The organism is Chryseobacterium sp. MEBOG06 (genome assembly GCF_021869765.1).
Lineage (GTDB): Bacteria > Bacteroidota > Bacteroidia > Flavobacteriales > Weeksellaceae > Chryseobacterium.
This window is the reverse complement of the sequence record NZ_CP084580.1, coordinates 4,727,580-4,842,922: the sequence shown is the minus strand read 5'-3', so window position 1 is coordinate 4,842,922 and position 115,343 is coordinate 4,727,580. Positions and strand designations below refer to the sequence as shown.

At 36.5% G+C, this 115,343-nt stretch carries 91 protein-coding genes, 2 tRNA genes, 3 rRNA genes and 1 pseudogene (2 of these 97 cut by a window edge); 47 read left to right on the top strand and 50 right to left on the bottom strand.

Annotated features, from left to right (window positions below):
* The 5 genes from LF887_RS22095 to LF887_RS22080 all read left to right on the top strand — a co-directional run.
* Window positions 1–196, top strand: the 3' end of a protein-coding gene (locus LF887_RS22095) for a YjjG family noncanonical pyrimidine nucleotidase (RefSeq protein ID WP_236856405.1). The gene continues 500 nt to the left of window position 1, outside the view; only the last 196 of its 696 coding nucleotides appear in the window; the start codon falls outside the window, past its left edge; it ends in the stop codon at window positions 194–196.
* Between the two features lie 286 nt (window positions 197–482).
* Complete coding sequence (locus LF887_RS22090) at window positions 483–932, top strand: PepSY-like domain-containing protein (RefSeq protein ID WP_236856404.1); 450 nt, start codon at window positions 483–485, stop codon at window positions 930–932.
* 35 nt (window positions 933–967) lie between these two features.
* A complete protein-coding gene (locus LF887_RS24480) occupies window positions 968–1,174 on the top strand; it encodes a PepSY-like domain-containing protein (protein WP_300690317.1) in 207 nt (68 codons plus the stop codon).
* 197 nt (window positions 1,175–1,371) lie between these two features.
* Complete coding sequence (locus LF887_RS22085) at window positions 1,372–2,043, top strand: response regulator transcription factor (RefSeq protein ID WP_236856403.1); 672 nt, start codon at window positions 1,372–1,374, stop codon at window positions 2,041–2,043.
* Window positions 2,043–3,326 (top strand): sensor histidine kinase, encoded by a 1,284-nt coding sequence (locus LF887_RS22080; RefSeq protein ID WP_236856402.1) that lies wholly within the window; start codon window positions 2,043–2,045, stop codon window positions 3,324–3,326. Before LF887_RS22085 ends, LF887_RS22080 begins: the two co-directional genes overlap by 1 nt.
* Window positions 3,327–3,411: 85 nt before the next feature.
* Here LF887_RS22080 and trpS read toward each other — a convergent pair whose 3' ends face one another.
* The 12 genes from trpS to LF887_RS22020 all read right to left on the bottom strand — a co-directional run bounded on the left by trpS (window position 3,412) and on the right by LF887_RS22020 (window position 15,036).
* Complete coding sequence (gene trpS, locus LF887_RS22075) at window positions 3,412–4,380, bottom strand: tryptophan--tRNA ligase (RefSeq protein WP_236856401.1); 969 nt, start codon at window positions 4,378–4,380, stop codon at window positions 3,412–3,414.
* A gap of 50 nt (window positions 4,381–4,430) precedes the next feature.
* Window positions 4,431–5,435, bottom strand: a complete 1,005-nt coding sequence (locus tag LF887_RS22070) for a hypothetical protein (RefSeq protein WP_236856400.1) — start codon at window positions 5,433–5,435, stop codon at window positions 4,431–4,433.
* Between the two features lie 10 nt (window positions 5,436–5,445).
* Window positions 5,446–6,090, bottom strand: coding sequence for a vancomycin high temperature exclusion protein (locus LF887_RS22065; protein ID WP_236856399.1), 645 nt, complete (start codon window positions 6,088–6,090; stop codon window positions 5,446–5,448).
* A gap of 15 nt (window positions 6,091–6,105) precedes the next feature.
* Entirely contained in the window at window positions 6,106–6,744 is a 639-nt protein-coding gene (locus tag LF887_RS22060; RefSeq protein ID WP_236856398.1) for a lipoprotein signal peptidase, read from the bottom strand.
* Complete coding sequence (locus LF887_RS22055) at window positions 6,744–6,938, bottom strand: DUF2683 family protein (RefSeq protein WP_236856397.1); 195 nt, start codon at window positions 6,936–6,938, stop codon at window positions 6,744–6,746. The genes LF887_RS22060 and LF887_RS22055 overlap by 1 nt, the downstream gene beginning before the upstream one ends.
* A 16-nt stretch (window positions 6,939–6,954) precedes the next feature.
* A complete protein-coding gene (locus LF887_RS22050) occupies window positions 6,955–7,200 on the bottom strand; it encodes a DUF6576 domain-containing protein (protein ID WP_236856396.1) in 246 nt (81 codons plus the stop codon).
* A 78-nt stretch (window positions 7,201–7,278) separates the two neighbouring features.
* Window positions 7,279–7,659 (bottom strand): TraR/DksA family transcriptional regulator, encoded by a 381-nt coding sequence (locus tag LF887_RS22045; protein WP_045501318.1) that lies wholly within the window; start codon window positions 7,657–7,659, stop codon window positions 7,279–7,281.
* Between the two features lie 58 nt (window positions 7,660–7,717).
* Window positions 7,718–11,173: an isoleucine--tRNA ligase gene (ileS, locus tag LF887_RS22040; RefSeq protein WP_236856395.1), complete on the bottom strand. Its 3,456-nt coding sequence runs from the start codon at window positions 11,171–11,173 to the stop codon at window positions 7,718–7,720.
* Window positions 11,174–11,409: 236 nt separating this feature from the next.
* Window positions 11,410–11,727 (bottom strand): hypothetical protein, encoded by a 318-nt coding sequence (locus tag LF887_RS22035; protein WP_236856394.1) that lies wholly within the window; start codon window positions 11,725–11,727, stop codon window positions 11,410–11,412.
* Window positions 11,728–11,744: 17 nt separating this feature from the next.
* Window positions 11,745–12,053: a hypothetical protein gene (locus tag LF887_RS22030; protein WP_236856393.1), complete on the bottom strand. Its 309-nt coding sequence runs from the start codon at window positions 12,051–12,053 to the stop codon at window positions 11,745–11,747.
* Between the two features lie 50 nt (window positions 12,054–12,103).
* On the bottom strand, window positions 12,104–12,409 hold the full coding sequence (locus tag LF887_RS22025) for a hypothetical protein (protein ID WP_236856392.1): 306 nt from the start codon (window positions 12,407–12,409) through the stop codon (window positions 12,104–12,106).
* A 2-nt stretch (window positions 12,410–12,411) separates the two neighbouring features.
* Window positions 12,412–15,036 carry a hypothetical protein gene (locus tag LF887_RS22020; protein ID WP_236856391.1) on the bottom strand — a complete coding sequence of 875 codons (2,625 nt, stop codon included), beginning with the start codon at window positions 15,034–15,036 and terminating at the stop codon, window positions 12,412–12,414.
* Window positions 15,037–15,267: 231 nt separating this feature from the next.
* Between LF887_RS22020 and LF887_RS22015 the strand changes: the two genes are divergently transcribed.
* From LF887_RS22015 to LF887_RS22005, 3 genes are all read left to right on the top strand, one after another.
* Window positions 15,268–16,956 carry a M23 family metallopeptidase gene (locus LF887_RS22015; RefSeq protein WP_236856390.1) on the top strand — a complete coding sequence of 563 codons (1,689 nt, stop codon included), beginning with the start codon at window positions 15,268–15,270 and terminating at the stop codon, window positions 16,954–16,956.
* A 67-nt stretch (window positions 16,957–17,023) separates the two neighbouring features.
* Complete coding sequence (locus tag LF887_RS22010) at window positions 17,024–18,316, top strand: phenylacetate--CoA ligase family protein (protein WP_236856389.1); 1,293 nt, start codon at window positions 17,024–17,026, stop codon at window positions 18,314–18,316.
* Between the two features lie 76 nt (window positions 18,317–18,392).
* Entirely contained in the window at window positions 18,393–18,998 is a 606-nt protein-coding gene (locus LF887_RS22005; RefSeq protein ID WP_236856388.1) for a hypothetical protein, read from the top strand.
* Between the two features lie 33 nt (window positions 18,999–19,031).
* Here LF887_RS22005 and LF887_RS22000 read toward each other — a convergent pair whose 3' ends face one another.
* Entirely contained in the window at window positions 19,032–20,288 is a 1,257-nt protein-coding gene (locus LF887_RS22000; RefSeq protein ID WP_236856387.1) for an NAD(P)/FAD-dependent oxidoreductase, read from the bottom strand.
* Window positions 20,289–20,386: 98 nt separating this feature from the next.
* Between LF887_RS22000 and hutH the strand changes: the two genes are divergently transcribed.
* The 9 genes from hutH (at window position 20,387) to LF887_RS21955 (ending at window position 31,896) form a co-directional block, all read left to right on the top strand.
* Window positions 20,387–21,907: a histidine ammonia-lyase gene (gene hutH, locus LF887_RS21995; protein WP_236856386.1), complete on the top strand. Its 1,521-nt coding sequence runs from the start codon at window positions 20,387–20,389 to the stop codon at window positions 21,905–21,907.
* Window positions 21,908–21,988: 81 nt separating this feature from the next.
* A complete protein-coding gene (gene fabG / locus LF887_RS21990) occupies window positions 21,989–22,720 on the top strand; it encodes a 3-oxoacyl-ACP reductase FabG (RefSeq protein WP_236856385.1) in 732 nt (243 codons plus the stop codon).
* A gap of 1 nt (window position 22,721) precedes the next feature.
* The gene (locus LF887_RS21985; RefSeq protein ID WP_236856384.1) at window positions 22,722–23,942 is read left to right on the top strand and encodes a beta-ketoacyl-[acyl-carrier-protein] synthase family protein; all 1,221 of its coding nucleotides are present in this window, start codon (window positions 22,722–22,724) and stop codon (window positions 23,940–23,942) included.
* Window positions 23,943–23,946: 4 nt separating this feature from the next.
* Complete coding sequence (locus LF887_RS21980) at window positions 23,947–24,201, top strand: acyl carrier protein (protein WP_236856383.1); 255 nt, start codon at window positions 23,947–23,949, stop codon at window positions 24,199–24,201.
* 121 nt (window positions 24,202–24,322) lie between these two features.
* Window positions 24,323–25,207 (top strand): lipid A biosynthesis acyltransferase, encoded by an 885-nt coding sequence (locus LF887_RS21975; RefSeq protein ID WP_236856382.1) that lies wholly within the window; start codon window positions 24,323–24,325, stop codon window positions 25,205–25,207.
* A 177-nt stretch (window positions 25,208–25,384) separates the two neighbouring features.
* A complete protein-coding gene (locus tag LF887_RS21970) occupies window positions 25,385–26,896 on the top strand; it encodes a phytoene desaturase family protein (protein WP_236856381.1) in 1,512 nt (503 codons plus the stop codon).
* Window positions 26,897–26,912: 16 nt separating this feature from the next.
* A complete protein-coding gene (locus tag LF887_RS21965) occupies window positions 26,913–28,598 on the top strand; it encodes a C45 family autoproteolytic acyltransferase/hydolase (RefSeq protein WP_410680495.1) in 1,686 nt (561 codons plus the stop codon).
* Complete coding sequence (locus LF887_RS21960) at window positions 28,595–28,960, top strand: hypothetical protein (protein WP_236856380.1); 366 nt, start codon at window positions 28,595–28,597, stop codon at window positions 28,958–28,960. The genes LF887_RS21965 and LF887_RS21960 overlap by 4 nt, the downstream gene beginning before the upstream one ends.
* A gap of 287 nt (window positions 28,961–29,247) precedes the next feature.
* Window positions 29,248–31,896 (top strand): T9SS-dependent M36 family metallopeptidase, encoded by a 2,649-nt coding sequence (locus LF887_RS21955; protein ID WP_236856379.1) that lies wholly within the window; start codon window positions 29,248–29,250, stop codon window positions 31,894–31,896.
* Between the two features lie 73 nt (window positions 31,897–31,969).
* Here LF887_RS21955 and LF887_RS21950 read toward each other — a convergent pair whose 3' ends face one another.
* The 17 genes from LF887_RS21950 to LF887_RS21870 all read right to left on the bottom strand — a co-directional run bounded on the left by LF887_RS21950 (window position 31,970) and on the right by LF887_RS21870 (window position 45,028).
* Window positions 31,970–33,142 carry a DUF2062 domain-containing protein gene (locus LF887_RS21950; RefSeq protein WP_236856378.1) on the bottom strand — a complete coding sequence of 391 codons (1,173 nt, stop codon included), beginning with the start codon at window positions 33,140–33,142 and terminating at the stop codon, window positions 31,970–31,972.
* 4 nt (window positions 33,143–33,146) lie between these two features.
* Complete coding sequence (locus tag LF887_RS21945; protein WP_236856377.1) at window positions 33,147–33,623, bottom strand: hypothetical protein; 477 nt, start codon at window positions 33,621–33,623, stop codon at window positions 33,147–33,149.
* Window positions 33,620–34,000 carry a 3-hydroxyacyl-ACP dehydratase gene (locus LF887_RS21940; protein ID WP_236856376.1) on the bottom strand — a complete coding sequence of 127 codons (381 nt, stop codon included), beginning with the start codon at window positions 33,998–34,000 and terminating at the stop codon, window positions 33,620–33,622. The genes LF887_RS21945 and LF887_RS21940 overlap by 4 nt, the downstream gene beginning before the upstream one ends.
* A gap of 4 nt (window positions 34,001–34,004) precedes the next feature.
* Window positions 34,005–34,604: an outer membrane beta-barrel protein gene (locus LF887_RS21935; protein ID WP_236856375.1), complete on the bottom strand. Its 600-nt coding sequence runs from the start codon at window positions 34,602–34,604 to the stop codon at window positions 34,005–34,007.
* A gap of 7 nt (window positions 34,605–34,611) precedes the next feature.
* Window positions 34,612–35,247 carry a hypothetical protein gene (locus LF887_RS21930; protein ID WP_236856374.1) on the bottom strand — a complete coding sequence of 212 codons (636 nt, stop codon included), beginning with the start codon at window positions 35,245–35,247 and terminating at the stop codon, window positions 34,612–34,614.
* A complete protein-coding gene (locus LF887_RS21925) occupies window positions 35,213–35,839 on the bottom strand; it encodes a LolA family protein (protein ID WP_236856373.1) in 627 nt (208 codons plus the stop codon). The genes LF887_RS21930 and LF887_RS21925 overlap by 35 nt, the downstream gene beginning before the upstream one ends.
* A complete protein-coding gene (locus tag LF887_RS21920) occupies window positions 35,832–36,587 on the bottom strand; it encodes a polysaccharide deacetylase family protein (RefSeq protein WP_236856372.1) in 756 nt (251 codons plus the stop codon). The genes LF887_RS21925 and LF887_RS21920 overlap by 8 nt, the downstream gene beginning before the upstream one ends.
* A 171-nt stretch (window positions 36,588–36,758) precedes the next feature.
* Entirely contained in the window at window positions 36,759–37,820 is a 1,062-nt protein-coding gene (locus tag LF887_RS21915) for a beta-ketoacyl synthase N-terminal-like domain-containing protein (protein ID WP_236856371.1), read from the bottom strand.
* Window positions 37,817–39,016: a beta-ketoacyl-[acyl-carrier-protein] synthase family protein gene (locus LF887_RS21910; RefSeq protein ID WP_236856370.1), complete on the bottom strand. Its 1,200-nt coding sequence runs from the start codon at window positions 39,014–39,016 to the stop codon at window positions 37,817–37,819. The genes LF887_RS21915 and LF887_RS21910 overlap by 4 nt, the downstream gene beginning before the upstream one ends.
* Before the next feature lie 83 nt (window positions 39,017–39,099).
* A complete protein-coding gene (locus LF887_RS21905; RefSeq protein ID WP_047381552.1) occupies window positions 39,100–39,357 on the bottom strand; it encodes a phosphopantetheine-binding protein in 258 nt (85 codons plus the stop codon).
* A gap of 93 nt (window positions 39,358–39,450) precedes the next feature.
* The gene (locus tag LF887_RS21900; RefSeq protein WP_236856369.1) at window positions 39,451–39,993 is read right to left on the bottom strand and encodes a 3-oxoacyl-ACP synthase; all 543 of its coding nucleotides are present in this window, start codon (window positions 39,991–39,993) and stop codon (window positions 39,451–39,453) included.
* Window positions 39,994–40,000: 7 nt separating this feature from the next.
* Window positions 40,001–41,134, bottom strand: coding sequence for a beta-ketoacyl synthase N-terminal-like domain-containing protein (locus tag LF887_RS21895; protein WP_236856368.1), 1,134 nt, complete (start codon window positions 41,132–41,134; stop codon window positions 40,001–40,003).
* A complete protein-coding gene (locus tag LF887_RS21890) occupies window positions 41,131–41,559 on the bottom strand; it encodes an acyl-CoA thioesterase (protein ID WP_236856367.1) in 429 nt (142 codons plus the stop codon). Before LF887_RS21890 ends, LF887_RS21895 begins: the two co-directional genes overlap by 4 nt.
* Window positions 41,549–42,817, bottom strand: coding sequence for an ABC transporter permease (locus tag LF887_RS21885; protein WP_236856366.1), 1,269 nt, complete (start codon window positions 42,815–42,817; stop codon window positions 41,549–41,551). The genes LF887_RS21890 and LF887_RS21885 overlap by 11 nt, the downstream gene beginning before the upstream one ends.
* Entirely contained in the window at window positions 42,804–43,562 is a 759-nt protein-coding gene (locus LF887_RS21880) for an ABC transporter ATP-binding protein (RefSeq protein WP_236856365.1), read from the bottom strand. Before LF887_RS21880 ends, LF887_RS21885 begins: the two co-directional genes overlap by 14 nt.
* A 1-nt stretch (window position 43,563) precedes the next feature.
* Entirely contained in the window at window positions 43,564–44,559 is a 996-nt protein-coding gene (locus tag LF887_RS21875) for a BtrH N-terminal domain-containing protein (RefSeq protein ID WP_236856364.1), read from the bottom strand.
* Window positions 44,560–44,623: 64 nt separating this feature from the next.
* A complete protein-coding gene (locus LF887_RS21870) occupies window positions 44,624–45,028 on the bottom strand; it encodes a hypothetical protein (protein ID WP_236856363.1) in 405 nt (134 codons plus the stop codon).
* 360 nt (window positions 45,029–45,388) lie between these two features.
* On the opposite strand from LF887_RS21870, the gene LF887_RS21865 reads away from it, so the two are divergent.
* The gene (locus LF887_RS21865) at window positions 45,389–48,301 is read left to right on the top strand and encodes a M16 family metallopeptidase (RefSeq protein ID WP_236856362.1); all 2,913 of its coding nucleotides are present in this window, start codon (window positions 45,389–45,391) and stop codon (window positions 48,299–48,301) included.
* A 309-nt stretch (window positions 48,302–48,610) separates the two neighbouring features.
* Here LF887_RS21865 and LF887_RS21860 read toward each other — a convergent pair whose 3' ends face one another.
* The 5 genes from LF887_RS21860 to LF887_RS21840 are packed head-to-tail and all read right to left on the bottom strand — an operon-like array spanning window position 48,611 to window position 55,243.
* Entirely contained in the window at window positions 48,611–49,054 is a 444-nt protein-coding gene (locus LF887_RS21860; protein ID WP_236856361.1) for an ABC transporter permease, read from the bottom strand.
* Window positions 49,055–49,060: 6 nt separating this feature from the next.
* Entirely contained in the window at window positions 49,061–49,492 is a 432-nt protein-coding gene (locus tag LF887_RS21855; protein WP_236856360.1) for a hypothetical protein, read from the bottom strand.
* On the bottom strand, window positions 49,492–50,631 hold the full coding sequence (locus LF887_RS21850; RefSeq protein WP_236856359.1) for a beta-ketoacyl-ACP synthase III: 1,140 nt from the start codon (window positions 50,629–50,631) through the stop codon (window positions 49,492–49,494). The genes LF887_RS21855 and LF887_RS21850 overlap by 1 nt, the downstream gene beginning before the upstream one ends.
* A gap of 1 nt (window position 50,632) precedes the next feature.
* A complete protein-coding gene (locus LF887_RS21845) occupies window positions 50,633–51,547 on the bottom strand; it encodes a dialkylrecorsinol condensing enzyme DarA (RefSeq protein WP_236856358.1) in 915 nt (304 codons plus the stop codon).
* A gap of 42 nt (window positions 51,548–51,589) precedes the next feature.
* Window positions 51,590–55,243 carry an MMPL family transporter gene (locus LF887_RS21840; protein WP_236856357.1) on the bottom strand — a complete coding sequence of 1,218 codons (3,654 nt, stop codon included), beginning with the start codon at window positions 55,241–55,243 and terminating at the stop codon, window positions 51,590–51,592.
* 192 nt (window positions 55,244–55,435) lie between these two features.
* On the opposite strand from LF887_RS21840, the gene LF887_RS21835 reads away from it, so the two are divergent.
* From LF887_RS21835 to rrf, 24 genes and pseudogenes are all read left to right on the top strand, one after another.
* A complete protein-coding gene (locus tag LF887_RS21835) occupies window positions 55,436–56,443 on the top strand; it encodes a hypothetical protein (protein ID WP_236856356.1) in 1,008 nt (335 codons plus the stop codon).
* Window position 56,444: 1 nt separating this feature from the next.
* A complete protein-coding gene (locus LF887_RS21830) occupies window positions 56,445–57,584 on the top strand; it encodes an EpsG family protein (protein WP_236856355.1) in 1,140 nt (379 codons plus the stop codon).
* Between the two features lie 195 nt (window positions 57,585–57,779).
* The gene (locus tag LF887_RS21825) at window positions 57,780–61,199 is read left to right on the top strand and encodes a T9SS type A sorting domain-containing protein (RefSeq protein WP_236856354.1); all 3,420 of its coding nucleotides are present in this window, start codon (window positions 57,780–57,782) and stop codon (window positions 61,197–61,199) included.
* Window positions 61,200–61,470: 271 nt separating this feature from the next.
* A pseudogene (gene topA, locus LF887_RS21820) lies at window positions 61,471–64,046 on the top strand (type I DNA topoisomerase).
* Between the two features lie 348 nt (window positions 64,047–64,394).
* The gene (locus LF887_RS21815; protein WP_236856353.1) at window positions 64,395–64,769 is read left to right on the top strand and encodes a hypothetical protein; all 375 of its coding nucleotides are present in this window, start codon (window positions 64,395–64,397) and stop codon (window positions 64,767–64,769) included.
* Between the two features lie 198 nt (window positions 64,770–64,967).
* Complete coding sequence (locus LF887_RS21810) at window positions 64,968–66,419, top strand: T9SS type A sorting domain-containing protein (RefSeq protein WP_236856352.1); 1,452 nt, start codon at window positions 64,968–64,970, stop codon at window positions 66,417–66,419.
* A 160-nt stretch (window positions 66,420–66,579) separates the two neighbouring features.
* The gene (locus LF887_RS21805; RefSeq protein WP_236856351.1) at window positions 66,580–67,650 is read left to right on the top strand and encodes a formimidoylglutamase; all 1,071 of its coding nucleotides are present in this window, start codon (window positions 66,580–66,582) and stop codon (window positions 67,648–67,650) included.
* 3 nt (window positions 67,651–67,653) lie between these two features.
* Window positions 67,654–68,655, top strand: coding sequence for a glycosyltransferase family 2 protein (locus LF887_RS21800; protein WP_236856350.1), 1,002 nt, complete (start codon window positions 67,654–67,656; stop codon window positions 68,653–68,655).
* Window positions 68,656–68,772: 117 nt separating this feature from the next.
* Window positions 68,773–69,891, top strand: a complete 1,119-nt coding sequence (locus LF887_RS21795; protein ID WP_236856349.1) for a glycosyltransferase family 4 protein — start codon at window positions 68,773–68,775, stop codon at window positions 69,889–69,891.
* 35 nt (window positions 69,892–69,926) lie between these two features.
* Complete coding sequence (locus tag LF887_RS21790) at window positions 69,927–70,808, top strand: polysaccharide biosynthesis/export family protein (RefSeq protein ID WP_236856348.1); 882 nt, start codon at window positions 69,927–69,929, stop codon at window positions 70,806–70,808.
* Between the two features lie 5 nt (window positions 70,809–70,813).
* Window positions 70,814–73,312, top strand: coding sequence for an exopolysaccharide transport family protein (locus tag LF887_RS21785; protein WP_236856347.1), 2,499 nt, complete (start codon window positions 70,814–70,816; stop codon window positions 73,310–73,312).
* Window positions 73,313–73,525: 213 nt separating this feature from the next.
* The gene (locus LF887_RS21780; RefSeq protein WP_236856346.1) at window positions 73,526–74,416 is read left to right on the top strand and encodes a DUF6089 family protein; all 891 of its coding nucleotides are present in this window, start codon (window positions 73,526–73,528) and stop codon (window positions 74,414–74,416) included.
* 1 nt (window position 74,417) lies between these two features.
* The gene (locus LF887_RS21775; protein WP_236856345.1) at window positions 74,418–75,167 is read left to right on the top strand and encodes an isoprenyl transferase; all 750 of its coding nucleotides are present in this window, start codon (window positions 74,418–74,420) and stop codon (window positions 75,165–75,167) included.
* Window positions 75,168–75,194: 27 nt separating this feature from the next.
* The gene (gene bamA, locus LF887_RS21770; protein WP_236856344.1) at window positions 75,195–77,729 is read left to right on the top strand and encodes an outer membrane protein assembly factor BamA; all 2,535 of its coding nucleotides are present in this window, start codon (window positions 75,195–75,197) and stop codon (window positions 77,727–77,729) included.
* An 8-nt stretch (window positions 77,730–77,737) separates the two neighbouring features.
* Complete coding sequence (locus LF887_RS21765; protein WP_236856343.1) at window positions 77,738–78,289, top strand: OmpH family outer membrane protein; 552 nt, start codon at window positions 77,738–77,740, stop codon at window positions 78,287–78,289.
* 65 nt (window positions 78,290–78,354) lie between these two features.
* The gene (locus tag LF887_RS21760; protein ID WP_236856342.1) at window positions 78,355–78,858 is read left to right on the top strand and encodes an OmpH family outer membrane protein; all 504 of its coding nucleotides are present in this window, start codon (window positions 78,355–78,357) and stop codon (window positions 78,856–78,858) included.
* A gap of 70 nt (window positions 78,859–78,928) precedes the next feature.
* The gene (locus tag LF887_RS21755; RefSeq protein ID WP_236856341.1) at window positions 78,929–79,414 is read left to right on the top strand and encodes an acyl-CoA thioesterase; all 486 of its coding nucleotides are present in this window, start codon (window positions 78,929–78,931) and stop codon (window positions 79,412–79,414) included.
* Between the two features lie 52 nt (window positions 79,415–79,466).
* Window positions 79,467–80,330 (top strand): dTDP-4-dehydrorhamnose reductase, encoded by an 864-nt coding sequence (rfbD, locus tag LF887_RS21750; RefSeq protein ID WP_236856340.1) that lies wholly within the window; start codon window positions 79,467–79,469, stop codon window positions 80,328–80,330.
* A gap of 14 nt (window positions 80,331–80,344) precedes the next feature.
* Window positions 80,345–81,028, top strand: a complete 684-nt coding sequence (locus tag LF887_RS21745) for a hypothetical protein (protein ID WP_236856339.1) — start codon at window positions 80,345–80,347, stop codon at window positions 81,026–81,028.
* A gap of 583 nt (window positions 81,029–81,611) precedes the next feature.
* Window positions 81,612–83,128: ribosomal RNA gene (locus LF887_RS21740) — 16S ribosomal RNA — on the top strand.
* A gap of 204 nt (window positions 83,129–83,332) precedes the next feature.
* Window positions 83,333–83,406: transfer RNA gene (locus tag LF887_RS21735), tRNA-Ile, on the top strand.
* A gap of 87 nt (window positions 83,407–83,493) precedes the next feature.
* Window positions 83,494–83,567 (top strand) — tRNA-Ala (locus LF887_RS21730).
* A gap of 203 nt (window positions 83,568–83,770) precedes the next feature.
* Window positions 83,771–86,526: ribosomal RNA gene (locus LF887_RS21725) — 23S ribosomal RNA — on the top strand.
* 141 nt (window positions 86,527–86,667) lie between these two features.
* Window positions 86,668–86,775: ribosomal RNA gene (rrf, locus tag LF887_RS21720) — 5S ribosomal RNA — on the top strand.
* The 16S, 23S and 5S rRNA genes sit together here with 2 tRNA genes alongside, the layout of an rRNA operon.
* Window positions 86,776–87,065: 290 nt before the next feature.
* On the opposite strand, the gene LF887_RS21715 is transcribed toward rrf, so the two are convergent.
* From LF887_RS21715 to LF887_RS21670, 10 genes are all read right to left on the bottom strand, one after another.
* Window positions 87,066–87,635 carry a hypothetical protein gene (locus tag LF887_RS21715; RefSeq protein ID WP_236856338.1) on the bottom strand — a complete coding sequence of 190 codons (570 nt, stop codon included), beginning with the start codon at window positions 87,633–87,635 and terminating at the stop codon, window positions 87,066–87,068.
* 12 nt (window positions 87,636–87,647) lie between these two features.
* Window positions 87,648–88,175 carry a hypothetical protein gene (locus LF887_RS21710; protein ID WP_236856337.1) on the bottom strand — a complete coding sequence of 176 codons (528 nt, stop codon included), beginning with the start codon at window positions 88,173–88,175 and terminating at the stop codon, window positions 87,648–87,650.
* On the bottom strand, window positions 88,172–90,925 hold the full coding sequence (locus LF887_RS21705; protein WP_236856336.1) for a hypothetical protein: 2,754 nt from the start codon (window positions 90,923–90,925) through the stop codon (window positions 88,172–88,174). The genes LF887_RS21710 and LF887_RS21705 overlap by 4 nt, the downstream gene beginning before the upstream one ends.
* Window positions 90,918–91,721, bottom strand: coding sequence for a WxL protein host-binding domain-containing protein (locus tag LF887_RS21700; protein WP_236856335.1), 804 nt, complete (start codon window positions 91,719–91,721; stop codon window positions 90,918–90,920). The genes LF887_RS21705 and LF887_RS21700 overlap by 8 nt, the downstream gene beginning before the upstream one ends.
* A 102-nt stretch (window positions 91,722–91,823) precedes the next feature.
* Window positions 91,824–92,402 (bottom strand): hypothetical protein, encoded by a 579-nt coding sequence (locus LF887_RS21695; protein ID WP_236856334.1) that lies wholly within the window; start codon window positions 92,400–92,402, stop codon window positions 91,824–91,826.
* Between the two features lie 186 nt (window positions 92,403–92,588).
* Window positions 92,589–94,934, bottom strand: coding sequence for a phosphocholine-specific phospholipase C (locus LF887_RS21690; RefSeq protein ID WP_236856333.1), 2,346 nt, complete (start codon window positions 94,932–94,934; stop codon window positions 92,589–92,591).
* 83 nt (window positions 94,935–95,017) lie between these two features.
* Entirely contained in the window at window positions 95,018–96,529 is a 1,512-nt protein-coding gene (locus LF887_RS21685; RefSeq protein WP_236856332.1) for a SusD/RagB family nutrient-binding outer membrane lipoprotein, read from the bottom strand.
* Window positions 96,530–96,549: 20 nt separating this feature from the next.
* Window positions 96,550–99,708 carry a SusC/RagA family TonB-linked outer membrane protein gene (locus LF887_RS21680; RefSeq protein ID WP_236856331.1) on the bottom strand — a complete coding sequence of 1,053 codons (3,159 nt, stop codon included), beginning with the start codon at window positions 99,706–99,708 and terminating at the stop codon, window positions 96,550–96,552.
* Between the two features lie 231 nt (window positions 99,709–99,939).
* Entirely contained in the window at window positions 99,940–101,514 is a 1,575-nt protein-coding gene (locus LF887_RS21675) for a hypothetical protein (protein ID WP_236856330.1), read from the bottom strand.
* Window positions 101,515–101,689: 175 nt separating this feature from the next.
* Window positions 101,690–102,478 (bottom strand): SDR family oxidoreductase, encoded by a 789-nt coding sequence (locus tag LF887_RS21670; RefSeq protein ID WP_236856329.1) that lies wholly within the window; start codon window positions 102,476–102,478, stop codon window positions 101,690–101,692.
* Window positions 102,479–102,720: 242 nt separating this feature from the next.
* On the opposite strand from LF887_RS21670, the gene LF887_RS21665 reads away from it, so the two are divergent.
* From LF887_RS21665 to LF887_RS21645, 5 genes are all read left to right on the top strand, one after another.
* Window positions 102,721–104,097, top strand: coding sequence for a hypothetical protein (locus LF887_RS21665; protein WP_236856328.1), 1,377 nt, complete (start codon window positions 102,721–102,723; stop codon window positions 104,095–104,097).
* Between the two features lie 7 nt (window positions 104,098–104,104).
* Window positions 104,105–104,512 carry a hypothetical protein gene (locus LF887_RS21660; RefSeq protein WP_236856327.1) on the top strand — a complete coding sequence of 136 codons (408 nt, stop codon included), beginning with the start codon at window positions 104,105–104,107 and terminating at the stop codon, window positions 104,510–104,512.
* A 312-nt stretch (window positions 104,513–104,824) separates the two neighbouring features.
* A complete protein-coding gene (locus LF887_RS21655; protein WP_236856326.1) occupies window positions 104,825–107,713 on the top strand; it encodes a SusC/RagA family TonB-linked outer membrane protein in 2,889 nt (962 codons plus the stop codon).
* A 27-nt stretch (window positions 107,714–107,740) separates the two neighbouring features.
* Window positions 107,741–109,249 (top strand): RagB/SusD family nutrient uptake outer membrane protein, encoded by a 1,509-nt coding sequence (locus LF887_RS21650; RefSeq protein ID WP_236856325.1) that lies wholly within the window; start codon window positions 107,741–107,743, stop codon window positions 109,247–109,249.
* A 75-nt stretch (window positions 109,250–109,324) separates the two neighbouring features.
* Window positions 109,325–111,151 (top strand): alkaline phosphatase, encoded by a 1,827-nt coding sequence (locus LF887_RS21645; protein ID WP_236856324.1) that lies wholly within the window; start codon window positions 109,325–109,327, stop codon window positions 111,149–111,151.
* 194 nt (window positions 111,152–111,345) lie between these two features.
* On the opposite strand, the gene LF887_RS21640 is transcribed toward LF887_RS21645, so the two are convergent.
* From LF887_RS21640 to LF887_RS21620, 5 genes are all read right to left on the bottom strand, one after another.
* On the bottom strand, window positions 111,346–112,344 hold the full coding sequence (locus LF887_RS21640) for a phosphatidylinositol-specific phospholipase C (RefSeq protein WP_236856323.1): 999 nt from the start codon (window positions 112,342–112,344) through the stop codon (window positions 111,346–111,348).
* A gap of 262 nt (window positions 112,345–112,606) precedes the next feature.
* Window positions 112,607–113,287 (bottom strand): hypothetical protein, encoded by a 681-nt coding sequence (locus LF887_RS21635; RefSeq protein WP_236856322.1) that lies wholly within the window; start codon window positions 113,285–113,287, stop codon window positions 112,607–112,609.
* A 16-nt stretch (window positions 113,288–113,303) separates the two neighbouring features.
* Window positions 113,304–113,789, bottom strand: a complete 486-nt coding sequence (locus LF887_RS21630; protein ID WP_236856321.1) for a hypothetical protein — start codon at window positions 113,787–113,789, stop codon at window positions 113,304–113,306.
* A gap of 81 nt (window positions 113,790–113,870) precedes the next feature.
* Entirely contained in the window at window positions 113,871–115,094 is a 1,224-nt protein-coding gene (locus tag LF887_RS21625) for a 3-phosphoshikimate 1-carboxyvinyltransferase (RefSeq protein WP_236856320.1), read from the bottom strand.
* Window positions 115,095–115,174: 80 nt separating this feature from the next.
* On the bottom strand, window positions 115,175–115,343 hold the 3' portion of the coding sequence (locus LF887_RS21620; protein WP_099768987.1) for a nucleotide pyrophosphohydrolase. 158 nt of this gene lie beyond the right edge of the window; the window shows 169 of its 327 coding nt (coding positions 159–327); the start codon falls outside the window, past its right edge; it ends in the stop codon at window positions 115,175–115,177.

Sequence of the window (115,343 nt, the reverse complement as noted above, 5' to 3'; positions counted from 1 at the left end):
TTTTGAATACTCTCTGGGGCTTTCTGAAGCGAAAAAAGAAGAGAGCATCCTGATTGGGGACGACTGGATAGCGGATGCAATGGGAGCAACAGCTTTCGGAATGGATGCCATCTTCTTTGATGTTTATAAAGAAGACAAACAAAAAGAAGGGATAAAAGCAATTACCCATCTCCAGCAAATCAAAGAATACTTATAATATTCCGGACTATAAAGTCTGAAACAAAAATTATTTAAACCATTAAGGTTATTGAAGCTTTTAAGGGAGTTAAGATTAAGTGTTATTGCCAGCCTATGGTAAAGTAATTTCAAACATAATCAGTCTTGCTTTTCTTAAAACCTTAATTTATCTTAATGGTTTAATTGTATTTACTATTTTTCCTGTGGTTCTTATCCACTTTTTTTTACTAATAAAATTTTTCCTAATTCTTTCCTAAATTGATTCTGACCTTTGCTTCATAATAATAACAGAAAAACTTAATGTTATGAAAAATGCAAAGAAAATCACTGGAATACTTATTGTCATGTTTTTATGTATTGGCGGCTTGATCTTCGGACAAGACAGAGTGATCTCTGCGAATCAGCTACCTAAAACATCCAAAACGTTTCTTACTACTCATTTTAAAGGCGTACCTGTAAGTTCAGCTATTGAAGACAGAGCGATCTATGGAGTAGATGAATATAAAGTCTACCTGAGAAATGGAATGAAAATAGAATTTGACAGTCAGGGTAACTGGAAAGAAGTTGATGGTAAACATGAGAAGCTACCTTATAGTTTTATTCCGGCCTCCATCAGGAACTACAGTACCCGAAACTTCCCAAATACTTATATCATCAAGATAGAGAAGAAGAGATGGTCTTACAAAGCCGAACTGTCCAACGGGCTGGAGCTTGAGTTTGACAGAAACGGAAACTTTAAAAAAATTGACGACTAATTCATCATTACACATTAACACAAAATTTTAATATTATGGTCAACTGGAATTTAATAAGAAGCAACGGAAGAAAAGTTTCTTCCGCTAAGATTAGGAAAAGTATTGTGTCTTTTATGACAAAGCACCATCCGTGCAGTGTAGTTAAATCTATTGAAAAAAAATATAATGCCTATAAAATTCATTTATTGAACGGGATCTGCCTTATTTTCGATGCTGATGGCCGTTTTGTAAAAATGAATTAAAAAAGATTGAGAAAGAGGAAAGTCATTGAGGTCTGGAATTGAAAGGAAGCAAAATTAAATGTGTTTTTTACATGAAATAAAAGAGGCTGCCAGTCATATACTGTAACTTCTGATCTTCCTCTTTCTTTTTCCCTTTCTATAATTTCATATATTTGATATAATTTCAATCATGTAGCAAAGCACCAAAATAAAGAGGTATGAAGATTTTAATAGTAGAAGATGAGCCGCAATTAAAGGATACTGTACAGAAGTTTCTGGAAGCAGAGCATTTTATAGTAGAATATGCTCTTGATTACAGCTCAGGCTTAGAAAAAATTATCTCTTATGAATATGATTGTATTCTTCTGGATATTATGTTGCCTGACGGAAATGGTATCGACCTCCTGAGAGAGATCAAAAAGATGCATAAAAAAGATCCTGTGATCATTCTCTCCGCGAAAGATTCGGTGGACGATAAAGTAACCGGACTGGAAATAGGCGCTGATGATTATCTGGCAAAACCTTTTCACCTTGCTGAGCTTTTGGCGAGAGTAAAATCGGTAATCAGAAGAAATCATCAGGACGGAGAAAATATCATTACTTACAAAAACATAAGCATCGATCCGGAGAGCAGAATAGTGATGGTGGGAAATAAAGAATTAGTGCTGAACCGAAAAGAATATGATCTTTTGTATTACTTTGTGATTCATCCGGAAAAGACTTTACAGAAAACAACATTGGCGGAAGCAATCTGGGGTGATTATATCGATCAGGCAGACAGTCTTGATTTTATCTATTCACAGATTAAAAACCTTCGTAAAAAATTGAAAACCCTCAATGCAGAAGCTGATTTCCAGGCTGTATATGGAATAGGATATAAATTTGTCTGATGAAAGTTTCATTAAAATACTACACCATAAAATACCTGATCATGATTCTGCTGCTGATTATTGCAGTGTGGGCAGGATTGTTTTATGCCTATATCCTGGATGAAGTGCATGATAATGTGGATGATGGTTTACGAAACAGGAAGATACAGATCATTAAAGCGGTTTACCTTAATCCTCAGCTGCTGAAGAATAATGATTTTGGATTTAATGAATTTAAAATTAATTCTATTAGAGAAGGAGATTATAAAAATAAGAGCAGGCTCTATAATAAGATGTATTATATGGAGTATGATGATAAAGATCAACCCTACAGGGTGTTGGAGGCAGACTTTATCGATCAGTTCAAAATGCATCAGAGGCTTGTCATAAGAACTTCTACAGTAGAAGAAGATGAATTGATCTACGATCTTACGACAGCTTTGGTCGTGCTTTATGTTTTTTTAGTAATAAGCATTGTAGCTGTCAACGGATATCTGCTTAATAAGGCAATGAGGCCATTCTATTTAATACTTGATAAGCTTAAAAAATACCAGTTTGGGGTTCCGTTTCCCCAGGAAAAGCAGAATTTTTCCATCACGGAGTTTGAGGAGCTGAATGTGGAAATTAATGAAATGATTGAGCGTAATGAACTTGTTTTCTATCAGCAGAAACAATTTATTGAAAATGCTTCTCACGAGCTTCAGACTCCACTGGCTATTGTTATTAATAAAATAGATCTTCTCATCCAGAACGAAAATCCTGATAAAAAAAATCTGAACTTCCTTACTGAAGTTAAAAATGATCTTAGAAGAATGGTGGGGCTTAATAAGTCACTGTTAATGCTTTCCAAAATAGAAAACAGCCAGTTTAATAAAACATCAGGGGTTGATTTTAATAGGATGATTTCTAAGTTGGTTGAGAACTATGAAGATTTTATAGAATTTAAAAAAGTAGAGGTCAGCATCATAGAAAAAGGAATATTTGTGGCAGATTTCAATCAGGATCTTGCGGATATTCTACTCTCCAATCTGCTTAAAAACGCTGTTAAATACAATAATGAAGAAGGTACTTTAAATATTATCATTGAAAATGACAGAATAACATTCCAAAATAGCGGAGCATCTGTTCCCCTGGATAAGTCTAAGATATTTAACCGGTTCTATAAACAGGGATCGGATCATACTTCGACAGGATTAGGGCTGTCTATCATTAAAACAATTATAAAACAATATCCAGGCTGGGATATTATCTATGAGTTTGAAGATAAAATGCACTACTTTATTCTTACAAAAAATAAAGCCTGATGTCACTATAAATAAAAACATTAGCAGAAAAAAAACCGGCTGCTTTCAATTGAAGGCAGCCGGTTCTTATATTTAAAACTCAGAATTAAAATCCTAAGCTTGTTCTTACTCTTTTAAGTGTTGAAAGGGCAACAGGTCTGGTTTTTTCAGCACCTTCCTGCAATTTTGCTTCCAGCTCATCAAGATTGTTCATATAATAAGAGAATGTTTCTCTTTCTTTGGCAAAACGTACCAAAATAAGATCCAGTAATTCTTTTTTAGCATGGCCGTATCCGAAGTTTCCGGCAAGATATTTCGATCTCAGTTCTTCTGTCTGTTCCGGTGTCGCTATAAGTTCATAAATATTGAATGTCTTATCCGTTTCAGGGTCCTTAGGTTCTTCTAAAGACTTAGAATCCGATTCAATACTCATTACTTGCTTTTTAAGCTCCTTTTCGGGTAAGAAAATATTGATGATATTTCCTCTTGATTTAGACATTTTCTGCCCGTCTGTTCCTGGGACATATTTGGTGTCTTCCTGAAGTTCAGATTGTGGAAGTACAAGGATTTCACCCATCTGATTGTTAAATCTTGATGCAACATCTCTTGCAAACTCCAAATGCTGAAGCTGATCTTTTCCTACAGGAACAATCTCCGCATCATACAATAAAATATCTGCAGCCATCAGAATAGGGTAGGTAAACAAACCAGCATTTACATCCTGAAGACGGTCCGCTTTATCCTTAAATGAATGAGCCAACGTTAATCTTTGATATGGAAAAAAACATGATAAATGCCAAGAAAGTTCACAGGTTTCAGCGATATCACTTTGTCTGTAGAAAAATGTTTTTTCGGTATCTAATCCACAAGCAAGCCAAGCCGCAGCAATCTCGTAGGTATTCTGTCTTAAAGTTTGCGCATCTTTAATCTGGGTAAGCGTATGAAGATTCGCAATAAATAAAAATGATTCATTGCCTTCCTGCTTGGATAGTTCGATAGCAGGAATAATTGCCCCAAGCAAATTTCCAAGATGGGGTGTTCCGGTGGCTTGAATGCCGGTAAGAATTCTTGACATTTGTTTAAAATTTATATTTAAAAATTAATGAATTGCAAATTTAAGCAAAATTACTTTCTAATTGCGTTATAGTAATGAATTCCGATTCTTTTCATCCATGTAAGCGGAATCATTTTTGATTGTTTTTTGTGAATATCGGTAACCACGGCACCTGCTACATAAATAAAATAAGTATACTTTCCATCATTAATGATAAAAGAATAGGATGGGGGAACTCCAAAACTGATTAAACTTTGTGTGCTTTTAACCTGAGAATCAGACATTCTGTAATGGTGGTCTTTATAATAATCTAGACGATTTTGGATGGTCTTGGCAGCAATGGGTGATAATATCTTGATCGAATCTTCCTTATGGGTATATATGGAATTATCATTTTCTAAAATGCTTTGGATGCTGAAAGGTTCCTTGCATACACCGTTCCTGCTAAAGGTTTGGAATATTTTAATGGCGTCTGGAAAAGATAGAAAATTTAAATTGTAATGTCTTCTGTCCAGATGGTCTACCTTAAACTTTGACAGGAACTCTGCCGCATGTTCGTTTATTTTGGAACTGTCAGAAGGAATGACCGCTGAGGCGTAGATAACAAGGTAATCTTCAGGGATTTCAGCATTAGGATTTGTACTCAAAATACTTCCCATATTGATCAGCTTTTTCATTCCCGCCATGTTGAGGTCATATCGGTCAAACTTAGGGGGTTTAAATGTGCTGTAGAATTTTACCACTTTTGCGGTTTTACTATCTACCACTATTATTTTTTCCCTTACCCATTCATCAAAAAGAGCCTTGTCTTTTGGAATCGAATTGTCTTTTGAAGCTATCTCGAAGACCTTCGTTCTTATAGTATCCAGATTTGTTTGATAAGAAACAGAATCCAGGGTGGTGTGAATTTTTAAATTCTTTTTCTTGGGATCAATATTCAGTTTTTTTAATTCCGTATCAACAAAGCGAATGACGGTACTGTCTTTAATTTCTTTATTGTTGGCGTAATAATAAATATTTTCTTTCTTGCAGGAAACAAGAGTACAGATTAATATAAAAAACTGAATGGCTTTCATACCACCTAAGTTAAGGAATTATTATCTTCTCTCCCCCAAATTTTGGTTCTACTCCAAATAGCAAATCCCAATACACTTTGGTCTTGGCAAGATATTCCCGCATATTCGTCTTTAATCCTGCGTATTTATTGACATCTTCTGCATTGTACCCAAAGGCTTCCATTCCATTTTTTTGAGCAAGAAAAACGGCTCTTTCATTGTGAAATTTTTGGGAGATAATCACAATTTTAGTCTGTCCAAAGATATCTTTTGCTCTCACCACAGAATCCAACGTCCGGAATCCGGCATGATCCAGTATGATCCTATCCTGTGGAACTCCCTGCTGAATCAATGCAAGCTGCATATCTTCGGGTTCGTTATAGTCCTGGGTACTGTTATCACCGCTTACGATGATGTATTGTGTTTTTCCGCTTTTAAATAAGTCGGCTGCTGCTTTTATTCTGTTATAGAAATAGGCATTCGGAGTTCCATTGCTTAAGGTTTTTCCTGTTCCTAACAATAATGCAGTTTTTGCCTCGGGAACATCCTTAATGTTATAAGATACGAACGATGCACTTTCATTTTTGATGCTGTAGTTGGCCCAGGCGATAAAAAGAATTCCTGCAACGAGAAGAAGCAGGAAAAATTTAAAAATATTTTTGATTATTTTTTTCATCCGAAGAAGATATTTTTAAAACTCGAGGCCGTTCGGAAAAGCTTTTTTTCTGAATATTAATAAGAATGCAGCTCCTACCGTAATCGCAGAATCGGCAACATTGAAAATATATTTGAAGAACTCAATATGTTTTCCACCTATCAATGGCCAGCTGTCTGGAACATGCCAGTCTACCAATGGGAAATGAAGCATATCCACTACACATCCTTTCATAAAAGTAGAGTATCCGTGGCCAATAGGAACAAACTTAGAGATCCCTCCGTAGCCGATCCATCGGTCAATACTTGGGTCATAAACCGTTCCGCTGTCGAAGATCATTCCATAGAACATTCCGTCAATAAGATTTCCGATAGCTCCGGCAAAGATGATGGCCATTGGAATCAGTAGATAGTTTGAGGCTCCTTCTTTCAGCCACTTTTTAAACATATAAACCATTCCTCCAATTAAGAAAATTCTTAAAATTACGAGGAAATATTTTCCGATAATTCCACCAAAGTGAAAGCCATAAGCCATTCCCGGATTTTCTACGAAAGTCAGTTTAAAACCGGAAAACACATTGACACTGTCATCCAGATTGAAATGCGTTTTAATGTAGATTTTTGAAGCCTGGTCAATTAACAATACCAAAAATGTGATAGCTAATATCTTTTTCATTATTCTCCTTTAGGTTTTGAAGGCTTTGCTGCAGGCTTTATATGTTTATTATCGCTTGCTTTCTTGATCACTTTCTGTCCATTGAAAGAACTTTTAACATGAGCCTTCTCAAATTTAATGTTCATTTCTTTTAAAACACCTTTCAGTGCGCTTAGCTCCATTGCATTTTTTGGATGTACTATGATAGATTCCATTTCTTATATTTAATTATTACATTTTGGACAGTTCATCAAGTCTTTTTCTGTCTTTTTCAGACAGATCATTGATTCCGTTTTTGCCCATCTTACTCAACAGTCGGTCTATTTCTCTTTCCCGGTCACGTTTATCAGAATTAAACTGATCATCAATCGTATAGTTTTTCTGTTTATCCGGAAAGAATCTGTTTTTGATTCCTTCTCTGTTGAAAAACAGTAAAATTACGGCGATGATAATTCCTAAAATTAATAATTCGCCCATGGGTATACATTAAAAATTAGGTTTATAAAGTATCCTCGAATACCGTATAAACCCAATATTATTTTACAAACCTTACGGTTATTTTTGCATATTTTTCGCTTCGATGCTCAGTGTAGCATGAGGAACGGCTAAAAGTCTTTCCTTAGGAATCAGCTTCCCTGTTACTCTACAAACACCATAAGTCTTATTTTCGATTCTGATTAAAGCATTTTTCAGATCACGCACGAATTTTTCCTGTCTTCCGGCTAAGATAGAGTTTTGCTCTTTGCTCAAAGTTTCTGCACCTTCTTCAAAAGCTTTGAAGGTAGGTGAAGTATCATCTGTTCCATTATTCTGGTCATTGATGAAACTTTCTCTGATCAGCTGAAGATCTTTTTCCGCTTTTTCTATTTTTTCTTTAATGATCGCCCTAAATTCCTGTAAATCAGCATCGCTGTATCTAACTCTTTCGTCTGACATATTCTTTCTCTTTTTTAATAAAATTATGAAATGGAATTTGAAATACAATAACTACATGTTAATTTTTTTCAATATTTATCTTAAAATTAACTTCATCGATTTCGATTTCGTTAAAATTTGAAAGTGAAGATACAATTTCTATTTTATTTGACAAGACTTCAGAAGAAATATATTGTTCATTTTTCATAATATCTTCAATAAATGGTGAATTTTTTTCAATGGAGATATTAATTCTGTCTGTCAATTCAAAGTCATTCTCTTTTCGCAGGTTTTGAATTCTGTTGATGAACTCTCTTGCGATACCTTCAGATTTTAATTCATCGGTTAACGTCAAATCTAATGCCACAGTTATTTTTCCATCGGAAGTTACAGTCCATCCCGGGATATCTTTTGTAGAAATTTCTACATCATCAAGAGTGATCTCATATCCCTGAACGTCCAGTTTCCCTTCTTTTTCAAGAGTGGAAATCTGTTCTGCATTCAGATTAGTAATCTCGGCACCTACCACCTTCATGTCTTTTCCTAGTTTAGGACCAAGCGCTTTGAAGTTAGGCTTTATCTGTTTTACAATTAAGTGTGATGCTTCTTCAGCATTAATTAACTGCAATTCTTTTACGTTTACTTCTTGTTTGATTAATTCAGAAACCGCTGCAATTTGCTCTTCTGTCTTTTTATCCAAAACAGGAATTAATACTCTCTGAAGTGGTTGTCTTACTTTTAAGCTTTCTGCACGTCTGATAGAAAGAACCAAACTTGTAATGGTCTGAGCCAGGTGAGTTTTTTCAACCAAATCCTGATCGATTAAATTTTCATCAGCAACCGGGAAGTCTGTAAGGTGTACCGATTCTACATTTTCTTTTCCTGTTACTTTATTCAGATCCTGATACAGCTGGTCCATAAAGAAAGGTGCAATTGGAGCAGATAATTTGGCCACTACTTCAAGACAAGTGTATAAAGTCTGGTAAGCAGAGATCTTATCATCAGAATAATCTCCTTTCCAGAAACGTCTTCTGCATAATCTTACGTACCAGTTACTCAAGTTGTCATTAACGAAAGTATTGATCGCTCTTGCTACTCGTGTTGGCTCGTAATCTTCGTAGAATGCTTTTACTTCTTCTATTAATAGATTTAATTCCGAAAGGATCCATCTATCGATTTCCGGTCTGTTTTCAACCTCTTTTTCAGAATAATTGAATCCGTCAACATTCGCATACAGTGTAAAGAATGAATAAGTATTATAAAGTGTTCCGAAGAACTTTCTTCTGATTTCATCAATTCCGTCCCTATCGAATTTCAGGTTTTCCCATGGATTTGCATTTGAAATCATGTACCAACGCGTTGCATCCGGTCCGTAAGTAGCAATGGTTTCAAATGGGTCAACACCATTTCCTTTGGATTTTGACATTTTCACGCCATTTTTATCCAAAACAAGTCCGTTACTCATTACATTTTTATAAGCAACTGAATCAAAAACCGCTGTTCCAATTGCGTGAAGTGTATAGAACCAACCACGAGTCTGATCAACCCCTTCCGCAATGAAATCTGCAGGGAATGCTTTATTATTGTCGATTAATTCTTTATTCTCAAAAGGATAGTGCAGCTGAGCATAAGGCATAGAACCAGAATCAAACCAAACGTCGATCAAGTCGCTTTCACGCTTCATTGCTCTTCCTGAATCTGAAACAATGATAATCTGGTCAACGATATTTTTATGTAGATCAACCAAAGCATAATTCTCTTCAGACATATCTCCGATGATAAAATCTTTGAACGGATTTTCTTTCATGAATCCTGCTTCAATAGATTTTTCGATTTCGTTGTATAATTCTTCTACAGAACCTATGATTTTTTCTTCTTTCAGATCTTCTGTTCTCCAGATTGGCAAAGGAATTCCCCAATATCTTGAACGGGAAAGATTCCAGTCGTTTACATTTTCCAACCAGTTGGCGAAACGTCCTTCTCCTGTTGCTTTTGGCTTCCAGTTGATTTCTTTGTTTAAATCTACCAATCTGTCTTTTACAGCAGTCATTTTTACAAACCAAGAATCCAACGGATAGTATAATAGTGGCTCATCTGTTCTCCAGCTGTGCGGATAACTGTGAACATATTTTTCAACTTTGAAAGCCTTATTTTCTTTTCTTAATTTTAAAGCAATTCTTTCATCTACAGAAAGATAAGCCTTTAAGTCTGCAATGATAGATTTTAAGTTATCCTTCTGAATATTTAATTCCGTATTTTTTTCGTCTTCGCTAAGGTATTCTCCTTTTACATATTCATTAGCAAAACCATAGATTTCATCGTTTACTACAGATAAAAATCTTCCCTGTAGATCCACTAAAGGGATTGGATTTTCGTTTTCATCCAAAACCAACATTGGTGGTACTTCAGGTTTAGCTTCTTTTGCTACTTTCGCATCATCGGCACCAAAAGTAGGAGCGGTATGAACGATACCTGTTCCGTCTTCAGTTGTAACAAAATCTCCTGAAATTACTCTGAACGCATTTTCCGGATTCTGATAAGGAAGAGCGTACTGTAATAACTGCTCATATTTAATCCCAACCAAATCAGCACCTTTGAATTCTGCTAGGATCTGGTAAGGAATAACTTTCGTTTCAGGAGTGAAGTTTGCAAAATCTTCATCTGTTCCTTCTGCGTATTTTTTTGCAAATTGTTTTCCAGCCAAAGCTTTAGCCAAAACAATATTGATGGGTTCAAAAGTATATTGATTGAATGTTTTTACTAAAACATAATCGATTTTCGGACCAACTGTCAAAGCTGTGTTAGAAGGCAGCGTCCAAGGAGTTGTCGTCCAGGCTAAGAAATGTACATCTCCAAAACCTTGTAAAAATGAAGGTAAAGTTTCCGGTAAAGTTTTAAACTGCGCAACAACCGTTGTATCAGAAACATCACGGTAAGCACCCGGTTGGTTTACTTCGTGTGAAGAAAGACCGGTTCCTGCTTTTGGAGAATAAGGCTGAATTGTATATCCTTTATACAATAATCCTTTATCGTACAATTGCTTCAACAACCACCAAACGGTTTCCATATATTTTGACTTGTATGTGATATACGGATCCTTTAGATCTACCCAATATCCGATTTTCTCAGTAAGGGTATTCCAAACATCGGTATAACGCATTACTGCTTCACGACAAGCTTTGTTATAATCTTCAATAGAAATTTTTTTGCCAATATCTTCTTTAGTGATTCCTAATTCTTTTTCTACGCCTAGCTCTACAGGAAGTCCGTGTGTATCCCAACCCGCTTTACGGAAAACCTGTTTCCCGTTTTGGGTTTGATAACGACAGAAAATATCCTTCAATGCTCTGGCCATTACGTGGTGAATTCCGGGCATACCGTTTGCTGAAGGCGGACCTTCATAAAAAACAAACTCAGGTTGCCCCTCACGAATCTCAACACTCTTATTGAAAGTTTTATTCTGTTTCCAGAATTCCGCTACATTTTCTGCTACGTCAATAAGGTTGAGGTTTTTGTATTCTTTAAATTGGCTCATTGTAATATCTCAATATCGTTGATTAATTAAGTCTGCAAATTTACTAAAATTTGTCGGTTTATAATATATGTTTTATTTAGGTAATTTCTATTAAAAAGTTCAATCTCAGAAATATAAATGAAGAAAGAACTGAAAAGGGAATAATAAATAGAGAATGAGTGGATGTTTCGGATGCTTTTGAGTATGAGATTGAAGCCGTTTGTCTATAAAAATAGCCACCCGAAGGTGGCCGTAAATTATTCAAAATCATTAAGTCTTGGCATATCTGGCCATCTTTCCGCTTCGTATTCTTGAATGTAGTAGTCAATAGATCTATTCGTTCCAAACACTACAATTTTACCAGTCTTACTTTCTATCAGGAAAGGGGAACAGCCTATTAGTTTGGCTCTTTCAATTTTATCTTCTACATATTTTTTTGAATTAAAATAAAATATCACACCATACTCTTTTTGAATTAAATATTCTTCTGCAATGGTAAGTTCTACTTCCCATTTTTGACTTAACTTTTTAACATAGTTTCTTGCAATTTCTATTACTTCTTGTTCTGTTAGCATGTGAATTTTTATGAATATTAATTCTGATTAGGATCCCAAACGCCATGAATGCTAGGTTTCCATGTACCATCTTCATACCCACTTAAATAATACTCTACATCGTCAGATGTTCCAAATTGAATGACTATACCAGTGTCATTTTTCACAAGAAATGGGCCATTGCCAGCTAAACGATGTTTTGTAGAATCCTTCGCAACATAATCATAAACATTTCCATAACTTTTCTTAATAAATTCGCTAGGAATTTCAAGTTCAATATTTATTCTTTGCCCAATTTGCTTTATATACTTATTAGCTATTTCTAGCATTTTGTTGTCTGTTAGCATATTATTTTACTTGAAATTTTATTTAATGAAACAATAAAATTAATATCGGCTTAGTTTGGATACCAGATGTCATTAGAACCTGGATTCCAATTACCATTTTCATAGAGCGTAATATAATATTCTGTAGGGTCAGCTGTTCCAAATCTAAGAACTCTGCCATCTTCGCTTTCTACTAGAAAAGGACCATTACCTGCCAGACGATGCTTTTTTGAATCTTGTGCTCCCCAAAAATATATATTTCCATATGGTTTATTTATTGTGAGCTCTTGAGCAATAGCTAATTTAATATTCATTTTTCCTTCAAGGTGCTCTATATAGCGTTTTGCTATTTCGTTTATTTTCTCTTTGTTTAACATAACTACTTTACTTTTAAATATTCTAATATTTTATATTCTCCTACCATGGCTAATATACCTTTTTGTCCATCTAACAATAATAATCTATTTTTTAATTTAACAACATTAAATACATGTCCAATTGTGTTAATTGAAGAGCTAGGCTTGTAACCATATATAATTCCTATTTCACCATTTGCCATACTATCAATACTTTTTAGCTCATCAATGGTTGTAACTGAAAATTCATTATGATAAATGGTCTCTAGAGTACTAACTTCCAAACCTTCAGTATGAATAGCTGCTGAAATATTTCCTGTCGTTAAATATTCTACTACTTTTTGAACTACAAGTACACAGTTAGAAGTTGAAATCATCACAACCTCTCCATTAACTATATGATGATTAAAATAAGGTAATACATCATATATATAATCAATTGCATTTTCAGCATTGATTGTAGTTTCTTCAAGAACTTTTAGTCCAGCTCTAAACTCATCTGCGGTAAGGCTAATGCGTGGTGTAGCATTCTCTGCCATTCCGGCAAGTCTGCCAAACTCTTCTTCAAGCTTAGCTAAATTTCCACCTGCTTTTCTATAGACATAATCTAAAAAAATATCCGTCCTTGCAGGAGATTCTCCTTTGAAAAGCAATTTTCCTTTATGAAGTACTCCTATTTCTTTCGCTGCATTCTCAATAAAAAACACTCTCAGCTTCTCAAAATCAGAAGAATGTCTGGTAATATTTTCAACACTGGACTTTAAAAGAACATTTAATCCATTTTTAGAATAATTCCTTAAAGGAAACGAATATAATGTATTTTTGATTAACTTTTGTATGCTTTCCTGTTGACCTGAATACCTGGAAGTATACAATACTTCTACGGTGGCATCCAGTGCTTTTTCTGCCTTAGGCAGCATACTCGCCATGGCATTTGTCGCGCCCTGAACCATATAAATATCATCCCATAATTTTAAAAGATCTTGCCCTTTGGTAGTCATTTGAAGTTCATCTCTGAGCTTAGTCTCTATATAAAAATCTGAAAGAGCGACCCCGATATCTGCATAAGCTACATATAATGGCAATCCCGATACTCCGGATTCTATAGTCGCAAGACTGGCTGATATCACCATAAGATCTGCAGCAACACGAAGACACCTTAATGCATCCTCTACTGCCTTCTTTTGAGCGATATGATAAAGAAATAATGCAGGAACCTCAGTATCTGTTTCAAGAGTTTGAATCTTGCCGGAAGAAAGCTTTGCTTTTTCATACACTTTGAGATGCAGCATGTCCAGAGGTCTGAATTCTCCGTTTTCAATCTCATTTTCAGCTTCAATTTCCTTCGTTTTTAGATTAAATACCTTTACAGTATTAATCAAGGTGACAATATTATCAGGATCTCCTTCCATAAAATATCCTGTAAGTTCACAATGTCTTTCTATGGTGTCAGAATCTCTGCTGACTCCCAATGCGAAAAGAGAACTTCTTTGCAAAGGCTGATGAGCGTCATCCATTGCGTGCTGAGTCTGCATGAAAGCCATTACATAAATTACAAAAAGCTCTTTGTTTTCAAACATTTGCCCATGGGCAACCTGATTGGTATCTGAAATAATGCCTTTTCCCATATACACACTTTCTCCATCTAAAGAATGATAAATGTGAAGAATGAGCTTAGGATCATTTTTAATCTTTTTATAAACAAATTCTCCCGAAATAGCTGTGAGAATGCGGATGGCATATCGGCTTTTATCTCTGAAAGGCTCTACTGCCAGAGCAGCCGCTTTTCCTATTGAATCTACATCACGAAGCAATTGAGAATCAAAATTTAAGAACTGTAAAAAATGATTCCATAGCATTTCATCTGAAAGCTTCTTTGCTTTTCCTTTGTAACCTACGCCTGTCAGAGCAAAATTAGGAAGCTGATTATAGAAAAACATCAGATCATCAACTGTGGTAAGCCCGTTTCCTGCCTCTTCAAAATGAGCAATGAGGCCTATCTGTGCCATTTCTCGATGATAAGGAAAAAGATAAGTAATAACATCCATATAATCTTCCACATCACTGAGATTGATTTTTATAGCATCAGGAGATTTTGAAGAATAACTGATTGTAGTTTCTACTTCGTTTATTGCGGTCTGTGTAGCTTCCCTGTTGTAGTCACGATAGGGGATGTTGATAGTACAGTCAATTTTTCTCTCCCTAATTCCTATTTCCGTATGATGGGTATATTTTTTGGGATCAATATAACCGGGACTCACATTTACCCATACCTTTTTATCAATACGTTCTAAAAAAGTATTTTGAAATTGTTTTGCATCTATTTTAGGTTCCTGGATGACTAATTTCTCAATCATCTTGGTCTTCACTCGTACATTATCAATTTTCACAGGAGGTATTTCTTTCAGGTTTACTTTTTCTAATTCTTGCGAATAGTCTATAAAGTTTTTCCTTGCATCAAAAAGATAAGTGTTGAAATCTGTTGAAGAAGCAAGCAGTCTGAAAAGCTTTCCCTCATCTACCCACAGATTTGTAAAAAAAGGTTCTATGGAGTTGGTTGCTACCTTTTCTCCTTTCATATCTGCCCATATTTCCCGACTTATCTTATCAAAATCGTCCATTCCTTTTAAAGGATTTTTAAAATTCATCTTTAAGTTTTTTCATTAATATTATTTTTATGTTCTGGTTGTTGGTATATCATTTCAGATCAGCAGAAGTATCTACTGATTTTTCATCTGAACCTTTATAGGGCAAATATCAATGCTGGTAACGACAAAACTTGGCGTATAAAAATAAAAGTGATTTTAAAATAGGTTATGGCAACAATCGTTTATTGGCTGGGATTTTGTACATTTAAGTAGAATAAACCCAAATACTGTATGAAGACTTTTCCTAAACTAATGCTTATTGTCTGTTTTGTCAGCAGTATTTTCGCCCTGGCTCAAAATGCCTATCCACAGAATTATTTCCGAAATCCATTAAATATCCCCATGCAGCTGGCCGCCAATTTTGGAGCGATCCGGACCAATCATTTTCATATGGGGCTGGATTTGAGAACGAACAGCCAGGAAAATTTACCGGTTGTTGCGGCGGCGGAAGGTTATGTAAGCAGAATAAAAATAGAACGATACGGTTTTGGAAATGCAGTCTACATTACGCATCCCAATGGTTATACTACAGTGTATGCCCACTTGAATAAATACTTCGATAGGCTTGATGAATATGTAAAGGAACAACAGTATAAAGATGAAAAGTGGGAACAGGACATCAATTTTCAGCCCGGGCAGTTTCCTGTAGAAAAAGGACAACAGATTGCTTTGAGCGGAAATACCGGAGGATCCGCAGGTCCGCATCTGCATTTTGAAATAAGAGATACCAAAACAGAAGAATGCCTTAATCCATTGCTTTTTGGTTTTAATATTCCCGATAATATAGCTCCCATTATCACTGGACTTTATTGGTATGACCGCAGATTCAGCACCTATGAGCCGGGAGCAAATGCAATTGCCGTTAAAAAAGCAGGAAATGCTTATACCTCTGATGTTGTGAGAGTCAGTTCTCCCATGATAAGCTTTGCAATCAAAGCTGTAGATAAAGCTAATCAGGGATTTAATCTTGGTATTTATCACGCAGAATTACTGATGGATGGAAAGCTGGTCTATGGTTTTTCCATAGATAAAGTAAGTTATGATGATACCCGATATATCAATGGCTGCATCGATTATACCAAATTTGTCAGAGATAAAATGAGTATTCAGCACTTATCATCTTTGCCGGGGATGAAACTTAAGAATTACAGCCAGCCAAATTGGTCAGGAATTATTAACCTTCAGGATGAGAATATTCACAATATTGAAATTATTTTAAAAGATGTCAGTGGAAATACAAGCCGGCTGGCCACAAAAGTACAGCTGGGTAAAGTTGCTGATGAAACTTCGCCTACAAGTAAAACGGTAATGCCAAATGAAGGGAAAACAATCACTACCGAAAATGCCGAAATTAATTTCAGTAAAAATGCAGTATATGATGCGGTAAATTTTAATATGTATGAAAAACAAGATGCCGATCTGAATTCAGTTTCGAACTCTATTGTTCTTCATAATCCATATATTCCGGTGCAGGATGATTATACTTTGAAAATAAAACCAAGTAGAAAATTAACCAGCGACGAAAAAGACAAAGTAGTAGTTCTGCTTAATTACGGAAGCGATACCAATGTGGTAAAAGGGAAATGGAACGGAGATAAGGTTGAAGCACAATTTAACAGATTAGGGAATGCGAAATTAATTACGGATCATAATCTGCCATCCGTTTCATCCAGCTGGAAAGGAGGCGCTTTGGTCAACAGCAGCTCTTTACGGCTAAGAGGAACAACGAAAATAGGAGATATTATTTCATTGCGTGCAGAATTGGATGGAAAATGGCTTCGTTTTGCCCGGGTAAAGGATGATTTTGTTTACGCTTTTGATGAAAAATGCCCGAAAGGATCAGGTTCTCATACTTTAAAAGTGACAACCATCAATACCGCTGGAAATACCAATACGCAAACTTTTACGTTTCAGAAATAAATAGAGCCTTAATACTTTAATCTTTTAATTTTAATTAAATAAATTTGCTCTTTAAAAATTAAAATCATTGGAATTTCATCCGTCAATCGAGAAAGCAGATATTCAGGAAATAAAAAAGTTTCAGGAAGGAAAACTTCATGAGCTTTTGGCTTATCTTGAAAATCATTCACCCTTTTATCAGAAATTGTTCAAAGAAAACAATATCCATACTGCTGATATCCGTACTTTGGAGGACCTTCAGAGAATTCCTACGACCACGAAGAATGATTTGCAGCAGTATAATCATGATTTTTTCTGCATAACCCCGGATAAGATTGTTGATTACAGTACTACTTCCGGAACTTTAGGAGATCCGGTTACTTTCGGGCTTTCTGACGGTGACCTTGAAAGACTTGCTTACAATGAAGCGGTCTCTTTTGTCTGTGCGGGAATTCAGAAAGGAGATGTTGTTCAGATGATTACCACCATAGACAAGCGGTTTATGGCGGGTCTTGCTTATTTTTTAGGCTTAAGAAAAATGGGGGCAAGTGTAGTGAGAATGGGTCCCGGAATTCCTGAGCTGCAATGGGATTCTATTTTCAGATACAAACCTAAATATTTGATTACCGTTCCTTCTTTTCTGCTGAAAATGATTGATTATGCCGAAAAACATGGATTGGATTATGAAAATTCCAGTATCTATGGGGCTGTATGTATTGGAGAAAGTATCAAAAATCAGGATTTTACAGATAATATTCTTTCGCAGAAGATCAAAGAGAAGTGGAATATAAAACTCTTTTCAACCTATGCTTCTACTGAAATGAGTACCGCCTTTACAGAATGTGAGTTTCAGATGGGAGGACATCACCACCCGGAATTAATCATTACAGAAATTCTGGATGATAACGGAAATCCCGTGAAAGAAGGAGAAAATGGTGAACTGACGATTACTACTTTAGGAGTGGAAGCGATTCCTCTGTTAAGATTTAAAACCGGGGATATTGTAAAAGCTCACTATGAGCCATGCCAGTGCGGAAGAAATACGATGAGGTTAGGCCCTGTAGTAGGAAGGAAACAGCAGATGATCAAATATAAAGGAACAACACTTTATCCGCCGGCGATGAATGATATTCTGAATGATTTCAACACTATTTTGTGCTATCAGATTGTCATTCAGGCTAACGAGATTGGTCTTGACGAAATTATCATTAAACTGAGTACAAACGAAGAACACGATAGCTTTGTCAATGAGGTAAGGGATCACTTTAGAGCAAAATTAAGGGTAAGCCCTAAAATTGAAATCATTGATTTTGATATCTTGTCTAAAACTGTTTTTAATCCAAACAGCAGAAAACCCATTACTTTTATTGATTTAAGATAAAATTAAATATAAAAGAGCATTTGAAAACTTCCTTTTTAAATATCTTTGGCCACTTAAATATTAGAACTATTACACTATGAAAAAATTATTATTGCTGCTTTTCGCAGTAATTGCAACAACAACATTTGCACAAAATAAAATCAATTTTGAACAGGGGAATTTTGACTTTTTAAAAGATCAGAAAGAAGTGAATGTTAAGTTCATATTTGACAATGTTACTTTTCACGAAAAAAATCTTACAGAAGCTCAGTATCTCGAAAACAGAAAAGCAGACATCACAGCCAAAAAAGGTCAAAATACCTGGGATAGCTGGAATACTCAATGGGAAAAATATAAAACATCAGAATTTCTGGATTTCTTTCTTAAAGGAATCAATGGAAAATCAAAAAAGATATACTTCAAAAGTGATGTAAAGGCGAAATATACTTTAATTATTGATACAAAATGGGTATATGCAGGCTGGTATGGAGGATTTATGGGTACTCAGCCAGGAAAATTAACTGCAGACCTGACATTTGTAGAAACAGATAATCCCTCAAAAGTAGTGATGAAGTTAATCGCAGATAAAATAGAAGGTAATAAAGGGAATGATGATCTTAACTGGGAATATGGAAGAATAGGTGCAGCCTACGAAATTACCGGGAAAAAATTAGCAAAAGAAATTAACGCAGTTGTAAAATAAAATAAAAACGGTCTGAATTTTCAGACCGTTTTTTTATGCTTGATTTTGCTGTTCCTGTTTTTCTAACTTGATCAGGTTGGCAAGATTTTTAATCACTGTATCATGCTTTTTCACAAAAGGATTATCTTTGTTCCAGACATAGCCTGCTAAAACAGCGCAAATCTTTTTCTTTACGTCTAGGTTTTCCGGTTGATGGAAAAATAACTCCTGAAGATTTCCGGTATACCATTCTTTTACATACGTAGTAAAAACATCTACTCCGTATAAAATATAATCCGAATATTCTGTCTGCCAATTGATCTTCTCGCCATTTAATTGTCTTAAAGCCAGTTTTGCAGCCAGCATTCCGGATTCTGTGGCAAAAGCCATTCCCGAAGAAAATACGGGGTCAAGGAATTCTGATGCATTCCCCGTTAAAGCAAATCCGTCCCCGAATAAACTCTTTACAGAGCAAGAATAATCTTTCAGATGTTTGGGTTCAAAAAGAAAATCTACATCCCCAAAACGCTTTACATAATAATCAGAAAGAGAAATAGCTTTTCTCAACGCTTCAGCAGCATCTCCGTTTTCAGATAATTTGTCAATATAATCTGTTGGCCCTACAATTCCTAAACTTGTATTTCCGTTGGAAAAAGGAATTACCCATAGCCATACTTCTGTTTCAATAATATCAAAAGAAATTAAAGTGCCTTCTTCACCCGGTTCTCTGTTGCTGTCCTTTACATGAGAGAAAATAGCAGAATGAGGCGATAGTTTTGAAGGTTTTTCAAGATCAAGAAGACGAGGCAGTACCCTTCCATAACCGCTGGAATCAATAACAAACTTAGCATGGATCTCTTTTGTTTCTCCATCCTTGGTTCTTACCGTCGTTATAGAATCTGTTCCGTCAAATTTGATGTCAATAACTTCAGTCTCAAATTCAAGATCAATTCCTTTATTAATGACCTCTTGAGCAAGAGTATTATCAAAATCAGCCCTCGGAACCTGCCAGGTCCAGTCCCAGCCTTCCCCGAATTTGTTGCTGAAATCAAAGATGCAGACTTCGTCGCCGCGAAGGAAGCGTGCTCCCAGCTTTTTTTCAAAGCCCATTTTGTCTAATGCAGGGAAAAGTCCGGCCTCCTCAAAGTGGTCCATTACCCTTGGAATTAAGCTTTCTCCGACTACCAATCTTGGGAATCGTGTCTTTTCGACCACTTTTACGCTGACGTTATTGTTCTTCAGGTAAGAAGAAGAGACGCATCCGGAAGGTCCAGCTCCGATTACAAGAACGTCAACAAATTCTTTGCTCATCTTTGATTTTTTATTTTAATAATAACTTTTATCTTTGCCGCAAAATTAGTGACAAATAATTAATATTTTACAAAATTATCAACTATTACTTTTAATTGATGAAAATAAATAACTTTTTAGAACTGAAAGACTTTCAAAAAATTATCATTGGGAATGAAAAAATAGAACTGGATGAATCACTTTTATCAAGAGTGGATAAAAGTTTTCAGTTTTTAAAGGAATTTTCAAAAAATAAAGTAATATATGGTGTAAACACCGGTTTTGGGCCTATGGCTCAGTTTAAAATCAGTGACGAAGATACCCACCAGCTGCAATATAACCTGATAAGGAGCCATTCTTCAGGCATTGGAAATCCTTTACCTGCAGACGAAGTGAAAGCATGTATGCTGGCAAGACTGAATACCTTATCATTAGGGAATTCAGGAGTACACCAGTCTGTTGTTTATCTTCTTAAGGAGCTTATCAACAGAGATATTACCCCATTGATATTTGAACATGGAGGAGTAGGAGCAAGCGGCGACCTTGTTCAGCTGGCTCACCTTGCTTTGGTACTGATAGGAGAAGGAGAAGTATTTTATAAAGGAGAAAGAAAATCTACCAAAGAAGTTTTTGAAATTGAAGGCTTAGAACCGATACAAGTAGAGATCCGTGAAGGTCTTGCTTTAATGAACGGAACTTCGGTGATGTCAGGAATCGGTATTGTGAATGCCTATAAAGCCAATCAGCTTACAGATATATCTCTTAGACTTTCTTGTGCTATCAATGAGATTGTACAGGCTTATGATGATCATTTATCAGAAGCTCTGAATGGAACGAAAAAACATTACGGTCAGCAGAAAGTGGCAGAAAGAATGCGTGCTCACCTTGCAGACAGTAAGCTGATCAGAAAAAGAGAAGATCACCTTTATACCCATTTTGAAGAACAGGAAAAAGTATTCAAGGAAAAAGTTCAGGAATATTATTCATTAAGATGTGTACCTCAGATTTTAGGTCCGGTATTGGATACTTTGGAATATACAGAAAAAGTTCTTGAAAATGAGATCAATTCAGCCAATGATAACCCGATTATCAATGTTGAAGATCAACACGTTTATCACGGAGGAAACTTCCACGGAGACTATATCTCTTTGGAAATGGACAAACTTAAAATTGTGGTAACCAAATTGACAATGCTTGCAGAAAGACAGTTGAACTATCTTCTGAATGCTAAAATTAATGAAATTTTACCTCCTTTTGTAAATTTAGGTAAATTAGGTTTCAATTTTGGGATGCAGGGAGTGCAGTTTACAGCGACTTCTACTACGGCAGAAAGTCAGATGCTGTCGAATTCTATGTATGTTCACAGTATTCCAAACAATAACGATAACCAGGATATCGTTAGCATGGGAACCAATGCTGCGGTGATCTGCAGAAAAGTGATTGAAAATGCTTTTGAAGTATTGGCCATTGAAGCCATTACGATTATTCAGGCTGTTGAATATCTTGGGTTCCAGGATAAGGTTTCATCCTCTACAAAAGAATTGTATGATGACATCAGAAAAATAATTCCTGCTTTCTCAGATGATATGGTCATGTATCCGTATCTGGAGAAAGTAAAGAAATATCTGAAAGGAATGTAACTATTCACAGCTGTGAATAGTCTTTAAAGAAAGACATGATACTCAACTTAAAAAAACTAAAAACGATATAAACACTAACGCATGAAATGTGCAATTGTAACAGGTGGCTCCAGAGGAATCGGGAGGGCAATCTGTATAAAACTGGCTGAAGAAAAAAACTATCATATCCTCATCAACTACGCTTCAAATGAAACGGCAGCAAAAGAAACATTGGCTAAAGTAGAAGAATTGGGTGCTACAGGAGAAATTCTTAAATTTGATGTAGGAAATACCGAAGAGACACAATCTGTTTTAACAGGTTGGCAGGAGAGAAACCCCGAGGCATTGGTAGAAGTACTTGTCAATAATGCCGGAATCACGAGGGATGGTCTTTTTATGTGGATGCAGAAAGAAGACTGGAACAGTGTGATCAATACAAGTCTGGACGGGTTTTTCAATGTGACGAATTTCTTTATCCAAAAACTGCTTCGTAACAAATACGGAAGGATCATCAATATGGTTTCTGTTTCAGGAGTAAAAGGAACTGCTGGCCAAACGAATTATTCTGCGGCGAAAGGAGCATTGGTAGGGGCTACAAAGGCTCTTGCTCAGGAAGTTGCCAAAAGAAATATTACTGTGAATGCTGTAGCTCCTGGTTTCATCAGAACCGATATGACCCAGGAATTCAATGAAGAAGAATTGAAAGCAATGATTCCTGCCAACAGATTTGGAGAAGCAGAAGAAGTAGCTGACCTTGTGGCATTTTTAGCGTCTAAAAAAGCTTCATACATTACAGGAGAAGTGATTAATATTAACGGAGGAATTTATTCATAAAATGGAAAATAGGGTTGTAATTACCGGAATGGGAATTTATTCCTGCATCGGGACATCTTTAGAAGAGGTCAGGGAATCCCTATATCAAGGAAAATCCGGAATTGTTTTAGACGAAGAAAGAAAAGAATTTGGCTTCAGATCAGGCCTTACAGGTGTTGTTCCAAAACCGGACCTGAAGAATCTTTTAAACAGACGCCAGCGTATCAGTATGGGTGAAGAAAGCGAATATGCTTATCTGGCTACCCTTGATGCATTGAAGCAGGCAAATCTGGATGAAGAGTTTTTAGATTCTCATGAGGTAGGAATTTTATATGGAAATGACAGTGTTTCCAAGGCGGTAGTAGAGTCTATTGATATAGCAAGAGAAAAGAAAGATACAACATTGATGGGATCGGGAGCGATCTTTAAATCAATGAACTCTACAGTAACCATGAACCTTTCTACGATCTTTAGGCTGAAAGGGATCAATCTTACCATAAGTGCAGCATGTGCAAGTGGCTCACACTCATTGGGACTGGCTTATGTGATGATCAAGAATGGTTTGCAGGATATGATTATCTGTGGAGGAGCTCAGGAAACCAATAAATATTCTATGGCGAGCTTTGATGGATTGGGCGTTTTCTCAGCCAGAGAAGATGAACCAACAAAAGCATCCAGACCTTTCGACTTAGAAAGAGACGGATTGATCCCAAGCGGAGGTGCCGCTACTTTGATCGTGGAAAGTTTAGAATCTGCCCAAAGAAGAGGAGCGCCTATTATTGCTGAAATTATTGGATATGGTTTCTCTTCAAACGGAGGACATATTTCAACCCCAAATGTGGACGGGCCAGCTTTGGCAATGGACAGAGCGCTTAAACAGTCAGGGTTAAAAGCTTCTGATATTGATTATATCAATGCTCATGCAACTTCTACTCCTATTGGGGATGCCAATGAAGCAAAAGCAATTTACGAGATTTTCGGCAGTGAAGTTCCTGTAAGCTCTACCAAATCTATGACCGGACACGAGTGCTGGATGGCAGGTGCAAGTGAAGTTATCTACTCAATTCTGATGATGCAGAACGATTTTGTCGCTCCAAATATTAATCTGGAAAATCCTGATAATGAAGCACAAAGGATAAATTTGGTCGCAAAAACAAAAAATCAAAAAATTGATGTATTTTTGTCGAATTCTTTTGGGTTTGGGGGAACCAATTCTGCACTAATAGTTAAAAAATTTGATTAAAAACATGGAAAGGGAAAAAATTGTTGCCATCGTTAATGATTTTCTGGTCAATGAATTCGAAGTAGACGGAGACGAAATCAGTAATGATGCCAACCTTAAAAATACACTGGGCTTAGACAGCCTGGATTATATCGACATGGTCGTCGTGATTGAATCCAATTTCGGAGTGAAATTAGGAGAAGCCGATTTCAAGAAAATGGTGACATTCAATGACTTCTATACAACGATTGAAGATAAGATTGCTGAAAAAAACGCGTAGTTATTGAGCCAATCTTTATTCTATAAAATGTACCAATGTAATAATATCACAGTGTTTCGGTAACGATCACTTTTAAAAGAGGTATTATTACATTGGTTCTCTGTTATATTAAATTCTATCTATGAACAAATGGAAAGGTAAATCTAAAGGAACAGTACTCGGATACAGAATATTCGTCTGGTGTATTAGAAATATCGGAATCAGAAGTTCATATGGTGTGCTTTATTTTGTAGCCGCCTATTACTCTCTGTTTCAGAAGAAGAGTAACGAATACATTCTTTATTATTTCCGAAAAAGACTGAATTATAGTTATTGGAAATCAATAAGTTCCATATTTAAAAGTTATTTTACTTTCGGAAAAGTTCTGATTGATAAAACGGCCATTACTGCCGGCCTGAGAGAGAAATATACCTACGAATTTGACGGTATTGAAAACCTAAGGAATCTTTTGGCAGCTAAAAAAGGCGGAGTTCTGATCAGTGCTCATATTGGTAATTTTGAAATTGCAGAGCACTTTTTTGCTGACATTGATTTCGAATGCCAGATTAATCTGGTGACTACAGATCAGGAAGTTACCGTGATCAAAGAATACCTGGAAAGTGTTGCCGTTAAAAAAAGTAATATCAAATTTATTTATGTAAAAGACGATATGTCTCATATTTTTGAGATCAATCAGGCGTTGTCAAATAATGAACTGATTTGCTTTACCGGGGATCGCTATTTTGAAGGATCGAAGTATCTGGAAGCTGATTTGTTGGGCAAAAGTGCGAAATTTCCGGCAGGGCCATTCCTTATTGCATCAAGGTTGGGAGTACCGGTAGTATATGTGTATGTAATGAAAGAAAAGAACCTTCATTATCACCTGTATGCAAGAGTAGCCCAAAATATAAAAAACAGAGATTCACAGGGACTTTTGCAGTCTTACGTTCAAAATCTGGAGACTATGGTAAAAAAATATCCCCTTCAATGGTTTAATTACTTTGATTTTTGGGATGATGTTGATTAATTTTTTCTATTTTTACCCTTAAAACTAACAAAAAACTAACAACTATTAAGATTTATTGAAAATTTAAGATTTATAAGCTGCATCGGCCACAGTAAGTTTCTTTGTGCCTGATAAATAATGCGACATCTGAATCTCTTAACTGCTCAGCTTCTTAATTTAAAAAAAACACACTCTCTTTTGAAGAAAGAATATGACATACTTGTAATCGGCAGTGGATTGGGAGGTCTTGTTTCGGCTCTTATTTTAGCGAAAGAAGGGCTGAAGGTTTGCGTGTTGGAGAAGAACAACCAGTATGGTGGAAATCTACAGACTTTCTCAAGAGATAAACTCATTTTTGATACCGGTGTCCATTATTTGGGAGGACTTTCAAAAGGGCAGAATTTAAACCGGTTCTTTTCCTATCTGGAAATTATGGATGAGCTGGAACTTCAGAAAATGGATGAAGACGGGTATGACCGGATTAGTTTTGCAGATGATGAAGTAGAGTATCCTCATGCACAGGGCTATCAGAATTTTGTGGAGCAATTGTCTGTATATTTTCCGGATGAAAAAGAAAATATTGAAAACTATTGTGAAGAAATTCAATACGTCTGCAGCCAGTTTCCAAGATACAATGTCGTAGGAAAAGACAATTATAACGAAGAGATCCTGCACCTCAATACCAAAAGATTTATAGAATCCGTTACTCAGAACAAAAAACTGCAGTCGGTTTTATTAGGTTCTAATTTCCTGTACGCCGGAGATTCTGAAAATGTTCCTTTTTACGTTCACGCCTTAACGGTGAATTCTTATATACAAAGCGCCTATAAATGTACAAAAGGAGGAAGCCAGATTTCTAAACTCCTTATTAGAAAGCTTCGGAAATATGGAGCCGAAGTGCATAAGCATTCTGAAGTTTCCGAATTTGTTTTTAATGAAAAGAATACATTGACTTCCGTAAAAACAAAGACAGGAAAAGCGTACTTTGCCAAACAGTTTATTTCGAATATTGAGATCCGTTCCACCATAAGGCTGATAGGAGAAGAGCGGTTGAAGAAATCATTTTTAAACAGAGTTTTGAGCTGGAGGCCTGTTTCATCGTGCTTCAGCATTTATTTGGTTTTAAAACCTCAAAGCCTTCCCAATTTCAATTATAATATTTACCACTATTCATCACAAGAATCAGTTTGGAATGCGTTCCGTTACAAAAAGGAAACATGGCCGGAAACCTATATGCTGTCCTCTACAGCTTCAAAACATCATCCGGAATTTGCAGAAAGTCTTACTGCTATCTCCTACATGGATTTTGATGAGGTGAAAGAATGGGAAAATACATTTAATACAATAGTGGATAAAAATGAAAGAGGATCAGGATATGAGAAATTTAAATTTGAAAAAACAGAGAAAATGATTGAGGCGTTGGAAAAGAGAATTCCCAATCTCAGACATGCTATCCAAAACATCTATACTTCTTCCCCGTTGTCTTACCGGGATTATATCGGAAATTTTGACGGAAACATGTACGGCTACATGAAAAGCTCAGAAAATCCACTTAAAACAATGGTTTCTCCACGTACTAAAATTGATAATCTTTTTCTGACAGGCCAGTCTGTCAATATGCACGGGATTTTGGGAGTTACTATTGGTGCTTTTAATACCTGTGCGGAAATTTTAGGAAAAGAACTGATTGACAGCCGTCTGCGAAAATGATTTAATAAAAGCCAAAGTGAAAAAAACTTATACCAACTATCCAACTTATAAAAGACTTTTTCTATACTCTTTTTTTTCTTTAACAGTTATTTCATGCGGTGTTTCAAAGTCTGTACATCATATTCCTGAAGTAAAACAATATCCGCTTGAGATTCCTCAAGTTACTAAAATCAATGATTCAACATTCAGCTATCATCAAAACTTTCTGACAAAGAATAAGCAGCAGCTTTGGGAGCTTTATATCAAAGGAAATCCATTGCAGCTGGGATATAATAACGGAGCATTGACCCAAAGTTTGATGCAGAAACAAGAAGGGATTTTCTTTTCAAAAGTAGAAGGATTTGTACCATCAAAGTTCAAACAAAAGCTGTTGAGAGGCTTTTTGAAATGGTATAATAGAAAGATGTACCTGAATGTAAGAGAAGATTATCAGGCAGAATTATTTGGATTAGCACAATACTCATCTGATCAGTATGATTTTATTGCACCAAAATATTTAAGAAACCTTTATCTGCATGGGGCACATGATATTGGGCATGCTATGCAGGATCTGGCAATGGTAGGCTGCTCATCCCTTGCGGTATGGGACGAAAATACAGAAGATGGTGATCTTTTGATTGGTCGAAATTTCGATTTCTATGTAGGTGATGATTTTGCCCAAAACAAACTGGTAGAATTTGTAGAGCCTGAAATTGGGATTCCTTATATGTCGGTGAGCTGGCCAGGAATGATTGGTGTAGTTTCAGGAATGAATAAAGAAGGAATTACTGTGACCATCAATGCCGGAAAATCCAAAATTCCTCTTACTGCAAAGACTCCAATTTCGCTTGTCACGAGGGAAATTTTACAATACGCTAAAAATATTGACGAGGCAATTACTATTGCTAAAAAAAGAAAAGTTTTTGTATCAGAATCTATTCTGGTAGGAAGTGCAGCAGATAAAAATGCAGTGATCATTGAAGTTTCACCTAAAAACTTCGGGGTATATAGAGTGCAGAATACAAGCAGAGTTCTTTGTACAAACCATTTTCAGTCGGAAGCTTATAAAGATGATAAAAGAAATCAGAAACAAATTGAAGAAAGCCATTCTGAATACCGATACGAGAAACTTCAGGAGCTTTTGGAGGAAGAGAAAAAGCTGAATCCTGAAAAAATGGCTTCCATTTTAAGGAACAGGTCCGGTTTGAAAGGTGAAAAGATCGGTTATGGCAATGAAAAAGCACTCAATCAGCTTTTGGCGCATCATGCCATTATATTTTCACCACAGAAAAAACTGGTTTGGGTTTCTTCAAATCCTTATCAGCTGGGAGAATTTGTATGTTATGATCTGAATGAAATTTTTTCAGTTAAAAAGCCAGTAGAAAGTTTGCAGTTAAAAACAGCATTCAATATTGCCAGAGATCCTTTTGCCGATTCACAGGAATTTAAAAATTATCAGGAATACAGGCTGGTCAATACAAAAGTAAGTAATGCTATAGATAACAATGAAATCCTTACTGATGATTTTATTGCTCATTACCAGTCTTTAAATCCTTATTTTTGGAAAGGATATTATGTGGCCGGAAAGTATTATTTTGAGAAAAAAGAATATAAAAAGGCAAAGATTGAATTTGAAAGAGCCCTCACTAAAGAAATCACCACAGTTCCGGATAAAAAAGCGGTAGAAAAATACCTGAAAAAAACCTTAAATAAACTGAAATGATCCCCAAACATATAAAACTGCTATTCAGTATTCCTTTCGTCATTATTCTGTGCTATACCGTCTATTTGTGTACAGTATACAGCTCAGTTCCTGACATCATCCCCATTCACAGCTTTGGAAACAATAAAGACAGCTATGGCAGCAAAGTTTTTCTCTTCATGCCTATAGTCCTCGACCTTGTCATTCTAGTATTCTTCTGGTTAATTATCCGAAGACCGGACAAAATTAAATTTACCTTTGAAATAAAAGAAGAAGATCAAGGGAAAATATACCATACCACTCAGTTGGCCTTAGTCATTCTTGCAATATTTGTTACCATACTTATGGGACCTTTATCTTTTTCCGATGTTGTGTATAAATAATGTATTATCAAGAGGTCTCACTATTTGAAAGGCAGCTTCGAAGTGATGAAATTACAGTATTTTAGTTTTAATATTATTTAAGTTGATAATTTTACAATGAATTCACTGTAATTCGTTGTAAAATAGAATTTTAATTTATCTTATTGTTTGTGAAGTTGATATAAAACAGGCGATTTTTACTTTGTATAACATTTTTTTAAGATTGTTTTTATTGAAATGTGTAACATTTTTAGATGTTTTTCTACTAACTGGCAAATTGATATTAATATTTGATAAAAAGAAAGCTTATGAAAAAAATTCGACTTAGTGCTAAACTTCTGTTGTTTTGTTCACTTTTTAGTGTTAGTTTAATCTCTGCTCAAAAATATGAACAAACGATTAAAGATTACGTTAACTCAAACCAAGGAGTATTTCAAAGAGTAAATCCGGAACTTAAAGCATTTAAAATCATTAATGTGGATCCTTCAGCAAGTTTGAAAGGAGATGTTGTAGGAATACAGCAGGTAATTAATGGTATTCCGGTTTTTGGAAGTTCCGCCAATGTATTAATCAGAGAAGGTAAAGTGTTAAATTTTGCGGATACCTTTATTAAAACTTATCCTTCAGCCATCAAGGGAAAGGAAAGTGGAAGAAAGGATGCTTTGGTAGCACAAACGATTAAAAAACTGAACGGTTTGTCGACGTTGAAAAATATTGATGGAAAAGAGGAGCCTATCAAAACAAATGTTGTTTATTTTGCAAAAGCAGGAGAATTAATACTTGGATATCAGCTAAATGTAGAAGAAAAAGGTACAAGTAACGTTTGGAATACCATTGTAAATGCTGAAGATGGTTCTGTTTTATATCAGGAAAATACTACTCTTTCTTGTGATTTTCATTCGGAAGCTTACGATCATCATTCTATAGGAGGTGCTTTATCCCATTCAAATGCTTATGCATCTTCTCTCCCGGCTAGTTTTGGGGAAATAGATTTAAAAAAGAATACAAATTTTGTATTATCACCTGATAATGCTACTTATAATGTCTTTGCATTTCCTACAGAAGCACCAACTTTTGGAAGCCGTACATTACTTACAAACCCATGGGATCTTACTGCTTCCCCGGAAGGGTGGCATTCTGACGGAACCAATAGCTACACTATAACGAGAGGTAACAATGCTTTTGCATATACTGATGAGGCCAATACGAATGTCCCACAGTTCTCCCCCGATGGAGGACCTAACAGATCATTTGATTTTCCTTTGGATATAACAGCACCCCATACTACCTATACATCAGCTGCAGTAACCAATTTATTCTATAATACGAATAAAATGCATGATTTATTTTATAAATTTGGATTTACAGAATCAGCAAGAAATTATCAGACAAATAATTTTGGAAACGGAGGGGTAGGTAATGACCCGGTTCTTTCTGAGGCAAGAGACGGAAGTGGTCTTAATAACGCTAACTTTAATCCTGGAGTGGAAGGAACAAGCGGAAGAATGCAGATGTTTCTTTTTTCACCTACCAATGCAAGATATCTTTACTATAATTCACCATCCAATTATACCGCGAGAACACCGGCCGCTGCTACAGCCCAATTTGGACCGCAAATTATGGGTAATCCACCTGTAACAGGTGACCTGGCTCTTTCAACGCCTGCTGATGCATGTACTGCAGTTGCAGCGGGAACTCTTACAGGAAAAATAGCTGTGGTAAACGCTGCAGGATGTAGTTTCTCTATTAAAACAAAGAATTTACAAAATGCCGGAGCAATAGGAGTTATACAATACCATCCTAACAGCAATACTCCTGTGGGATTAGGCGGAACAGACACAACAATCACTATTCCTACAATAATGGTTGGCTTGTCAGAAGGCCAGTTTCTGGTGAATGACTTAACTAATGGTATCGTTGGAAATGCAACACTGAAAACAGATGCAGTTTATAAAGATGCAAGTTTAGATAATGGAGTTATCAGCCACGAATATGGTCATGGGATTTCTAACCGTCTTACCGGAACAGGAAGCTCTTGTCTCTCTTATATTTCGTCTAACGAACAGATGGGAGAGGGATGGTCTGACTTTTTTGCCCTTATGGTGACTGCTAAACCTGGTGATAATGCTTCTATTGCAAGAGGTATGGGAACTTATGTTTCAGGACAGGAAACTACAGGATTAGGAATAAGACCTGTAAGATATTCTCCTGACTTTGCAATCAATAATTATACTTATGGACGTACTAATGGAATGAAAATCAGTACAAGTATTTCGGGAATTCCTGTTACAGTACCGGATGTTCACAGTATTGGTTTTATCTGGGCTTCTATGCTTTGGGATCTTAACTGGAAATATGTTGAAAAATATGGCTACAACAATAATGTTTTGGCTGATGCCAACAGTGGAACTGCCAGAGTTTTACAATTGGTAATGGATGCTCTTAAGCTTCAGCCATGTAACCCAACCTTTGTACAAGGTAGAGATGCAATCTTGGCTGCTGACCAGGCATCTACAAACGGAGCTAATAAATGTATGATCTGGAATACATTTGCTAAAAGAGGATTGGGAGTAAATGCATCTGCGGGAGCTCTTAATGGTTTGGCATTTGGGGCTAATCAGCCTTTACCGGAAATGAGTGATCAAGTAGAAGATTTTTCAGTTCCGGCTGAGTGCGGAGTTTTAGCCGTTAATGAAGTTAAAAACTCTAAGGGGATTTCTATCTATCCAAATCCTGTAAGAAATGAATTCACCATCCAAACTCCTTCAGATGTGAATCTATCAGGAATTACAACAGTTTCTATCTATGATTTTACAGGGAAGCTTATCTCTCAGGATAGCATTAATCTTAATAAGCAAACTACAATTAGCGCTGAAAAGCTGATCAATGGAGCATATATCGTAAAAGTTAGCAATAACTCAATTGATTATACTCAGAAGATTATAGTTTCAAAATAAAATAGTAATTATTAATTTTTAGAAAGCCCTGAAAGAATATTTTTCAGGGCTTTTACTTTTATATAGTCTCTGCTTAATCGTTCTCAGGACTCATTTTATTCAGAAAGAAAAAAGTTGCAATTCCTGAAAGTGCCGATAACGTTGTACTCAAAATAAAACTGCCAATAATATATTGCAGAAGATTGTTCTTGATCAGTTCAAAATTCAAGTCCTGACTCAGTATATTACTGTCACCGTGAACAAATGGTGCTCCCAGAAATAAAGATGCTGCAATAATGAAAGGAATAAAAGGAGGAAGACTTACATTAGACGATACAAATGCCAGTACTTTATTCAGTTTCAAAAGAACAGACAGGCTGATCACTAAAAGAGTCTGAAAACCCCAAAATGGAGAAAGCCCGATAAAGACTCCCAATGCAACAGAAAAAGCTTTGGTACGGTTGCTTCCGTCACTTTCCAATACATCCTCTTTTATGAATCTCTTAAAGCTTTTTTTTTTGAAGTTATTCACGAAGTTTCTCGGAATAATATATAACAGCGTAATAGTTACCAGAACTGTATTCAGAATACTGATCCTTGTAAAATCTTTGAAAGGTCGGAAATGCGAAACCCTCTCGTTGGGATCGTATAATACTTTTATAGGGACATTTTTTACAGGAATATGCCTCCACGCAGTTCTTACGATGATTTCTATTTCAAATTCAAACTTGGGTGTAAAATATTTCTTAGGAATTTTATGAAGAGGATAAAGTCTGTAACCGGATTGAGTATCTTCCAGCTTGATACCGGTTTCAAACCGAAACCAAAAATTAGAAAACCTGTTCCCAAAACTACTTTTCTTTGGAATCCCATCCTGAGACATATTTCGGTTTCCGATGAGTAGAACCTCTTCCTTTTCCTGAAGAAGTGCCTCCACAAATACAGGGATATCATCCGGATAGTGCTGCCCGTCAGAATCAATAGTTATGGCATAATCATACCCTAAATCTTTAGCCTTTCTGAATCCTGTTTTCAGACCATTTCCTTTACCTTTATTTTCCGGTAAGGTGATTGTTGAGATTTGCGGGTATTCAGCAAGGATAAGAGGGGTGGAATCTGTAGATCCGTCATTCACCACAATAATACTTTCGGTGTAGTTGAGAACACCGTCAATAACCCTTTTCAGGGTTTTCTCATTATTGTAGGTAGGTATTAAAACGCAGATCTTTTTTTCAGAAATTGCATTTTGTACTTCTGCAAGGGACATGGTTTTATTTTAAAGTAGCTTTTTCAGCCTCTGTCATGGTTTTGGATTGCATTGCAAACCTTTTGATGTAGTTTTTCAGCCCGGCATTCTGTTTGATGTAATTATTCAGAAGGAATGCTTTATCATCTTTTATACTTCCTCGGTAACCTACTATTTTCGGAATGTTTTCCTGAACACTTAATCTGATCAGGCGAAGCTCTGCATTATTAGGATTACTTTTGATAATGCCTTCCAGACTTGTAGCACCCGTTTTCACAAGAGATTTTCTATTGCTTTTCGCAATCTTTGCTTCCATGATCTTCGCTGCTGCTTTATACCCTAAAGTTACGGCATCAGAACCTGATTGCTTCTCAGCTGTTTCAATGAAGGCAGCGGTGCTGGTATTTGATTCATTGGCCTTGGCATAGCTATTTCTCAGCGTTTCAATATCAGACTGAAAGAAAAAAATAAATGCCGCTACAAATGATAAGATAAGTTTCATGATGGTATTTTTTTATAGCTTACAGACAATTTTAATGCAATTGTCTCGCCAAAAGAAGTCATATTTTTTACTTTAACATCCTCTCCGTTTTCATCAATATCAAGATGAAGCACCAGATTAGGGGTCTCAAAAGGATTGATGATGGCCATGAATTTCACATTAGACGCGGTTTTCAGAAATAACTTTGAACCGGTAAATTCTTCCGTAAGTTCTTTAATGATCTGCATCATACAAACACCGGGAGTTACCGGGTTTCCAGGAAAATGGCCCTTAAAAATCTCGTGGTCTTTATTTAAATGAATAGAAGCAGTAAACTTCCCGTCTTCTGCTTTATCGTATGATGTTAAACTATAAAAATCTGTAAGAATGGTCTGCATGATCTTATTTTTTAAGATTAAATGTATAATAAACTCCAGTCTGGAATGTTACATTGGTATGGTAATTATTAATATGCACAAAACCCTTTTTGATTCGGGCTTCCACACCGAAGTTTTTTGTGATATCATATCCGGCACCAAATAATAGTCCCAAATCTGCCTCTGTAGGAGATTCAATATCCTTATGATCAGTAAGAAGTTCTAAAGTAGGCCCGAAATGAATATTAAATTTATCCATATAGAATTTGTTCACCATGGCAGCTCCTACATAAGAAAGACTGATTGTTTTAGATGCTATAGCTGAATTTTGGCTTTCAAGCTTTGCTCCCTGACGCGTGTAATAAATTTCAGGTTGAAGGGCATAGAATTTTACAAATCGTATATTCGCCTGAAAACCTATATAAAAATCGACTTTTGATTTGATGTCATAAGTGTTGTTTCCGTAATGGACTCCCTGATTATCATTGTAGTACCAGTAATCCTGCACCGGGCCGTCTGATATATGTGAAATATTGGCACCTACTCTGATTCCGGGGTTGAATGTTACCTGTGCAAAAGATAAACTGGTGATCAATGCGAAAAGTAAGAAATATATTTTTTTCATGTGGAATTTATTCCGTTTCGGTTATCTGAAATAGTTTTATAGTAATCTTAAAATCCTTGTGTTGCAGGTTTAAGCTGTCTGCGAAGATATGCTTTTTTGCATCAAAAGTAAAATCGATTTTCTCTCTGTTGTTTTTCGTGTAAATAATCTGTTTTAGCAAATTGTTTTTCTTATTGAAGAATAAATAATACCCTTTTTTATCAATTTTTGAAAGATATATTTTTGAATTTTCATTCTCAAAGCTTTCACTTACAGGGTACTGTCTTTTTAAGAGCTGCTGGAAATCGTTTTTCAGAAAATTGATGACAATTTTTTTATCCAGATCAGGAAGAACATAATTAAGTTTAAAATCATCGTCCGAAACTTCAAAATCGATCAGCTTATTCCCAAAATCTGATGTTAATGCGACACGATGGGTCGTTTCGCTGATCTTTTTAATAATCAGAATACCGCTCACATGATTTTTATAAATATCCATCTGACATTTATAAACATAATCTTCGCCGGTAGAGAAATATAAATTTTCTACCATTTTCTCAGAGGTAGAAACAGACCTGACACCAGTAAGCTGATAGCTTTTACAGGAAACAGCCAGAATCAGGATAAGGCTATAAAGTAAACTCTGACGCAGGAATTGAAGCATTGATCTTAGTATTTTTGAAAACGATATTGGTAGTATCTCCGGATGCCTCAGTCATATTAACCTGAGAAACCGTAGACTGGTTCTTTGGGAAATACAGTTCGATCTGTTTGATATATTTCAATAGCTGAGCGGTTTTAGGAATAAACTTCGCAACATTATAATTTCCGTTCTTAAAATACGTTACCGTAAATTCAGGATCATTGAACATCGTTCCATTTGAGCTTCCTACAATCAGCTTATTAATTTTTTCAAATGTTTTGCTCTTGGCATCTACAGACGATTTTTTCCCCTGATCATTGATGAAGATTTTATTGCTTTTAAAAACAATACTGTACTGATAAGGCTTGGTATACTTCCAGCTCAGCATATTCGGGGTCTGTAATGACATTCTTCCGTAAGTAACGATACTTTTGTCCAGAAAGTCCATCTTTTTGGTTTGTGTAAAATCACTCTGTAAAGTTTTAATCTCTTTTGTTTCGGATGAAACCTTAGATACAAAAGCTTTAGCCTCAGCTGCTGACATTGCTGTATTTTGAGCAAAAAAGAAGCCGGAAACTAATAGAAATGCTCCGAAAGCAATATTTTTAATCATTTTTCTTTGATTTTTTAATTGAATCAACGGTAAAGGTTGAGTACTTTTTATCTTTCAAAAATACTAATAAATCTACCAGAACACGATAGGTCTTTTCCGACGTATCATGAAGGAGAATAATACTCCCTTTTTTCAAACCTTTGGTAACTCTGCTGTAGATTTTCTTTTCATCATCAATGATGGTGTCTAAAGACCGGACATTCCATCCGATGCTTTCTTTATGGGTCCTTTTGATCGCTTTGGCAATATTGGGATTCGTTACCCCAAAAGGAGGTCTGTAAAGATGAGTTTTTATATTTCCTGTATTTTTCATGACTTCATCACATTTTTCAATCTCCTCAATCATTTTTGAAGTCGATAAAAACCCTGTGGAATTAGAGTGTGATAACGTATGATTTCCAATACTGTGACCTTCCGCAATGATTCTTTGAAATATTTCAGGGTATTTTTCAATCTGTTTCCCGATACAGAAAAAAGTTGCTTTTACCTGATGTTCTTTAAGTAAGTCTAAAAACTTTGGAGTAAACTCTGTGGGACCATCATCAAAAGTGAGGGCAACTTCTTTTACTTTAGTTCTTTTGTGAGTAATGCTGTTGACGAAATATCCAAGTCCAATGTCAAACGAACCCCATACAACAACGGCAGAGAAAGCAAAAAAAGTAAACAAATATACCCACGAGCTTCCCTGAAACGCATAAATAAAAACGTTGCAGAAAAGATAGAACAGGATAAAGGGATAATGTTTCATTGCTGATTACTTTTATATTGTTAAACTTTCTGGATGTATACCCATTTTGTCATTCTGAATATAGCGAAGCGAAATGAAGAATCTATCATGTAAAAGCAGGAATTCTTCCTTCGTCAGAATGACAACAATACTGCTTTAATTGTATGGTAAACGCTATTGACTTTTTGCCAACTAAGCCCTTTCCAATAATACCAGACTGTGATCATTACCCGCCAGATGATTGTAAAGAAGTACATACTTCACGCTTTCCTTTTTCTCTTGATTGATCATCATAACTTCCGGAATTTGCTGTTCCTTAAGAATATGACAGGCTATAAAGGTAGAAAAACCACTGGCTGTATTGAATTCTCCACTCAAATGTTTATAATACAACTGCGATGAAGCTGGAAACATATCTGCAGCTTTCGTATAATAAACATCAGAATCTGCATCTCCGCTGAATCCTAGAATAACAGCATCAATATCATGATTGGAAATATTGTTTTGAGCTAAGAAATTTTGGATAAAATCCTGAACTTCATTCAATTCAACTTTATTGCTGATCCGAATATTTTTAAGCTTTGCGTAAGAATTTTCAGTCTTATCCTTTCCTACAACAAAAAAGCTGGCACCTTCACCCCAGATCACCCCATTGGTAGTGGAATGTAAATAATCAGCAGGAAGATCAATTTCCTTTTTTATGGTATTATTTAAACAGTAAAGCTCCATTGTTCTGTTGGTCTGTTCATCTGTAGAACCTACAAGAACATTTTCTGCCTCTCCATCATTGATCTGAAGTTTAGCATCAAGAAATGAAAACTCAAGGGAAGATGAAGTGTTTACATAGGTGAAATTATAAGCATGGCACTGTAATCCCAGAGCAATCTGCCCTGCTACCGTATTGTGGGTAGACTGGATAAAGAAAGTTGGAGTAAGGAACTCCTCATGATTATCAATCACATTTTTCAGGAATTTTTCAGAATCCTGAGAGCAGCCCATTCCGGTTCCTACAATAATGGCATCCGGTAGTTCAATTCCTGCCTCTTTCAATGCATGGTTTGAAGCTACGGAGCTCATTTTTACTGTCTTAGACATTCTCCTGATCATAGCAGGGGGAATGAACTCTTTATAGTTAGGTTCTATTGCCTTTATGATCTGTAAAGAATTTTCGGGATTAAGATTTTGAAGAATATTTTCGTTTAAACTATCCTGTACAGAGATACAGGCTGCACTGTTGATGTATACTTCACTCATGATTTTGAGAAAATTAAGGTTGAACAGTTTCCTCCAAAGCCAAATGAATTGGATAGAACATGATTGATTTCTTTTTCTTTCAATTCAGTAACCGGAGTTAAGTCAAACTCTTCCATTTTCGTCTGGAAATTCAGGTTCGGGAAGATAAGGCTGTGCTGCATTGCTAAAATTGAAAATACAGACTCAATTCCTGCTGCTGCGGCAAGAGTGTGTCCTGTAAACGCTTTTGTAGAGCTGAATTCAGGAACCTGATTTTCTCCAAAGATTCTGATCATAGCAATTCCTTCTGATAAATCATTATTCGGAGTTGCCGTTCCGTGAACGTTGATGTAATCTATATTTTCTTTAGCCAGTCCTGAGATTTTCAAAGCTTGTTGCATGGCTAGAAATGCGCCCTGTCCGTTTTCTGATGAAGCGGTCTGATGATGGGCATCATTAGCATTTCCGTAACCGGAAAGGTAAGCTAAGACCTTTTTGTTTTCTTTTTTAACAATTTCCTCAGATTCAAGCACCAGAAAAGCCGCAGCTTCTCCAAGGTTCAGCCCTTTTCTGTTGTTGTCAAAAGGGGTATTGTAAGAATCCGTAAGAATCATCAGGGTATTGAAGCCATTCAAAGTAAACTTTGAAAGAGAATCTGTTCCCCCAACAATAACACGGTCTAAAACTCCGTTTTTGATCAGTTTGGCCCCCATCATAATAGCATTGGCTGCAGATGAACAAGCAGTACTGATGGTAGAAACCATTCCTTTTAATTCCAAATAGTCAGCAATTGCCAGTGAAGAATTTCCGGCATCATGAGCATCGATATATTTTTGCTTTTCAGGAAAATCTTCGTAAGAGTAGAAGTATTTTTCGGTAATATCCATTCCTGCTACGCTGGTAGAAGAAATAAGACCGGTTCTATACCCGTTAATATCCGAAATTCCGGCACTTTCTACCGCTTCTTTTGCGGCTACCATACCCAATAAAGAAGTTCTTGTTACATTGTTGTCTTCATCAAGTTGAAGCATTTTTACAAGTTCTCCATTGGATAATTTTATTTCACCTGTTTTAATGGCTCCGGCATGTCGGGTTTCAAACATCTGAATATCTGAAATTCCATGTTTTCCGGATTGTAATGAAATAAAATTTTCCTCCACGTTGTTTCCGATGGAGGAAATAATGCCCATTCCTGTTATGGCAATTTTTTGGCTCATGGTATTAAATAATGTAACAACGTAGCAATCTAACAATCTGCCAACAATTGCTGTATGACAGATTATTAGATTGTTATATTAATTTATTTTGTTCTGTTGTCTTCGATGAATTTAGCCATCGTATCGATAGACTGGAAAATTTCCTTTCCTTTTTTAGGATCGGCCAATTTGATTCCATAGTCTTTATCAAGAAGAACGATAAGTTCTAATGCATCAATAGAATCAAGTCCCAGTCCGCCTCCGAATAATGGGTCTGTATCTTTGATTTCTTCTATAGAAACGTCTTCAAGGTTTAATACTTCAATAATTTTGTGCTTCAATTCTGTTTTTAAGTTTTCCATAAAAAGTTTTAATTTAAATAAGATAACAGCTTAGAATATACCATGATTTTGGTCATCAGTATTACATTTTTATACTGTTAAAGTGTTCAGTTTTTATAAGGTTAGCAAATATACAAAAGCTTTATAATTTTCCTTATATAATTCAACCCAGCCACATAATACTTTATCAGCTTTTCCTGACTGGAGGATTTGTTCGGAATAATTGTTTAAAAAATTTTCATCAAATTCATCCAGTACAAAAAAAGCATTTTCCGTCTGCATTTTATGTTTAATGCTTATTTCACCTACACAGATGTTGGGTAATGTGTAGACAAAAACGGCCGGACTCGGATAAAAACTGTCCTGCGAATTGATGCTTTCCTGATATTTGAAATCCGTGTCAAGGCTTGATGATGAATTGGCAAAAACCAGAGCTGTGCTGCTGTGATCGTCATCATTTAAAAGCATTTCTGCAGCAAGGAAAGCCAGTTTACTCAAATTATCCATTTTGTGAAACTTTTGGTAATTCAGTTCTAAGGTTTTATAAGCTTCTTTTGCAAATTCCTGAAAGGTCTCGCTTTGATTTTCAAAAATAGTTTCTCCGTTGACGGCTATTTTTGAATGTTCTATGGTACAGGTGTTTGTTTTCTTCATCATGTTCATTTTAGCATTTTTCCAGTACAATGGCTGCATTGCATCCACCAAAACCTGAAGCTGTTTTTAAAATATATCTGATGGAACTTGTCTTGTTTTCTGTAATAATATTCAATGGTTGGGAAACTCCTATTTCTTCAAAATTTTTAGAAGGAATCAGTGTATTATGAAGAGCTCCTTCCATAGAAATAATGCTTTCCAGAAGTCCGGAAGCACCCAGGCAGTGCCCATAGTAGCCTTTCATGCTGTTCAGAGGAACCCTTTCAAGTTCCATTCTGTTGAAGGCAATGGCTTCCATTTCGTCATTATATAAAGTGGCTGTTCCGTGGGCAGAAATAAAATCGATTTGTTCCGGAGAAACGTGGGCTTCTGTCATGGCATTTTTGATGCTGGCATACAAGCCGTCACCTGTTCTTGAAGGTCCGGAAATATGATTAGCATCATTAATAGCAGAATCACCTAAAACTCTGAAACTGAATTTTTCGTTTTCAGATCGTTCTGAAGTAATATAAACCGCTGCGGCAGCTTCACCTATATTGATTCCGTTCCTGTTTTTATCGTAGGGTTTGCAAGGTCCTGATCCAATCGCCTGAAAGGAATTGAATCCTGAAATAACAAACTCAGAAAGTTCGTCTCCTGCAATAACGAAAGCGTTCTTGTATTTTCCTGCCTGAATCATATTTTTGGCAACAGCGATGGCCATTACTCCTGAAACGCACGCATTGGAAACTACAATAGGTTTTGTGCTAAACCCAAAGAAGTCCGCAATTTTCTGGGCCAGTTTTGAGAGAAAAACACCTTCCGGCAGCTCCGTCTGATTTTTTAACAGGCTTATATTTCCTTTTGTTGTTGAAAGAATAAACAAAGTATCTTCTGTGATCTTCTGTCTTTCAATTAAAGGTTTTAAGCTTAAAAGGAGCATCTTTTCCAGCTTTGTAAAGTCTTGATTTTCAAAATTTTCACTGAAAACTTTATTTAATTTTTCAGAATCAATCATAGAAGCATAGAATGGCTCCTGGCTTTCTATGATTTTGTGTAAAGCAACTCCTGATTTTCCTTCCAGAAGGGCTGTCCAGTTGGAATCTACATCAAATCCAACAGGCGTTACACAATTATAATCTGTGATAAAAATTTCTTTCGTCATGATAATCCCATTTTATCTTTCCATTTTTGAAAAAATTCCGGATTATAAAGGCATAAACCCCCATTGTTATCCAGGAATACCTGAATGGTTTCACCACTGCAAACCAATTTATCTTCCTGGTTGAAAAGCTCATACCTGTAGATGAGTTTGGCTGAAACAGAGTTGATAAAAGTGGTAACAATTCTGAATGTCTCTCCGTATTTTAAAGGAAGAAAATGTTCGCAGGTACTTTTGACAATAGGTGTTACATATCCGGCTTTCTGAATATCGAGATAAGTGAGACCATGCTGACGGCCAAAAGCTTCCCTTCCGTCTTCAAAATAAACAATATAATGTCCATGCCAGACAATTCCCAGCGGATCTGTCTCATTGAAACGTACTCTTACTTCTTCGGTACAGGTTAATATGTTTTTGTTAGACTGCATTTTGTTTCTTTTCGTAAAAAATGGAAATAGATACGGTAGCAAGATAAAATAAAAGCAGGAATGCCAATTCTTTTGCAATACCTCCAATTCCGCTGTTTCTTAAAATAATATCATAATAAGCATTCAGCCCCCAGTTCATTGGTGAGAACTTGGCCACGGTCTGCATAAATTCCGGCATCAAGAATACTGGTACCCAAATTCCTCCAATAGCGGCTAAAACAACTACGGAAGTAGCTCCAAATGGTGCCGACTGCTCCTGAGTATCTGCAATAGTTCCCAGTAAAACTCCGAATCCTATTGCTGCCAGCCCGGCAAATAACGTTACTATCAAAAGCTGGAACATTTTTCCCGACACATCAAAGGCGGGAAGATCCATATAGGGGAACAGATAAATTCCTACAGCTATCATCAGTAAAAACTGAATGATACAGATGATAAGGTAGGTACATGTTTTTCCCAAAATATGTATAAAATAGGGAGTAGGGCTGATTCTTGCCCTTACACTTGTTCCCTGGCTTTTTTCTTTAACAAGGTTGATCGATAACGGGACTACGATAAAAAATATGGCAAAAAGCGTCCAGGCAGGAACATTGTGCTGAACGGAATTTGGCATTACATCCATTTTTCCTTTTTTCGGAGTGATCTCTTTAAAGCTGATCAGATTCTTATTTTGGTCAAGGTTTTCAGTAGTTCCCAGCTGGTCCTGAAAGGCTTTGTAAATCTTTTTATTCTCAATCTGAAAAACCATTTTGTTGACAGAATTCATCACAGAATTTTTGAATCCTGCATTGGTTGCCGGGTCAAAGTACAGATGAATTTCTTTAGCTTTTGGAGTTTCTGTTTTTACTTTGGCAGAATCACCTTCAAGGCCGAATGAACTTACAATGGTCTGAACTTTTGAATCAATATTTGAATTTAAATCCTTTGTTAAATTTTCTGGAATGACAATTGCCATCTGATATTCTCCGGAAAAAACGGCTTCCTGTGCCGACTTTTCATTGAAATTGGTGAGCAACTGGAATATTTTACTATTCTCCAGCTCGCCTTTTATATTTTTTGATACGTCAGATCGGTCATTATCAATAAAGATGATCGGGATTTTTGATCCTTCAAGGTTTTTGAAGGTAGAATCCTGAATCAGGGTAATGGTTACAATAAGAAGTAACGGCATGACAAAGATGATAACAATTCCTCCTATATCTCTTTTCAGGAGAAGAATTTCCTTAACAAAGCTTCTCCACAGTTTATACAACAACATCTCTTAATTCTTTTCCGGTTAATGAAATGAAAACATCTTCAAGGTTCTCTGCATTGGCAATCTGGGAAACAAGCTCTTCAGGTGTTCCTATAGCATGAATTCTCCCCCTGTCTATAATGGCAATCTTGGTACAGAACTCTTCTGCCTCAGACAGGTGATGAGATGTATAAATAATACACGTTCCGTTTTTATTAAGTTCCAATAAGAAATCTATGATTACTTTTTTGGATTGAACGTCTACGCCTACGGTAGGTTCATCCAGAAATAGGACTTTAGGATTATGGAGTGTTCCGGCGATGAGGTTACAGCGCCTCTTCATTCCCCCTGAAAACTGTCCTACCTGCTTGTCTGCAAATTTTGAAAGTCCCATAATTTCCAGAGACTCATCGATTGTTTTCTTTAGCTGGTTATGCTTTAAGCCATACAGACTTCCGAAAAACATCAGGTTTTCTCTGGCCGTAAGGGTTGGGTAAAGTGCATATTCCTGTGGGACGATACCAATAATCTGTCTGATTTTAAAACCATCTTTCTGTGGAGATAAACCGTTGATGGTAAATTTCCCTGAGGTAGGCTTTATCAATCCTGAAAGCATAGAAATAAAGGTTGTTTTTCCAGCTCCGTTAGGACCAAGAATTCCATAGATTTCGTTGTTGCTGATATTTAAAGAAATATCATTTACAGAAAACTCATCAGAATTTTTGTATTTTTTATATAGGTTTTTGATTTCAATCATATTCTCCGCCATATCAGATCGCTTTTCTGAGTTTTTTATAGAAAGCTTCTTCCAGGTCTGCAATATGCAGCATCGTTTTTGAAAGTTCGTTATAGATGTTGCTTTTTGAATTTCTGTTTTTATACACTCTTGCAATATCAACAGCAAAGTCTCTCCAAAGATCACCAATTGAGGTAATTTCTTTTGACAATTCTTTTAATTCCTCATTTTTAAGAATTACAGCAGCCTCCTGCAGGAATGCTCCATAGATAAATCTGAATCCGCCGCCGCCGGTTCCGATTTCCTCCTGCATTCTGATAAGCTGTCCCAGATAGTGATTGGTTACTTTTGTTCCTTTCTTTTCCGCCCATTTTGGAATACTTCTGGCCACCCATCTCATGGCTTTTACTCCAATAAGCGGTACGGGAGCAAGCATATTTTTACAGGTGTCTTTGATTCCTTTTTTGATGGCCTCTTCCAGATTGATATTTTCGGGAATGTAAACAGGATAATACATATGCCCTTTTGGAGGAAGTGCCCCTTTGGCATATCTTACCTTTTCCAGTTCAGCCTCTGTAAGGGAAGTAGTGTAGTCCATTACAGGGTCACTGATAAGGAATTTTCCATCTTCTTTCCCATAGACAACAAGATTGTGGGCATTAAAGTGGAATTTATATTCTTCAGGGAAGTAGGTAAGGTTGAAAACTCCTACCTGAAGTCCTGTTGGTACATTTTGTTCCAAATTTCTTTCAAGAGCTTTTTGTGCATCCTGAGGATTTGAGAACTTTTCTCTTTTGATTTTAATACCTAATCTTTTTGCTGCTTTGCTGAAAATAGCACCCGGCATCGGACGATAGCTGAAGCCCGGAGCAAAATTCACCTTTAAAAAAGGCAGGTAGACAAAAAACAATCCTGAACCGATCCCGAAGATCATAGGTTCACTCAGTTTAAGGCCTCTGTTAAGCAGAAGATTAGAAGCAACACCGTTCTCGCAATGCGCAGTCTGATGGTGTTCAAAGTTTAATTTCATTTGTCGCTTATATCTTTTTCATTGGTTAAATAAAAGTGAGCATAGTATATATGCGTTGTTTCATTTATTTCCCATTGAAGTTTTTTAATTCATTTACTGAAATTCCGAATGCATCAGCATATTTTTTCAGTGCTGTTTCGCTTAGTGTTTTAAATGTTCCGGGCTTAAAATGTCTTTTTACCCTCCATTGCCACATTCCTACATAGGAGGCAAGTACACCCAGGTCCATCTTATTCAGTTCCATAAAGTAAACGATAGGACTTACTATATTATTGGCAACATTTTGTTTTGCTCCCTCAATTCTTTCATAGATAAGCTCCATTGATTCATCCAGTGCAGCTTTCTTGGCGTCCCAGCCAGTACTGTTTGCCGTTGTATAATTATCATTCTCATCCGTGACATACAGAATTTCAGTCATGTTGGCAGATTTCAGGTTACTTTCGTCCTGAGGTAAGTCGTGTTTTTTCATCTAAATAATGTTAATTTTTTTAGATTCCAGATAAAAATGCTTCACCTGTTTTGATTTTTTTAATCAGTTGGCTAAAATAGTGAAAATACATTATATGTAAATCATATTAAACGGAAAGACGGTATTGTAGTGAAACAGAGGCAGTATCAGAATTGATAGTTCAATTTAATGTTTGTTTAAAAAAAAGTTTTGTCCATTTTAGGAAGACCGGTTTTAACTAATATGAAATAAAAGGATCTTAAGCAATACTCTGTTAGGGCTTATAATTTAGATATGTAATAAAACAGCTGTAACAAGTGTGTTATATAAGAAGACTAATGGTGTAAGAAATTTGATAAAAATAACTAACAAATAACAACTATGAAGAAGTTTTTTATTTCTGTTTCGCTTTTCTATATGATAAGCGCTATGGCTCAGAAATTTGATACCCAAAAGCTGACTGATGCTCAGGGTTATACTTATGAAACGGTCAAGAATGATCAGGCAGGTGTAAGAGTTTATACCCTGAAAAACGGATTAAAGGTTTATCTGGCAAAAAATGAAGACGCGCCAAGAATTCAGACGTATATTCCAGTGAGAACAGGATCAAACAACGATCCGAGTGATAACACAGGATTGGCTCACTATCTGGAGCATATGGTTTTCAAGGGAACTTCACATCTGGGAACTCAGGATTGGGCAAAAGAAAAAGTTTTGTTACAGCAGATTTCAGATCTTTACGAACAGCATAAAGCTGAAAAAGATCCTGAAAAGAAGAAGGAACTTTATAAAAAAATTGATCAGGTTTCTCAGGAAGCTTCAAAATATGCTATTGCCAATGAGTATGATAAGGCCATTTCTTCATTAGGAGCTACCGGAACAAATGCTCATACATGGCTGGATGAAACGGTTTATAAAAATAATATTCCTTCGAATGAGCTGGAAAAATGGCTGAGAGTAGAAAAGGAACGTTTTTCAGAATTGGTATTACGTCTTTTCCATACAGAACTTGAAGCGGTATATGAAGAGTACAACAGAGCGCAGGATAACGACGGACGTCTTGTAAACTATGCTTTGATGGAAGCTCTTTTCCCAAAACACCCGAACGGACAGCAGACAACGATTGGTACTTCCGAGCATCTGAAGAGCCCTTCAATGGAAGCTATTCATAAATATTTTGATACCTACTACGTACCAAACAATATGGCGGTAGTATTGGTGGGAGATCTTGATTTTGACAAAACTATAAAATTAGTTGATCAATATTTCGGTTCTTTCAAGTACAAAGAACTTCCGATGAAAAAAATGGTTACAGAGGAGCCGATGACGCAGGTTGTTACAAGAACTGTAAAAAGTCCTTCTACACCAAGAATGACGATTGCCTGGAGAACAGACTCTTATGGAACGCAGGAGGCAAGATTAGCAGATGTAGTCGCTGAAATTCTTAGCAACAGAGGAGATGCGGGATTAATTGACCTTAATATCAATCAAAAGCAAAAAACTCTTGGAGCGGGGGCTTATGAATCTCCTTTCAAGATGTATGGTTCATTTGCATTGGTAGTTACTCCTAAAGAGGGACAAAGCTTTGATGACGCGAAAAAGCTATTGATGGATCAGCTGGATCTTGTGAAAAAAGGACAGTTCCCGGACTGGATGCTGAAGGCTATCGTAAATGATAAAAAAGTTCAGCGCATGAAAGACTGGGAAACTGCTGACGGATTGGCTACAGAGCTTTATGATTCTTATATTAAAGGAAGAACCTGGGAACAGGAACTTGATGAGATCAATCAATATGACAGAATTACTAAGGCGGAGGTTGTAAAGTTTGCCAATGATTTCTTCAAAAACAATTATGTAGTTGTTTATAAGGAAAAAGGAGTGAATGATAAGTTGGTACGTGTTGAAAATCCTGGGATTACTCCAATTAAACTGAACAGAGATGCACAGTCGCCTTTCCTTAAAGATATTTTAAATACAAAAGTAACAGAAATCAAACCTGAGTTTATAGACTATAAAGCAGCTATTCAGACTTCACAGGTGAAAGACAAAAAAGTAAGTTTTGTAAAAAATAAGTACAATGAGATAGCTCAGGTAAGTTATATTTTCCCTTTCGGAACAGATAATGATAAAGAGCTTTCTATTGCAGGAACTATTTTTGAATACCTTGGAACGGATAAATATACTCCTGAACAATTGAAGGAAGAGTTCTATAAACTGGGAATCAGCTATACCATAAGAACTTCAAATGATCAGATGGTGATCTCACTGAGTGGCCTTGAAAGCAATATGAAGAAAGGGGTGGAGCTGATGAATCACTGGATGACCAATGTGAAGCCGGATAAAACTATTTATGATCAAACGGTAAAAACAATTCTTGAATCAAGAGCGGTCGCTAAGAAAGATAAAGTGAGAATTATGTCTGCGCTTTCAAACTATGCGAAATATGGTAAAAATTCAAGAATGACGGATATAGTTTCCAAGGAACGTCTTGAAAACATTGACGCTGCAGAATTGATGAAGAAAATAAAAACCCTGAACCAGCATCCTTATCAGGTACTTCTTTACGGACAGGATCAGGCAGGGTTGGAAAAAGCGGTAAAACCGTATATCACCAATACAAGCCTTCAGCCTGCAAAAGCTAAGGAATATGCAGAACAAGCTACAACAGGTAAAGTATATTTCACAAACTATGATATGGTACAAATGGAAATGGCTAAGGTGGCAAAAGGAAGCAATGTAAATCTTAGCAACTTCGGAAAAGCTAATGTTTTCAATGAATACTTTGGAAGAGGACTTTCTTCTATCGTTTTCCAGGAGATCAGAGAAAGTAAGTCACTGGCATATACTGCTTATGTTTCTTATGCTAATGCTTCGGAAAAAGGACATGCGAACTATATTACCAATTATATTGGAACGCAGTCTAACAAGCTTCCTTTGGCTGTAAATGCAATGAATGAACTGATGGTAGCACTACCACAGATCCCTGCACAGTTTGAAAACTCAAAAGGTTCTGCATTGAAGCAGATTGCTTCCAACAGAATCAACAGAACGAATATCTTCTTCAATCAGTTGGCATTGAAAAAGCTTGGGGTAGACTATGATATCAGAAAAGATATTTATTCTGAAATCCAGGGGCTGACATTACCACAGCTTACAGAATTCTATAATACTGAAGTTAAGCCTGTAAAATACAATACAGCGATTATTGGTAAGAAAGAAAATCTGAATATGGAGTCTGTCAACAAAATGGGAGAATTCCAGGAGGTGTCTCTTGAAGAGATCTTTGGATATTAATTCTTTTTTTGATTTAAAATAAGTCTGAAAGCGGGGCAGAAATGCTCCGCTTTCTATTTTTAAAGATCGTCTGAATTTTGCAGTTTTACGGAATGTTTCACGTGAAATATATTTTTTTATTACCAGGATAATATAGGTTTTCAGGATTTATTATACCATTTATAATAATTCAACAGGGAAGAGCTTTATCCAAAATATAAATTTTTTAAATACAAATATTCACAAGTACTTAATAACCCTTGGTTATTGATCTGAAACAAAAAAGCCGTACATTGAGGTACAGCTTTTCTATTTATTTTGAATCGGAATTTACGATTTCACTTCCTGAATAAAAAGATTGATTTCTGCTCTGATCAACAATTCATCATTACTAAATGTTTCGCAGAAGATGTGGCAGATATTTTCAAACTGGGAAATCAGTGATGCTTTTGAAATAATTTTATCATTCACTTTTGGAAGGGCAAAAATTTCAATTTTCTTGATGTTGGTAATAAAACCTATCACTTTAGTATCAGCTTCCGGATTTTCGAAGAAACTTTGTCCAAGAATAGATGAGCAGGTCTGTGCAAGGTTTTCAATTAAACCGGCTTCCACAAACTCATTATTGTGAACAAATATATTGTCTTCTTTTATTTCAAAGGAAGTCACTACTTTTTCCTGGGTCAGCTCTAGAATATAGTCTGCCATCAGCATCGGTTCGCGATGAGGTAAAAAGTTGTGTATATTAATGATATTTTCTTCCCTGATTTCCATTTTCAGTTATTTTACAGCAGTTTTCATTTGAGATTTTGCAATCACTTCGCCATTTAGTTTGGTAACGATATCTACGAGGGTTACTCCCATTACTTCATTGAGGATGGTGACCTCAGATTTCAGCAGATCTCCTGTTTTAGGTAATACCTGAGCTTCAAATGATTTGATCGCCCCGATGTATCCTGTAGGCGCATCCTTTCCCAGGAGATAATATTTATATCCTGTATGAAGTGCTACGCTCTGTGCCTGATGCTCAATTAAGCCCGAAGCCTGAAAGGTTCCGTCTTGTACAAACAGATTATCTTCCTTTATTTCAAATCCTGCGATAAGGTGGCTTTCAGAATATTCGGAAAGTTCATGCACCATTACAAAAGGCGCTCTTTGAGGAATAAGGCTTTGTACAAAATCTTTATCGGATGTTGGCAGTATGTTCTCCATTAGCAAACCGTTAATAAAGCACAAGAGTAAGCGAATCTTCCACTTTCCGGAACACAAAGAAGTACTTTTTCGCCTTTTTTCAGTTTTCCGGAATTCATGAGCTCTTCTAATGCTATAAAGATAGATCCGGCACCAATATTTCCGACTTCAGAGAGGTTGTAGAACCATTTTTCTGCAGGAAAATCCATGCCTTTTTTAGCAAATTCCTCTTTCAGGCCATCTTTGAAATAACCGGAAGAAATATGAGCTAACACATGATCAATTTTTTCAGGATCTAAATTATGCTTGTCAAAAGAAGTTCTTAAGCTTTCTGCCCCTTTTACCAGAATATATTTATCCAGAATTTTAGTATCCTGCTTTATTGCAAAAATAGACTGCTTCAGCCATTCATCTGAAGGATAGTCTGCCCAGGATTTAAGGCTTCCGTCTTCCTGTTTGTCACATCCTGCGTACATACACGCTTCGATTTCGTGAGCATAAGAGTAGAAATCTATAAAATCTATTTTTAATGAAATACTGTTTTCTCTTGGTTTGTTTTGCAACAAGAAAGCCCCTGCTCCATCAGAAAGCATCCATCTCAGGAATTCTCTTTTGAAGGCAACGATAGGTCTTTCTTCCAGTAATTTTAAGTTTTCAGCTTCATGATTGAATTTATCAGCGGTCATCCATGCAGACATTCTTTCGGAACCTGCACATACTGCACTGTCCTGTACACCGGCTTTTACAGAAAGGAAGCCGTAGTTCAGAGCATTCATACCTGAGTTGCAAAGACCTGTTGCGGTATTAATCTCAATAGATTTTCCGATGTTCAGTTCACCGTGGACCATAGAAGCGTGTGATGGCTGAATCTGGTCTGGTGACGTTGTTCCTACAGATAATAATTTCATATCTTCCTTTTTGAAATTTTCATCAAAAAGTCCTTCAACTGCTTTTGCTGTGAGCTGCGCATTGGAATGCGTAGGATTTCCTTCTTTATCTAAAGCGTAATATCTTGTTGTAATTTTATTGTTTCTTAAAATAAGCGATTTTGCTTTAGAAGGTGCGTCATTGATAAGGCCAAGATAAGTCTCCATTTCAGCATTCGATACCGGCTCATTGGGTAAAAATTTTGAAGCCTTTGTTATAAATACGTCGTACATTCTATTTTAAATTAATTCCTTGTAAATATGTTTTTTGTCTTTGTCTTTTAAACCAAAAGATAGGGGTTGTAAGTAGGTGTAACACCAAAACGACAGGTGAGATGATCCATATCGCAGCCATCAAATATACCTTAAAGAATTTTATCAGCAATGGACGTTTCTCTTTTTTCTTGATAATCAGATTAGACCATATTGTAAAAATCTTATTTCCTACCTTTTCTACACGAACCAGGAAAGGGCGGATTTCAACGGCTCCGTTTTTTACCAAGTCCGGCTGTAAGTCGCTCAGATCATTGTTTTTAAAGTGCTTTTCGATAATTTCTCCATACTTTACAGAACCTGCAATTTCTTCATCAGAAACTCCGGCTGCCGGAAGTAGTCCTGATTTTTCTTTTTGTCCCGTTGTAAGCCACCGGATAATGGTTAATACACTCGTATAATTGTCATGCCTGTCTACCAGAGCTATATTTCCTGCAAGTTTCGCTTTTAGATCTCTCAGATAAACTTTTAGTTTTTCCTGAGAAAGCATCCACATATTCCTGGTTCCGGAAATGGTAATCACAGGTGTGTCTTTAAGGATTTTTTCTGCATAGCTGCTTTTCAGGAATGAAATGATGGGGATAGACGGGGTAAGGAACCAAACCTGATATCCAAACAGGATAAGGTCATATTTTTTGTTCAGTATTTCTTCTGAAGGAGGAAAAATCTCTTTCGGGATCTGTAAATAAGATTCCGGAAAAGTGTCGAAAAAAACATCTCCGGGCCATGGGTAAGGAAAATCTTCCTTTAGTTTAATATTATAATAGGTAATGTCATACTCATCCTTTTGGGCTTCAAAAGGCTTCGCTATGTTTCTCACAATATCTTCAAGTTGACCGGTTTGTGAATAATATATTATAAGTATATTTTTCTTCATTAGTTTTCTTTAGCGTTTACAAAAATATGTTTTTCATATTTATTATTTGGTTTTAAATACTTTTAAGGATTCAGAACTCCATTCTAATGTATAATTTTTGTTTTCAAACCCTGTATTTTTTATATTTATAAAAATGATGGTTTCAGGAAGAACCTTAATATTATTCATGCTAAAACTGTCATCCGAAACCAGAAGGACATCAATGATTTTGTTGATCTCTGAAAATTCTCTTATATACTGGATCTTCCTTCTTTTGACCAGATAGCTATGTGCTGCTGTAGCTCTCTTATCATTATCCCTGATTAATGAGAAAACTCTTCGGCTGGCCTGATATAAAGTTAACAAAACATCTGTTTGTCCGAAATCATCTGCAATATGAAGAATGCTCGCATCATTAGGTATATGTTTATTAAGCTCAAAGTATGCCAATTTATGAGTTTTAAAATCTTTTTTGACTTCTTTTACCACCTCACTGTCTTTATAGAGGAAGCTCAGGAATAATTTATTTTTGAAATAATTTTCATTCTCTATTTCCTCTCTCAATTTAGCAAATTCTTCTCTGAAATAGGCATTGATCTTTTTTGTTCTCTCAGAATAGTTTTTGCCGAAAGTCATATCATCTTTACTGATCCTGTTACCCACTTTAACGGTAATACTTCCATCATAGATAATGAAGTCACCTTTTGGTAATACCTCAGAATTTCCATGGATGTAAAGAGGAAGTATATCCAGCCCAAATTGTTCCGCAAGATAAAACGCCCCTTTATGAAATCTTTTGACATCATTGGTATAAGAACGTTCAGCTTCAGGGAAAACTACCAGAGAGTATCCCTGTGCAATTTTTTCTTTCAGCTGATCCATTCCGTTTTCAATGCCTTGGGAAACCGGATAAAAGCCAAGTGCCTTAACGAGTTTTCCAAAAACCGGTGAGTCATATACCCAATCATTAACCAGGTAAATGATTTTGTGGGTAGCCATGGCGATGGCTAAGGTGTCCAAGAACGACGTATGATTGGCAATGATAACAGCCGGTTTGCTGAAATCTTCTGCTGTATTTCTGATAACCCTTTTCTTTACAAAAGGAGTTGAATAAAGTACGGATGTCAGGAACTTGGCTAGGATTAATTTAATAATATCTAAGGTTCTGCCTTTAGAGTTTTTAACAAAGATACTGCCGAAAGCAGAAAATATCAATCCTCCCAACCCATAATATGTGAATGAGAATATAGCTCGTAACAGTAATCTTAAAGTAATCGGAGAAAGTCCTTTTTTTGCCCGGTTTGTAATCAACAGCCTAAACCAGAATGGATATAAGGTAGACGTAATGATAATCACTGAGAACATTCCAATCAACGCAACCAAAGCTAAAGAATGCAGGGCAGGATGTTTTGCGAAGATCAGAGATCCGATAGAAAGAATGGTTGTAAAAACAGCAAGAATGATTGACGTTCTATAGGTGGGCAGTTCATTCTTTCCTGTAGTATGTTCTTTTTGCATGGCCTGGGTCAGGAAAATACTGAAATCATCCCCAACACCGAACACCAGAGTACAGACTACTGTACTGAATATATTTAATTCAAGCCCTAAAAAATAAAGAATTCCCGCTGTTACCACTCCTGTTAAAACAATCGGGAACATAGTAAGAATGGTTAATTCAAGATTTCTGAAGAAAACAATGATCGTTAAAACAATGGCTAAAAGAGAATAATTGATTAGTGTGGTAAAGTCTCTTTTCAGCAGGCCAAGAAAATTTTCATTCATCTGCTGGCGGTCAATCGCAAGGGCGTCATGTTTCTTTTCAATATCTTTGATGAAGGTATCTCTTTTGTTTTCATCTACTTTCACAACATTAGATACCGTATAAAAGCCGTTTTCATTGCTCAGGAATTCGGAAATTTGAAGAGCTTTTATCTTTTCATAATCCTTCAGGCTTAAAGTATTGTAGTCTTTATTTAAAAGCCCGTTGAAATTATCAAAAGCAGATCGGTTGAACCCGAATTTGTTTCCATTGCTGATCAGCTCAGAAATAGTCTGGTTCTTTTTATGATCATTCCAGAAACTTTTCCAATCCTCAATTTTCTTTTGCTGGTCTTTTTCTGAAAGTACAATGTTTCCAATGGAATTATAACTTAGTATTTTACCTTCCTGTTTCTCTTTTTCAAGGAAGCTGCTTAGTTTTGAGTTTCTTTCCAGTGCCTCTTCTTCAGAATTTCCATACGAGATGGTGTAAATAGACTTTGAAGTGATATCTGAAAGTTTTTGAAGTTTGGCTTCACTGATCTTTAATTCCTTGGGAATATAATTCAGATCGCCAATATCTTCATTAAAACCTACATGCCTGAATCCAAACAGACAGGCTAAAATAATGACCGAACAGCCAATAATTAAAGGTTTGTTTTTCTCGTAGGGATAAGACCCGATCCTGTCAATAAAATTTGAATGATGTGTATCATCCACTACTTTAGGAGTATATAATTGGGGAACGATAATCAATGCTGTAATAGAAGAAAGAATGACGGTAATAGCAGCAAAAAGTCCTAAGTCCTTCAGTGCTTCAGAACGTACAAAAACAAGGCACAGGAATGAAACTGCGGTAGTCGCGCTGCTCAGTACAATAGGCTGGGTAATTTCCTTGTAAAGTTCTTCAATGTTATTGTTGTGCTTATAATGTGTCAGAATATGCAGCGCATAATCTATCGTGATTCCGATAAGAATAGCCCCTACACTCAATGAGATTGCGGAAATTTTATCTTTAATAAAGTATAAAACCAATAAAGCCAGCAACACCGAAAAAGCAGTCGGAAGAAAAACAATAATGGGAGTAAAGAAATTTCTGAAATAATAAATAAGCAGAATCAAAAGTACGGTCATAGAAATGACAACCGTATTCTGGATGTCTTTCTTTATTTGTTTGGCATTGGCTACTGCAATCACCGGAGACCCGAAATAGCTGAGTTCTGTTTTTCCTTTGAACTGTTTATTGATATCGTCTTTTATTGTGTTAAGCTGATCGACGAAAGCTTCGTTTCCCTTAGTGTCATTGCTCTTATTTTTGGGATCAATGAAAAGTAACAGATTCTTGCCATCTTTGGTTACAATATAACTGTCTTCAAGTTTGAAATCTTTACTGATGTTTAAGGCATTTAATTTTTTAATCCCTAAAAAAGTGAGTCCCAAAGGATCTTTTTTGATGAATTCCTTTGTCACAAGACTTGTAGGAGATGCCAGCGAAATATAATTGTTCTCTACCTGTGTAGCTATACTGTCTTTTTGAAGCTTTCTGTCAATTTCTTTATAATCGTTTTCATTTAAGAATAATGGAAGGTTTTGACTGACAAAGTCAAATGTTTCTGAAATCTCATTATCATTTACTTTTCCCTGAACAGAACCAATGTATTGATGCAAAGGCTTTATTTTTTGCAAAAAAGTATCTGCGGTTTCAGAAAGCTGAAAGCTGTCTTCATGAGACTTGTTTTCTATAATGACAATGATCTTATCCGAAAAATTAAGCTGTTTAATAACCTTTGCTGTAAGATCCGATTTTTCATTTTTAGGAATAATCTGATTAATGTCTTCCTCGAAATTGATTTTTGAAGCAAAGAAAATGCATAAAGCGGCAATTCCTAAGGCTGTAAATACAGACAGGGTTTTGTTTTTGGAGATCAGGTAATATAAAAATATAAAAAAGCGATGCATTTTGTTTAAATCAAGTGTGCAAATTTAATTTTTTAAGAGTTAGTTCAAAATAGTTAGACGAGAAGTTTAGCTGAAAATCAATAAAATATTCTAGGAAGAATGAAAAAATATTCTACTTTTGCAAAAGTTCCCCGCTAACAAAATGTATTTTAAATCACAATTATTATTAAAAAATAAGAATCTGTTTTAGATATGTTGAAAAGAAATGATGAAAAAATAAACGGATTCCTATTTGTAATAGTACTTCCGCTTCTGCTGTTTGCTATGTCGTATTATGGATTTGAATCTGCTTATACAAGATTAAAAACATCAGAAAAAACCCCCGAATTTTTATTCTCCTCTGTTTATGCTTACAGAGTGATTCCCAATTATCTCAGTGTGTATATGACAGATATGATGTATTATCTGATCAATGGTCCTTTTTCCTTTTTTAAAGATTTCCTGTCCAAGAACGGGACCCCATTCTATCACGGGCTTTTCCTAATGAATAGTGTGTTTTTTATTTTGTGTTCATTAATTTTAAATGCAATATTTAAGCTTAAAGCTGGAGGCTTTCTTTTGAATCTTAATGCAAAAAGAATTATTCATCTCTTATCCGTTTTCTTTATTGTAATTACCCAGTATGCGCCAACAAATTGTGACACTATTGCTCTTTTTTGTTATTTGGCAGGTATTTTTTTTACACTGAAATATTTACATACTCAAAAAAATATATTCTTTTACTCTTTAATTATTCTTATCATATTCTCCACATTTGTAAGGGAAACGGCATGTATTAATATCGCTTTTTTTGCTGCGGTATTTTTCAATTTAAATGACCTTAAAAGAGGTAATTATCAGATAATTTGGAAAATAATTCCCCTTGTTATTGCTTTTATTGTTCCTTATCTGGGGCTCAGAGCTCTTTTTATACAGGAAGAAACTACTTTTGTAGAAGGATTTTATATCAATAGAAACTTTTCCAGTCCATTCAATCTTGCAGGGCTGCTTTTTGCAGTAATCATACTTTATTTTATATATAGGCTTTGTGTGGATAATGAAAACAGAACTGTTTTTGGAAAATATCTCTTTTTTTCAATTCCCTATCTTCTTATGATTACCTTGGTGGGGCTTTTTTGGGAAGTAAGACTTTTTCTGCCTTTAATTCTTACCGGAATTATAATAGCATACCATCAATTTAAAAAAACATCAGAGATTTAACATGAGTTTATTACACCCATATTATCTAATTGCGATTGTCTATATGCTGTTTTTCAGTATTAAGGAGGTTTTTGGTAAAAAAGTGGATAAGAAATGGTTTTGGTTTTTGGCCGTGTATTTTATTATCATTGTTGGACTTAGAGATGATGTAGGGCCGGATTATGGAAGTTATAAAGGAATTTATATTTATTCTGATACCAAGAGCTATTACTCTATCTTTATGAAAATGCTCCATCTGGAGGGTACAGAAAACCTTGATGTAGAGTGGCTCTATACTTTAATTAATAAAATACTGCTCAATATCTTTGATGCGCCTTTTTACATGCTGACTTTAGTTATTGCTATTTTTGCCATGATCTTTAAAGTAGAGTACACAGAAGATAATACCTTTTATCCATTTACTTTTACCCTGTTTATGTTTATTCCCAACTTTTTCATTGGGGAAAGTGGACAGATAAGGCAAAATTTGGGAACTTTCATTGTTTATTTTGCAATACGCTATATCAAAGAGCGTAAGTTCTGGCATTACCTGTTTTTCATATTCATAGGCTCAGGTATACACAGTGTATGTTATCTTTTTTTACCTATGTATTGGCTGGCTCGTGTTCCGTTGAATAAAACGGTGATGCTGATCATGATTATTGGTTCTGTTTTCCTGTCTCCGTTTGAGATCTACAGGGTTTTTGGTAGTTTTCTGGATGGCATGGCATCGGAAAGTACACTTGTAGAAGGCTTTAACGGATATATGGATGAGAGTGTGCAGCGACTGAATGGTGGTATAGGTATTCCGGAAGTGATGATGGCTATTCTGACCTTTTTCCTTTTTGTTTTTGATACGAAGATGAAAAAACTTTATCCATACTATGAATATCATCGGAACTATGCGGTTATAGGAGTTTGCCTTTATTTTATTTTTAGAAATAACCCGATATTTTCATCAAGGCTTGCGGGAGCATTCATTGGATTCTCCTATATCATTATTCCGAATGCAATGTATGTGGTGGCGCCGAGAGTAAAGAACATGATCTATGCATTCATCATTTCACTGGTTGTCTTTAACTTCGTTGTATTTGGTCTATTTAATAATATCAAGGCTGGGCGATTTTCTATAGAGCGATATAAAAATCACATACTTCCATAGGGAGATTTAACTTAAATAAATTGTAAGACAGCTTTTTTAGCTGTCTTTTTTGTTTTTGTGTTGTTTTAAAGATTATGTAGTGTTTTATTAATAACATAATCATAATATGTTGAATTTATTTGTTAAATAATTCAATTTTATTGATATGGGCTTAAAAGTTGTATCTCAATAATGATATACCCAAATCCATAAAATATGAAAAGGTTAATTGAAAAATTAGCGGCAGTTTTTTGCCTAGTGTTGATGGGAATTTGTTTTAAAGGGAACATCTTATTAAAGGAAAATCTTTCCTTGATTGGACACATAAATGATGTATTAGTTAAGAAAGAAGACTCCCTTGGAAAGTCTGTTCATGCTAAGCTGTTGATTCCGGATTGGAAAAAAGCTCCTAATAGTTATATATTCGATCCCAATCAGAATAGTGAGGGCTTGCTGGTACCGGTAAAGAAAGCGTATGCTATGTGGGATGGAACCGGATATCTCAGTGGAACTGGTATTCCTGCAGGAACGGTCACAGCAGATGTACTCTGGGAAGACAGTCATGGACTGATAAAGTCGGGAGTAAATTATGCCCTGGAAATTGTTGGTTCCGGACAGGATGCAAAAATAAAAGTCCCAATCAACAAAATAAGAAAAGGAAATGCTGTGATAGCATTAAGAGTGGATGGTGAGATTTATTGGAGCTGGCATATCTGGGTGACGGATGATCCTACTAATGGAGTATCTTACAAAAGTTTCAGCAGTATTAAAAGAATGAAAACGGATGGAACTGTTGAGTTGATTCCCGATTCTGATTGGAAATGGATGGATAGGAATCTGGGAGCACTTTCTGCTTCTATCACTTCATCAGATTGGAACAAGAGCATGGGGCTTCTTTACCAGTGGGGGAGGAAGGATCCTATTCCGCCATTAGTAACCAGAGGGAATGATTTCTATGAGGTTTCCGGATCTGTGGGAAGAATACGGCATAGAGGAGCAAAGAATATGGACAATGCAACAAGTATTGACGATCTCAGAAAATTTGTTCTGCTTTCCAATGCTGAGATAACAAATAATATCAGGCTTTCTGTAAAAAATCCTCTCAGTCTTATCTACATTAATAAAAATGATAATTCCGGACAGGCGTATTACAATAACAACGTCAATTTGCCTGTCAATTGGTTTGGTAAATCTACGGTGCTGCCGGATAACAGATTGTCAGAACTTAACCTTTGGTCTGATAATGCACAGGGTAAAATTTCAACAGTTTATAATAGCGACGATAGTGCAAAGCCATATAGAGACAAATCTTCTTATGATCCTTGCCCTAATGGTTGGCGCGTACCTTCTGTACTAGTTGCTAACCAGGCTTCTTCATCTTATGTTGACGACATCAGAATAGACTTTTCACCTTTCGGAGTAAAAACCAATATGGCGAAAAATGTTTTTGAAAACAATAAATATTATATTATAAAACCAACCGATGCAGGAGTGCCGTCATTTATGACCGGGTTTAAAGTGTATTCTAATTTGGGCTTTGATCTTTCTAACATAGGAGGATATAATATGGGAATATTTCCTGGAACAGGTCAGCTGATCAGAGGTGCTCATTTGGGACAATATACTGATCAGCATCATATAGCGCTTTGGACAGCAACCCTGGCAAGATTTTTTGATGCTTCACCGGCAGTAACCGTAAGGGGGCTTTCTATGATTCCCGATAAAGGACAGCCGGATATTCCGGATCCTAATTATCCTGATATTAAAGGACGTTATTATTACTATCCCCTTTCCGGAATGTATACTTCAGATGCAAATGGATGCAGATGTATAAAAGACCCTCTGTATAGCATCAACGACTATGACTTTCCTACAGAATACCTGCCTGCAGCGGCAGAGTACAGTGAAGGAATTGATAACCCTAATACCTATCAGATTACTAAAAATACGTCAGGTTCGGTTGTGAATATTCCCGTAAGTAAAGCATTTTCAATGCAGAATCAGCTGCTGAATAATTCCGAAATACTAAACCCTTCGAATTTTAACAACTTAAAAGCAAATGTTCTCTGGACAACGAACATAAACCTTATTAATAAAATTACAGTGGTGAATCCGTCCCCTTCTTCACTGCAGGATATAATTAATTCAAGGATATCGGTAGAAGTTGCTCCTGGCCAAAGTGGAAATGCTGTAGTGACATTGCATAATGGCAGTATATCGGCTCCGGTCTATTGGAGCTGGCATATCTGGGTGACTGATTCACCTGTAGGGTCTTATACTTATACAACAGAGCCTGCGTCAAATACAGCTGTAAACTATGTAAACTATGTTGCTAAGGCAGATGTACCCTTTCAGACTATATTCATGGATCGTAATTTGGGAGCTACAGATGTGTTTCCTAATGTTGTAAACCCTGCTTTACCTACTGCAGATGAGTTGTCAAAAATCAGTGCATCCACAGGGTTACACTATCAGTGGGGGAGAAAAGACCCTCTACCGACATTTCAAAGTGCAGACAGTAGAAACTTTTTCAATATATTTTTAGGAACTACAGCAGCAAATGGAACTGTTTCCTATAGCACCCTTACTCCAGCCGTTTACAATAGCCTTTCGGGTAATTATATCGTACCTTATACTACGTATGCTGCAGCCTCTAATGTACAGGCTACAGACAAACCTGTGGACAAAATCTCCAAAGTATTATCTTACTCTGTTAAAAACCCTTTAGTATACATGATTCCAAGTATATTTGCCCCTTTTAACAGTACAACACCTAATTACACCAGTGGAACAGACTGGCTGGCAACAGAACCTAATCTGGCATTGGACAGATGGGGGAGGGGAGGGAAAAAGTCTCCGTTCGATCCCTGTCCGGAAGGATGGAGGATTCCAGATTTGACAAATTCAGCATTAGTTTCAGGAACTGATTTTGGACAAACTCCCTGGTATAAAAAAGATAAAAACATAGCTACATCTTATAGTATTGTTACCGATTATGCAGGAGTCAGAGTCAGAAATTCCGGCAATTCGACGATTGGATATATGTTTAATAGTATTTCGTATCCCATAGGAAACTATCCGGATTCAGGATCAAGGGGATTCAGAAGCGTAATAGCAAATCAGTCTCCTCAGGGAACTTTTAACGTGATTAATTTTCAATATCCTGCAATATGGACGGGAGCCTTAACTTCAAATTACCTTGGAAGATCTATTAATGTACTTTTTGATGCCGCTTCTACAACCAATCGAATCATTGCTTTTCATGATAATAATGATCCTTACTTTGGTATAGGATGCCGGTGCGTGAAGATAAAATACGATGCTGATGGTAATGAGGAAGGGCCGGCTTCAAGAATTACTATTGTACAGAATGGCTCAACACTGAGTGCTATAAATACTGATGTGAAAGCTGAGGAAAACAGAATTTTTTTATACCCCAATCCGGTTTCTGACATTCTTTACATAAAAGGTGAGGAAGATAAAGATTATAGCTATCAACTATATAATGCATTAGGACAGCTCGTAGATTCCGGAGAGTTTGAAGATGATCATATTGATGTTTCTTCCCTGATCTCAGGAGTTTATTTAATAAGAATAAATAATTCTGAAGCTACTCTAAAAATAATAAAGCGATAAAGTTTGAAAATGACAATTCTAATAGCGGAATAAAAAGTTCTATTCCGCTTTTTCACTGATAAAATTATTTTTACATCTATTATGACTGATGAAAAATTCTATATTATCAAATATTGATACACATATAATGGGCTAAAGCCTACATTACAAAGGAGTTGGTTGTTGTTGGAATGGCTGTTGAAAGAGGATAGAAACCACTTTTATTGTTAAATTAAAAATCTTTATCAAAAAGTATATAATAAAAAAGCTTTACTTTTGCAAAAATTTTAGAATGTCGAAAAATTTAGTAATCGTAGAGTCCCCGGCCAAAGCAAAAACTATTCAGAAATATTTAGGAAAGGATTTCGAAGTGAAATCGAGCTTCGGACATATCCGGGATCTCCCTAAAAAAGGAATGGGTATTGATCTTACTACATTCAGTCCTGATTACGAAGTTTCAGCAGACAAAAAGAAATTGGTAACCGAATTAAAAGCTGCCGTAAAGAAAGCCGAAATGGTATGGCTTGCTTCCGATGAAGACCGCGAAGGAGAAGCTATTGCATGGCACTTAGCAGATGAATTGAAACTGAAGCCGGAAAACAGAAAAAGAATTGTTTTCCATGAGATTACCAAAAACGCCATTCTAAAAGCAATTGACAATCCAAGAGATATTGATCAAAACTTAGTGAATGCCCAGCAGGCTAGAAGAGTGTTGGACAGAATTGTAGGTTTTGAAATGTCTCCGGTTTTATGGAAAAAAGTAAAACCAGGCCTTTCTGCAGGAAGAGTACAATCTGTTGCAGTAAGATTAATCGTGGAAAGAGAAAAAGAGATCCGCGAATTTATACCTAAAGCAAGCTTTAAACTTGACGGAATCTTCTTAAATACCTCTGAGCAGGAAATTGCTGCCAAGCTGAAAAAAGACTTCGAAAAAGAAGAAGATGCAGAAAAATTCCTTGAACAGGCGAAAACAACAGAATTTAAAGTTCTGAATGTTGAAACAAGACCAGGCACACGTTCAGCATCTGCTCCTTTTACAACCTCTACATTACAGCAGGAAGCCTCTTCAAGACTGGGATATAATGTGACCAATACAATGCGTCTTGCACAGAGGCTCTATGAAGAAGGGTTTATTACCTATATGAGAACAGACTCGGTAAACCTTTCCCAGGAAGCAATTGAAGGAGCAAAAAAACAGATCACCTCAGAATATGGACCGGAATATTCTTCCCCAAGAAACTATACTACTAAATCTGCTGCAGCACAGGAAGCTCACGAAGCAATCCGTCCTACAGATTTTGGAGTGAAAAGTATTGGTGATGCTCAGCTGAGTAAACTATATCAATTAATTTATAGAAGAACACTTGCTTCTCAGATGGCGAATGCCAAAATTGAGAAGACGGTAATTGAAATTGGAAATGCATCATTGCCACATCATTTCGAAGCACAGGGAGAAGTGATCATATTTGATGGTTTCCTGAAAGCTTATGGTATTGTAAAAGCTGAAGATGATGATGAAGATAACAACGAAAAACTATTGCCAAAAGTAAAAATTGGTGAAGTATTAAATTATAAAACCATTACTGCTACTGAAAAATTCACAAGACCAAGTGCAAGATATACGGAAGCAGGATTAGTTAGAAAACTTGAAGAACTGGGAATTGGTAGACCATCTACTTATGCACCCACTATTCAAACGATTCAGAACAGAGAATATGTAGATAAAAGAGAGATTGAACCTCACACCCGTGAAGTGATCAAAATGTCTCTGATAAAAGATAAAATAAAAAAAGTAGTTCTTGAAGAGAAATTCGGGGGGATAAAAATAAATTCGTTCCTACAGATATTGGGGAAGTTGTGAATGATTTCCTTACCGATAACTTCAAAGAAATTCTGGACTACGGTTTCACAGCAAGAGTAGAAGAAAGTTTTGACGAAATTGCAAGTGGAGACCAGAAGTGGAAAGAAATGATGACCAATTTCTACTCAAAATTCCATCCGAGAATTGCAGATGTAGAAGAAAATGCAGACCGTGCTACAGGAGACAGACTTTTAGGAGTGGATCCTAAAACCGGTAAAAATGTTCACGCAAGAATCGGAAGATTCGGAGCAATGATTCAGATTGGGGAAACAGATGATGAAGAAAAACCAGTTTTTGCATCATTAATGACAGGTCAGAATATTGCAACCATCACTTTTGAAGAAGCAATGGAACTGTTCAAATTACCTTTTGATTTAAATGAGGTTGATGGGAATCCGGTTTCTGTAGGAGTAGGTAGATTTGGTCCTTATGTGAAATGGGGCGAAACTTATATCAGTATTCCAAAAGGTGAAGATCCGCTTTCTGTAGATCAGAAACGCGCAGAAGAAATCATCAATGAAAAGAAAATCGCTGATGCACCTATTGCAAATTATAAAGGAGAGCCTGTAACAAAAGGAACAGGAAGATTCGGACCATTCATCAAATACAAAGATATTTTTGTAAATGTTCCGAAGAAATATAACTTCGACAATCTTTCTCAAAGTGACATCAATGAACTTATTGATGCTAAACTTGAAAAAGAAGCAAACCGATACATCCAGCAGTGGGAAAAAGAGAAAATCTCTATCGAAAACGGAAGATGGGGACCTTTCATCAAATTTGGAAAAGCAATGTTCAAAATTCCAAAGAAAGCAGACGATACAAAATATGATGCTGATGAGCTGAAAGAGCTTTCTTTAGATGAGGTTAAAAAATGGATTACAGATCAGGATCCTAAAGCCTTCGCAGAAAAGAAAAAGCCTGCAGCCAAGAAAGCAACGACTGCAAAGAAAACAACAACAGCAGCGAAAAAACCTGCAGCTAAGAAACCTGCAGCAAAGAAATAAATATTCTCTAATAAAATATAAAAGCACAGATTTCGGTCTGTGCTTTTTGCTTTTATAAAATCAGGTCTAAAGAAATGAAATGACATCGGTTTTAACTTATCTTTTTTTTTCCTTTATAATCACTTCAAAAAATGTAAAAATTGCTTAGCAATAACCTTTACGTGCTTGTCACTTAGCTTTAAGTATAAATACGTAAATGGAAGATTAAGTATTAAGACTCTGATATACAGTATTTTGATTCTCTATCTTTACACCGTAATATTACAAACGGTGGAGTTCAGAAACCACTTTAAAAACGAGGCGGATTCTGAAAAGCCAAATGAGTAAGAAAACAAAAACTATAAAATCATGTCAGAATTTAAATTTAGCGAAGAAGCTATTTCAAACGCATTAGAGGCAGCAAAAAGATCACACGAAGACAGTCAGGCAAATCGTCGCTCATCAGGGGCAGATTCAGATTTGAGCCTTGCTAATGCCAGCGCAGGTTATCTTCTTGTAACAGCAGAGTGTATATCAATTACTGTTGAGAACAATAAAGTTTGCATCAACTTACCATTAGGTTTTGGGAAATATTGTTTCAGTATACCATTAAGCATTCCTAATGGAACAGCTGGTCAGGCTTGTTTATCTATATGTACTACCTGGGGAATTCCAACAGGAATTAGAGTTACTATCATTATAGGTGGAATAACAATTATCAGCCAATCATTCGGAAAATGCTAATTATTTAGTACACGAATTAGAATAAAAAAGTCCGTCTCACATTATAGGTGAGGCGGATTTGTTTTACCAAGTTGTTGAAAATGTGATGCTGCTAATAAACCTTAGCAGCTTTATCTTTTACTGAATTCCTTGTTTAATTTTATATATTTGGGAATTATAAAAACTAATATAACAAACTGTACCGTGAAATCTTATTTTATGCACAAAATTTTATCCTTTTTAGGACTGTTTATTTCATTAAACTTCTTTTCCCAGGAAAACTTACTGGACACCTCTTACGGCTTTAGTGGAGGATATACTGATTTTGCTTTTTATAACGGCAGTCAAATGTCCGGAGGGCTGCAGATACAAGCTACAGCAAAACTTCCTGATGGAAAAGTTTTAGCAGTAGGGGCTGGCTTCATTGCCCGTTTTACTTCCAATGGGGTATTAGATACTTCTGTTCTCAATGGTTATGGGTATAAATTGTTTTCCCAGTCAACCTATGGCCGGATAAAACCTGCAGGAGACGGTAATTATATTGTCATGGATTACGGCTTTGGCGGTGTTCAAAAAATAGATACAGAGGGAAATTTTGTAAATAGCTTTACTTCTTTTAATCAGGGAGCATCATATGTGGACATAGAGGTTGACCAGAATGGGAAGATCTATCTACTTAAACATTCCAATTATAACTATACCCTTGTTCGTCTTTTACCGAACGGAACTGTTGATACCGCTTTCGGAAATAATGGAGTAGCGACCTTAGGGAACAGTTACCGATATAGCAAAGTAAGAGTCAATACAGATAACGAAATCTTTATAGCAGGTCTGAAGATTGTTGCCACAAATAGCGATCAGAGAATAATGGTTACAAAAATTTTGCCTGATGGAGGACTTGACACCTCTTTTGGAACCTCAGGGAATTTCCTTTATCAGTATGGTCAGAATGCAGGTACCAGCGCACATCTTATGTTCTTGGATAATGGGAAAATCTTAGGATTAAGTTCCGGAAGTATTTGTAATGGAAACAATTGTTTTGGACTTATCACTTATCGCCTTAATGCAAACGGAACTTTGGATACAACATTTAAAAATACCGGTATTGCTGTTATTCCTGTTCAGTCTGATTCAACTCCTATAAAGACGGTGCGCCTTCAGGACAATACATTTATGATTTCCGGAACAGGATGGTACAATACTTACGTGCTGAAAATGGATGAAAATGGAAATCTGGATAATTCCTTTGGTTTAAACGGTAAAATTATTACCCCGCAAATGCTTAATAAATATGTATACAACGCAGGTTTCGAATTATATGGAAACTCAGTCGTATTATTTGGAGCTTATTCAATCGCGTATGGAGGACAGACCCAGTACGTGGGAACAGCCCGCAAATACTTTTTTAATACAAGTAGTCTGGGAGTTTCAGATGTAGCATTGAAGACTGTGAAGATTTACCCAAACCCAGTTAAAGACTTTCTTCACTTGACATCAAAGGAAAAAATAACAGATTATGAAATTTTAGATTTGAACGGCCGGAAAATAATGAATGCGGAAGCTGGTTTTTCAGAAGGAAAGATTAATTTGAGCTTTTTATCATCAGGAACATATATGATTACTGTTCGTACATCGAAAGGAGCCGTCTCTTCTAAATTTATTAAAAAATAATACAACATCATATTTTGCAAAAAGTCTTCTTTCGGGAAGGCTTTTTTTGTTTTTTTGAAAGTTAAAAAGTGCCATAGATTGCCAATTTGCTGTGGTTTTTTTGTATGTTTGTTACAGTGGGTTATTCAATAAATTATTATTATTCAAATTAAATTATACTATGGATTTCGAAGACTTTATCATTTCACCAAGAAATTTCAAGACAGAAAGCTGGCAGATAGGAAATCGGATTACAAAAGATATTAAAGAAGACAGCATTGTTCTGCTGTTCGTATCAGATTACAGAGGTGCTGGCGGAGAAGCAGAAGTACAGGATTTCACTGCAGTCAGAAAAGAATTTTATAAGCTGGCACAACTGGACTTTGAAATTCCAATTGTAGATCTTGGAGATTTAGTATCCGGGAAATCTGTTCAGGATACCCATTACATCCTTCAGGAAGTTTTATCAGCCTGTCATTACAAAAGGGCACTTCCTGTGATTATAGGGGGATCCAATGACTTTGCCTTTTCATTATTTTCTGCTTTGAATTTTCATCAGAACAGCATCAATTACACCCAGATTAGCAACATTATATCCCTTCAACAGGGTGAAACGATTAATGAACACACCTTTTTGAGCAAGATTTTGGGTGCTAAGAATTTTTCCATTAAAAACTATCATCATTTAGGGTACCAAAAACACTTAAATGAAATGGATTCGGTAAGACTGATTAAAGAAGTAGAATTTGATATTATCCGTCTTGCAGAAATGATGAACTCTACAGAAAAGACAGAACCTTTTTTCAGAAAAGCCGATATGGTCACAGTAAATTGTGATGGTATTGAGAGTTTCAGCGAGCCTTTTTCTATGAACCCACAGATAAATGGACTCAACAGAAGAGAAATTTGTGCATATATGAAAGAAATCGGATTGAGTGAAAATCTGAAATCTGTAGGCATCTTTAATTACAATATTTATTCTGAAAATCAGCTGAACCACCAGCTTTTAGCACAAATGCTATGGTATCTGATCGAAGGAATCAATATTCAGCAGTCACACCCCAAAGAAAGACACTATGAAATGTTTTATGTTCTGATTGATGATAGACAATATGCATTTAAGCGTGATACTTTCAGTAATTTGTGGTATTTTGGTGACGATGAAAATATAGATCATTGCATTCCGTGTTCCAGGAAAGATTTTGATGAAGCTAAAAAAGGATGGCTGAATGCAAGGCTGACGAAATTTTAATGTATGACGAAGATTCCCTCAAAAGTTTCCATTATTGTTCCCGTTTATAATGTTGAGCGTTATTTGAAAAAATGCCTTGATTCCCTGCTTAACCAGACCCTCCAGAATATTGAGATTGTGGTAGTAGATGACGGAAGCAAAGATCGGTCAGGTGAAATTATTGCCCATTATGCCGAGAAATATCCTGAAAAAATAAAATCTTTTACCAAAAAAAATGGCGGACTGAGCGATGCCCGGAATTTTGGTATTGACCATGCAACCGGAGATTATATCGGCTTTGTAGACAGCGATGATTATATAACGCCTGTCATGTTTGAAGAAATGATGCTGCTGGCAGAAAAACATGAGACAAAAATGGTGATCTGCAATATTCAAAAAGTAGATCAAAATGGAAAAGTTGTCCAAAAACTAACCCAGCTTCCCGATATGCCGGAAAAAATAATTCTTGAAAATAACTTTTCAGTTTTTTCAGATATCAGTTACTTTGCCTGTAACAAGTTGTTTGCAAAGGAACTTTTTGCTCAGAAAAGATTTAAAAAAGGTATTCATTTTGAAGATATTCAGCTTATTCCTCAGCTTTTGCTGGAATGCGAAGCAATTGCTCAGACCCAGAATTTCCACTATCAATACCTTGAACGTACAGATTCTATTACGAAAACTCATACGGAAAAAGGATTGGATATACTGAAAGCAGTAACTGATGTAGAACAAGCATTTGATAGATCTAAATATGCCCATAAAAAACAAGAATTGAAAAATTTTCAGATTTTTGAAGGGGTATACTCCTTTCTGGCGTATCTGGCCTTTGTAAAAGAGGAAAAAATCTTCTACAGAATGTCTGATCAGCTTGATGTTTTCACAAGAGAGAGACAAATAAAAATTCGAGATATATTGAAGTATAGTCGTTTTGGTAAAAATTATCTTTTATCTTTGCCCTTGAAAAAAAAGATTTTTTATCTGTTATTTTTTTCCGGACAGAAAAAATTGATAAAAAAATTAATATAAACACAAATGTAAGTACTATTATTTCGGTCAATAGAAAATAATGGTTAAACCTATTCTATTTATACGGTTAGGTTTTCTGTTCATATTGGAGAAAGAAAGTACTGGATAAGAAAAAGGATGAAAAATTTTGAATTGTTCTTAAGCGCCTCGGGGATACCTATTTTCTACGTAAAAATAGGATTAGGCTTTGTATTCTCCCTTCTGATTACTTTTTTCAGTATTCCCACCATCGTAAAGATCTCAAGAAGGAAGAACCTCATGGATGAACCTGGGATAAGAAGCTCTCACCTCAGAAAAATTCCCAATCTGGGAGGTATTGCCATCTTCTATTCAATCGGGATTTGTACATCCATTTTTGCCTATGAGCTGTTTGATCTTTATAAGTTCTTATTTGCTTCATTGATCATTCTGCTGTATATTGGAGTAATGGATGATATTGTTGTAATGAGGGCATATAAGAAACTTGTTGCACAGATTTTGGTGTCTTCATTAGTTGTCATTGGTTCAGATATCAGAATCAGAAGCTTATTTGGGATATTCGGAGTATACGAACTGGGGTACTTTGTAAGCGTTGTATTCAGTATAATTACTTTTATTATTTTGATTAACGCCTTCAATCTTATTGATGGTATAGATGGGCTGGCAGGCGGTTATTCTGTAATATGCAGTGCGCTGTTTGGAATAAGTTATTACAGGTTAGGAGAATATAATTATCCTTTGGTTGTTTTGTCGGTTATCATTATTGGAGCGGGATTGGCATTTTTATACTATAATCTGTCAAATTCCAGAACCAATAAAATATTTATGGGAGACACGGGATCTATGTTACTAGGCTTTTTATTGGCCTTCACATCCATTTGTTTCATTGATATTTTCATTGATAAAAATCTCGCAGATGTCCCTAGATATCATTTACAGTCCGCGCCAGTAGTTGCTGTAGCGATTCTAATCCTTCCTATTGTAGATACGTTAAATGTTATTATGGTAAGGCTTTACAACAAGAAATCGCCATTCGACGCAGATAAGAACCATATTCATCACAAACTGTTGAAGCTTAATCTTACCCATAGAAGATCTACTTTTTATATTATTCTTTACTATCTGATGATTGTAGGGATTGCTTATTATTTAAGACACATGAATGTAAATTTATTATTGCTGGTAATTGTTACACTAGGTTTTTTCGGCGCTTATTTACCAGATTTGCTATATAAATTAAGAAATAACAAAAATTAACAATTAAATATTACTTTTGTAAACAATATTCAAATATGATGAAGAATTTTAAGTATTTATTTTTAATATTCCCTTTTTTAGTTACCTCATGTATCACAACAAAGGATGTGAGATATTTGCAGCCCAGCGAAAGTCTCGTTATTAACGAAGAAGGCCTTGTTCCCTACAATATTCCCGTTTACAGGATTACAAAAAATGATATCCTTAATCTTAACATTGTCACCACTCCCAAAGGAGATGCTGCACAGTTTTATTCCTCTTACAATACTTCGGGAGGATTAGGCGGAGGTGGTGTGACGAGTTCTGCTGTTTCAGGAGGCGGTTCTGTGGGAGCAGGAGGAATTGTTACTGGGGGAAGCAGAGGTGGAAATATAAATTTTTATTTCAATGGACTGAAGGTTGATACCAATGGTGAAATTAATATTTTTGGAATAGGATATGTAAAAGCAGAAGGAAGAACGCTTGATGATATTACAAAAGAAATACAGGATAAGGTAAATGAAAATTTTCAGGAAGGTAAATCTGAAGTAAGATTAAATACTGACGGAATTACATACTATATTCTTGGAGATGTAGAAACTACAGGCCTTTCCGGAGAAAAAGTTGCCCACAAAAATACCCTTACTATTACAGAAGCATTGGCTATAAACGGAGGGTTAAACAGAACGATTGACAAAAGGGAAATCGTTATACATAGAAAGCTTCCGGAAGGAATCAAAATTGCCAAAATAGACCTTACCCGTGAAGATCTTATGAATTCTCCTTACTATTACGTACAAAACGGTGATGAGATTTATCTGAATACAAGAGCTAAAAGTTTAAATGGATTCGGAAAAGATCCTATTCAAACTTTAGTTACAGGAGTTTCGGCAATTACTACTGCGTTGTCTATTTATTTACTTATCAAAAATCTTTAATCCTTATGATTCCGGGAAAAGACACACAAGTAGAAAAAAACGAAGGTCAGAAAGAAAAATTTGGCACGTTTGCATTGTTTGATATCGAACATTTCTTAAGAAGAATAATAAAGAACTGGTATTGGTTTGTTTTCATGCTGTTTATTGGTTACACTATTTCTTGGGTGTACAGTAAATATTATGCACAGAATGTATATGCCTCAGATTTATCGTTGAGTATATCCAATAATACCTCAAGTTATTTTACCCCAAATCAGTCTATCAACTTTATCTGGGGGCAGGGAGGTAATCAGGATGGGATTTACCTGAAGAAAATGCTTCTTTCAAGATCGCATAATGAGTTTTTAGTTAAAGAATTAGATCTTTTTGTCAATTACTCTACCAAAGGGGCGATCAAATCAACCTATTTGGACAAGTATGATTCTCCTGTTTCTCTGGAAATCGACAAAAAACATCTTCAGCAGATTAACTATCCAATTACATTACTTCCGAAAGGCAATGGTTCTTATGAAGTCGTTCTTCCGGAAGAAGGGCAGTCTACAAATTTATATAGCTATGAGGCAGAGGGATTTCAGAATATTAGCAATTATGAGAGACCAGCCAACAAAATTCTTAAGGTAAATGAGTGGTATACATCTCCCAATCTGAGATTTAAACTGATACAAAATCCAACGGTTCCTAAATTGGAACTTAAAAATATTATTGTGAGCCTTGGTTCTGTAAACCAGACTGTAAATGATATAGTGTCCACGATAGGTGTAGAATTCGATAAAGAGATTTCTACCATTATGATTATTACCAAAAAAGGATACAATCTGAACAATACAGTTAACTTCCTGAATAAGTCAGTAAATGAATTACAGAAAAAAAGACTTGAAGATAAAAATACTGTTAATAAAAATACAGAAGCTTATTTACAAGGCAATTTGGATAAGATCCGTAAAAAGTTAGATTCCAGTGCCGCAGTCCTGAACTATTTAAAAACATCAGAAAAGCTTTACAATATTAAGAACAGGGACGAGAGATCTTTAGATAAAATAAAAGAGCTTGAAGCAAAAAAAGCTGATATTGTAAGCAAACTGAGTTCTCTGAACAATATAAGGAATACACTTCAGTCGCAGAATTTCGATAAAATGATCGCAACCAATGCTGCAGGTTTTGAAGACGGTTTTTTCACCGCTACAGTTGCTGAACTAAAGGCTATGTATGCGAAGAGAGAAGAAATGGCTTCAATCTACAAACCCAGCTCAGAGCCTATGAAAGAGATTAATAGGCTTATCAGCGAGGCTAAAATGGGATCGTCCAACAGTCTTAGAAATTATTATAACAAATACTATGATGAAATCAATAGAATTGATCGTGAAGTAGCCAGTGCCAATTCTGATTTATCCAGCTTTCCGGAAAAAGAAAGAAAGTATCTGGATGCTGAAAGGGGGTACAATATGATTGAAGCTACTTATAACAGTTTATTGGGAAGACAAAATGAAACACAGATGAATGTTGCTACCAATAAATCTGATATTACTGTAATTGACCCAGCAAAGAATTTGGGGCAGGGGCCTATAAGTCCTAATATCAAATTGGCAAAGATTGCAATTATCTCAATAATGCTGTTACTTCCATTGTTATTCATCCTGGTTGGAGAACTGCTTGATAATAAGATCAGAAATATCAAAGAATTATTGAGCGCTACAAAAATCCCACTTCTTGGAGTGATTGGTAATAACAGTAATGAAAATATGCTTACCGTTTTAGAACAACCTAAATCATCTGTTTCAGAGGCGTTTAGAGGGATAAGGGCTAATATGAGATTCTTAATGAATAATGATGATGAAAAAGGAAAAGTTATCCTGATAACATCTTCCATCGGAGGTGAAGGGAAGACTTATGTTTCTATTAACCTGGCGTCTGTAATGGGGTTAAGTGATAAAAAAACAATCCTGTTGGGAATGGACCTTAGAAAGCCTAAAATCTTTGGTGATTTTAAGATTGATAATAAATATGGTATTTCAAACTATCTGACCGGGGAAGTAAATATTGACGATATTGTCAATAAAACAAATATCCCTAATCTGGATGTTGCTACTTCAGGTCCCATTCCACCAAACCCTTCTGAGCTTTTAATGAGCCAGAAAAACATCAAGTTTATAGAAGAACTGAAAGAGAGATATGATTTTATTATTATAGATTCTCCGCCAGTAGGTTTAGTAGCGGATTCTTACGAACTTATGAAGCATTCTGATGCCAATATCTATGTTGTCCGCCATGAATATACTGAAAAGTATATGCTGAAGATGATTACAGATAAATATCATAATGATGAGATTAAGCATTTAGGACTTGTTTATAATGATTATAATACAAAACAAGGCTATGGTTATGGCTACGGTTACGGATATGGCTACGGATATGGCTACGGCTATTTTGATGAAGACAAAAACTATAAAGAACCACTGTTAATCAGAATAAGGAACAGAGTTCAGATGTTCTTTAATAAAAAATAAAGCATTAAACCCTCATTTAATGGGGGTTTTTTCATACATAATGTATTTTCATAGTATGAAAAAAAGAATATTTTTGTCACTTTGCCGTTTACTTTATAACAAATTATGTTTTTTTGTTTATTTTTAACTAAACATTAAGATTATCATTAATATAAAAATGTTTTATATTTGCAAAAATTAAATTTTAAAATAACCATAAATCCATATTCTTTTATGAATAAAAAATTATTGTTTAGCTTCCTTGCCTTCCTTGGAGTGGTAAGCGTTAAAGCACAAAGAAACGAATTGGGGGTTCGTCTAGGTATGAGTAACCTAGTGGGAGATGTAGGAAGGACAAATTATATTTTACAGAAGCCGTTGGATTTAAGCAGAACGTCAGATTGGGGCATCCCATTTTATGGAGGATTATTATATAGATTTAATTTTAACCCGCATCAGACTATTAGATTGGATTTAGGATACAACCAGGTTCAGTTTAGTGATAAAGCGGCAAAGGAAGATTACAGAAGAAATAGAAACTCATACGGAAAAAACAATGTGTATGAGACGAGTTTAATGTTTGAATATAACTTTTTTCCAGTAAACAATGAGCAGATCAGCATGTTGAGTCCATATATCTTTGGAGGTATTGGCGCTTTGATGTTTGACGCACCTAAAGCTACTTTAGTCAATGACTTCAGAAGAGATGCCGATGGTGTGGCAATGGCTCCGATTAATGAAACGGACTTCAAAACAACTGCAGCTTACTCATTAGGAAAAAAAGTAACAATGCATATCCCTTTTGGAGTAGGATTAAAATATAAATTTAACCACTCATGGGCTATATTTGCAGAAGCTACATTTAGATATACACTGACAGATCAGCTGGATCACAGTAAAATTCTGTCCAAGGATGTGAAAACTTCCTTTAGCGCAGATATTTTGGATCCCGTAACAGGCGGTTCATTATTACAGTCAGGAAACTATTATGCAGTTTCTCAGGAAAGAGAAAAAGAGTTTATTAAAAAGAGAAATATTGGAGATGACAGATCCAATGACTGGATGAATACTTTCAGTCTAGGACTGACATATTCGTTCGGAAGACCTCCATGTTATTGTGAATAATATGTCGTTGATTAAAGATAAAATAAATTCTGAGAATTTACCAAAACACGTAGCCATCATTATGGATGGTAATGGCAGATGGGCAAAATCTCGTGGCGAAGAAAGAACTTTCGGTCACAGAAATGCCATTAATGCAGTGAGAAATGCTATTAATGCCTGTAATGAGATTGATGTTCCATACTTAACACTGTACACGTTCTCTTCGGAAAACTGGAGCCGTCCAAGTGAAGAAGTGAATACACTTATGAACCTGCTTGTAGAAACCTTACTGCTTGAAGCAGAAGAGATCTTCAGCAAAGGATTAAGAATGCATGTGATAGGGAATTTGGAAAAGCTTCCTCCACTAGTAAGTGAACAGTTACAGCGTGTGGTAGACCTTACAAAAGAAAACACAAAAGGAAACCTTGTATTAGCAATAAGCTATGGATCACAAAATGAGATACTTAATGCTGTGAAAAATATAAGTTCCGATGTAAAAGAAGGAAAGATAGAGCTGGAGAATATTAATGAACAACTATTCGAAAACTATCTTTATACTAAAGATTTCCCACCGGTAGATCTTTTGATCAGAACCAGTGGTGAAACAAGAATCAGTAATTTCCTTCTTTGGCAGATTGCTTATGCTGAATTACAGTTTTTAAATGTTCTATGGCCGGATTTTACCAAAGATATTTTCTTCCAGTGTATTGTGGATTATCAAAACAAGGAAAGAAGGTATGGGCTCACCGGAGAGCAGATACAAGGTCAATAAATTTAAAGAAAAGAAAGACTCGATAAAATGAAGTTTAGACTATTACCCATCATTATGTTTGCTGCTTCTGCACATTTTTATGGACAAGTAACTCCACAAGACAGCACTAAAGTAAATAATGCTGTACACGCAGAAAATGAGGCAGGCACTTATACACTTAAAGACATCGTTGTAGATGGGGTAAAAAAATATACACCAGCTCAGATTCTAAGATTTACAGGCTTGACTAAAGGCGAAAGCGTAGATATTCCGGGACAGAAAATCAGCAATGCTGTTAAAAAGCTTTGGGATACCCAATCTTTTTCTGAAGTTGAAGTTTATGTTCAAAGCATTGAAGGTCAGACTGTCGTTTTAAAGTTTTACCTTGAAGATCTGAAAGAACTTGGAGAAGTTAAATTCACAGGGAAGGGGATCGGTAAATCAAAGAACGAAAAAATGGCTAAGGATAACAACCTTAAGCCGGGAACAAAGATTACTCAAAACTTAGTTTCTAGTCTTAAAACCAATGTTCCAAAGGACTATATCAAGAAAGGTTTTGCAGATGCCAAAATCACTATTCAGGATAAAGTAAATGCCGGCGATCCTTCGTTGGTAGACTGGACAATCAATGTAGATAAAGGTAAAAGAATTAAAATTGATCACATTGAATTCGAAGGAAATACAAGTGAGACTGATAGCAAGCTTAGAAATAAAGCTTTTAAAGAAACAAAACAAAAACGTTTCGGGATTGGTGGAATTTTGAAATCTTCAAAATTCATTGAAGAAAAATATCAGGAAGATAAGCAGAATCTTATCAATTATTACAACTCACTGGGGTATAGAGATGCAAAGATCGTTTCAGATTCAGTATGGAGAAATAAAAGAAACAACTACGAGATCAATGTAAAACTGAACGAAGGGAAAAAGTATTATATCGGGGACGTTACGTTCACTGGTAATACAGTGTATGCCACAGAATATTTACAAAGATTATTAGGATATAAGAAAGGAGATATCTACGATGCTGTAGGATTCAACAAAAAAGTTGGTGAAGACGGAGGTAAAGAAGATGATTCAGATATCAAATCCGTTTATATGAATAACGGATACCTTTTCTCAAACGTAACACCTGTCGAAAAATCAGTGAACGGAGATGCTGTAAATCTTGAAGTTAGAATTAACGAAGGTGAACAGGCAAGCTGGAATAAAGTAACTTGGCAAGGGAATACAACAACCCATGACCACGTAATTCTTAGAGCATTAAGAACAAAACCGGGAGAGCTCTTCAAAAAAACAGAAATAAAAAGAACTTATTTTGATTTAGCCGGGATGTCTTTCTTCGACCCTCAGCAGGTAGGACAGGATATTCAGCCAAATCAACAGGATAATACAGTGGATATCAACTGGAAGCTTGTTGAAAAAGGATCCTCTCAGGTACAATTACAGGCGGGTTACGGAGGTAACAGTTTCATTGGTACTTTGGGACTTACATTCAATAACTTCTCGCTTAGAAATTTCCTTAAGTTTAAAGACTTTAAGCCTGTACCTCAAGGAGATGGTCAGACTTTCTCTGTGCAGGTTCAGGCAGGACAGTATTTCCAGAATTATGGAGTTTCATTTACGGAGCCTTGGTTATTCGGAACAAGAGCAACAGCGCTTTCTGTAAGCTTGAATAGTTCAAGAGTAAGATATACCGATGCTTACGGGACAGCTCAGAAACTTAATATATTTTCAGCATCAGCAGGTCTGAACAGACTATTGCACTGGCCGGATGATTATTTCTCACTTTACACAGGACTGCAGTTCCAGAAGTATGACTTCAATAACTATCCATTCCAGTTTGGTGATACTACAGAATATAACGGAACCGCAAATAACTTCAGTGTCAATTTAGGATTAAGTAGAAATTCTGCAGGTATTGACCCGATTTTCCCGACGATGGGATCTAATATAGAGCTTTCAGCGAAGCTGACTCCTCCATACTCATTGTTTAAGAAAAAGGATTATGCTTCAATGTCTCCTATTGACAAATATAAGTGGATGGAGTTCTATAAGATCAAGTTTAAGGCTGATGTATATAACGAAATCGTCGGGAAACTTGTACTGAGATCTTCTGCTGAGATGGGATTCATGGATGGATACAACAAAAACTTGGGGGCACCACCATTTGAAAGATTCTATATGGGAGGTACCGGACTTTTCGGAGGTAGATATGATGGTAGAGAGCTAGTTCCTTTAAGAGGGTATGAAAATGCCAGTACAGCAGGAGGCGAGAACGAGGATATCACCCAAAAAGGAGGAGGTACAATCTATAACAGATTTACTTTAGAATTAAGATATCCAATTTCAATGAGCCAGACTGCAAAAATTTATGCTTTGACATTTGCAGAAGGAGGGAACGTATGGAATTCATGGAGTACTTACAGTCCATTCCAGCTGAAAAGATCAGTAGGGGTTGGAGTAAGAGTATATATGGGAGCATTTGGATTAATCGGATTTGATTTTGCATATGGATTAGACAAAACAATATCAGGAGATGTATCTGGAGGAAAAACCCACTTCTTGATGAACCAAACATTATAATTATTAATATGAAAAACTTTAAAGTAACTTTCACATTCGTTATGCTTCTGTTGTTTGGGCTAAGTAATGCTCAAAAAATAGGAGTTGTAGATACTAATGAGATTTTAAATAAACTACCTCAGTATAAAGAAGCTGAAGCAAGACTTAATGCTCAGATTGATACTTGGCAGTCAGAACTTCAGAATTTACAGTCAGAATACGAAAGAAAGAAAGCTGCTTTTGAAAGTGAAAAAATATTATTAATAGGAGACCAGCTTAAACTTAGAGAAAAAGAAGTTGTAGATCTCGATAAAAATATCAAAACAACTACCAGCTTACGTTTTGGGTCCAATGGTGAGATCACAAAACTGAGAACAAATCTGGTTCTGCCATTTCAGGATCAGATCTGGGGAGCTATTAAAACTATGTCCGAAAAAAATGGATTGGGCATAGTTCTTGATAAAAGCAATAACATTAGTGTTATTTTTCTTCAGGGAAAATATGATTATACAGAAAAAGTGTTGACCATCCTGTTAAAGGGAACTGAGAAAAAAGACAAAAACAATAAAAGTAAAAAGTAAGTTTTGAATTAACTTTTACTTATATTTTAAATCTAAAAACAAATTAAATTATTTATTTACCAGTTATGAAAAAATTAAGTGTATTATTTGCAGCAGTAATGATGGTTGTATCAGTAGGTATGGCAAAGGCTCAAAAAATTGCTACTTTAGATGTGATAGGAGTTCTTAACGCAATGCCTGAAAAGAAAAAAGCAGATGCTGATCTTAAAACATTCTTAGATACAAAACAAGCTGAGATTAAGAAAAAAGCAGATGCTGGACAAGCTAAATATAAGCAGTTTGCAGAAGAAGCGCCTAAGAAAACTGCTGACGAAAACAAAGCTAGAGAAACTGAATTACAAAAAATTCAGGAAGAAATAGCTCAAATGCAGGACAAAGCTCAAAAGGACTTACAAGCTAAGCAAGACGTAGCTTTCGGACCAATTGAGAAAAAATTGAATGATGCTGTAGAAAAAGTTGCTAAAGCTAACGGATACGAGTATGTTATGGATGCAAATTCAGCAGCATTTCTTTATAAAGCTGGAGCAGATGCAACAGCAGCTGTAAAGAAAGAATTAGGAATTCAGTAATTTTAGCAAATTAACAAAGATTTATAAAACTAACCGCCTCTTTTAGAGGTGGTTTTTTTATTTTTGCGGAATGGAAAAAGAAGTATCAACCACGGTAAAAGTTAGGTTTAGTGATTGTGATCCTATCGGACATTTGAATAATGTAAAATATCTCGACTATATGTTCAATGCCAGAGAAGATCATGTAGAGACATTTTATGGATTTACTTATGAAGAATACACTAAAAAGACCGGCTGTACCTGGATTGCGATTCAAAATGAAATTGCCTATTTAAAAGAAGTAAGATATAATACCCAGGTGGTGATCAGCAGCAAAACCATAGACATACAGGATAGAACTGCCAAAGTTGAAATTCTTATGAAAAGCCTGGATGAAAAAACCATTCATGCCGTGCTTTGGGTTACCATTATTTATTTCAATGTCAAAACCAGAAGATCTGAGGTACATCCCGAAGATATAAAACAAATATTTGATAAATTTTACGTGGATTTGCCCCAAAAGGATTTCCAGTCAAGAGTTAAATTTTTAAGATCTCAGAACGCAAGAAATTCTTAATGAACACAACTTCATTGAGAATACTTTGAAAATAAAATTAATAATATAATAAATGAAAAAAATAGCAATAATAGGAAGTAACGGACAGTTGGGAAACTGTATTAGAAAGATTGCACCTGATTTTGAAAACCAATATGAATTTCTATTCACAGATTCATCAACTCTGGATGTCACAAACCAAGAGCAGGTCAATGATTTCTTTTATGATAACAAACCCGATTACTGTATCAATGCTTCTGCATATACAGCCGTAGATCTGGCAGAGACAGAAAAAGAGAAAGCATTTGCAGTAAACGCAGATGGAGTTGCCAACCTTGCACAAGCTTGTGCTGATAATAAATCAGTTTTAATTCATGTTTCTACAGATTATGTTTTTGACGGAAGCACCAATCTGCCATACGCTGAAGATGATTTTACCAATCCAATTGGAGTATACGGAGAATCAAAGAGAAAAGGAGAAGAACTGGCTTTGGAAATAAATCCTCAAACTATTATCCTTAGGACTTCATGGCTGTACTCTGAATTTAATAAGAATTTTGTGAAAACAATGCTGAATTTGTTCGCTCAGAAAGATGAAATGGGAATTGTTGCTGATCAGTTTGGACAACCTACGAACGCAAATGACCTTGCAGAAGCGATTATGGATATTATTCAGGCTCCCAAAAAGACCTATGGCGTTTTTCATTTCTCCAATTATCCTGAAACAACATGGTTTGAATTTGCAAAAAAAATTGCAGAACTCTCTAAGTTACCGGTGAAGTTAAACCCTATAACCACAGAGCAATATCCAACCCCAGCTAAAAGACCTGTAAGAAGTACAATGTCTTTAGATAAAATAGAGCAGATCTACAAAATAGAACCTAAGCACTGGGAAAACAGCCTTGAAGAATGTGTTGATATTCTTTCACAACAATAATACATATAATATAGATGAAGAATATAGCCATTATCATTTCCGTCTTGTGCGCCCAGCTTTGGAATGCACAGAATGTTTATCTGTCCAAAGTCGAAAAAACTAACGACAATTCAGATAAATTCTTCTATAAAAAGGAAGATGCAGCTACTGATGCTGTTTATTTGGGAGAAATAGAAGTACAAGGATTTTCAAAAGATGATGCTGTTGTATTTTCTATGGTATACAAAAAAGGAAAAGAGATCGGAGCCAATACATTTACTTTAAAACCTTTTGAAAATATTGACGGAACTCCCCAGTCATTCAATCCTGCTAACTATAAAATTGCTTTATACTATACTCCCAAAGATAAATTAGCAGCTCAGCATGGAGACTTGTACCTATTTGCATCTTCAGAAAAGAAACAGAAAATAAGTGTTAACAAGGAAGATTATACTTTATCGCCAAGATCATTTTTAAAATTTAAAACGGTTCCGGGAGAAGTATATACAATTTCAACTAAGAAACTTTTAGGTTCCACTATAAAGATTCAGCCAAAAGCGGGTGATGATAACCAATACTTTCAGGTTTCTGCTTTAAAAGTAAAGCCGGATACATCGGGAGTAGGAGGTTTAAATCTAAAATCAGGTGATATTATTGGTTTGGAGAAGTCTTATGCAGAATTTTTAAGCTTAATTTATAAAGAAGAAAAGGCTCAATAAATAGTATTGTGAGGGATTATTCAATGCTTATCTTATATATATGCTTTATTTGAAACATTTGTTTAAAAATTTTAGCCTTACCAGCCAGCGTTTTAGCATCAAATATTAATCAGATATGAATTTAACGTTAAATAAGTTTGCTGTGTAAGGTATAAGTTTCTATCTTTGCCCCACTGAAAAACGAAAGGGATTCGGTAAGCGCAGAAGGGCTTTTAGATAAGCAGAGACAGTATACTTTAAATAGAGAAGATCTGGAAATAAACTTTAAAATTTTAGATAATAAAATTTGTGAGTTAAAAAGAAGTTCTTATCTTTGCATTCCCAAATAGGGGAGCGCAGGAGTATCGGGATTGAGGTTAAGGAAGGGAGTTAAGGTTACTTAAAAAACTTTAAATTTTTCTTTCAAAACATTTGGTCATAACGAAATAAAGTTTTACTTTTGCACTCGCAAATATGGAGCGCCACTGACAGAAGAGAGTGCTTCATTAAAAAGCGGAAGATATAAAGATCATTGACATACAATATAACAACCAAGTAAGGAAAAAACTAAAGCGTCAAAACTTTGAGTGAGTCAGACAAACATACAATGGAGAGTTTGATCCTGGCTCAGGATGAACGCTAGCGGGAGGCCTAACACATGCAAGCCGAGCGGTATTGTTTCTTCGGAAACGAGAGAGCGGCGTACGGGTGCGGAACACGTGTGCAACCTGCCTTTATCTGGGGGATAGCCTTTCGAAAGGAAGATTAATACCCCATAATATAAGAGACGGCATCGTTTTTTATTGAAAACTCCGGTGGATAGAGATGGGCACGCGCAAGATTAGATAGTTGGTGAGGTAACGGCTCACCAAGTCAACGATCTTTAGGGGGCCTGAGAGGGTGATCCCCCACACTGGTACTGAGACACGGACCAGACTCCTACGGGAGGCAGCAGTGAGGAATATTGGACAATGGGTGAGAGCCTGATCCAGCCATCCCGCGTGAAGGACGACTGCCCTATGGGTTGTAAACTTCTTTTGTATAGGGATAAACCTAGATACGTGTATCTAGCTGAAGGTACTATACGAATAAGCACCGGCTAACTCCGTGCCAGCAGCCGCGGTAATACGGAGGGTGCAAGCGTTATCCGGATTTATTGGGTTTAAAGGGTCCGTAGGCGGATCTGTAAGTCAGTGGTGAAATCTCACAGCTTAACTGTGAAACTGCCATTGATACTGCAGGTCTTGAGTGTTGTTGAAGTAGCTGGAATAAGTAGTGTAGCGGTGAAATGCATAGATATTACTTAGAACACCAATTGCGAAGGCAGGTTACTAAGCAACAACTGACGCTGATGGACGAAAGCGTGGGGAGCGAACAGGATTAGATACCCTGGTAGTCCACGCCGTAAACGATGCTAACTCGTTTTTGGATTTTCGGATTCAGAGACTAAGCGAAAGTGATAAGTTAGCCACCTGGGGAGTACGTTCGCAAGAATGAAACTCAAAGGAATTGACGGGGGCCCGCACAAGCGGTGGATTATGTGGTTTAATTCGATGATACGCGAGGAACCTTACCAAGGCTTAAATGGGAAATGACAGGTTTAGAAATAGACTTTTCTTCGGACATTTTTCAAGGTGCTGCATGGTTGTCGTCAGCTCGTGCCGTGAGGTGTTAGGTTAAGTCCTGCAACGAGCGCAACCCCTGTCACTAGTTGCCATCATTAAGTTGGGGACTCTAGTGAGACTGCCTACGCAAGTAGAGAGGAAGGTGGGGATGACGTCAAATCATCACGGCCCTTACGCCTTGGGCCACACACGTAATACAATGGCCAGTACAGAGGGCAGCTACACAGCGATGTGATGCAAATCTCGAAAGCTGGTCTCAGTTCGGATTGGAGTCTGCAACTCGACTCTATGAAGCTGGAATCGCTAGTAATCGCGCATCAGCCATGGCGCGGTGAATACGTTCCCGGGCCTTGTACACACCGCCCGTCAAGCCATGGAAGTCTGGGGTACCTGAAGTCGGTGACCGTAACAGGAGCTGCCTAGGGTAAAACAGGTAACTAGGGCTAAGTCGTAACAAGGTAGCCGTACCGGAAGGTGCGGCTGGAACATCTCATTTTAGAGCGTCTTTAGACGATAAACAAAATTAGTATCGCAAGATACATGCACTTACTTAAAGAGAAGCTTTAGTTTTTTATTTGGTTGCTATATATATAATAATACAAAACCCACTAGAAATTAGTATAGGGATTGAGAGAGACAAGGATGAAGATAAAAGAGTCAGTTAATCTGGTATCTGTTATCTGAATTTAGTCTGACAGACAGTCTCGTAGCTCAGCTGGTTAGAGCGCTACACTGATAATGTAGAGGTCGGCAGTTCGAGCCTGCCCGAGACTACTAATTAAAAAGACGGGAAGATGAAAGAGCCAAGAGGGAAGATGTAAGTCTTGAATCTAGCATCTTTAATCTCTTAGTCTACTAGAGGGGGAATTAGCTCAGCTGGCTAGAGCGCCTGCCTTGCACGCAGGAGGTCAAGGGTTCGACTCCCTTATTCTCCACAGTTTTGGATGACTGATTTAAAAGTTACGAATGGAGCCAAAAACAACATTTGTTCATCAGTTTGAAGAGAAGACATTAAGATCATTGACATTAACGGTAAAGACATCACAAAGAGATAACCGAGCACTTTCGAGTGCCGAGTTTATAAAAATATCGATAAATTTAATTTATCAAAAAATACTGAACTAATATAATTATTAGGAAAGAAATCGTTAAGGGCGTATGGCGGATGCCTAGGCTTTCAGAGGCGACGAAGGACGTGGTAAGCTGCGAAAAGCTGCGGGGATTGGCACACACGAATTGATCCGCAGATGTCCGAATGGGGCAACCCGGCTGGTTGAAGACCAGTCACCTCGTAAGAGGAGCAAACCCGGAGAACTGAAACATCTAAGTACCCGGAGGAAAAGAAATCGAAGAGATTCCGTAAGTAGTGGCGAGCGAAAGCGGATTAGCCCAAAAGCTGATATATGTTTAATAGAATGTTCTGGAAAGAACAGCCGTAGCGGGTGATAGCCCCGTATATGAAAGGCATATTTGAGTGATAAATGAGTAGGGCGGGACACGTGAAATCCTGTCTGAATATGGGGGGACCATCCTCCAAGGCTAAATACTCCTGAAAGACCGATAGTGAACAAGTACTGTGAAGGAAAGGTGAAAAGCACTTCGAATAGAAGGGTGAAATAGAACCTGAAACCGTACGCCTACAAGCGGTCGGAGCACCTATATGGTGTGACGGCGTGCCTTTTGCATAATGAGCCTACGAGTTAATTTTACTAGCGAGGTTAAGGTATTAAGTACCGGAGCCGGAGCGAAAGCGAGTCTGAATAGGGCGTATAGTTAGTAGGATTAGACGCGAAACCTTGTGATCTACCCATGGGCAGGTTGAAGCTCTGGTAACACAGAGTGGAGGACCGAACCGGTTGACGTTGAAAAGTCTTCGGATGACCTGTGGGTAGGGGTGAAAGGCCAATCAAACTGGGAGATAGCTCGTACTCTCCGAAATGCATTTAGGTGCAGCGTCGATGTTAAGTTTATTAGAGGTAGAGCTACTGATTGGATGCGGGGGAGTCAAATCCTACCAATTCCTGACAAACTCCGAATGCTAATAAATGTTCGTCGGCAGTGAGGGCATGGGTGCTAAGGTCCATGTCCGAGAGGGAAAGAACCCAGACCAACAGCTAAGGTCCCCAAATATATGTTAAGTTGAAGCAACGCGGTTGGACTGCATTGACAGCTAGGATGTTGGCTTGGAAGCAGCCATTCATTTAAAGAGTGCGTAACAGCTCACTAGTCGAGCGGTCCGGCATGGATAATAATCGGGCATAAACATATTACCGAAGCTATGGATTTGTATTTATATACATCTGGTAGGAGAGCATTCTATTTGCGCCGAAGCAGTACTGTGAGGTATTGTGGAGCGGATAGAAAAGAAAATGTAGGCATAAGTAACGATAAAGCGGGCGAGAAACCCGCTCACCGAAAGACTAAGGTTTCCTCAGCCATGCTAATCAGCTGAGGGTTAGTCGGGACCTAACGCGAACCCGAAAGGGGTAGTGGATGGACAATGGGTTAATATTCCCATACTTGCTCACACTAAAAAGGGGACGGAGTGCCGTACTTACTGGAGACTGACGGAATAGTCAAGGCCTAGCCTTCGGGCGAAGCTGCTGTAGGGAAAGTGCTTCCAAGAAAAGCCGAAGTGAAGCAACCCGTACCAAAACCGACACAGGTAGTCGAGGAGAGAATCCTAAGGTGCTAGAGTGAATCATGGTTAAGGAACTAGGCAAAATAGTCTCGTAACTTCGGGAGAAGAGACGCCATCAGCAATGGTGGCCGCAGTAAAGAGGCCCAGGCGACTGTTTATCAAAAACACAGGACTCTGCAAAATCGAAAGATGCAGTATAGGGTCTGACACCTGCCCGGTGCTGGAAGGTTAAGGAAGGTGCTTAGCGTAAGCGAAGGCATTAACTGAAGCCCCAGTAAACGGCGGCCGTAACTATAACGGTCCTAAGGTAGCGAAATTCCTTGTCGGGTAAGTTCCGACCTGCACGAATGGTGTAACGATCTGGGCACTGTCTCAACCATGAGCTCTGTGAAATTGTAGTCTCGGTGAAGATGCCGAGTACCCGCAATGGGACGAAAAGACCCTGTGAACCTTTACTATAACTTCGTATTGACTTTGAGTAAGTAATGTGTAGGATAGGTGGGAGGCTTTGAAGCAGGCACGCTAGTGTTTGTGGAGCCAACGTTGAAATACCACCCTTTACTTACTTGGAGCCTAACTTCTGTATGGAAGGACATTGCGTGGTGGGTAGTTTGACTGGGGTGGTCGCCTCCAAAAGAGTAACGGAGGCTTTCAAAGGTACCCTCAGCACGCTTGGTAACCGTGCGTAGAGTGTAATGGCATAAGGGTGCTTGACTGTGAGACCTACAAGTCGATCAGGTGCGAAAGCAGGACATAGTGATCCGGTGGTTCCGTATGGAAGGGCCATCGCTCATAGGATAAAAGGTACTCCGGGGATAACAGGCTAGTCTCCCCCAAGAGCTCACATCGACGGGGAGGTTCGGCACCTCGATGTCGGCTCGTCACATCCTGGGGCTGGAGAAGGTCCCAAGGGTTGGGCTGTTCGCCCATTAAAGTGGCACGCGAGCTGGGTTCAGAACGTCGTGAGACAGTTCGGTCTCTATCTATTGCGGGCGTTAGATGTTTGAGAGGGCTTGATTCTAGTACGAGAGGACCGAATTGAACAAACCTCTGGTGTATCAGTTGTACCGCCAGGTGCACTGCTGAGTAGCTACGTTTGGAAGAGATAAGCACTGAAAGCATATAAGTGCGAAACTCGCCTCAAGATGAGACATCTTTTAAGGGTCGTTGGAGATGACGACGTTGATAGGCTATAGGTGTAAAGACAGTAATGTCATAGCCAAGTAGTACTAATTACCCGTAGATTTATAGCCTAATATGGCGCACGGAAGTGCAGCAAGGTTACCTCTTTGTGAAAGTTTTTATCGATAAACCAGGTAGCAGATGTTGGCTATTAGGAAGCAGGATAAGCCTGCAGCCTTTTACCTCTAACCTGCAACCTTATATACCTTCTTTAGGGTGGTTTTAGCGGTGGGGCTCACCTGTTCCCATTCCGAACACAGAAGTTAAGCCCACCAGCTCCGATGGTACTGCGAAAGCGGGAGAGTAGGTCGCCGCCAGTTTTTATTTTATTTTTAAAAATCCTTTATCATAACGATAAAGGATTTTTTTTTGCATCTATATGATCTGATCTAGTCTAGTCTAATCATAATCTATATCAACCGGGCTAAAGCCCGCTTCTATTGAATAAGGATAGTCTTTCTTATAACTCCTTCCTTATGAGAACATGATACAACAAGAACGCTGACATACCCCATCAACCGTACTTATCCCATACACAGTCTTATTCAGACTCATAAGTCATCATGAGAGATTCATTCTCCATTTTAAACTCTCAATTTTTCACTTTCAATTAATTCGCGCCAATTGTAAAAACAATCTGTGCACTATATGAAGCAGCAGGAACAGTTACGGAAACACCCGCTATCTGTAACTGTACACTGATAGCCGAAAAATTTACACTGTTACCAAGCCCCAAAACTCCGGTAAAGTTTATCGTGAAAAATGAAGCGGCAGTGGCCAGTGGTATTTCTGTATAAGTAGTTCCGCCATTAATAGTGGCGGTACAGAGAACACAGATTCCATTGATTGTGGTACTCCCTCCAGCTCTTTTGGCATAGAGGTGTAGATTGCTGTTCCATGTAGTAGCATTATAATGCGTACTTACTCTGGCAGCACCGCTCGAAAGAAGATTTAGAAAAGAACCCGGTAGATTTCCGGATAAAATGATAACATTACTTGCACTTTGATAAGTCCCTGTATAATTATCTCCTGCTTCTGTAATGGCAGGTACACTTACAGCCCAGGTACTTCCGGCAGGAGTTATAGTTTGTGCTCTTACATATATGCTAATTAGTAAGGGAATGAGATATAGGTATATTTTTAAGAGCGTTTCTCTGAGGAAGTGACTGTAAATCTTCATTTTTTTCAGTTTTTATTCTGTGATGGTATAAGTAACTAAAATAGAAGTATTGGTTCTATTTGCTAAAAGGGCATAACTACTAGGAACTAATGAAATGGTAAGCCTATGGCCATTGCTGGTCCCATTGCCCGTGTAAGCACCTCCTATACCGCTGATAATAGTAACTGGTGTAGTGGTAAGAGTAACCTGAGCTGAGGGTGTTCCCAACGTTCCTCCCCCTGCTCCGGAAGCAGCTGCAGCCTGTAGTGTGATATTTAATCCAGCAATGACAGTGTTTACGGATGCCGTTATTCTTCTGGTCAGCCCTCCCGAAGCTATTGCGGAACTGTAATTAATCCATTTTGTAGTATTGGGAGTTGGATTAACTAAGGCATTACCAGCTTCTGTAGGGGCCGTAAAATTTAATGTAATATTTCCTGAGGGCTCAATATCCATTAAGGTTACGATGGGTAAAGTTAGCGTAACATTACCCGCCTGAGAATATATTGAACAGGATAAAAGAACGCAGGCTATTAATACTATGGAACGGATTAAACTCATTTCTTCTTTTTTATTTCGTTATATCCTACTTTTAAGGATTCCTGTTGGTATTTGATTTCTATCTGCTGCTTGACAACATGGATACTTAATTTTTTTGTTTCCGCAGGCTGTAAAGTAAACTGGAACTTATCTGTTGAGATTTTGTAACGCTTATCAAGACCATTTCGGTAAACTTTAACGGTCCAGTCACCGGGCCGGAGATAAGTAAAATCAAAATCTTCACCTATAAAGCATATTTTACGGTAAGTCTGATCATTGCTTACCGCTTCTACAATGATACTTTCTTTTTTCGCTTTTTCTTTTCTATGCAACAATTCTGAAACATCTGTCTGATTCCTTTCTTCAGTTTTTGCAAATTGAATATTTCCTTTTATATCAGCGGCGGTAGTTAATCCGAAATTGAAGATGTTTTCTTTATTTATGAGAGAAAGAGCAGTAGGAAATGCCAATGTCGGGATATCATTAATATCTGTGGTTGACCGGTCTATTTCCAGAAAATAATTACCGGGAGTTACATTTTTAAACAGATAATTCCCCTCTTTATCCGTTACAGACAGATAGCTTCCCAGCATTAGCCTTATCCCGTCTGTTTTTTTAATTCCAAGATTCCGAATATTGCCTGATAAAGTAATATATTCAGCTACTTTCTGTACCGGGACATTAGGACGCCAGGTATAGCGCATTGAAAATATAAAATCTTTGTTTCCTATTTCTCCTCTTTGTAAAGAATATCTTCCGGAAAGATCAAGATCATTTCCCGGAAATAACTGTTGATGAAACAGAAGTTCAAATAAATTCCTGTCTCTGAAATATTCCTCAGGCATATAATTATTCTGATAAAAAAGGCTCAGATTAGTCTTGTCCGAAAATCTGCTGAATATTCTCGCTCCATAATACAGGTTTTTCTGATTTTGCAGCAGATACCTTGAAGTGATCGCATAGCTTCCGAATACATTAAATGAAGTTCTGAATTTTTGAAATGAAAGATTAGCAGAATAAAGACTGGAGTTCCCACTAAATTGGGTAAGATAGTTGTCTGTTTTACCAAACTGCCCGTCAAGATTGATCTGAAATACTCCGATCTGCTGGTTAATACTGATTTTGAGATACCGCTCATAATAGTCAAACTGTCGGGGCTCTAAGCGATCCTGATATTTTTGATAACCGTTATTGAGTGTAATAAAACCATTAAGATGGTATTTGTATTGTAGCCCATACTGAAAGTATTTTCTGTAAGGTGCGGCAAGTAATAGAGTGTCCCTTTGGAAATTTCGGGCATCCTGCATATAATTGGCAAAGACACTGATTTTTTTCGTGATATTATAATAGATGTTACCGTTAAAAGTATTGGTATTGGTAAAGTATCCTGCAAAGTCAGGACTTGCTTTCATATACATTAAATTTCCATTGAACTTTTGAAAGATAGCTTCAGCCTGTACTATATAAGCCGTTCCTTCTGTTTTTTTTGTAGCACTGTAGGAAAATTCTCCAGAAAGATTAATATTTCTTGAAATCTTGAATTTACCTTTAGCATAGGGAAGATGAGCATCTGAATCTAATCTTACATCTCCGTAATTAATTTCTTCTTTTCTTGGAGTTTTGTACAGATATCCAACAGAAATTTCTGATTCTTTTCTGATCTTGAAAGCTGAATAAATATTAATTTCATCTTTAATATCCCTGAAAAATCTGGGATGATTGTAAAATCCACCCAGGCTCACTTTATTAAAATTATAACGGATTTCTGCTCCGCGGCCATATCTTGCGAATTCCGTTAAGTAGGAAGAGGAATATGTTTTATCACCAAGATGTACAAAAAGATTGTCCCGTTTATAGTTGACGAAATATTCTTCGTACTGAGTGAATGAATTCAATTCTACAGGATTGTGTGTGGCGGCATGAAATTCAATCTGATTTTTATTTTCTTTATCCAAAGTTCCCTTACCATAAATCTCACCCTGGAATCCATCATGATAAACCCCCATATTCTTCATTCCAATGAAAGATAATGATGCTGAAACAGGAATTCTGTGATAGATATCGTTTTCCGATGGTTTCACTGATATAATCTGAGTACTTGCATAGAGATCCTGATTTTCTTTGGGATTGTCCTTACTATATACCGAAAGATTTAGATTTTGAAATTCATTTTGCCTGATTTCAGGATTGGTTACTTTATGTATCGTAATTATTTTGGATTCATTAGGGCCTAAAACAATTGATGCATCCTGATCAAGAACAGCATTCTTACTTTCCAGAGTAAGATTTTCCGTGACATTGCCATTATTTTTTAAAAGAAATGAAGAATGGATGGTTTCTCCGGCTCTTACAAACTCAGGGGAGTCTAATTTGGTAAGCAATAATTTTCTGTTTCCGGAAACGGTTACTTTTGAGATTTTTGAAAAAGACATGCCGTTATAACGGTCAGTAATATGTAATGTGACTGAGTAATCCCCCTGTGCAGTTTCTGCCGCAACCCTCAAGGGAACCAGATATACTGAAGTTTCCTGAGGGGAAATCTGGAATTCTCCCTTTGCTAAAATAGGTGTAATATTGAGGGTCGAAGTAGTAACTACAATGTCATAGACTTTGTTTTCTGATGAGATATTTTCCAATGGAAATGGAACAGAAGTAGACATTCCCGGCATTAGGCTATCTTTTTTACTGATCAATCGGTGTGACTGATTCTGAGAAAAAGTAAATACCGGGAATAAGAGGATAATAAATAATAATGTCCAGGTTCTAATCATTTTTTACTTCTAGTTCCACATTGAGCGCAAAAGCATTCTCTTCTTCGTCTGTGGCCATTATAGTAGCCTTATATTTATCCGGTGGTACTTTACTGATATCAATATAAAATGTTTTGGAGGTAGAAGGCAGCAATCCCATCGTTATACTGGAATAATTTCCAATTTTTTCTCCTGTTTTACGGTTATAGATCTCAATAGTAGCCGTAGGTTTGCAATAAAGATTTCCGTTGTTGGATATTGCAATTTTTGCGGTTTGTTTTCCTTCTTCTTTTTCTACTTTTACACTTTCGAACTTAAGCTCCGGTTTAGCATTTTCGCCTTCATAATCTGTAATGACCTGAATGGCATAGCGTATTATAGAAGTGATGCTCACTCCCGGTTTATTATCGCTGGGTTTGATATCTTCTACAGGTTCCACAATAATTACGCTCCAGTAGCTGCCAGGATTTGCAACCTGATCGGGAACCGTAATTTCATAGAATACTTCTGTTTTTTCTTTACCTTTCAGGGTGACTAAATTCGTGTTGAATTTAATCCAATTTCCATTAGTTCTTTTATTGGTTTGCAGTGCAGTGTACTGGGTCGTTCCATCAGCATTATAACTAAAGTCCTGTAAAAATAATTTTACACTTTGAGGATTATTACTGGTATTTTCAATCGCAACTTTTCCTTTATAAACTTTTCCGTTTTCTACCTTGTAGGAATGCGTAAGCCCGTTGAGAATCACAATGCCGGCATGTAAAAAGCTGAACTGCAAAATCAGGGTGATCAAGAGAAGAATACGCTTTATCATCATGTAAAGTTTGTCATTAAATTATAGGTAATACAAAAACAGGAAGAAACTGGTATGCAATTTCTCCTTGTTTTTTAAAGGGCAGAATAGAATTTTATTTAAATTCTAATTGTCTGATATTGTATAGGTAACTGTTGCTACTGTAGTGGCTGTTGCCTGTAAGTCTGCATAAGCTGCTACTCCTCCAGGGCCGCTTCCTGCTGCAAGAGCATAGGTAAGATTATGCCCGTTATTGGCACCATTTCCTGTGTAAGCACTTCCAATACCGGAAATAATGGTCTGGTCAGCCGCACTTAAAGTTAATAACCCAGCAGATGATCCCAATGTACCAGCTCCGGATCCGGTGGCTGCAGCAGCAGTTACATGGATATCTACTCCAGGAATGATGGCATTTACTTTTACAGTCACATTACGTGTAGGATCTGCAACAGATTTGATGGAAGAATAATTAAGCCATAATGTAGTATTAGCTGCTGCCGGAAGAAGAGGATTCCCTGCTTCTGTTGGAGCGGTGAAGCCTAGTGTGATGTTTTTTGTAGCAGAAGGTTCAATATCTACTAAAGCGACTTCAGGGATAGAAATCGTAATCGTATGATTATCCGTATTGGTATCCTGAGCGCTTAAACTTGCGGATACAGCAACTGCAAATAATGACATTGCAATTGTTAATTTTAGTTTTTTCATGATGCTGAGAATTAGTTAAGTGAATATAACAAAATTCAGCTTACTGTGAAAAAAATATATTATATTTTTTATATTGTTGTTTATTTGTTTAAAGTAATGCAATATAGTTGAGATATATTTCACTATTGGCTATTGAAAAACCTGTACAGGTAGGTACAGGTTTTTCAAAATAACTCTAATTTTTTTCTATGCCCAGTGAGGGTCAGAAACAGAAACTTTTCCAGTTTCTATTCTTCCTGCAAAATGCCATAGCCGGTCTTCGTGAGTGATTTTAAAATCATACCACCCTTTATTTTTGCTAAGATCAAGAAATATTTTATCTTCCGGCTTTTGTAATGATATAGTCTTTTTAGTTTTACCATACACATCTTCCAGGCTGATAGAAATATTTTTCTTTTTGTTGTTTCTGATGATCATTTCAACCTGGTTCTTAGAGGTATTATTGACTAATATGACCTCCAATTCAGAACCGGAATCCCCCTTAAACTTCCTGAAAAAGCCATTGGGACCAAAAACTTCGTAATCATATGCTCCCGAATGTACCGCATGGGTTAGTTCCTGTCTGGAATATAGAGCATAAGAAAAATGATAATTGCTATTGCTGAATTGAGTTCTGTCATAAACCAGTAAAGGAACTCCATTCTCTTTCAGATTCACCATTTTTATTTTTCCAGCTTCTAAATTCACATGGAAATGATATGGTAATGGATTGGAAGGCTTCAACCCTCGTTCCTGAATCTCAAGCAAATCGTCAATAAGCTCGTTTTCAGAATACCATTTCAAATCAGGGACCGGTTTATTTTTAGCGGCGTTAATGGTTTTAGCATACTCTTTCTGATTCAGATAATCCATCTGAGGGGCAGCTACATTTGATGAGTTGAATGCTGATGTAAGATCTCCGCATATTGCCCTTCTCCAGTCACTGATGTTGTCAATATGAACATCTTTTTTGAATTTTTTCATGATGAATTTCTCCAGAAACTGCAATACGGAAGTATGATCTGAAACTTCAGAATTTACGAAACCTCCTTTCGTCCAAGGAGAAGCGATGATCATTGGAACTCTGTATCCAAGACCTACTGTTCCTTCTACTTTTTCATAATCTTTTAAAGAAGGATTAGACATATATTCCTGCGATCTGTCGACATACTCCACACCGTCTTTTCCGTTCATATCAACCGGTTGGCTTGGATTAATGGGCGGTGCAAATGGAAGCACGTGATCAAAATACCCGTCGTTTTCATCGTAATTGATGATGAATATTGTTTTTTTCCAGGTCTCAGGATCCTTGGTCAGAATATTTAAAACCTCTGAAATATACCATGCTCCATACCAAGGTGATCCTGGATGATCAGAAAAATGTTCAGGGGCAACCAGCCATGATACCAATGGAAGTTTTTTCTCATCTACATCTTTACGGAACTGAAACAGAACATCTCCTTTAGGTACAACCAGTCTTTCTCCGTTTTCATCCTTTCCAATCTCCAGATTCCAGTAATCAGGATCATTAGAGTTTGTAGTGAAAGCTTTTTCGTGAAGGTTTTTCTCCTCTTTTGATAGTTTTGAATAATTATCCGGGTGATATTTTACCTGATCTTCCTGCAATTCGGAAATCAGGGTTTCCAGTCTTTCTTTCTGTTTAGGATTTTTTTCAATTTCCTGTTTAAGGTAGGTAATGATATTGGGAATATTTTCAAAATATCCTTTTGAAAACTTTACATTATATTTTGAAAACCATTCAATTGGGTTATCCGTAAAATTACTTAGCCACGCCTCCTGTTCTCCGGACATTCCTTTTGGAAGGCTTACTTCGTTCTGATAAATCCTCCATGAGACATTCTGCTGCTCCAAAATCTCAGGGAAACTTTTCCATTTGGCTTGTCTGGATTTATCGTAATCAATATTTTCATTCACTACATTGGCCCTTGCCTTCCCGTTTTGCTGCTCTCTTAAGGTTCCGGACCAGAGGAACAATCTGTTCGGAGTAGTTCCGGTAAGTGAAGAGCAGAAATACTGATCGAATATCGTAAAAGCGTCGGCAAGCTGGTAATAAAAAGGGAGATCTTCCCGGTTATAATATCCTAACGTCAATGGGATATTTTTATAATCTTTATTTCCCGAAGCTTTTGCCTGGAGCCATTGATCATATTTTCCTTTATTGAGAGCATGCTGCTGATTTTCCCAGGAATGAGGAAGTGAACTCATCCATGTTGCTTTGGTATTTCTCAGATCCAGACGGGCTGGAGCAGCATATTTTCCAGAGTTTTCCTTCTGAAAGAATACGGAATGTCCGTCTTGCTTTACAAAAGCTCTTTTATCCAAAAAGCCACGAACCCCCTTAAGGGCTCCAAATGCATGATCAAATGACCGGTTCTCCTGCATCAGGATTACGACATGTTCTGCATCATAAAAAGTAGACTGGGCTGCCGGGTCGATTGCTAAAGCTTTTAAAATAGAAGGGTGCAGAACACTTGAAGTTCCCAATCCTGCTAATAAAATACTTGATTTTTCTAAAAATTCTCTTCTGTTCATGTTCAATCGTAATAAGAAAGAAACCGCAAGTTAATAGGATTTTCCTGCGGTTTCTTTGTTTGTGTATAAAAATAATCAGATTTCTACTGTAACCACCACGGTTTAGAGTTAATATTATCATTCCCTCCATACTGGCTTGCCAGAGCAGCTTTCAAATTACTGCTGTTATAATTATATTCCGACTGTGGATATCTGAATCGGAACGGTGCAGCCACTCCGGCCTTTAAAGGGTAATTAGGATATCCGGTTCTCAGATAATCATAATAAGAGGTCCACTGTGCCTGATGGAACATGGTCATATATTTTTGGGTCATGATTTTTTCCAATTGTACCTGTAACGGATCAGCATTGTTATAAACCACCAAAGGGGTTGCCAGATACTGGTTTACATCAAAACCTGAGAAATATTGTCCCGGATTTTTCACATAGGTCTGATAAAAATTGAAACTTCCTTTGATAGCATTATCATAATGTGTTTTTGCAGATCCGGAAATCCATCCTCTGGCAGCAGCTTCGGCTAAAATGAATTCTAATTCGGGATAGCTCAGTACAGACGAAGGCTCATTAGTAGGGTCTTTATAAAAACGATCGTTTACCTTAGAAATGTTTTTTGCTGTGATCAATGCCGCATTGTCAGAATAAGGAGAGGTAGGGTTTCCACCGTTGTATGCTGTAAAATCGGTAATTGCTTTTCCGGCTTCTTTAGCTCCTGTAGTCTGTGCTGCAAAGGTGAACAAACGGGGATCATGCCTGTCCTTGAACATATTAATGAAATAATCTGCCATATATAAGCTGGAACCATATCCACTGTTGTTGAACATACTATACCTGCTGTCTGCTGCATCTGCAAATTTAAGTTCACCATTATCTGCAATGGAAGACATTAAAGGCTGGCTTCCCGCTATTGATGCAAATTCTGTGGCAATATTGTAATTTCCTACAGTCGTTTTTTTAGATAAGGTAATCAAAATTTTCAGTCGGAACGAATTGATCAGTTTTTTCCACTTTGAAGCATCTCCGTTGTAGATAATATCGCCTTCAATTTTATCATTGGTATTAATAAGATCATTCGCTTCTTTTAATTCTGATAAAATTCCGGACATGACAGCATCCTGACTGTCATACTTGGGCTGGGTAATTCCGGCTTCGCCCTTTGCTGCTTCAGAATAAGGAATGCTGCCTACCTTTAAGCTGATATTAAAGAAATGATAAGCTCTGAAGAACTTTCCAATGGCAACATAATTTTTATTATTTCTTTTTTCGGCCTCCTGCATCATTTTTACCGTATTCAGGAGTCCTTTTGTATAAATTTCAAACGATGCATCATTCCATTTCATATACTGATAGGCATTTTCGCCATCAGTACCAATCATCATTCTTGACGCATACATATTATCACCATTCACCTGGAAAGTGTATTTTGAAACGTAGGTAAGAAGATAGGTAGGATCTACACTTGAAGGGTCATTAGGATTCTCATTGATTGTATCTAAGTTGGATTTACAGGAAGTTAATGCTAATACTCCTGCAAGCATCAGAGATTTGATAGTAAGCCATCTGGCTGATTTATCTGCCTTATTTATATTGTTTTTCATTGTAATACCGTACTTTTTAGTTAAAACTTAAGATTGAATCCGATTCCGAACCATCTGCTGGAAGGATCCTGAATATCGTTGCTGACATCTCCGTCTCTTCCTGATCTGATCTGAAAGTCAGGATCGGAATAAAGATTTTTTGACTTTTTCCACATTGCCAAATTATAGGCAGAGATGTTGGCTGTGAAACCTTTTATCATTCCTTTTGGATTCAGTAATGAAGAAAAATCATACTCCAGAACTACAGACCTTAGCTTAATGAAAGTCCTGTCGAAAACGTTAGCAAATTCCTTACTTTCACTTTCCGTTACTCTTGCCTGATAAGGATAGTTCTGAGCCCAATCCTGGAAGCTGATGGCTGTTGTATGCGGGGTATAAAGGCCTGTAGTAGGATTGTAGTTTACCCCATCCGGTACAAAGAAGTACTTCCCGGGATTGGCATATTCAAGATCTCTGTAAGCAACTGAATTAGGATGTTTGCCTCCCCACCACATTTTTTCAACGACCTGTGACCTCATGACACCGCCGATACTACCGTCAATTCCAATATTTAAAGAGAACTTTTTATATTTAAAGTTGTTGTTGAATCCAAACGTCCAATCCGGGTTGAAATGCCCTAAGTTGCTTGGAGCATTCGCTCTTGTTGGCATCCCTGATTTGGCATCCAGAATTACTTTTCCGTCCGGAGATTTTTGCCAGGTATAATCATAGTAGCTGTCCATTCTTTCACCCAGCTTAATATTCTTATAATTGGGCATATTGTCGTAAATAGAAGTTAGCTTTTGCTCATAAGTACTCCAGTTGATTAAGGTTTTCCATGTGAAATCAGCTGTTTTTACGGGAACCAGCCCAAGAGAGATTTCAAATCCTTTGGTTGTATATTCATTACCATTTACATACTGAGAGGTAAAGCCTGATGATTCTGCAGCAGGGAACTCCAGGATGTTGTTATAATCCAATGTTCTGAAATAAGTAGCATCTAATGTAATTCTGTTGTTCAGGAAACCTGCACTTAATCCCAGTTCATAAGATTTTGTCTGCTCAGGCTTTAAAGAATTTTCTACATTGAGTATAGTAGGATAGTAATAAGTGGGATTACCATTGAAAGTGATTCCTTTGTTGTTCAGATAATAATTTCTGATAGAATACGGCTGAAAATCATAGGCTACTTTTGCCCATGAAGCAGAAAGCTTCAGCATATTAATAGCTTCCGGCATTTTTACCAGATTAGAAATTACTGCACTGATGGATGCTGACGGGTAGAAGTAAGACCTGTTGGCTTTTGGCAGCGTAGAAGACCAGTCGTTACGGCCTGAAATATTAATAAAGAACGCATTATACAATCCGATGTCAATTGTTGAATAAGCACTGTAGATTAGCTTTTCTTTCAGGTATTTATACTTTTTAAGTGCTCCTATAGAGTTTTCAAACGTATATAATTCCGGAATTTTCAATCCATCTGTGGAAGTTTCATTCGTATTATTTTTATAGTAGAATGTTGACCCTCCGGCATTGATGGTGAAATCGAAATTATCAGATATTTTTTTCTTGTAAGTGGCTAAGACATCATAATTGAGGTTCCAGGTTTTATCATCTTTTAAAATATAACCTCCACTTCTTGGCGCGTTGTAATTGAAATAAGAATAAGGACTGAATATTTCTCCCTTGCTGTGATTTTCAACAATAGATACTTTACCTTTTACCGAAAGATCTTTAGTGGCTTTATACTCTAATCCTGTTTGAGCATTGATGATATTGGTTCTGTTCTGATTTTTATAATATTCAGCCCCGAACCAAGGGTTGTTATACCAGGCATAATTCCAGTTGGCCTGTGCTCTTCCTTCCTTTCCGGGAATCCACATATGATTCTTAAGAGCCTTTCCGTCTACATCACCTCCCATCCAGATAAGAATGGTGTACATATGTCCGCTGGGATTATAATCGTAATTGGGAACATTAGGAGTAAAAGCCTGATTGAAATTGAATTTTGTATTAAAAATCAACTTATCTCCCAGATGATTTTCAGCTGAGAAATTGATTCCATATTTCTGCAGATATGAATTGGGAACTCTGTCATCATAATTCATGAAGTTCCCTGATAAACGATAGGTGTCTTTATTGTCCCTGTAGCTGATTGCAAAATTATTATTGTTGATTACTGCAGGCTTTAAAAAGGTACTTAAGTTATCGTGATATTTCCAGTCAATAGGAACTCTTTCATACCTTGATTTATCATCATACTGAGTGCCTGTCACGGCTCCATACCAAGGGACTACCTGTCCGGTCGTTTTATCTCTGATAGGGCTGTTCCATTGAGCGATTTTTAGTCCGGGAACAAATTTTGGCCCCCAGATCATATCTCCATCATTTACTCCACCGTCAGCTCCGTCCCAGAATTCGTACTTCCCGTGAGATCCGTTTCCGTACTCTGTCTGGGTTTTTGGAAGATTGGTAAACCCAGCCGTAATCATTGTATTTTGAGAGAATTCTACAGAGAACCCTTTCTTTTTGGCACTTTTAGTGGTGATCAGAATGGCTCCGTAGCGACCTCTTGAACCATATAAAGCAGAAGCTGTAGCCCCTTTTAGTACGTTGATGTTTTCAATATTGTTGGGATCTAAATTTTGAAAAACTTCCTTTTCAACAATGACACCATCAATTACAAAAATCACGTTGGAATTTCCTCTCAATGTAAATTGGGGGGCCTGCTGCATCCCTGTTGGATTAGATACACTAAGACCCGCAACCTGCCCTGAGAATAGATTTCCTATACTTGGAGTAGTAATGGTTTCAAACTGTTTCGTTCCTACTTCCTGAGTAGAATATCCAATTTTCTCCTTCTTCTTGGCAATTCCTAAAGCAGTAATTACAACACCCTCAATCTGCTTTTCATTAGCTTTTCTTAAAACAACCGAATATTGTTTTTTTGAAGAAACCTCAACAGTATAAACAGAAAAATCCGGAGCAAAAAATTCAAGAATATCTTTAGGATTGGCAGAAATAGTGAAATTACCATTATTATCCGTAGTAGCGGTCTTTCCTGTGTTTTTATCAGTAATGCTGACACCGGAAACACTTGAGCCGTTTTCAGATTTTACATTTCCGGAAATATTAATCTCCTGGGCAGTAAAATAAAGAGGAAGTAAAAAAACGGCAAAAGTAGCTAGAGTTTTCTTCATTTTTTTTTGAAGGCAAATTTAGCGGTGTATTATTACCAGTATTTTAATACTGTATTACAATAAAAATACGATTTTAATATTCTTTAACAGATATAATTAATATAATGGTAAACTGGAAAACGCCTGTTATATCAGAGTTTTTGCTTTATTATACATAGTAATAATAGTAATGAAAAAAGGATAAAGAAGTAGATGAAAAGTTAGAAGTCTTTTTTCGTACTGATTTAATTTTTAGAACCTGCTTAAGATTCCCCAGTGAATCTTGATGTCATTAAACTTAAACGGATTTCCAAACTCATTACCATTCGAAAGCTGGAAACTCATTAAGCCTATAGGAATAAAGAAATTGAATCCAAGCCCGACGCTGTAGAGCTTTGGCTTGAGATTCAGCGATTTGTTGTTGAGCTGCCCGTACTGTCCAAAGACGTCAAAAAAGGCCTGATTGCCAATTAAATACCGGTATTCTAAACTTCCATAATAATAAAAATCGGCGGCAAGAGAGTTTTCATTGAATCCCCGTAAGGAATTCCATCCTCCGAACCGGAATAATTCATTGGTTGAAAATTCCATTTTAGAATCCATCATCCGGCCTTCGCCTTTTATATTGAGGAAATGATTTCCGGAGATATGATAATTGTGCTCACCATAAAAGTAAAACTGATTCTGGGTTGCTTTGATATTATCTTTGGTATAGGTGGTCGTTAAGAAATCGTATCCGGCAGTGATCTTTGTTTTATAAAGAAAAAGATCAATATCTGTAGGCTCAGTCATTTCATACCAGACCCCGATCCCTTGTTTGTTGTAATCTTTTCCCTGAACGTATAATGTATCAATAATAGTAGATGACTCTAAAGTTCCTCTGATACCGATTTTATTGCGGTTGTTAAGATGGTAATAAAAGGCAGGAAGGAATTTTACATTAGCAAAAGTAGAATCCTGTCTGTAGATATTGACCTTGCTATTCATCCCTACATTGGACTTAAAAAGATAAGGAATATCTACCTGCAGGTCAAAAGTCTGCCCTTTATCCGGATTCCGCTGCCAGTATAGATTAACCGTTTCAAAACCATTAAACATATTCCTGAAATTGACGTTCATGGTCCCATTTAAAGTGAATTTGGAGGATTTATCATTTCCAAAGCCAATAACTCCGTCAAAAGTATTGGTTTTTTTCTTTTCCAAAAATAAGTAAATATTCGTGGAATCCTTGGTAAATAGCGTCTGTGGCTGCCGTTCCAGTGTTAAGAAAGGATGACTCTGAAAATTCTTGTTGATAGATAGAAGATTTTTTTCATCATAATTCTTTCCTTTAAATTCCTTTTCCAGATTTTTGATGAATCTTCTTGGAACCTTTTCATATCCTTTTACAACAAAACCGTCGATCGTTCTTTTATCATTCTTATTAATATCAAGCTCCACGATAGGGAATCCATTTTTCTGCCCTTTATATTTAGACTTGATTCTGCTGAAGGAATATCCGTCTTCAATATAAATTTTGTTAATGCTCTTCTTAGTAGAATCTAAATTTTTAGTAAAAAAATCTTTCCGGATATTTAATTTCTGAGCAAGAGAGTCCGAGAGGTCAATATACGTTTCATTAAAATTCTTGCCTTTATCGTAGAAAATTTCGGTACTGTCACCTTTTATTTTTACATTTTTCAGCTGTGTGAAGAAGTAATTATTCTGAGCCAGAGAGTCCAGGAATTTTACTGCGGAGACAGAATCTTTTACTTTTTTTCTAACTTTAGTTTCTGTGTCAATCAGCCAATAATGCTTCTTCTGCGCTTGTGTAAAAACGCAGAACATTACAAAAAATATTTTAAGGAATAATTTCAATGCTCAATTTGCTTAAACCACCAAGATCATTTTAAAATGAATCATTCTTATTTTAAAAAAGTTCATCTTAATAATTCTTAACTGCTTATTACTTTCTAATGGTTCAAAAAATACAATAATTAAATAACTGTTTATAAAACTGAAACTAGTCCAGTTTATTATATTTCTTCATTAAATTTTCATAAGTTCCCTGGGGAAGTATCCATTTCAGAGGAACACCAATTTTTTGCCCGAATTTACCAAAATAATAATGAGCTTTCCATTTATTTTTTCCTAAAAGCTTTTCAATGTATTCTGCTACTTCCAGTGGTTCTGTTCCTTCATTCACATGGGAATTCATCAGGGCATACACTTTGTCAAAGATATTTTTATACGGCTGAGAAACCTGAGCAATTACTCTGTTGTCGGCAATATTTGTTTTGATATCTCCCAAATGAAGTGAGCATACATCAATATTCCATGGATAAACCTCATATCTCATGGCTTCCGTTACCTTGTCCAGAGCAGATTTTGAAGCAGAATAGAATCCTCGGAAAGGGAGTCCCATTTCACTTCCGATACTGGATACATTGATGATTTTTCCGAATTTATTTTCACGCATTTTAGGAAGTACGGCACTCATCATTTGAACAGGTCCTATAAGATTCAGGTTGAAAAGTTTTGAGATATCCTCTTTTGTAGAATCTTCCACAGCGCCTACCATTCCCATTCCTGCATTATTGATCAGTACATCAATTCTGGTTTCTGTTTTTAGCACCTCAGCAATAGCATTCTGAACAGCATTGTTGTTGGTAACATCCGTCGGGATCGATTGAAAATACTGGCTTTCTGTATGTTTTCGGCTTAGTCCATATACTTTGTGTCCTTTTTTACCGAAATATTCGGCCAGTGCAAATCCGATTCCTGATGAGGTTCCTGTGATGATAATGGTCATTTAATTCGTATGATTTTAATTTCAGCAAATGTAAAAAAAGAATAATGAACTCAGCTATAGATCATATCCGAAAATAGATCATGATTTTCTAAAATAGGTCAGAAATATCTATGATAATTCATCAGTTGTGGAAAAATATTATATTTGACAAGCTAAAAACAAAATGCTTATGAAGGAAAAAAATATTTTACGGCTTGTGCTGTTGATTGCTTTATCCGTATTCTTGCAATCCTGCAGAACCAATGATGAATATATCTTCCAAAGATGAAGAATATTATTCCAACAAATTCCAGGTATTTAGCCGCCCTGCTGCTAGTGGGAAAGTAGATTACCCTAATGGTTTTGCTTTTCTTTTTAAGGAATATGATCGGATTCATAATTCTGATTTTACCGGACTAAAACTTTCTGAAAATAATTTTACACTGCAGAAAAGTAGCGTTGCATTGAAGTATGTTGACTTCAGTATATCCTCCCAGCCTATAAAGCTAGATGATGGACAGATATGGGTGTATTTTCCTATTGTAGAAAATAGAAACGTTACAGGTATCATAGTAGGAGCTCTTCGTAATGCGGAAACTTTTGTAACGTTTGGAACGCTTACTCAAAACGAAGAATACAATCAAATGGTTTTAGAGAGGTTTCGTTCTGCTTATATTAACAAAACAGCTTATGGTTCGCGTGGGGGAGTAGATGAAGATACTGGACCTTGCGGAGGAAGTGCGGGAGATCCATGTGACATTGGAGAAATTAATATTCCACCACCACGGGGGCCCTACTTACCTAGTTTCGAAGTAGGAATATATCCCGGACAAGGTGGCGGTGGAGGAAATACACCACCGCCAACCGGAGGGTGTTCTATGTTCCAGAATTGTGGTGGAAATCCTCCAGAACCAAAAGATCCCTGCCAAAAAGCCTCTGAAAGTAATACTAAAGCTAAAGAACTAATAAATAAAGCTAAAGTTGCAGCCGCAAAAGGAGAGATCACAGGTACTTTAAGTACAGATACTAATGAAAAATCTTTTTCATATGGAAAAGATTCTAATGGAAATTATGATACTACGCCAATTAAAACATCTACAGCAGGAAATCAGGTAGGAGTCCAGGCTAATAATCCTAATCTGTCCATCGAAGGAGGAGTTCATACTCATACAGTAGATTTGTATAACTGTTTTTCTGCAGGTGATATTTATTCGCTTCAGGGGGCGAATGCTATTAATTCAAATTTCACAACTTTTTTTGTTTTTGCAAACGGTGGGATAGGTTATGCTTTAACAATTATTGATCCTGTAAAATATGCCAATTTTGTAGCAAATTATTCTGCAGGTAGTAATCTTGATATGTCAACCTCACATTGGCAGACTACTTCCCCTATATATGTAAGCTTTGAAAGTGCAATGACACAGTTTATCAATCAAGGATATTCTCAAGATGATGCACTGGCTAATGGAATGGCATTCGTTTTATCTAAATATGATGTGGGAGCTACTTTAAGTCAGGCTGATTCTTCAGGAAACTTTAGTTCTATATTTGTGGAAGAGAATAAAAATAATATAAACGTAAACGGAGTTCCATTATCAATAAGTACTTATAAGCAGACACCGGATTGTAATTTAAAATAAATGAAATATGAAAAACAATAAAATGATAACTGTATTTATATTATTACTGGGAAGTATTTTAATCAATGCTCAGTTGGATACTTTAAACTATTTAAAACAGTTTGAAGCAAATAAAGCAAACTATATTAATAAACCTTTTTCAACACTTTTAAATGATATGACTTTGATACAGCCTAAAACAGCTTGGTCATTTTCAATGGGTAGAAAAAAAACAATATCTGCTGACTCAAGATTTAAATTTGCAAATAAAGAAATGGGATTTAATAATGCAATTACACTATTAATCAAATGGGTAGATCCAATTGAAAGAAATGCCACAGAATATTATGAAAAGAAGAATAATTTTTATTTTACCAATGATGAGCGAGTTTTCTATGGAGGTAAGATCATAAAAGATATAATTGTCTATAGATAAAATTACTTTTTCTTGATCCATCTTAATAAACATTATTACATTCAAAATAGCCTCTGAAAAATCAGAGGTTATTTTTTTAGTGCTTCTTTTTACCTAGTTAAACTTAAAAGAAACTTAATATTCCTCATGCTGAAGATGATAAATGGAATGATTACTTTATTTGTTTATAGTGTTGGTAATAAGATTATTATGATTTCGCTCTTGGGTAGAGTGATTTAAAAAGCCTAAAATTTCTTAATAAAAACATAAGGAAATCTTAATGAATAGAGGGGAAGTGCTGGTCTAATTTTGCATCTAATTAAAAAGGATGTCATGAATGTATTTAAAATCCCTGTCTCAGTAACTTATTTAACGGGTAGGGTATTACTTATTGGTGCAATATCTGCTTCGCCGATGTTCCTGTCTCAAAAAAAAGACAGCTTAAAGGAAAAAAACATCGATGAGGTTGTCGTTATAGGATACGGAACCCAGAAGAAAAGTAAAGTATCCGGTGCTGTTGCAGAGGCGTCGCTGGATAAGCTTAGTTCAAGATCTTTATCTGGAGTAGGAGAAGTGCTTCAGGGAAAAGCAGCCGGAGTGACGGTAGTGAATGAAGGGGGAGATCCTAATGGCTCGCCTAAAGTGAATATCCGTGGCTTGGGAGGAGTGAACGGAGAAACTCCTCTTTATGTGGTGGATGGAGTGGTTTTTAATGGAACTCCTGCCATTAATCCTAATGATATTCAGGATATTTCTGTGCTTAAAGATGCTGCTGCTGCCATTTACGGAGCAAGATCTTCCGGCGGAGTAATCCTTATTACCACAAAAAGAGGTAAAAAAGGGAGTCTGACCATTGATTTTGATGTTAAATACGGAACCAATCAGGCATGGAGGCTGAGAGAATCTCTAAATGCAGCAGAATTCCAGGACGTGATGCGCCAGGCATATACTAATGCAGGAAAACTCAATAGTCTTCCACTAGCTTTCAATTCCGACAAATATGCTGATGGTGGAATCACCAGAACAGATTGGATGAAGGAAATTTTCCGTACAGGAACCATCCAGGAATATAATGTAAACCTTAGTGGAGGAAGCGAAAAATCCAGATTCTTTGTAGGTATGAATCACAGAAATCTTGAGGGTATCTTATTGAACACTCAGGCAAAAAGATATAATTTCAGGGTAAACTCTGAACATAAAGTGAAAGACTGGCTGACATTCGGGGAGAATATGTATTATAATTTCTCCGAGGGGAATACAGCCAACACAAAGAACGGTTATACAGGAGCTTTGGTTGCCGCGATGTATTATCCACCCAATGTTCCGGTATATACCTCCACGGGAGCTTTTTCCGGATTACCAATTGATGTGGCAGGAGGGTATGGAGATATGATCAATCCAGTTGCTTATCTTAAAAGGATCAGCATTCAAAATCCAACACATGAGATTTTGATCAACCCTTATGTAGAAATTGCTTTAGCTAAAGATTTAAAATTCCGTTCTAATTTTTCCCAGACATTTAAGATCGGAAATGTTAAAGAATTTACTCCCAGAGTATTGGAGATCGGGAAAATATTTGATACCAATAGTCTGGAATATCAATCTAATAATATATCCACTTCTCTTGCCGAGCAGCTTCTTACTTATAAGTTAACAACAGGTAAGCATAATTTTGATTTTCTTGCAGGTTTTACTTTTCAGAAAACAACTGAAGATGGATTCAGGGCAAAAGCTTTTGATTTTAGAAGTGAAGCAGAAGCTTTCAGGTATCTTCAGAATGCTGCAGATACCAATAAGGAAGTATACAGTTACAAATACAGGCAGTCTCTGATATCTTATCTGGCAAGAGTCAACTATGACTATGCAGGGAAATATATGATCAGTTTGCTGGGAAGAAGAGATGGTACCTCTTTGGTATCTAAACAAAATCAGTTTGCGAATTATTATTCCATTTCTGGAGGATGGGTGGTTTCCAAAGAAAACTTTATGAACGATATTTCCTGGCTTTCCAATCTAAAATTAAGAGGAAGTTACGGTATTTTAGGAAATTTGGGAGGTGTTTCTTATCAGGCTGTTAACCCTTTAATGATACGTGATAATAATATTATTTTCGGACAGGACCCGTCACAGAATATTGCTTATTATGCCACGACAAAATCAAATCAGGATCTAAAATGGGGTAAATCGGAGCAGACTAACTTTGGAGTGGATGCTTCATTCTTACGGAACAGCCTATCACTTCAGTTTGATTATTTTGTTAAAAACTCTACAGATCAGATCTTCAATGTTAACCTTTCAAGTACAACCGCTTACGTTGATCAATATGTGAATGCTGGGTTATTTCAGGATAAAGGATTTGAATTAGGAATCAATTATAACAGTAAAAGAACAGGTGATTTTACCTATTCAATAGGCGCTACTTTTAGTCAACTAAAAAATACGGCGAAGCAATTGGCGGGTGTAGATGAGATCTTTATCAACAGTAATAACGTGAGAGGAGTATTGAAACCTACCCGCATAAAAGTAGGAGAATCTCTCTATTCTTATTATGGCTACAGAAGTGACGGAATTTTCCAGACCCAGGCAGAAATTGACAATTACAAGGATGCCAACGGTAACCTTATTCAGCCCAATGCTAAACCGGGGGATATTAAATTTCTGAAGAAAGATGGAAATACAGGAGTATTGAATAACAATGATTTTGTAAACCTTGGAAATCCATATCCTAAATTTTCTTACGGACTATCCTACAATATGACATGGAAGAACTTTGATCTTAATGTTTTCTTCCAGGGGGTATATGGAAACAAAATATTTAATGGATTAAAATTTATTTCATTAAACCCAGGGGGAACAGGGCAAAATTATAACATGGACAGGGATATCCTGAATGCATGGACTCCTCAGAATACCAATACCAATATTCCAAGAGTGGTACAAGGTGATCCAAGTGGTAATTATTCCAAAGTTTCGGATTTCTATGTGGAAGACGGGTCTTATCTAAGACTGAAGAACCTTACAGTAGGATATTCATTACCTCATGAGCTTTACAAAAAACTTGATGTAAATAAAATAAGAGTGTATGTAACGAGCAATAACCTGTTTACCATTACCAAATATACAGGCTTTGATCCTGAAGTAGGAATGGAAACCTATGGAGTTGATACCGGAAGATATCCTCAGGCTCGCTCATTTATTTTCGGACTGGAAGTCGGTTTTTAATCTAAAACAAATCTAAAAAGTAAAAAGATGAAATTTTTCAATACAATAATTGTAATAACAGGGCTATCCGCATCATTACTCTCATGTACCAATGAATTGAATATAGAGCCTGAAGGAACTCCAACAGAAGCCAACTTCTGGAAAACTGAAAACGATTTGGTTACCGGAGCTAACGCTATGTATAAGCCACTTTCCGACAGTGAATTTTATGGCAGAGGTTTTTTCTGGTTTATCAATGCCAGTGATGATATGGTAACAGGAAGATCGAAAAGCGAAGCGGATAATGTGAAGAATTTTAGCAGCAATTATATCGCAGCAGGTGATCTGGAAACTCAATGGAATAAGAGATATACAGTGATTGGAGTTGCAAACCGTGTTATTCGTAATGTTAATAATATTCAGGCTTCACAGGCGGTTAAAAATAAGTATTTGGGAGAAGCTTTATTTATGAGCAGCAGAATGTACTTTGAGCTGGCATACAGTTATGGAAATGAAAAGGCAGGTATTCCTATTCTAGACCGTACCAAAGAACCAGAAAGCAACCCAATTCCCAGAGCTGCCAATGTAATGGAAAACTATAATTACATTGTCAATGACCTGAAAAAAGCAGCCGAATTATTGCCAAGCCAGGCAGAACTTCCGGCTAAAGACTACGGAAGACCTCATAAAGCAGCGGCATGGGCACTTTTATCAAAAGTATATCTGTTTATGAAAGATTGGCAAAATGCAGCATACTGGGCGAATGAAGTAATGACCAAAGGAAACAGAACCCTTTTGAACAATTATTCAGATGTTTTCAAAGCTGAAAATAATTATAGTACAGAATATATCTGGTCCATTCCAAGTACGCCAAAATTTAATTCAGTGGGAAGCATTCTTCCGGGAGTAATGTTAGAAAATAAAGGATGGGGAGAATATAACGGCTGGGGATATTTTCAGCCTACCAAAGAATTGTATGATGAATATGAAGCCGGAGACCTTAGAAGAGGAGCAACCGTTCTTAAACTAGGAGATAAATTTACTTTTAACGGAACAGAAAGAACATATGCATCTTCTAACTCTCTCACAGGATATCAGTTTAATAAATACATGGATGCGTTCAAATATACCTTGAATAGTGGCCATGTAAGTGCTAATGGAGACTATCCTTGTACAGATCTTGCCGTTCCGATTATGCGTTATGCTGAGGTTATCCTTATCAGGGCAGAAGCTCTGTTGATGTCAGGCGGAAATGCAGACGCAGAAATTAACCTCATTAGAAAACGTGCAGGGCTAGCTTCCAAAACCGGATGTACAATGGCTGATCTGAAGCATGAAAGACGCTGCGAATTAGCAGGTGAATGGGCAGACAGACACAGAGATCTTGTACGTTGGGGAGACGCTCAGGCAGCCTATGCTCAGCCTTTACACGGGATAGACGGAAAAATAGTATGGCCAGCAAGAAACTTCAATCCTGCAATTCATAACGTTTGGGCAGTTCCACAGGCAGAAATCGTTAATAGCTATGGGGTAATTAAGCAAAACGAAGGTTGGTAAAATTTTAATCTTAAATAGTATTCACTATGTCATTGCAGAAATATCTGTGATGATATGGTTTTTTAAACAGGTCTTATGAAATTATCAAAAATATTGGGATTGCTGGCTTTGGCAGTCTTTTCCGAAAATCAGGCACAGAATTATTTGAATTATAATGTAGGGAATGCACATTCCCATAATGATTATATGCAGGAAATCCCTTTTTGGCAGGCTTATTATGCGAACTTTGGATCCATTGAAGCAGATGTTTTCCTGGTTAAAGGCAAACTTTGGGTAGCCCACACAGAAAAAGAACTTTCCGCAGACAGAACACTTGAAAATCTTTATCTGGACAATATTTCAAAGCAGATAAAACTCAATAAAGGGAATATTTATCCTGACGCAAATAAAAAATTACAATTGTTAATCGATATCAAGCAGGATTATAAAACAACCTTGAATGCATTGGTGAGTATATTGAAGAAATATCCTGAAATTACTGGCAATCCAGGGGTGAAAATTGTTATTACAGGAGGAAGACCTCAGCCAGGTGATTTTAAAAATTATCCGAATTATCTTTACTTTGACGGAGACCTTGATAAAAGCTATTCTTCGGATCAGTTAAAGAGAGTCGGAATGTTCAGTGCTGATCTTCCCGGGCTCGTAAAGTGGAACGGAAAAGGCATTCCAAGAGATGAAGAAACAGAAAAGATAAAAGGAGCAGTAGAGAAAGCACATACCCAGCAAAAGCCGATGAGGTTTTACGGAGCTCCAGATTTTCCTAATGCCTGGGTGAATCTTATGGATATGGGAGTGGATTACATCAATACCGATCATATTTCGGATCTTAAAAAATTCATGAACACGATTCCTAAGAACTTTTACAAAAATACAAAGGAGTACGCTACCTATACTCCAACTTATAAAACAGACGGAATCAATAAAAAGGTGAAAAATGTAATTCTTCTCATTCCGGACGGGACTTCTCTACCGCAATATTATGCCGCCTTTACGGCAAACAAAGGAAAGCTGAATGTATTTAATATGAAAGCAACCGGTTTGTCCAAAACCAATTCATCCAATGCTTACATTACAGATTCAGCACCGGGATCTACCGCTTTTGCGACGGGAGTAAAAACCAAAAATACATTTGTAGGGGTAGACAATTTGGGAAAAGCACTGGCACAGATCCCTGATATTATCTCTGATAAAGGTATGGTTTCAGGGCTGATTTCTACCGGAGATGTCACAGATGCTACACCCGCTGACTTTTATGCTCATTCTGATAATAGAAACAGCTCCGAACCTATTCTGAAAGATTTTGTTACCTCTAAAACAAAAATTCTGATCGGTGGGCCTACAAGCGGATTGTCCCAGGAAAACCTTCAAAAATTTAAAGAGGCAAAAATTGATTTGTATCAGGATCTGAAAGCGGTAACCAAAATAAACAACCGGACATTGGTGATTGACCCATTGGCTTCACAAAGAATAACTCACGGGAGAGGAAACTGGCTTGCCGATGCATTTGATCTTACCTTAAATGATTTAAAGAATAATAAAAAAGGATTCTTCATGATGGTTGAAGCTTCTCAGACAGATGGGGGCGGGCATAGCAATAATATTGAGCAGCTTGTTACTGAACTGCTGGATTTTGATCATATCGTTGGAAAAGCAATGAAATTTGCAGATGAAAATAAAGAAACATTAGTGATTGTGGTAGGAGATCATGAAACCGGAGGGCTTACCCTTCTCGATGGAAGCCTTAAAGAAGGCTGGGTGTTTGGGAACTTCAGTACCAATGACCACACTTCTATTCCATCCAGTGTTTTTGCTTATGGTCCTAATTCCAAACAGTTCACAGGACTTTTTGAAAATACTGAAATCTTCAATAAAATACTGGCGGCTTACGGTATTCAGAAATAACTTTTAATTCTTTTACTAAGAAGGCTGTTTCATTTTTGGAGCAGCCTTTTTTATCTCCTAAAGATTTTCCTGCCATTATGTGTTTACTTTGCTTCATCTGCAAGCAGGTAAGAAGGAAATGATAACCTGATGGTAAAAAAAGGCTGCCCCAACAGCGAGACAGCCTTACTGAATATATCTAACAAACAATTAAATTAGAAATTGGTTTTAATGATCAGCTCAGACAATTCTGCACTTACAAAATCAATTGGCATTATCCCATAAGATCCATGAGTATTATTCTGAAAGAATGTTTTCAGCTTAGGATTAATATTGTTTGAAACTGTAGGTATACTTGGTATTCCAAAGATTCCCGGCTTGTAACCGCTTGTGAAATTGATGAAAAGCTTACCGTTTGCATCATTCTTTGCATCATTCAGCAGGTTGGAGATTCCGTTCCATTTATCATCATTATTGGTCACTTTATAATAATCCTGAACTTTCAGTGATGCTCCCGGATTGTTGATTTCAAATGTAGTATTGTCAGCCCATGAAGTTGCATTGATTCCTTTCGATGTTCCCGCAGAGAATCTTCTTAACAACTTTATTTTTCCTCTTACGTCTCCCAGGTTGGAAATAGCAGTTCCTAAATCCCATCTTGAAGGATTTTTCTGAACATACGAATCAAAAGTACTTTCAAAACTTCTGGTGGTATTGGAAGCATCGTACTCTTCTTTTACAGACATGATGATCGTTTCTGAAGGATGACTTTGCAGGAATACATAGCAGGCATTAAGGACATCATCAAAATTTAAATTCTGATAAATAGCACCATGATGAATGGCAAAAGAGTTATCAATGTGTCTGCAGCGAACATCCAGAAAGCGAACCCCTGCATTAAGTTGTTCGCTGATGCTGAGATCCTGTGTTTTCGCTGTACCTGTTATTACAGGGGCATCTATACGTGCTCCGGAATCATGCGTTCCGGGAATAGATATTTTAGAAAGTGAGATATTATCCTGCAGGCTGGCCATCCAGCTATTCATTTCAATAGGAGCCAAAGAAGTTTTGAAATTTGCTTTTCCTAAAGATGAGGTGGTAGTTTCTTTAGAATCTTTTTCGATAATGTTGTCATCGGAACAGGAAAAAAAAAGACTTGCAGCAGCAATACCAAAAGTGATTGCTGATAAGCGTCTCATGCTTTGTTTGAACATAGTTTTTTATTTTTATTGTAATCTAAAAATAAGAATATATCAAAATAGAAGGAGTTAATTTAACTTTAAAAGATAATTAAGTTGTTATCAATAAAGAATCTGAAAAATGACGAATTTTCAAATTTAAAATAGGAAGAAAAATAAAAATAGGAAGAAATATCTATAAAACCTGATGTCTTTACAGCTATTTTTTACGTCCTTATAATGAAATTGCATTTAAAACAGTAAGGGTAAAAAAAGTTACAGAAAGGAACTTCCTGCTTTAAAAAATAAATTCTTTGCTGGAATCCGGAATTTTGAATTTGTGATCTCCAATTTTGAAATCATGCATCTTTATCAGAGTCCGGAGTTTGTAGATAAACTCTTTGTGAGTACTTTCAGGTACTTTGGCATCATCATCACAGGTGGAATATTCATCGTCAATAATAACCTTTCCTGTTGAAAAATTGATTTCATTCGTAAAATTAAAATCGCAGGTGTCATTGAAATTATCATAAGAACCTATCAGGTAGAAATCTCCATTCTGGAATCTGAAAGTATGCTTGTATTCCTGTGTATGTCTGGAGTTGGTAGAAAACTGCTGCCCTATAATCAGACAGTTATTTTTAATAGAGATATCAAGATTGTTATCAGAAGGGTAAAAGCCGTATCCGCTTGAAAAAAGTAAGGATGTATTTTCTTTCCAGATGACAAGATTTCCATTTTCATTTTTTAGAATATAGAAAACTCTCTTGTAATCGTTAGTATCAGAACCGTCTTCGTTTACAGATGCTTTTTGATTGGTATCAAAGGCAAGTATGATTTCATCTTTTCCATCCTTGTCCAGATCACCTTTAATTTCTGTAATCTTTGTATAACCATTTGGTACTGAGAATGCTTTAAGCTCCTGTGCATAAGAAACAGCAGAGAATAAGGCGGCAGCGAGAGGAAGAAGTTTTTTCATACAGACATTCTTGAAGTTATAACCCGGAATCTTCTTTTTCTATCAATCCTGAATCTCCCAGATAGCACATACAGCCTTTTATTGTTTTGTAGAGTCCGGTAATATTCGTTTCCTTACCTGTAGAGTCTGTGATAGTGATTCCTGTAGAATAGGATTCATCTTCTGCATAGTAAGTTTTGAACAGTTGATACTGATAGCCATTATTGGTAAATGACAAATAGTTGAGGTCCATTCCTGAATTTTGCTTTCCTCCGCCTCTTAGGTAAGAATTGTATTTGAATTTTTTCCAGCTTTCCTTGGTTCTTTCCTTAGGAAATTCCATTTCTATATGATCCCTGATTCCAAATCGATATTGAATATATTCATTCTCTTTATCCTTTACCAATGCCATTTTCTTTCCTGTTTTCGTTTCAAAGGAATAGATAATTTCTTCATTAGGCCGCAGATATTGTGACCAAAGAATGGTGGGAACAGATAAAGACAGTAAGATCAGGTATTTCATCAAGCAGCATTATATATAAATGTAGTAATTTGAAATCAAAATATATGCCTGCTTCCAAATTACTACATGTTAACTTTTAAATTAATTCTTCACGATATTGGCAAGATCTTGCCAGAACATCGGGTAAGACTTTTCCACCACATCTTCATCTTCAATATTAAGTTCCTTCACCAGGCAGAAAGGAGCGAAGCTCATTGCCATTCTGTGATCCTGATAAGTTTTGATTGAAATATAGTCTTCAGGCTCCCCGAAACTGATAGATTCAATTGTTAAATCAGTAAATGTTGTTTCGGCACCCAGTTTTTTCAGTTCATTATATAATGCAAGAAGTCTGTCGGTTTCCTTCACTCTTAAAGTTCCCAATCCTGAAATTTCAAAAGGAATTTTTAACGCAGCAGCAGTTACACAAAGAGTTTGTGCAATATCCGGACAGTTGTTCATATCCAGAACAATTTTTTCAGGGAAAGAAAACCCCTGCTGAGGTTCCAGAGTTACCTTGTGCTCATCTTCGGTAAACGTGGTTTTAATTCCGAAGAAATCTTCATAAATCTTTGCAATTGCAGAATCTCCCTGAGTAGACTCTTTGTAAAAACTTTTCAGATGCATGGTTTCTCTTCCCAGGGCACAGATAGAGTAGAAGTATGATGCCGAGCTCCAGTCGCTTTCCACCTCATAATGGATGGTGGCTGCATCAATCTCCGGAGTAAAAGGTTCTACTTTAATAGTATTTCCTTCAAAACTGTTTTTTATCCCAATCTTTGTCAGGATATCAAGCGTCATTTCTATATAAGATCTTGATGTAACATCTCCTACCAGCTGGATTTCCAATCCGTTTTCAAGTTTTCCCGCAATAAGAAGCAGGGAAGTAATAAACTGACTTGAAATATTCGCAGGAACATGTACCGAAGTTTGAGTGATCTTTTTTCCGGTAATTTTTAAAGGAGGGAAACCCTCATTTTCCATATACTCAATTTCTGCTCCGAGATCTCTTAATGCACTAACCAGATTCTTAATAGGTCTTTCCTTCATTCTCTTAGAACCGGTAAGTACTGTTGTTTTTCCCTCCTGGATAGAATAAAAAGAGGTAAGAAAGCGCATTGCTGTTCCCGCATGGTGAATGTCTACCACCTCTGTATCCGCAGATAATGCCTTTTTCAGTAACTGGGTGTCCTGAGAATTAGACAAATTGCCGATTTTTATATTGCTAAACAGGCTTTCCAGAATCAATAAACGATTCGAAATACTTTTCGAACCGCTGATCTGTACTGTTTTATTGCTGAGTAATGTTGATTTTTCTAGCTTCATTATTTCTTCAGTTTTTCAGAATTCTGACATCAGATTTCAAACATTTAGATTGCGTGATCTGAAATCTGATATCAGAAAGATTATTTTAATTTTTCATTATTCTGATGCCGGTCTTTATCCCGGTCAGTTTTGATTTTCATTTTTTTGTCAAAAGCATCCTGCAGATTCACTCCGGTCTGGTTAGCCAGGCATAATGTTACAAAAAGTACATCCGCAAGCTCCTCGCCCAGATCTTTGCTTTTATCACTT

Excerpts from the sequence above, each read along its gene's own strand:
- LF887_RS22090 (WP_236856404.1), top strand. The coding sequence starts at position 483 with ATGAAAAATGCAAAGAAAATCACTGGAATACTTATTGTCATGTTTTTA.
- LF887_RS24480 (WP_300690317.1), top strand. The coding sequence starts at position 968 with ATGGTCAACTGGAATTTAATAAGAAGCAACGGAAGAAAAGTTTCTTCC.
- LF887_RS22085 (WP_236856403.1), top strand. The coding sequence starts at position 1,372 with ATGAAGATTTTAATAGTAGAAGATGAGCCGCAATTAAAGGATACTGTA.
- LF887_RS22080 (WP_236856402.1), top strand. The coding sequence starts at position 2,043 with ATGAAAGTTTCATTAAAATACTACACCATAAAATACCTGATCATGATT.
- trpS (WP_236856401.1), bottom strand. The coding sequence starts at position 4,380 with ATGTCAAGAATTCTTACCGGCATTCAAGCCACCGGAACACCCCATCTT.
- LF887_RS22070 (WP_236856400.1), bottom strand. The coding sequence starts at position 5,435 with ATGAAAGCCATTCAGTTTTTTATATTAATCTGTACTCTTGTTTCCTGC.
- LF887_RS22065 (WP_236856399.1), bottom strand. The coding sequence starts at position 6,090 with ATGAAAAAAATAATCAAAAATATTTTTAAATTTTTCCTGCTTCTTCTC.
- LF887_RS22060 (WP_236856398.1), bottom strand. The coding sequence starts at position 6,744 with ATGAAAAAGATATTAGCTATCACATTTTTGGTATTGTTAATTGACCAG.
- LF887_RS22055 (WP_236856397.1), bottom strand. The coding sequence starts at position 6,938 with ATGGAATCTATCATAGTACATCCAAAAAATGCAATGGAGCTAAGCGCA.
- LF887_RS22050 (WP_236856396.1), bottom strand. The coding sequence starts at position 7,200 with ATGGGCGAATTATTAATTTTAGGAATTATCATCGCCGTAATTTTACTG.
- LF887_RS22045 (WP_045501318.1), bottom strand. The coding sequence starts at position 7,659 with ATGTCAGACGAAAGAGTTAGATACAGCGATGCTGATTTACAGGAATTT.
- ileS (WP_236856395.1), bottom strand. The coding sequence starts at position 11,173 with ATGAGCCAATTTAAAGAATACAAAAACCTCAACCTTATTGACGTAGCA.
- LF887_RS22035 (WP_236856394.1), bottom strand. The coding sequence starts at position 11,727 with ATGCTAACAGAACAAGAAGTAATAGAAATTGCAAGAAACTATGTTAAA.
- LF887_RS22030 (WP_236856393.1), bottom strand. The coding sequence starts at position 12,053 with ATGCTAACAGACAACAAAATGCTAGAAATAGCTAATAAGTATATAAAG.
- LF887_RS22025 (WP_236856392.1), bottom strand. The coding sequence starts at position 12,409 with ATGTTAAACAAAGAGAAAATAAACGAAATAGCAAAACGCTATATAGAG.
- LF887_RS22020 (WP_236856391.1), bottom strand. The coding sequence starts at position 15,036 with ATGAATTTTAAAAATCCTTTAAAAGGAATGGACGATTTTGATAAGATA.
- LF887_RS22015 (WP_236856390.1), top strand. The coding sequence starts at position 15,268 with ATGAAGACTTTTCCTAAACTAATGCTTATTGTCTGTTTTGTCAGCAGT.
- LF887_RS22005 (WP_236856388.1), top strand. The coding sequence starts at position 18,393 with ATGAAAAAATTATTATTGCTGCTTTTCGCAGTAATTGCAACAACAACA.
- LF887_RS22000 (WP_236856387.1), bottom strand. The coding sequence starts at position 20,288 with ATGAGCAAAGAATTTGTTGACGTTCTTGTAATCGGAGCTGGACCTTCC.
- hutH (WP_236856386.1), top strand. The coding sequence starts at position 20,387 with ATGAAAATAAATAACTTTTTAGAACTGAAAGACTTTCAAAAAATTATC.
- fabG (WP_236856385.1), top strand. The coding sequence starts at position 21,989 with ATGAAATGTGCAATTGTAACAGGTGGCTCCAGAGGAATCGGGAGGGCA.
- LF887_RS21985 (WP_236856384.1), top strand. The coding sequence starts at position 22,722 with ATGGAAAATAGGGTTGTAATTACCGGAATGGGAATTTATTCCTGCATC.
- LF887_RS21980 (WP_236856383.1), top strand. The coding sequence starts at position 23,947 with ATGGAAAGGGAAAAAATTGTTGCCATCGTTAATGATTTTCTGGTCAAT.
- LF887_RS21975 (WP_236856382.1), top strand. The coding sequence starts at position 24,323 with ATGAACAAATGGAAAGGTAAATCTAAAGGAACAGTACTCGGATACAGA.
- LF887_RS21960 (WP_236856380.1), top strand. The coding sequence starts at position 28,595 with ATGATCCCCAAACATATAAAACTGCTATTCAGTATTCCTTTCGTCATT.
- LF887_RS21955 (WP_236856379.1), top strand. The coding sequence starts at position 29,248 with ATGAAAAAAATTCGACTTAGTGCTAAACTTCTGTTGTTTTGTTCACTT.
- LF887_RS21950 (WP_236856378.1), bottom strand. The coding sequence starts at position 33,142 with ATGTCCCTTGCAGAAGTACAAAATGCAATTTCTGAAAAAAAGATCTGC.
- LF887_RS21945 (WP_236856377.1), bottom strand. The coding sequence starts at position 33,623 with ATGAAACTTATCTTATCATTTGTAGCGGCATTTATTTTTTTCTTTCAG.
- LF887_RS21940 (WP_236856376.1), bottom strand. The coding sequence starts at position 34,000 with ATGCAGACCATTCTTACAGATTTTTATAGTTTAACATCATACGATAAA.
- LF887_RS21935 (WP_236856375.1), bottom strand. The coding sequence starts at position 34,604 with ATGAAAAAAATATATTTCTTACTTTTCGCATTGATCACCAGTTTATCT.
- LF887_RS21930 (WP_236856374.1), bottom strand. The coding sequence starts at position 35,247 with ATGCTTCAATTCCTGCGTCAGAGTTTACTTTATAGCCTTATCCTGATT.
- LF887_RS21925 (WP_236856373.1), bottom strand. The coding sequence starts at position 35,839 with ATGATTAAAAATATTGCTTTCGGAGCATTTCTATTAGTTTCCGGCTTC.
- LF887_RS21920 (WP_236856372.1), bottom strand. The coding sequence starts at position 36,587 with ATGAAACATTATCCCTTTATCCTGTTCTATCTTTTCTGCAACGTTTTT.
- LF887_RS21915 (WP_236856371.1), bottom strand. The coding sequence starts at position 37,820 with ATGAGTGAAGTATACATCAACAGTGCAGCCTGTATCTCTGTACAGGAT.
- LF887_RS21910 (WP_236856370.1), bottom strand. The coding sequence starts at position 39,016 with ATGAGCCAAAAAATTGCCATAACAGGAATGGGCATTATTTCCTCCATC.
- LF887_RS21905 (WP_047381552.1), bottom strand. The coding sequence starts at position 39,357 with ATGGAAAACTTAAAAACAGAATTGAAGCACAAAATTATTGAAGTATTA.
- LF887_RS21900 (WP_236856369.1), bottom strand. The coding sequence starts at position 39,993 with ATGATGAAGAAAACAAACACCTGTACCATAGAACATTCAAAAATAGCC.
- LF887_RS21895 (WP_236856368.1), bottom strand. The coding sequence starts at position 41,134 with ATGACGAAAGAAATTTTTATCACAGATTATAATTGTGTAACGCCTGTT.
- LF887_RS21890 (WP_236856367.1), bottom strand. The coding sequence starts at position 41,559 with ATGCAGTCTAACAAAAACATATTAACCTGTACCGAAGAAGTAAGAGTA.
- LF887_RS21885 (WP_236856366.1), bottom strand. The coding sequence starts at position 42,817 with ATGTTGTTGTATAAACTGTGGAGAAGCTTTGTTAAGGAAATTCTTCTC.
- LF887_RS21880 (WP_236856365.1), bottom strand. The coding sequence starts at position 43,562 with ATGGCGGAGAATATGATTGAAATCAAAAACCTATATAAAAAATACAAA.
- LF887_RS21875 (WP_236856364.1), bottom strand. The coding sequence starts at position 44,559 with ATGAAATTAAACTTTGAACACCATCAGACTGCGCATTGCGAGAACGGT.
- LF887_RS21870 (WP_236856363.1), bottom strand. The coding sequence starts at position 45,028 with ATGAAAAAACACGACTTACCTCAGGACGAAAGTAACCTGAAATCTGCC.
- LF887_RS21865 (WP_236856362.1), top strand. The coding sequence starts at position 45,389 with ATGAAGAAGTTTTTTATTTCTGTTTCGCTTTTCTATATGATAAGCGCT.
- LF887_RS21860 (WP_236856361.1), bottom strand. The coding sequence starts at position 49,054 with ATGGAAATCAGGGAAGAAAATATCATTAATATACACAACTTTTTACCT.
- LF887_RS21855 (WP_236856360.1), bottom strand. The coding sequence starts at position 49,492 with ATGGAGAACATACTGCCAACATCCGATAAAGATTTTGTACAAAGCCTT.
- LF887_RS21850 (WP_236856359.1), bottom strand. The coding sequence starts at position 50,631 with ATGTACGACGTATTTATAACAAAGGCTTCAAAATTTTTACCCAATGAG.
- LF887_RS21845 (WP_236856358.1), bottom strand. The coding sequence starts at position 51,547 with ATGAAGAAAAATATACTTATAATATATTATTCACAAACCGGTCAACTT.
- LF887_RS21840 (WP_236856357.1), bottom strand. The coding sequence starts at position 55,243 with ATGCATCGCTTTTTTATATTTTTATATTACCTGATCTCCAAAAACAAA.
- LF887_RS21835 (WP_236856356.1), top strand. The coding sequence starts at position 55,436 with ATGTTGAAAAGAAATGATGAAAAAATAAACGGATTCCTATTTGTAATA.
- LF887_RS21830 (WP_236856355.1), top strand. The coding sequence starts at position 56,445 with ATGAGTTTATTACACCCATATTATCTAATTGCGATTGTCTATATGCTG.
- LF887_RS21825 (WP_236856354.1), top strand. The coding sequence starts at position 57,780 with ATGAAAAGGTTAATTGAAAAATTAGCGGCAGTTTTTTGCCTAGTGTTG.
- LF887_RS21815 (WP_236856353.1), top strand. The coding sequence starts at position 64,395 with ATGTCAGAATTTAAATTTAGCGAAGAAGCTATTTCAAACGCATTAGAG.
- LF887_RS21810 (WP_236856352.1), top strand. The coding sequence starts at position 64,968 with ATGCACAAAATTTTATCCTTTTTAGGACTGTTTATTTCATTAAACTTC.
- LF887_RS21805 (WP_236856351.1), top strand. The coding sequence starts at position 66,580 with ATGGATTTCGAAGACTTTATCATTTCACCAAGAAATTTCAAGACAGAA.
- LF887_RS21800 (WP_236856350.1), top strand. The coding sequence starts at position 67,654 with ATGACGAAGATTCCCTCAAAAGTTTCCATTATTGTTCCCGTTTATAAT.
- LF887_RS21795 (WP_236856349.1), top strand. The coding sequence starts at position 68,773 with ATGAAAAATTTTGAATTGTTCTTAAGCGCCTCGGGGATACCTATTTTC.
- LF887_RS21790 (WP_236856348.1), top strand. The coding sequence starts at position 69,927 with ATGATGAAGAATTTTAAGTATTTATTTTTAATATTCCCTTTTTTAGTT.
- LF887_RS21785 (WP_236856347.1), top strand. The coding sequence starts at position 70,814 with ATGATTCCGGGAAAAGACACACAAGTAGAAAAAAACGAAGGTCAGAAA.
- LF887_RS21780 (WP_236856346.1), top strand. The coding sequence starts at position 73,526 with ATGAATAAAAAATTATTGTTTAGCTTCCTTGCCTTCCTTGGAGTGGTA.
- LF887_RS21775 (WP_236856345.1), top strand. The coding sequence starts at position 74,418 with ATGTCGTTGATTAAAGATAAAATAAATTCTGAGAATTTACCAAAACAC.
- bamA (WP_236856344.1), top strand. The coding sequence starts at position 75,195 with ATGAAGTTTAGACTATTACCCATCATTATGTTTGCTGCTTCTGCACAT.
- LF887_RS21765 (WP_236856343.1), top strand. The coding sequence starts at position 77,738 with ATGAAAAACTTTAAAGTAACTTTCACATTCGTTATGCTTCTGTTGTTT.
- LF887_RS21760 (WP_236856342.1), top strand. The coding sequence starts at position 78,355 with ATGAAAAAATTAAGTGTATTATTTGCAGCAGTAATGATGGTTGTATCA.
- LF887_RS21755 (WP_236856341.1), top strand. The coding sequence starts at position 78,929 with ATGGAAAAAGAAGTATCAACCACGGTAAAAGTTAGGTTTAGTGATTGT.
- rfbD (WP_236856340.1), top strand. The coding sequence starts at position 79,467 with ATGAAAAAAATAGCAATAATAGGAAGTAACGGACAGTTGGGAAACTGT.
- LF887_RS21745 (WP_236856339.1), top strand. The coding sequence starts at position 80,345 with ATGAAGAATATAGCCATTATCATTTCCGTCTTGTGCGCCCAGCTTTGG.
- LF887_RS21715 (WP_236856338.1), bottom strand. The coding sequence starts at position 87,635 with ATGAAGATTTACAGTCACTTCCTCAGAGAAACGCTCTTAAAAATATAC.
- LF887_RS21710 (WP_236856337.1), bottom strand. The coding sequence starts at position 88,175 with ATGAGTTTAATCCGTTCCATAGTATTAATAGCCTGCGTTCTTTTATCC.
- LF887_RS21705 (WP_236856336.1), bottom strand. The coding sequence starts at position 90,925 with ATGATTAGAACCTGGACATTATTATTTATTATCCTCTTATTCCCGGTA.
- LF887_RS21700 (WP_236856335.1), bottom strand. The coding sequence starts at position 91,721 with ATGATGATAAAGCGTATTCTTCTCTTGATCACCCTGATTTTGCAGTTC.
- LF887_RS21695 (WP_236856334.1), bottom strand. The coding sequence starts at position 92,402 with ATGAAAAAACTAAAATTAACAATTGCAATGTCATTATTTGCAGTTGCT.
- LF887_RS21690 (WP_236856333.1), bottom strand. The coding sequence starts at position 94,934 with ATGAACAGAAGAGAATTTTTAGAAAAATCAAGTATTTTATTAGCAGGA.
- LF887_RS21685 (WP_236856332.1), bottom strand. The coding sequence starts at position 96,529 with ATGAAAAACAATATAAATAAGGCAGATAAATCAGCCAGATGGCTTACT.
- LF887_RS21680 (WP_236856331.1), bottom strand. The coding sequence starts at position 99,708 with ATGAAGAAAACTCTAGCTACTTTTGCCGTTTTTTTACTTCCTCTTTAT.
- LF887_RS21675 (WP_236856330.1), bottom strand. The coding sequence starts at position 101,514 with ATGTTCTGCGTTTTTACACAAGCGCAGAAGAAGCATTATTGGCTGATT.
- LF887_RS21670 (WP_236856329.1), bottom strand. The coding sequence starts at position 102,478 with ATGACCATTATCATCACAGGAACCTCATCAGGAATCGGATTTGCACTG.
- LF887_RS21665 (WP_236856328.1), top strand. The coding sequence starts at position 102,721 with ATGATGAATATATCTTCCAAAGATGAAGAATATTATTCCAACAAATTC.
- LF887_RS21660 (WP_236856327.1), top strand. The coding sequence starts at position 104,105 with ATGAAAAACAATAAAATGATAACTGTATTTATATTATTACTGGGAAGT.
- LF887_RS21655 (WP_236856326.1), top strand. The coding sequence starts at position 104,825 with ATGAATGTATTTAAAATCCCTGTCTCAGTAACTTATTTAACGGGTAGG.
- LF887_RS21650 (WP_236856325.1), top strand. The coding sequence starts at position 107,741 with ATGAAATTTTTCAATACAATAATTGTAATAACAGGGCTATCCGCATCA.
- LF887_RS21645 (WP_236856324.1), top strand. The coding sequence starts at position 109,325 with ATGAAATTATCAAAAATATTGGGATTGCTGGCTTTGGCAGTCTTTTCC.
- LF887_RS21640 (WP_236856323.1), bottom strand. The coding sequence starts at position 112,344 with ATGTTCAAACAAAGCATGAGACGCTTATCAGCAATCACTTTTGGTATT.
- LF887_RS21635 (WP_236856322.1), bottom strand. The coding sequence starts at position 113,287 with ATGAAAAAACTTCTTCCTCTCGCTGCCGCCTTATTCTCTGCTGTTTCT.
- LF887_RS21630 (WP_236856321.1), bottom strand. The coding sequence starts at position 113,789 with ATGAAATACCTGATCTTACTGTCTTTATCTGTTCCCACCATTCTTTGG.
- LF887_RS21625 (WP_236856320.1), bottom strand. The coding sequence starts at position 115,094 with ATGAAGCTAGAAAAATCAACATTACTCAGCAATAAAACAGTACAGATC.